The sequence below is a fragment of the Desulforhopalus glucosivorans genome (assembly GCF_054397165.1).
Genome location: NZ_AP044854.1, coordinates 3,837,059 through 3,952,401 on the forward strand (window position 1 = coordinate 3,837,059; position 115,343 = coordinate 3,952,401).

Consider the following 115,343-nt stretch of genomic DNA (forward strand, 5'->3'; position numbering starts at 1 on the left):
CACATCACCATTTAGAGAACTATCAATTCCATCAAAACGAAGGTTGGTGCCATCTTCCACATCCGTGGCACCACTCATCAGGTCTGCTATGTTAAATAAAATTTCATTATCTTCAAATCCGCTACCAGAACTGTAGCTTACAGTGGGCAGATCGTTGACAGGTTTGACCCCAATATACAGTGTCCCCGGAGCCTCCACCCCCTCACTGTCTGTTGCAAGGTATTCAAGTGATGCCTCTCCATAGAAATCTGCATCAGGAATAAAGGTATATACTCCCCCACTCAGCTCCATCCGTCCACCTTCAACATTGGTCACAACGTCAAGGGAAAGAAGGTCGCCGTCCGGATCAAAGATAAACTTACTCAATTCCTCCTGGTTGAAGGTGAGTGATTCATTTTCCTGTATCACAATGCGGTTGCCTGTTATTTCAGGCTTGTCATTTACAGCCGAAAGCTTCACCGACACCCACCCAGCGGCCTCATGTCCTTCACTGTCGCTTAGAATATAGGCAAAGCCTGCATCTTCGCCAAAATAATTTTCCTCCGGGGTGAATGTAACCGAACCATCTGCGCCAAGCTGCACCTGTCCATGGCTTGCACCACCCAGATCTTTAAACTGCAGTTCACCACTGCCGTCGACGTCTGCATCATTTGCCATGAGCTCAGACACGCTTGTAATGAGAGCCTGTTCTTCCTGTGTGGTAAAAACATCCGCTCCAAAAGAGGTTGGGTCATCCATGGATAAGATATCAAGATCAAGGTTACCGCTCACTGTTCCTCCATTCATGTCAGTTGCGGTGTAGGAAAGAATGGCTCGCCCATGGTAGTTGGCCTGGGGGGTAAAGGTATATATTTCGCCAGACTGGCTCACAGTCCCGCCAGCAGGCTGAAGGTCTGTCAGCACGATAGTATCACCATCAAGATCACTGATGAATTTTGTTATTGTCTCCTGGGTAAAAATAATAGGAGTATCTTCGCTGGCCTCAATGCTACCCAATATAATAGTTGGTGGATCATTGACTCCTGTAACTTCCACTGTCACCGTGGCGGTAGTCTCGCCACCTTTCTCATCCAGCACGCGGTAACTAAAGCCCGCCTCATTACCATAATAATCTGGGTCAGGAACAAAGGTGATTTCGCCTGAACTCGAAAGAGAAACGGTACCGTGTTCAGTATCTCCGAGGCCCGCAAAAGTAAGTGCTCCATCAACATCAGTACCCGCTGCAAGCAGTTCAGCAACAGTAACTGTTACCGCCTGTTCCTCAGTTGTGGTCAGCGTATCAAGACCCATTTCTGCAAGGTCATCTACAGCAAAAATATCCAAAGAGACTGTTGATTCTGCCACAGCCCCCATATTGTCGGTTACCGTAAGGCGAATTTGCCCATCACCGTTATAGTTACCGTCTGGCCTAAAAGAATATACCCCTGACTCTTCGTGTATTGAACCTCCCTCAAGGGCTTGAATAGCTGTTATACTCAAAACATCGCCATCTACATCCGTAAAGAGGGTTTTAAGCAGGTCTTGATCAAAGGTGAGAACAATATCTTCATTAACAGTCAGCTGTGTCTTGGCCACTAGAGGAGTATCATTTACTCCGGTAACCTCCACTTCCACCCAGCCGGTGGATTCAAGGCCTTCGCTATCTTTTACAATATATTCAAAACCAGCATCACTTCCAGCGTAGTCACTATCGGGGGTGAAGGTTATGTTGCCTGCTCCATCCATAGTCACCAGACCATTGCGCGCAGCTCCTAAAGAGACAAAGTCTATGACAGCACCATCAACATCAGTGTCGTTTGCTGTAAGATCGGTAACCGTGGTCGTTACTGCCTGCTCTTCCAGGGTGGTTAAACGGTCACTTCCGGTGTCAATGGCATCATTTACAGGGGTGATATCAAACTCAAGATGCCCACTGACCACACCCCGGTGGTTATCATTTGCCTGACAGTCAAAGGATGCACGACCAGAATAATCAGCGTCTGGAATAAATACATAGATACCTCCAGTAAAACTGATGGTTCCACCTGTTACATTGGTTATGAAATCAAAGTGTAGATCATCTCCATCGGGGTCGTAGACAAAGGTTGCGATCTCTTCCGAGGTAAACGGGAGAATCTCATCTTCTGCAATGGCTACATGGCTGGACGAGACCACCACAGGGGCTTCCCGTACATCCAGAACGTCTACACCAGCCCAGCCAGTGGATGAATTACCAGATGCATCTTCGACATTGTAATAAAAACCAGCCTGGTCACCGGTATAATCGGGTTCGGGAGTAAAGACGATACTGCCGTCAGCTGCTTCTGTAACAACTCCGTGGACCGCTGCGCCAAGACCAGTAAATACAATTGCTTCCCCGTCGTGCTCCACATCGTTTGACAAAAGCTTATCTTTACTGGTTGTTAAGCTATTTTCTTCGAGGATGATGAAATGGTCATCGCCAGTTTGCGCGCCAGTGTTGCTATCAACATAATGGATATTCACCTGGGCCATAACAGGATAGCTGGTGGCATGGTCTCGAACCCAATAGGAAAACGCCACATCGCCGAAGTATCCCTCCTCCGGCACAAAGGCCAGCCTGCCTCCTATAAGTGAGAGCGAGCCATGTTCAAGACCATGGAAGTGATCAAACTCCAGGGTGTCTCCCTCTGGGTCAGAATCGTTATTGAGCAGCCGGTCGAGGTAGAGTGCTTCCCCTTCTATAAGAGTGTAGCTATCATCTGTGAGTTGCGGCGCGTCGTTAACATTTTTGACCACCACCGTTGCGACCTGTTCAACCAACTGGCCATCTGGTGTTTTAAGGGTGTAGCTAAAGGAGCTGGTTCCAACAAAACCTGGAAGAGGTTCAAAGCGGAGATCACCATTGTCATCCTGCCAGACCCTGCCATTGTTTGCCGTACCAAAACCGACAAAGATATAGGTCTCCTCAAAGAGAGAATAGTTGCTTGTCCCGCTATTTTCATAAAGCTCAGATGGTAAGAACCTCAGAATCGAATCCTCTGCCATCAGAAATACTGCTCCCTCCTGTATCCCTGCAAGTTCCTCGGGGATCTCATCTCCTGTCAGGCGACGGCCGGTAAAACTTTCCGCTGCAATATCTACAGATTGAGTGTTGCCAACCTCTGTATCTTGTAGCGAGCCGATACCATCTAAATCGTCATCATCATCGCCATCGTCATCCCAAAGAGCAAGGGGAATGGTTGAGCCGTCTGTGAAAAGTCCATTATAACTGAGGCTCTCACGGTAATGGTAAGCCGAGTCGGGATGAAAGCCAGGGATTATAGAATTATCCATGAGCAGATCAGACCAGTGGTCAGAAAGGAATTCTTGCATCTGCTCGGGGCTATCAATGGCTGGAAGTGGCAGCTGCTCCATTTCCTCACCAGCACCATTTGCAGGTTGGGCAACATCTTCAATACTACGAAGATATGTTGCCAGTTCAACTGCATCAAGAGGTTTAATATAATCGCTGTCGGTTTCAGTTATTGTAGTTTCAGCACCTTCAACCTCAGATGCGAGGGCAAGTAACCCACCTGGAACGGTCAGTGCCATGGCCAGCAGTTCAGCGCCGACCCCAGAAAAAACATTTTTCAAGCTGACAACGCGGTTGATCTCTCCCAACTGTTGTGATGGCAATGGACTGGTGCGCAGGGGCAACGATTTAAAATCACTGGATTTGGCAGTGAAATGCTGCCCTTCAGGGCCCACGTTACCACCTCCTACCATCACTCCGCTACCAAAGGTGGTGCCGTGACGTTCTGTGGTTTCACCGTAGGTGTAGGTAATTCCTTTTTTGACAAATCCATGTCCAGCCATGATCTGGTCTATCTGAGATACGTCGATATCCCCAGAACTGTTTGTGGCGACTTTCACTGCACTATCCAACCGTTCCCCACGGTCACGGGCAAGGAGCACTCCACGGAGCTGGATTGTCTGACTGACGCTGTCATCGAATCTAACGGCAGCTTTACCACCTGTTTCGCTATGGTAGTTAAGCGATGAACCCTCTCCTTGGGTAACGGTAAAACTCGGAAGGTGACCATCAATGAGAAGTCTACCACCACCATTCTTGTAGTCCTGCATCACCTTAAGTAAGGCACTACCCTGCGCCTGCGCAGAATCCTGCATCTCGCTATCACCACCCACATCCATTACCACATTGCCGTTCTCATCAAGGGTAAACGATGCCGTTGCTTCGGGGGGATCGTCGTCGCTGATGAGCATACTAACAGCCATTATCGCTAAACCAACAACAGCACCAACTCCAGTAGTCATCAGTCCAGCAGCAACAGCCATTGCCACCCCTGCAGAAGCAGCGCTAAAAGCAGCCCCAACAACATCTCCTTGAGCAAGTAATACACCTGCGGCAACGAACCCTAGGCCAGGAACCCAGTTACCTGTGGTTTGACTCAAGCTGCTGAATTGTGCGACAGCATTATAGGTGTTAATTGCATTATGCGTTGTGCTGGCAGCTAAATAGGCGATATCGCCCGCATCACCGGACTCAAAGACATCATCCATACTAGCGATGTTCATAGCAAGGCCAGCAGCCGAAGCAATACCTTTAAAAGCTGCGCCCGTGTTGCCTGCTTCAACTCCTATTGCTTCGTCAAAAGCAGTGCCTGCGGCGGTTCCACCCTGGCAATAATTATCTATCCCTTCAAGAAGGTCTGCCGATGATTGGATGATGCTCATATCATCACCGGAGTCTATCGCCCTGCCAAAATTAATCCCAGCAGCGCCCAATCCCAGTACTTTTGATGTTTCACTCAGAGGGACGGAAACCTGACCATTATTTTGTAGCAGATAGTTGTCTATATCTTTAAGTAAATTAAGGGATTCTTCAGCAATCCCCCATTCGTCGCCGCTATCTATAGATTGGCCGAGACCTATACCGCTACTTACAATGTCCAGTGCCGCTTCAGTCTGTTCATTATAGTTATCTTCATTCAAGTCTGACCTATCATCTAAGGCAGAATAATAGTCGATTCCTGTTTGAGCGATACTTATACCATCTCCAGAGTCTATTGCGTCTTCGAATTCGTTTTGGGAACCCATGACTTTGAGATCTGCTTGACGAATGTCGGTTGCTAATTCTACTTCTTTTTGGTGTTCTATTTCTGCACGCTTTAATGCCGCTTCTTGAACTTCGCTGGGGAGCTGTGCAAATCGCTCTGGGTTACCAGGAACAAACTCTTCCCTTTCCCCAAATTCCATGTTTCCGAGATTAAATATCATTTCTTCAAGGGTATCTAACTCAAACATTACTCCTGAATCATGGATTGTTATGTTTTCTGGAGAGGGGGTATTCCCCTCAGGAATATCTTTAACTGGCACTCCCATAAGTTCCAATGCCTGATGACCGAGTGCAAGAGATCTTGCAGACAAGCCATCATAGTCCCATCCACCACCAACATCACAATGGGAACCAGGGAGCCATATCTCAAAGGTTCCTGGATCATTTGGAAATAATGGATCGGTAATACTAGCTAAGTCGAAACTGGTTCTATTCTCGTGCTCTGCAGTAAAATGTAGGGCTGTCACATTTGGAGGAATGGCTAGCAAAAGGTTTTCCTCATATGTAACAACAGAATCATACATCAGCATGATATCCTGGTGAACACCTCCTGGTGGAATAAGGTACCCCTCACCATCAGGATCAGGGCACCCACGTTGCTGTATTAAATTGGCAAAATGTCTTTGAGATGCGGTGCCCCGGCTAAAACCTGCTGTTGATAGATGCACTTCAACGTTGGGGTTTTCATCTTGCCATATTTTTACTTTCTCGCAGAACAAAGTATATGCATCTTCTGCTCTTTGTTCACATTCATCACCGGTCGCGGACTTATATGCTTCGTCAATAACGTTTGTGGTTTGGGTTGCTACCCCACGAATATATTCCGATCCAACGTTATCTGACCTCGGAACCAAACTCTGAAGTATAGCAGGGTTTGTATAAACTGTATCCGGATCAGTGCTGTCGCGGTCATTGCGGGTACCATCAAATGAAAAAAAGAATAGACGTTGGTTGGGGTCAGAGCTATCGAAGGTATCGGAGGTGTCGAGCTGGCTTACCTCCTCATGAACTATATCGTACTGTCTCAATTCCTGATCAGTAAGATCGCGTTTTGGAGTTACATCTTTGACTATACCCACAATTCAGTCCTCAAGTGTATTAATCCAAAGTCTTTTCAAAGAGAGGATAATAATATCGTTTTGAAAACACCCTTATCGGATTTTCCTCTTTTATCCGTTCACTGACTATGTAGCTAATGATCAGATTGTCGCTTTTTATCCGGATCTCTAGTATGGTCATCCCCCCCCATTTATCCTCACTCAAATCATGTATTTTATATTTTTTGACCATTTCTTCGATCAGCAGCTTTATCTCGATTTTTTCATGATATTCACGACCATCTGTAAATTTAAGGTCAAGAGTTAAATCATAAAACGACTGATGTCCTGTATATCCACTTATGTACCGAGCCTTACTACCCTCGGGCCCATAAATATATGTGCCGGAGTCCAATACACCCCTGTCTATGTGGAAGTTTATTGAATAATCAGATAAATTCGGATTTCCAGGCACCGAATAATTATTGTAATCACTGTTTGCACAGCCGGATGTGGTCATCATTATAAGTACCCCCAATAATGGTAGCAGCCGTTTCAAAAAACATCGAATGTTAAAGGGCGACGGGATTGTTTGTTTCATTCTGATTTTCGACATGTATATCGCCTATGCAGATAGTATTAAGGTTTGAGATGCATATTCATCCGGTACAAAAGCCAATCCGCCCGCCGGGAACTTCCTATCACTGCGGGGGGATGAGGACAAAGCTTGTTATTCTGACTTGATTTAATCAGCATATTTAATAATTCCAGTTGTGAGAACATCGAGCTGTCTTTGAGCAACATCATGAAATGATTCACCTTCTTTCACAACTGAACTTCTAAGAAGAAGTACTGTGAACTCATAAAAATAGTCTCCAACAACAAAAAACCTTGATATTCCAAGTGACTTCATTTCTGACGAACGATCAGTATGAACACGATACGGAAAATAGTCTGAGAACAATCGATTCTTAATTTCTCTTTCTAAGATCTCCCCATGTTTTCCTTGATACGATTTATACAGAATTCCCTGTTTTTCTAAAGCTTGCTCTTCCTGCTCACTTTGAGGTTTAAAACGACGTAGGACGGAAGCTGCATCTTTCGGTCGATCTTCACGTAGTCTTGTCACAACAAGAGCTGCAACACCAGAACCTTTCTGGGGAATAAATAGTACATGGCTTGTAATAGGAGTACCATCCGGTCGTTTTGAGACTAATGCCTGGTGTACACTAATTTTATAAGATCCAAATACCAAAGGTACGGCTAATTCATATCCGTGATACGGAGACTTATATATCCCACTAATGACTATATTTTTGAAGTCTTTGATGGGCGAAGACATATAGGGAGGTTTATTCTTCCCTTCAGGACTGCCTATAAATTGATCTTCTCTGACTTGTACTATCTCAATGGTATTCTCTGAGTAATGTACTTGCTCTTGCTGTGTTTCAATTTGCGGTGTTGAACATGCAACTAGAAAAAGTGACACTACAAAGACAAATTGTAATTGATATCTGTGCATAAGTGGCCTTTTTGAGGAGTAATTGATGTTAGCGGTCATCTCTACAAAGCACCCTTCTTCTCAGGTGTCTGGTCAACAATCTTCTGTTGCATGTCCTGTTTATAGAGAGTGTGGTACCTACCATATGGAAGAGCGCCCATTGCCCGGTGGGTTGCCGTTCGCGCATGACGGACATAGTCTGCTGAAGCGGTCTGGGCAGCAGTAACCACCGCCTGTATGATAAGTCCAGCCAAACCACCGCCACCATTATTTCCGCCACTCAAATCAACAACAACTTTGCCGTTATAACTCCACAGGGTGTTAGATGTCTGGGTTGATTTGATTACACAGTCAATGGAAACAGTGAGGGTAGAGGCGATAACAACATAGCTGAGATCCCATTCTTTAATGGTGGTGAAGAGTACTGCGTCGGCACCAAAGTAGTCGTAAAATTTGTTTAGAGGGATATCACGGAGGAGTTCACTGTCGTAAATGCCTTCCTGCTTTAATATTTCTGAGGTTAATTCATAAGGAAATACATAATAGCCATGGAGCAATAAAGGAATGGGAATAGTTGTGCTATAGTAGTCCTTTGCCTCTGCATCTGTTGATTCGTTGATGGGCGGCAGTATGAGGATTGATGCGGGATCTTCCTCATACATCTGTGGGAATTCGGCAAGCTTTGTGGTTTGTTGAACCACGCAGCCAGAGAGTATCATCCCGAGAAGGAGTACTAACCCTGTACAGAGAAGACTGTTAATTCTGGGCATTGGTTTCTCCTTTTTCAGCTGTTTCTTCTACTTCTTCACTCATTTCTCCGATCTGTGCTTCGACCTTTTGAATCATTCTGTCCATGAATATTGTGGCTTCCGGGTAGAGTTGCTTTTCCCTGTTAAAATAGGCGATGGCCTGGTCCGGTTTATTTTCCAGAAGATTCAGGTAGCCGATGTTGGCAAAGGTTCCCGGCGCTATATTGATACCGCTGAGTTCGGAGTGTTTGATGACATCTTCCAGAGACTGTTTCATCTGCATAAAGGATTCATCGGTGGGTTCTTTTTTATGGGCATAGAGCGCTTGTGAACTATCACCAAAATAGTACATTGGTTGTTTTCTTGCAGCACAACCTGTAAACAGGAAGGCTATTGCAATGAGCAGTAATATATTTTTCATTAATTCCATTCCGTTAGGTTCCTGTGAGCGTTAGGGTATCTGAATTTCTCTTGAAATCCCTTCACTCACATAGATTTTTCGATTGACCACTGTTGCACCATTTTTCTTAACCTCGATTTGGCGCTGACCTGGTTCGATCTGAAAAAGATCGTCCACTGTCACCTCATCTCCCAGTACAAAGGATGTACCATCGACAATGATCTCAGCGCCTGGTGTGTTGCCGGTGAAGTAGAGATAGGCTTTTTGCTCTTCAATCTTAACCCCTTCTTTATAGCCACAACCTGCTGTGAGTAAGAGGCAGAAAATGCTGAGAAAAGTGAAAATTGTTGTAATTATTTTTTTCATGGCTGGCCTTACTGTTGAGTTTGAATATAGAGATTTTGAAATTTGCCAGAAGCAATATACTTACTGAGGTCACCCTCTATCACATCACAGAGTGAGATCTCAGTTTCAGGGGTGTCCCCAACAACGGAAGCAACAGTCAGGGTTGCTATTTTATTACCTGGCAGCTCAATCATCATATTTGTTTGTGGATTTTTCACCATCTTGCCACGGGCGAGCACCGAGAAGGTATCTTGAGGCTGAATATTTTGAGACTTGCCACCAGAGATAATAAGTTGGCCATCCTGCTCTGCGAGAATGTAGGCTCTCCACGGCTTGTCCAACATGTTTTCGATGATATTGGAGGCAAGGTCTGCGATTGCTGCTTCAATGACCTTGTCGTTTAAGGTCGAATCGTATCCCGCCTTATCTCCAACCCCGAATACTGTTCCAGCTTCTGAGTATGCAGTACCCCGGCCTTCATCTGAGTAAATGATCTTACCTGTTTGAACGTCGACAATTCTTATATGCACCTTGGCAAAGGCTTCCTGTTTTTTAACCCGGCTAAAAACCCCGACTTCGCTCACATTTTTGCGGCCAAATTCGGTTATCGATCCGAGGACCAGGTAGTCGGCGGCAACGGAAAGTTTTGGTGCCTGACCGGATATCTCAAGCTCTTTTTCTATCTTGGCGATGTCTGCTCTTTCCAACATGAGGAATTTTCCTGTTTCAAAGAGCTTGGCAGAGAGGATATCCATTGCCTGTTTGCCGATTTTGTCATTGTTTTTATCGATGAAAAAACTCTGACCATATTTCGTTTCATTGCTAAAGCGGGCAATAGCAACTTTTCGCTTTAATGATTTTGAGTCTTCAGCTACGGCAAGTGTCGGGCTTACTTTTGGTGTCGTTGTTGGAGTCTGATGCACTGTTTGCTCCGTCATCGTGGCGCATCCCGAAAACGAGAGTGTCAAGAATGTAATTGTCGATACAGCGAGTAGTTGTCTCATAGTATGTTCTCTTGTGGTTTGTTAATAATGTTTGGAGTTTAGCGGCCGCCTAAACGATGTTGTGGGCATTTTTTATTCAATTTAAGCGTTTCAAGTGACGGAATTGAGTAGAGGCATTAACAGTATTGCCTTTCGCTTTCCGTAAATAAGCCAATAAATCTCCTTTATTAAAATCTGTATCGTTAGCGGAGAAAGAGGTCTTTGCTATGTATACATCCCACTCCTCAATATGATTTCCAACGTCTGTTCTTGTGACGATAACCCGACCATTGCGAAGTAAAGACCAATCAGATACACGAGGATTCTTCCTTGACTCATCCAGGTCTGACACTTTTTGGAATGGGCATTTTTGTTTTCCTGCAAAAATAGCATTTCTTAGTTCTCCATTGGAGTAATAACCTACGGCCTCGCATGTTACAGGTAGAGAACCAGCTGGAGATTTTTGGCTAGATGCTGGACCGAATCGTAATTTTTGAGAACTCTCGGGAAACAACCAGACACCTTCAATATCTTCGGATGTCGCCGGGGCTAATTCGGCTCTGTTTGGCGAGAATGGGCAAGGATAAAGTGTCCAGATAGCAGTCGCTACTATTTGAGGATTTGCATCTTCGAGTAAATTATTGCTTTCCAAATAGCGATAAACATTGGTACCCATAGACTGAGTTGATACACTTGGATCGGAGCACAGGGTTATCCCTTGATGACGTTGGAACATATTTTGGATAAATGAGCTGAGTGAATCTGACTGCTCTTCCGCACATACCGTTTGTACGTTCAGAGTAATGCAAAAAAGCAAGACAAGAGATATTACAAACATTGATTTCATAATAATTCCGTATAATAAATTCATAACTTACGACGAATCATCGCACTAAATAGCTTCTGTTAATATTGCTACCCCAACAACCTGTCTGAATTTCTCAAGTAAGGTCATATATTCATAACGAGTTGTATTGTATTCACCGAGTGAACTGAAGTATTCCCGCTGGGCATTAAGTACATCGAGAAGGACTTTGGCTCCTTCATCGTACGAGTCCTGGGTGGACTCCATTGCCAGTTTATTGGCACTCACTGCAAGTTTGTAGGCGTCGATGAGATTTTTTGTATTTTGGATGCTATCCCAAAGAGAAGCAACCGACCGATTCACGGCCCTGTCGCTGCTTTCAACCTGTTCTTTTGCAGCCTTGGCCCGCTTAGAGGCGGCAATGGTAGCAGCTGTATCCTGACCACCAGCAAGAAGGTTCATTTCAAGGCGCACCCCTACTTCAGTCTCTCTTCTCTCTTCGCCGTATCCGAACACGCCATTATCAGGATCGTTTTCTGTGTAATTTGCAAAAAAGACCAGTGCTGGGAGAAATCTACTCTTAGCTGCATGATAGGTGAATTGAGCTACTTTAGACTGCAATCGTTGCAGGCCAAGGTCGCTGTTGTTGCTACGGGCAATGTCGTGCCACTCATGCAAGGTGAGGTGAAGTTCAGGTATCTTAAATGTTACAGGCAGGTCTTCAATCTCTTCTGTGAGCTCTCTATTAATAATTTCTTCAAGCGCTTTTCGGGCGTTTTCAAGCTCTGTTTTTTGAGAGATTTCATTTGCTATTGATAATCTGTATCGCGCTTCAGCATTATACTGGTCGGTGATTGTGCCAAAGCCTAGTTCGAGCTTTTCTTTGGTTGTATCCAGCTGATCAAGAAGCGCTTTACTTTCTCTCTTGGCAAGCGCAAGATTCTGCCTGTTTGACAGGACGGTATAGTAGCGCTCGTGAACCCGGAGTAGCAAGTCCTCAGTGGCTTTTTTCTGTTCAAGCTTTGCCATATCAATCTCTGTCATTCCCCTCAGGGCAACGGAGGCTTTTTCCAGATCGATAATTGGTTGTTTTAGCTCAATAGAGAGTTCTTGCTCGTAATAGTTGGCTACACGATCTTCTAACTCTGCTGGTTCATCGGGATAAAGAGCTTCTCGATTTTTCATATACTCCCCATAGCCCGTGACAACTGGACCGTAGCCCGCAACAGCCTGCCAGCCGTCTGCATTACGTGCCTGGGCAGTATACTTTTCGGCCCGGAGTCGGGCGTCGTTTTCTAGGGCGAGCTGTACAACTTCATCAAGTGACATAGCTCCTAAACTTGTAGGCACGGTTAAGGCAAGAAGTAGCATGAACCATATTGTTGATATTGCAGCAGAAACGATCTGTTTCATATTATTGCACTGTGGATGAGCTGGAATCAGGCGAGCTTTCACTGTCAGTATCTATGGGTTTAAGAACTCGCGCTTTGATGCCACCTGTTTTGGGATCAGGGGCAATCATTTTAAGAGTTTGCCCTGGAAATTCATTTTTTTGGATATCGCGCAACATGTTTTCAACCCCACCAAATGGGGCGACAATATCTATGATCCAAAGGTTTTCACCAGACTTCCAGTCTTCTGGGCGTAATTTACCACCATTATGAAAGAGCCTTTTTTCTGCATCTTCATCCAAAAAAGCCCAGCTGATAAAAGAGATTGGATACTCCTTTTTCATATAGAGTTTACATTGTCCTCCCACCAGTGGTGGCAGTAGAAGCCACTCTAGATCACTGATAAATTGAAAACGCCTATGGGATGACTGCATGTACAGCATTATGACCGGACCCATTGCCGGTAGTCGTTTCAATACTTTTAACGACTGGGCATGTACATGTTCTTGTATCGCCTCGTTGTCTTCCGCTTCACTGGTTCTCATATCGCTGTTATTCTGACTTTCGCTTGTCATTCTTAAATCTCCCGTAAACTTTTATCTTTATAGCGAAACAGTGGGCCGAGAAAATATTGTATAACCCTTCTCTGGCCAACTTTTATATCCGCTGTTACCGTCATCCCCGGAGAAAGGACACCCTGCCTGCCATTGACAATGTTTGGCAGGGTGTAATCGCTCACAGCTACTCGAATGGGAAAGCTTGGTCCCAATTCCTTATCTATAACTGCATCCCGTGCAACCCATTCAATGGTGCCTTTAAGATCCCCATATCTTGTAAAAGGGTAGGCAGTGACTTTTACTGAGACCTCCTGATCTTCAACAATAAACCCGATATCCTTGTTGAGTATTTTTGCTTCTACCTCTAAGCCACTATCTGTTGGGACAATAACCAAAAGTGGCTGGGCAGCCGTCACCACGCCTCCTACAGTGTTAATTGCCAACTGTTGAACTATTCCGTCTGCGGGAGCCTTCAGTTGAAAATGTGTGTGTTTGTTTGTTGCTTTGAGTTGTTCGTTTCTAAGATTTTCCCACGTATTTTTTTCTTTTGACAGTTGGTCAAGAATGTCCCGCCTATATTCTGTTTTGGCGAGCCCCTTTTCTTCTTTAGCACGTTCGAGCCTTGCCACTACTTCCTGGAGCCTGCTTTTTGCAGACTGCAGATTATGTTGTGCATCACCCAACTCTATTTTTGCCTGTAGGAGTTCTGCACCAGGGATGAGTTTACGTTCTGCGAGGGTGGTTTTTTTGTCGTAGATTTCTTGAGACAGGGGCAATGACTGGGTAAGGCGAGTTACATTTGATTGCAATGCTTCACGCTCAGCAGTACAGCGGCGGATTTCCAAATCTAAAGTGGCAACGCGTTCGGCGTGTACAATAAGCGAGTGGGCGAGAAGACGCTCATGAAGGCTTATAGTTTGAGGATCGGCATGTGCTGTTGGGGTGAACAGTGTTGGATCTTCGCTGAGCTGCGCTTTGAGACGGAGGAGCGTCAATTCCGATTTGGACAGTTCATTATCGATTGTGCTGATATCGTTTGAGCTATCTGTATTATCCATGGATATGAGGAGGTCCCCTGCCTTTACCATTTGTCCGTCCCGGACGTGTATGGCCTTAACAATGCCGGGCTCCAGGGGTTGAACTACTTTTACTTTACCCTTTGGGATAACAACTCCCATACCATTGACAACGATATCCATCTTCGCATACCAGGACCAACCTATTACAAAGGCGGCAAATACCACAATAAAAATGAGCATGGCCTGGGAAAAGGGAGCCGGCGGTCGGTCAAGCACTTCAAGTGTTGCGGGCATAAATTCAAAGTCTCTGCGCAGGTCTACCACTGTTGGCTTTTTCTTTGATTCTGTTTGCTTATTCGACTCTGAATCACTGTGCTGTGTATTAGACATAGATGCCCTCATGAATTTTGTGCAAGGTTGCGTAACGACCATTCCTTGACAAGAGGACATCTGGTTTGTCATTTTCGACAAGACATCCTTTCTCTAAAGAGATTATCCTGTCTGCATGACGAACAGTCGACAACCTGTGGGCAATTATGAAAACGGTACGACCTTCACAGATTTTCTTCATGTTCTTCTGGATTAAGAGCTCTGATTCGTAATCAAGAGAACTCGTGGCTTCATCAAAGATCAACATACGTGGGTTTGTTGCCAGAGCTCGGGCAATGGCAAGTCTCTGCCGTTGACCTGTGGAGAGTTGAACTCCTCTTTCTCCCACCGTCGTATCGTATCCCATTTGCAGTTCTAAGATAAAAGAGTGTGCTCCCGCGAGTTTTGCAGCTTCTATAACCGCCTCAATTTCTAAATCTGGAGCATTGAGGGTGATATTATCCCGGATGGAGCTATTGAAAAGAACTCCATCCTGAACCACCACACCAATTTGGCGGCGCAACCACGATGCATCTGCCATGGATAGATCGACACCATCAATGAGCACCCTGCCTTTTTCGGGTACATAGAGACGCTGGAGTAGTTTTGCAAGTGTAGTCTTGCCGGACCCGGTACTGCCAACTATTCCGACGACCTCTCCAGATTGAACTGAAAAGGAAACGTCACTGAGTACTTCGAGGCCATCAGGTTTGTACCGAAAGGAAACCCGGTCAAAGGTCACGTTACCTTCAATGGGTGGCAGGCTCACTCTATTTGGGTCAAAACCTTGCTCGCCGGGGCAGTTGAAAATATCTCCTATTCTTGCAATCGAAATGTTGGCCTGTTCAAATTCTTTCCACACCTGTGAAAGTCTGATTATAGGCGCGATGGCTCGAGATGAGAGCATATTGAAAGCAATGAGCTGCCCAACAGTCAGGTTTCCACTCAATACTTCTTTCGCACCAAACCAGAGGAGGAGTACACTGAGGACTTTACTGATAACGGTTGTGCTCTGATTGATCAAATTTGCAAGGTGCCCACTTTTAAAACCGTTTTTGACATGGCTTGCAAGCTTGTTTTCCCAGTTTTCACGGACACGTGGTTCCGCAGCAATGGCTTTAATTGTCTCTATGCCGCCAATGGTTTCCACAAGAAAAGACTGGTTGTTTGCATTGGTCGTATACTTGTCTTCAAGACTATCGCGCAGGAAAGGCGTTATAATGAAAGAGGCGCAGAAGATAAATGGGAGTGCGACAAGTACGATTGTAGTGAGAAAGGGGCTAAACAGATACATTACCCCTATAAAAACGACAAGGAAAAATAGGTCGAGGAAAAGCATAATGCCTGATCCGGTAATAAATTGCCGAACACTCTCCAGTTCCCGCATCCTCGCAATGGTATCGCCAACCTGCCGGGTCTCAAAATAACTGAGCGGTAATTTCATGAGATGCTTGAAGAGTTCAACACCAAGCATCAAATCTATTCTATTGGCGGTGTGGGATAGTAGATAGGCTCGTAGCGCATTAAGAATTATCTCGAACAACGAGACCATCGCCAAAGCAAAAACAAGAACATCCAGAGTGGAGAGGCTGTTGTTGCTTAAAACCTTATCTATAACGATCATGAAGACAAGTGGAGACACCAAGGCAAAGATCTGAACGAACAACGATGCAAGTATACAGTCTCTCAGAATATTCCAATATTTTGCAGCTGCTGCCAAAAACCACTTAAAGCCGAACTCTTTTTGTATCCCCTCTTGGGCTACATTCTTTTTGACCACCAGAATCTTACCCGATATTTTTGCTTGGAACTCGTCTACAGGTTGCCAGGTTGCTCTCTCATCTGATTGTTTTTGGACGAGCACTTGCTGTTGCGAACTATCATATTTCGCGACCACAACAAATTCACCTGATTGAAGCTGAGCCACCAGAGGGTAAAAGGCTGGTTTAAATTGACTGAGTTTCTTATCAACTATTTTAGCACTAACATTGATTTCCTTGAAAACACGTGCAAGCTCAATAGAAGTTATTGATTCTTTTGAACTGTTGAAATTATGTTGCAGCTGCTCATTGTTTATTGGAAAGCCACTTAGTCTAGAGATTATTGCCACACAGAACAGGCCACTTTGGAGATTAGACTCTTTGTTGCTCATGATTTTAATTGCATAGTGTAAAAGTTTTCAGTCATTAGAATCTGGTTTTTCACGAACCTAATTACACACCTGTAACTCGCGCAACCCATATAACCTATGTAAGCTTACAAAACTCTTACATTTTTTTTAAAGGTGAAGATGATGGGTAATATGAAAAGAGGAGAATTAAGTGTGCCAAAACTCAAAGCATGTCAACTGCTTTTGTTATTCAGGCAAAGAATAACCTATACTGACAACCCAATATAGCCTAGCATTTAAAAGAGTAATTTGAACAAAACGATAATAGTGGGAGGAAAGTGACACTCTGAGAAGACACTTTTACTGAAAGCTCATGTTAGAGATGTTCTGGATGAGAACAATGGTGATATCTGAAAACAGCTGAACAATCTGTAGAAAAATAGTAAAAAAATAGCGTTTCGGACTGTCGCAAAATCCGAAACGCTACAGAGGCAGGCTACCCCAGTTTTCACCTGCCAAACCAGATCAACAAGAAAACTCCTCAGAGTTTCTGGAATGAGGTACTAAAAACCAAGTTTTCTTGTAATTTTTGTTTTCACCGTCTGAACAACAAAAGGCGTCAGCCTTTTCTTCTCCTTTAAGATCTGCTTCATCAAATCTTTTTTCTTTTCTGGAATCTCTGGACGCTCAACTGCGCGAAGAGAAAGGGACTGCGTTGGACAAGCGCTAATACATGCCCCACAACCAAGGCAGTTTTCTTCCATCACCCGCATCTGCTTTTTGGTCTTCTTACCTTCTACATCTATAAGTTCAAGGGCAATTACATTACACGCCTTTTTGCACAGCCCACAGCCGATACAGGTCTCTTCATTGATTTCAAGAGTGTAATTTGTTTTCGCAACTCCCTGTGGGAATCCCTGCTGCACACCACCAAGGAGTTCGCAACAGCAGGAGCAGCAGTTGCAGATAAATGACGGCTTATGACGAATATTATCGGTTATATGGGTGAGGTTTAAATCCCTTGCTCCTTCTAATATTTTTAACAGTTCATCTGTACTACGTTTTTCTGCAAAACCCCTTCGCACCATAAATTTTGCTGCGGTTCCAAGGGATATACATATTTCTTTTGTCGGAGCGTCCTTGTCACAGGTTTGATTTAAGTGTTCTTTTTTATGGCGACAATAGCACATGCCGATTGCGCCATATCCTGCTTTTTTGATAATTTCCCGGGCACTCTCATAGGTTGCAACCTGGGAGGATACAGGGATATGCTCCTCATAGGTAAGCGACCGTGTCAGAGGGGTTTTCGAGTGAAAAAACTCTTTACCCATCTTCATATCCGGATCGCCCATGAGATACTCTTCCATCAATTCAGCAAGCTCTGCCATGGGCAGGTCCTGCCGCTGCTTCATAAACGTCAGCTCAAAAAAGCCAATGAGGCCAGGCATAAGAAGATAGTAGACTTTACCGCCGTACTTCGACTCAAAAACGAGTCCCTTATCCGCCATAATATCCAGCTGGGCTTCAAGTTTGTCCGACTCCCAGCCGGTTGAACGAATAAGCTCTTTTAAGGTCGCTTCTGTGAGGGGAAACCGAGAAGCTATGTATGCCTCATCTTCTGTAAACACAATCTCAAGAATACGTCGCAATGTCTCACTATCAGGCAACCCTATGGGGTATTTATTTAAGCGATCAATGAGCGGTACAATACTACTTTTTCCATCTAAGTGATGACCCATTACAACTCCTTATCCACTACTTATTCATTATGTATGTGTCTCTGTGCCCATACACCTTCTGACAGACCCGTTCAAAACCTTCGTTATCATTAACAGGTTTTTTGATCATTTTGTTGTAAAACTTCTCCTGATCAGAGGTGTTTTCCTGGTTAAGAATCATCTGCAGGGCATAGCCACTGTAATCTTTAATAAGAAGAGAGAAAATCTGTTCAACAACGTCCACATCCGTCTCGTATATTTTTGCATTTTCTAAAATAAGCTGAGCGTAGACGATGAGGGTAAAAAGCTCTCCGGCACCAAGCATGTAATCAATGTTTTTACCTTGTTCCTCGGTTGGAGGTGCACCTATAAGCAGTTCACGAAACAGCTGAACCTGGGTAAAGAACACATTGATATTAGGACTGTCCCAGCCCTCATAGGCCAGGGTGTATTCAGGAAAACAGATGGTCGCAAGCTTTCCGGTTTTCTGCCTGAAAAGATAGTCATCATCCCCTGCTTGATTCATCTGACCAACCACAGGATAATCAATTGGCGCGAAAAAGTAGTTCTTCACAAACTTGATGATAAGAGCCATATTCACATGCTCGGTACCCTCAAGCTTTGGCAGCATTCCGATATCACGAAGAGCCATCTCAAAGTAGGTGTCCTGCTCGTATCCTTTTGCGGCGATAACCTCATGGAGGAGATGTACCACCTTCTCGCCCTGGCCTGTCACCTTCATCTTCACCACAGGATTAAAGAGCAGGTATCTCCTGTCTTCATCTGAGGATGCACGCATATAGTCTGCGGCCCTGAAAGCAAAGAGTTTTGCGGCAATTAGACGCGCGTAGCTTTCACAAAACAGTTTTTTCACATGGGGGAAGTCAGTCACATAACGACCGTAGAGATTGCGAGCAGAAGCGTGGTTAAGCGCCTCATAGAAACAGTGACTTGCAATACCGATGGATGCACAACCAAGTTCAAACTTACCTACGTTGATTGTATTAAGAGAAGAATTCCAGGCATGCTCTCCTTTCGAGAGAATATCCTTTTCTTCTATGGGGTAATCGTGAAGAGCATATTCAGCCACATAGGCTTGACGCACCCCGGAGGTATCAATTTTCTTGACGCACTCGTACTTTTCATGCTCCGGATCAACCACAAAAAACACATATTCGCCCGTTGATTCCATCTTGGCAAAGGTGGAGACAAGGCTTGCGCAGTTACCATTTCCAATATAATACTTTGATCCTTTTGCAAGATAGGCTCCTTTGCCATCATCTTTTAAGATCATCTCGGACGAATAGAGATCAGCCCCGTGGGTTTTCTCTGAGAGACCAAAGGCAAAGATACCGCCATCTTCTAAAAAGCGTGCAGTCTTCTCTTTAACCTCCTCGTTGGTCCCCATCCAAATGGGGCCAAGCCCAAGGATTGTTACCTGCCAGGCGTACCAGTAGCAGAGTCCATAAAAGCCCAGGATCTCATTGAACTCGCTGATACGATACATATCCCAGCGGCCACCGATACCACTGTATTTTGCAGGAGTAAGGAAATGGGCAAAGACCTGTTCTTTCTTTATAAAATCAAGAAAATCATCATACCAGACCACAGCCTGATCATCCTCTTTGATCTTACCCAGACCTTTTTTTTCAAAGAACTCAATGGTTTTACGGGCAAGTTCTTCTGACTTAGGATCAGCATGAACACGATCATATTTTTGCGGATTAATAAGTTCCACTGTTGCTCCTGTTTTCAATAGAGATGAAAAACCCTGAATCAGTGCAACACGAACCCTCTACGTCAATATTGCGGCCACATACAGGTCAGAAACCTCTGGCCATAATCCAGATTCGTGCAATGCATTCTCCAACCGTTCGGGATCTTCCAGTAAATCCATCATAAAGACAATCTCAGAGGCCTTGAGGTAGATATGAAAAACATCCTTCATCCTCCCCTTCAAGAGCTTGTCTATCAGCTGCATGATATTTTCTTCGCCAAGGTACTGATGTAGCTGCGCCACCCTTACCAGTAGTTTTTCCAGATAAAATATCTGCGTTTCCTTTATCCCAGCAATAGTGTAGCGATGCCCTGGCAATACAGTCTTTCCACCCAGTGCTGATAATTTGACAATGGTCTCACAATAGGCTCCATAATTATCAAACCGCTCGCCGGTTTTTAGATCCACATCAAGCAGCGGAGACTGGAATATTCCCTTTAAGAGGGTATCTCCGCTAATTACATACGCCCCTACCGTATAGACCAGATCAGACTGGGAATGCCCCGGGCAGGTAAGAACCTCAACTCCTAAACGTTTTGGTATATCTTTTTCGGCAATCTTATAGTCCTCCGGAAAAGGTGGTAAGATTGCCCCAGTGTTAAATATCTTCTGTAACTCTTCAAGGTAGGCAGTATCAAACCCCAGGTCTGATAGAATTTGATACATGCCATGCACACGCTTATCGTGCAGCGACGCCTTAAGACTGTCCCTAAACGGGAGATAAATCTCTGCATCACACCGATCCTCAAGCCACCGTGCCTGACCATAATGATCAATATGGCAATGGGTGACTATGACATGACGAAGTTTATCCAGGTCAATATGTTCTTCAAGATACGCAGCGCCCTCATCTGTGGGCGGCCCGGTGTCAAAGAGTACAAGTTCTCCGTCAATGGTTGCACTGTAACAGTGAACCGGGCCAACCATATAAGGGGTGTCAATCGTGTGCTGCGTAAAATCGACCATACTGATCCGTGGAAATAAAAATTAAACTTCAGGATCAGAAGAGATATTTCTCCTCTTCACAGGCAGCAGCAGCGAGTGCTCGCTTGGCAGCCAACAGACCTGAAGCATCATATTTAGTGAAACGCCTTACACCCGATAAAATCATGGTGAGGGTATCACCTTCTTCTATATAGAAAGCACCCTTTCTTGCAGCTGTTGCGGTAGTTTCAGCTGCCTCAAAGGCAAATATTTTAACTGCGGCCTTCAGCAGTTCCTGCTTACGTTCACTTGAGCCTGCAATTATTTTCTCTGTCCTGAGAACAGTACTTTCAAGGGCAAATATCTGGATGGCGATATCAGCTGCTGCCATCAGAATTTCCTGCTCATTGGCAATCTTATCCATAAACTTCTGAACGCCCGCGCCTGCAAGAATCAGGAAGAGGGTTTTCAGGTTTTTAATAAGTTCTTTCTCATGAACAAAAAGTACAGACTCGTCAAGCTCTTCAAAACTTGGGGTCATGAGTGCCTCAAAGGCCTTCATGGCTTCAGCCTGCAGAGGCATCTCACCCTTCATGGCCTTTCTGAGAATCATACCGGGGATAAGAAGTCTGTTGATCTCGTTTGTTCCTTCCCAGATACGATTGATCCTTTCGTTACGGTAGTAACCTTCCACAGGATATTCACTTAAGAAACCATATCCACCGTGAATCTGCACGACTTCATCAACAGTTTCTGCAAGAACTTCACTACAGAAAACCTTCGCAATACCGCACTCTGGAGCGTATTCCTCGATAGCCTTGAGATACTGCTCATAGTAGTTATCAACACCCTTATCGATGGTGGCGATCTTGTCATCAAGCATCCCTGCAAATCTATACACAAGGGATTCAGAGGCGTAGATCTTGGCCATAAGATCTGCGATCTTTTCTGAAATTGCACCAAACTTACCGATGGGAGTATTAAACTGTTTACGTTCATTGGAATACTTAACACCGTCAATCAGTGCCATCTTGGCAGCACCAGTAACGCCTGCACCCAGCTTAAAGCGACCGATATTGAGAACATTAAAGGCAATCTTATGGCCTTTACCCTTCTCACCAAGAAGGTTTTCAACAGGGACCTTACAATTTTCAAGAATAATCTGGGTCGTTGAAGAACCTTTAATACCCATCTTTTTCTCTTCCGGCCCAACAACAAGACCTTCAAAGTCTCTTTCCACCAGAAAGGCGGTGAAGTGTTCTTTGTCTATCTTGGCAAACACTGTATAGAGCTGGGCAAAACCACCATTGGTGATAAACTGCTTGGTGCCGTTAAGAACATAGTGAGTGCCATCATCAGAAAGCACTGCCGTTGCCTGGGCACCCAGAGCGTCACTACCCGAACCTGGCTCGGTGAGACAATATGCAGCAATCCACTCCCCTGAAGTGACTTTCTCCAGATACTGTTCTTTCTGGGCATCGGTTCCAAAATAGATAAGCGGAAGAATACCAATACCAGTATGAGCTGTGTAGGTGACAGACCATGGACCAGCATAGGAGATCTTCTCTGCAACCAGCATGGAAGAGGCCTTATCCAGCTCAAGACCGCCAAATTCTTCCGGGGCATCCATCATCAGAAGACCCAGCTCACCACATTTCCGCATACCCTCAATAACCAGATCGAAATTCTTATTTTCAATCTCTTCAAGGTGGGGGTTGATTTCATTTTCAACAAACTGCTCGGTGGTTTCCCCTATCTGCCGCTGCTCATCTGTGAAATCTTCCGGTGTGAATACATCTTCACAAGGAGTCTCAGAAATCAGGTATTCTCCACCTTTGAGTATTTTTTCAGCCATTATATTTTCCTCGCAAAGTTAATATTTTTCAAAGACACCAGCAGCGCCCATTCCACCACCAATACACATGGATACCAGACCATACTTGGCCTTCCTACGTCCCATCTCATGGAGGAGAGTCGTGGTCAATTTAGCACCAGTGCAACCTAAGGGATGCCCGAGTGCAATGGCTCCGCCATTTACATTTATAATATCCGGGTTCAAACCCAGAGTTTTGATGACCGCAAGAGCCTGGGCTGCAAAGGCCTCGTTGAGTTCGATGAGATCAATTTCGTCCTGCGTGATACCTGCAAGTCTTAAGGCCTCAGGGATTGCTGCAATCGGGCCAATTCCCATAAGTTCTGGAGCGACGCCACGGGCTGAAAAAGCGAGAAAACGAGCAAAAGGATCCTTACTTATTTTTTTCAGGTAGTCCTCAGAAACAACCATGGCAACAGCCGCGCCATCGGTCAGCTGAGAGGAGTTACCAGCGGTCACCGGCCCGCCAACTTTAAACGCTGAGCGTACCTTGCCAAGACTCTCAACTGTAGAGCCTTCACGAACACCGTCATCTACCATTACCATTTCTTTGGTCTTTTGAATCTTACCGTTGACCAGTACATCCTTTTCAACCTCAACCGGGATGATCTCATCGCTAAAGGTGCCGTTTTTAATCGCGGCGGCAGCTTTAGCATTACTTGCGGCGGCAAAGGTATCCATGGCCAGACGATCAATACCGTACTTTTCTGCAACCAGTTCAGCGGTGATGCCCATGGAGGAGAAGGCTTCAGGCCAATCCACCATTAAATCAGGATTAGCGCTATATTTTAGACCACCAAGGGGAACACAGGTCATGGACTCAACACCACCTGCGATGATGCAGTCTGCAAAACCGCACATTACACGTTCTGCTGCGTTGGAAATGGTTTGCAGCCCGGAAGAACAAAAACGATTCATAGTCTGTCCCGGGACTTCTATGGGGAGCCCTGCCTTCATACCGGCCACGCGGCCAATATTCATTCCCTGCTCTGCCTCGGGAAAGGCGCATCCAAGATAGACATCATCCACTGTCATGGGATCAATCTCAGTTCTTTCAATAAGCCCTTTAATAGCTACTGCTGCCAGATCGTCTGGCCGCACATCCTTTAATTTTCCTTTATTAGCCCGGCAACCTGGAGTTCTATGGATAGCCAGTATGTATGCTTTTTTCATGATATATCTCCCTTATGGGTAATGAGTACTTTATAATTAGTTACGAAGAGGCTTGCCGGTTTTCAACATGTGCTGAATTCTGGCCACTGTTTTCTTATTACCAATAAGCTTCAAGAAGTTTTCCCGCTCAAGCTGGAGGAGGTATTCTTCACTGATAAGGGTTCCAGGGTTCACATCGCCACCACACATGACGCTTGCTATTATTGTTCCCATCTCTGCTTCGTATTCACTAACAAAATTACCCATCTGCATATTCCACAACTGACTCTTAATGGCTGAGGCAATTCCACGTCCCGGGGCAGGAATATTTTCAACAGGACGCTTAGGTCTATAGTTAACCGCAAGACCTAAAACCTTCTGCTTAGCATCCCCAATGAGGTTATCGATATCCATACTGATGGAATCGCCGTTTCTCATATAGTCCATGCCATAGAGTTCGGCAGCACCCATGGAAACTTTCGCCATGGCGATCTGCTCGAAATTTTTAAAGATAAATGGTTGGACGTCGGTTTTATTTTTCTGAGCAATCTCAATTGCCCTTAAGGCCATCTCTTTGGTTCCACCGCCACCTGGCAACAGGCCAACACCGATCTCAACAAGCCCCATATAGGTTTCTGCATAGGCATTGATAGCATCGGAATGCAGACAATATTCTGCTCCACCACCAAGGGCCATGTTAAAGGGTGCCGACACAACAGGGATCTTAGAGTATTTCACAGCCATGGTGGCTTTTTGAAAGGATCTCAGCACCATGTTGATATCGTCAAACGCACCTTCAGCAAGGGCCACCGCCATCATCATAAGGTTGGCACCAACGGAAAAGTTTGCACCCTGGTTAGCTATAACAAGACCAACACCTTCAGACTCAGCTCTGGCGATTGCCTTATGGGTCCAGGCAAGAATATCACCACTGATTGCATTCATCTTTGAATGGAATTCAAATCCGAAGACACCATCACCAAGATCAAGGATGGAACAGTTTGCATTCTTCTCCACAACCTTGCCGGCTTTTTTCAGGATCTCCAGCTTGATCTGCCCATCCTTCACAGGCACAGGCTTGTACCCTTTTTCGACCAGGTCAAAGTACTCTTTGACTCCAGCGTCACTAAAGCGATAGAAGGACTCTATCTCTTTTAAGATTGGAGGCATTGCAATGCCATCCTTTTCAGCGCGCTTGACGAAGCTTTGCACGCCAATGGCATCAAACATCTCAAATGGACCGATTTCCCAGTTAAAACCCCAGCGCATGGCGTTATCTACATTGACAACGTCGTCTGCTATTTCTGGAATTCTATTGATGGTGTAGATAAGGGTGTCGCGGATCGACTTCCAGGCAAATTCAGCGGCCTTATCAGAGGCTGCCACAACCATCTTCAATTTTTGTGCAGGGTCATCCACCTGCTTCACGCTCATAACGGAAGGAAATTTAGGCTTGGCAAGCGGCTGATATTCGCCACTGTTATAATCGTAGTAGAAAATCTGTTTCTTGCCATCCACCATGGCTTTCTTATAAAAGCCCTGCTTGGTCTTGTTACCCAGTTGACCTGCATCGATCATTTTTTTCATGAAGTCAGGCAACTTGAAGACCGCGCGCTCTTCATCATCCGGGAGCAGATCGTGGGAGTTGGTTCCAACGTGGGCAAGAGTATCAAGGCCAACCAGGTCAGCTGTTCTAAAAGCGGCACTCTTAGGTCGTGCGGTAGCAGGCCCTGCCACTGAATCAACCTCTTCAACTGTCATCCCCATATCCACCATATGCTCTATGCCCTTATAGATGGCGTAGGTACCTATTCTGTTGGCGATAAAATTGGTGGTATCTTTTGCGAAAACAATTCCTTTACCCAAACGCTTGGCGATAAAGTCACTGAGTCCCTGTACGATTGCAGGATCTGAACCTTCACATGGAACGATCTCCATGAGACGCATATAACGCGGTGGATTAAAGAAGTGAGTGGCAAGGAAATTTTTCTTCACCTCAGGTGGCAGAACTGCTGCCATCTCATTTACTGAAAGACCACTTGTATTGGTTGTAAGGATGGCATCTTTAGCCAAATGGGGAACAAGTTTTTTCAAGAGATCAAGTTTGATAGGCATATACTCAACAACAACTTCTATGATCCAATCACAATCGCTGAGTTTTGCAAGATCATCTTCGAGATTGCCTACTGCGATCTGAGAGGCATACTCTTTCAGATAGAAAGGAGCAGGCTTCATCTTGAGCAAACCATTAAGGCCCGCCTGGGCAATTCGATTTCGGACGACGGGGCTTTCAATGGTCAAGCCTTTGGCATTTTCCTTTTCATCCAACTCTTTTGGAACGATATCCAGCAATAGTACCTCTAGACCGGCATTGGCCAGATGAGCTGCAATTGTCGCACCCATTACACCAGCACCAAGTACGGCTACTCGATTAATCTGCCTCATGTTAGTTCTCCAATATTATTTTTTTCGGCTGGGCAATAATGCCACTCCCATTCGCCTCGTACAACTCGTCTACAATATCCTTATATTTCTCATAAATTACCTTTCTCTTCATCTTGAGTGTCGGGGTCAGTTCGCCTCCTTCAATGGTAAATTCCCGTGGTACAATGGAAAAATATTTTATGGTTTTATATGACGGCCAATTTGAATTCATTGCTTCTATTCTCGATGCAAACAGATCAACAACTTTTTTGTTGTGTACCAGCTCATCTATATCGATGTAGCTTACCTCCTCCTCTCTTGCCCAATCGATCAAACGTTCGAGGTTTGGAGTAACAATTGCCACGATATACGGCTTTCGGTCACCAAAAACGATGGCCTGTGAGATATACTTATCAAGCTTCAGTTCATTTTCAATGGGTTGCGGGGCGATGTTTTTTCCACCTGCTGTAACGATGAGTTCTTTTTTACGATCAATGATGTAAACAAAGCCATCTTCATCAATACGGGCGATGTCGCCTGTCTTAAACCAACCATCTTCAAATGCTTCTTTAGTGGCTTCCTCGTTTTTATAATAGCCGCTCATAAGCTGCGGACCTTTCACCAGCAACTCACCATCGTCTGCAAGCTTTGCCTCGGTATCTTTTAAAAATTTTCCCACAGAATCAAAACGAACCTCACCTGCACTTGCAATTGTTACCGCAGGGCTCGTTTCTGTAAGGCCGTAACCGTTAAAAACCGGGATACCAATAATCCACATGAATTCGTTAATGGTCTTATCAAGGGGCGCACCACCACAGAGAAAGAATTCCAGCCTGCCACCAAAGCGGGCACGGATTTTCTTAAAGACCAGCTGGTCATAGATTTGATACCGTAGATTAAGAAGTCCAAGTGGCTCCTTCGTCACATATTTCTTATGTACATATTCACGACCGACTTCAATGGCCTGATGAAACAGGTTTCTCCTGATTTGAGGCATCTGGTGGACGCTTTCATAGATTCTGGAGTAAATTTTTTCAAAAAGCCTGGGCACACTCACCATTGAAGTTGGCCGTATCTCCACCATATTTTCCATTACCGCTGCAACATTTTCTGCAAAGGCGATATGATTGCCATGAAGCAGGGTCACATAATACCCACCGGTTCTCTCAAGCACGTGACTGAGCGGCAGAAAACTAAGGGTCGTCATCTCATTCTGTGGCATTGCAAGCTGGTTGGCCCCATAGTCCGCATTGATCATTACATTGCGCTGGGTCAGAAGAACCCCTTTGGGGACTCCTGTCGTCCCGGAGGTGTAGATAATAGTCAGGATATCTTCCTGTTTAATAGCATCTATCTGTTCTTCCAGAACTGCTTTATCACGATCATCCAGTGGAGTGCCGGCTTCGGAGAGTTGATACTGGGTATACACAGGAAAAGTGAGATCCCCCATGAATCGTTCATAGGCAACAACCAGCTCAACGTTTGGGATATCGTCTTTTACTGAAAGTAATTTTTCGTACTGTCCCTTAGTGGAACAGAACACTATTTTTGCTTCACAATGGTTCAGGATGTAGGCTGCCTGTTTCCCGGTGTTTGTTGCATAAATCGGAACAGTTATCCCACCAGCACTCTGAACCCCAAAGTCTGAGATAGCCCAACCAAGCCGGTTTTCTGAAAAAATAGCCACCTTATCCCCTGGCTTCATTCCAGACTTGCGCAAACCTCTGGCGAGCATCAATACCCGTTCGTAAAACTCTGCATAGGTCAGGGAGAGGAACCCCCCTTTTTTCTTATAACTAATTGCGGTTTTATCACTAAATTTTTGTGCGTTTTCTTTCAGTACTGCCGGGATTGACTGATATGACATAATATTCATACGAACGATCTCCCCAGATGCTGTTCACACTTTCTCACAACCGTAACGTTTACGTTAAATCAACCTTATGTTTTTCTCTATACCTCACCTTAACGTGTAAGTCAACCTGTAATCGTATTGACTTTCAATTGGAAAAGACCTGTGTGTTCACAGGTAAAACGTCATTACCCACATCACACACCAAACAATAAACTAAGATTCCAGTAATTTACTTGAAACCAAACGGTTTAACAATCAATAGTGTATTTACCAGATAATCGTTTTTCTTATCAACGCAGTAGAAACTCTATTTTTACGTTAACTTTAAAAAAGTAATAAATTGCCTTCATTTTTTTCCTATCAACTTCACACCAATCACATATTGATGAAATGATCAAATCAACCCATATAGCACTGATATTCCGTTTATTTTAAAAACAATACCTGGGATTGTATTTATTTCTTTGAGGAAATGATCAAAGACAAAACAGCTATTTAGCCATACCCCAAACGCGGACTTATCTACAGACCATAATTTCATAATATTTTTACATGTATATTCAACACCTTAGAGCTCAGCCACCGTTGCACGCAGAAGTCCCCTAATAACAGGTACATAATTTGCTTAGCTAATTGACAACTATGATAGGTAGTTTGAAAACGGTAACACAGTGAACTCGATGAACTTTTGATCAATCAAAATTGGTGTAAGGACTGCTGCATTTGTATCAGCTTTTGATTACGCCACGTAATGGGACAAAGGACACATGTCATGAACCAGGAACTCGTAAAAGATATTGCCTTAACTGGGAAAAACGGCGTTTTACCTGCAGATGGCGCAGATATCATTAGTAAGGCTGAGGCTGTGGGACTCGATTTACGAATCCTTTACCAAGCCGTCATCGATCTTTCTGCTGATGGCCTGCTCACTGCTAATTGCATCAACCTCGCAGCGGGCATTCTCTTACAAGAGTTGGGCCTGCCCCCCTACTTCTTCGCCCATATCCAAAAAGAATCCCTGACCCAACTTCTCCAGGCCATCGCATCCAGCATCAGAGTACTTGATGGCCGGGCTGCACTTTTTGGCAGGGTCGCCCACATTGATTTTGATCTCAGCTATGGTTCAGAAGGCCAACGTGTCAGAATAGCCACTGAAGAAACCCGTGACAGCATGGAAGCAATACTCGAAGACATGCTCGCCGGCCATAGAAGAGAATACTACTATAGCCCGGAAAATGGCTATTATACTTATATCATAAGACCTGAGACCATCGCAGATTTTGCAAAAGAGGATTTTTCTCAATCACCTTTTCTCTACGCACTGGCAGGAGACTACAGTGTCACTCCAGAGCCTACCCGGAGGCGATACGCCCGGTTCCTCGAACTCTCTCAACAGTCAACGACCCCACTTATTCAGGTGTATAACCTTCCTGAAAGCGGTGAAACACGGCTGATGTTCAAGTCGGATTTTGAGTCACCACAGTTACCCATACTACGGAAAATCCTCGATGACCGCGGCTATACACTTGTGCGTGCATATTGGGAACCTTTTGCTGCCGAATCTGATCTCCCCACCTCTCTTTGCTCACTTTATATCCGCGGTGAACTCACCAGACGTGATGAAAGCGCCCTTGTAAAGGATCTCAAAGATTTCCTTTCATGCCCCACCGGCTCTGCAAACAAACTGTACCTCGATGGCACCTTATCTTTTAAAGAAATGCTCTTTACCATAAACGCCATCGACTTCACCCATCTCTTCATCTTTAAAGAGAGAGAAAATGCAACGGACAAGGATATCCTCAGCCATCTTACAGACAAGGATCATCAGGACGCCTTTGCCAAACGTATCCAGGATTCAAATAAGTCAACATATGAAGTCGGTCAGATTGAGCGGGTCGTTCTAAAAAATCCTGACTGCCTCAAAGAACTCTATAACCTGTTTAAAGCACGCTTTGACCCGAGCATAAAACCACACTTAAGTGATACCGATCTCAAGACTGCCTGGCAGAAATTTGAAAAAATCATCAACAGTAGATTTATCGATTTCCCCATCGGCTATGACATCTTTTGTTTCATGTTTAAGATCGTTTCCGCCACCCTTAAAACCAACTTCTATTGTGAGGAAAAACGATCGTTTTCTTTCCGCTTTGACAACCGCATCCTCGACCCGCTCGTTTTCAGCCAATTTGTTTTTGGTATCTTTTTTGTAAACGGTCACTACGGCTGTGGAACCCATATGAGAGCTGCAAACATTGCCAGGGGTGGCTTAAGACTGCTACGAGTTTCCAGATCTAATTATGACAGCGAGGTTGATGGGGCAGTTCTACTTAACTACGCTCTGGGACCAAAGGCACAACGAATTAAACATAAGGATATTTGTGAAAGTGGTTCTAAAGGAGTGGTGATTCCCCATCCATATTTTGCAAAAATCGGTAAAGAAGCTCTCTATGATTACACAGAGGGTATAATGGACCTGATCCTCCTGCCGGAGAGCTGCGTTGTGGACTACTACAATCAGTCTGAGATGGTCTTTTTTGGCCCGGATGAAGGAACAGCCGGACTTATGGATAGCGTGGCCCTTCGCTCTAAAGAGCGAGGTTACACTCATTGGCGAACTCTTACCACAGGGAAAAGTTTCGGTATCCCCCATGACACCTATGGCCTCCTGGATTCAGGCAAGGCATTTGGTCTCTATGGTCTTGATGACAAAGGGGTCGAGCTGCACATTGAGGGTGAAGATCCCATCGTTACCACCAATATGGACGATATTTTTGAACAAATTGGGGACAATGTAGAGATTTCCGGCATGACGACTACATCTGTCATGTCATCTTTTCGCGCACTCATTGAGCACTACAAGGTGGAAGAAAAAGACCTCAACCTGATGATTACAGGTGGCCCCGATGGAGATCTCGGTGCCAATGAGATCCAATGCTACAAGGGCAAGATCTGTCTTATCATTGATGGAGGTTCTATCCTCTTTGACCCTGAAGGCCTTGATAAGAAAGAGCTACGAAAAATCAGTTTTATGCGTAATGGTTCTCCCCGGGTTAACAGTCTCGGATACCCCGTAGACAAACTGAGCAAAAAAGGTTTTCAGGTCCCCCTTGGTGGACAGAACATTGCTCTTCCAGACGGGAAAATTGTGGATGATTGCGCCATGTTCCACAGAACCTTCCTCACAGCACCAGAAAACAGAGTATATCTGGAGCAGGCAAATATCCAGGCCTTCATTCCCTGTGGAGGTTTTAAAGACACCATCAACAGAGGTAATGTCAAAGACTTTATTCATAATTGTAATGAACTGCGCTTCATCGTAGAAGGCGCAAATGTGTTCTTTGACGACAGCGCCAGACGCTACATTGCGACCAAAACATCAATCAAACAGATTAAAGATTCCAGCGCCAATAAGGGCGGCGTTTTCTCAAGCTCCATAGCCGAAGTGCTCACCGCATTTTTACTCGGAGACAGTTACGAATCACAGCTCCTTGAAGACCATGCCACCCAGTGGGGCCTGATCAAGGACATTATGATGATGGTGAGTCGTTATGCACAGCAGGAAACAAAGCTATTACTGCAACTCCATGAGGCGAATCCCGAAACACCTCTCTTTGATCTCTCAGAGAAAACCAGTGAACTGATCTTTGAACTTCAGGATAAGATCGAAGAGCATATCGAAGATCTCGCTAGCAACAAAGAGATCCTCAGCCGAGTACTGCAGGATTACATCCCGCCTGTACTCACCAGCAAATTGGGACTCGACTACATAATAGACCACCTTGGGAGCGAAGAACTGCGCCCATATCGCAACGCCATACTCAGCAAGAAAATTGCGGCAATGGCCTATTACAAGTATGGCACCGACTGGGATCGATTTACAGCCGACGTGGAAAAAAACTTTGAGAAATCGATCGTCAAGGCACTGAACGATTAACCCCGGTAAACACGAAATAAGCCGGGATAAGTTCCTTCACGAAGTAATTTTCCTGCAAAAAACAAGAAAATTACTTCTAAGTCACTAAACATATTGTACCAATTTTACTTATTTTATTACTTTACTGCGGAGAGAGTAACATGAAGATGATGAAAGAAGATAAATTACGCATACTCAGTATTCTAAGCAATAATCTGACGAATCCACAACCACAGGTTGTCGATATCAAAACAATATCTGCTGCCATCAACCTCAGCATGAAAGAGACCAGACAGCTTCTACTCTGCATGGATAAGAATGGAGAAATCCAGAGTGATATAGACGGTAATTACTCTCTTATCACCCAGGCAGGGCTGTCATCACTGAGTGCATCACAGCTCTGTGCATAAATAACGAACAGAACATCTTTAACGGTTGTCTGTAGACATCATTATTTTCAGACAACCTCTATACTACCCTTGCCGTTTTGTGATGACATGGATAACGTGGACTGACACGTATCAGTTCACACCCTGCTGAATTGCCACCTTTGCAGGGTAAAATATCATATCCATAAGGTGAGGTATATGACCCGACTTTTTCTTATTTCAGGTGGGCTTTCCGCATTCATCGGAGTACTCACACGATCACTCAGCTCCCATGCAATCAAACCATTTCTCCTTGAAAGAGGGAAACTGGACAACTTTAATCTAGCTGCTGACTACCTTGTCTTCCACGGCCTTGCTCTGATTGCAATTGCAATCCTCAGTCACCTCTTTCCCGAGGCAAAATTTCAAAGAGCCGGCTGGACCTTTATCATCGGCTCACTCTTTTTCCAGGGTTCTGTCTTAACAAAGAGCTGCGTCTCTATTGCTCCCTTTGGTTTTATTACTCCCCTCGGCGGTTTCTTCCTTATGGCTGGCTGGTTGTTGCTTATACTTTCAGCACTTTCCTGTATAACTCCAAGCCACTAATCCGCCACTACTTTTCCTTGCTCGCAGCTGACTAAATTCTCAGGAGTCAGCTGCAGACAAAACAGCACCACCCTGACAACCCCCTCCACCAAACACACTCTAATTACCTAACCCTGATAGATTGGAAATAAGTCGGGATACGTACCTTCACCAAATTAATTCCTGCCACAAAAACGCAGAAAATAATTTATAAGGTGCTAAAAAACTGAACTTTTCTGTACCCATTCAGAACAGAATTCTTTGACAAACATCAAATCATGCAATAGAAATTATCACTTATACATATAATAACGGTTTTTAGATTTTTAAATTTAACAGACAGGAGAAAGTATGCACAATTATCTTGCCAGGGATCTCATGGTTCCAATTTCCGAATACGCCACCGTGAAAATTGGGACACCGCTCATCGAAGCTGTTCAGGCTTTGGAGGCAGCTCAGGAAACGTACACGGAAAGTAAATATCAGCATAGAGCAGTTCTCGTACTCGACAACAGCGGTAATGTCGTTGGAAAAATCACACAGTTACGTGCATTGAAGGCAATTGAACCTAAATTCGATTTTGTCGGGGAAATCAAGGAACTCAAAAAGTTTAACTTCAGTGACGACTATCTTGTCGAACTACGAGCAGCATACCGTGAACAGAGTAAAATCATTAACAAGACAACACTTACAAAGGCTGCTGGAAAAAAAGTTGAGCAATTCATGCAAACCCACTCCTCTGGGGAATACATTAACGAAGAGGGAAGTATTGACCAGGCAATTCACAAATTAGTATCCGGTAAGCACCTCTCCCTACTGGTTACAAAAGATGAGAAAATCACTGGTATATTAAGAGTAGCAGACGTATTTGCCGCTGTCTTTGGTGAGATAACAGCTCTTAAAATTTGACCCCATTAAAGGAAAAAAGAGTCTCAAAGACTCTTATATTCTTTTCTTGTTTTTTGGAGTCAGATATTAATAATATTACTGAAAAGGTTGCAAATGAACGAATTAATTAAATTATATCAGCGAATTGTCCAAAGAGTTAACATCAACCTCAGGGAGATGAAATTTGACGTAAACCCCTACGCCAAACACCTCATCGCCATTGACCAGATGAAAAACTTTTACGCCTTTTACGGCATAACAACTGATCATCCACTGGACCTTCATTTTGAACATTCGGCTCTTGCCGGAAGCTATTTTTTAGGTAAGTGCAAGGTCAAAAATTCCATTCTTTACAAGAGTGATATCCGTGGCGATGAGTTAAAGCGCGAAGGAGACGTGTACAAATCACACGGTTTTGAGATCACCCTCACAAAAGATGAAGTTATTGATGTGCAGGACAGTGCCCTTATTAAAACGCTTGTTCATAACTATTCACATGATCCCGAAACTCCAGATCGTTTTTTCATCAAAGATACACTTTCCATGGATTACGCCAACATCCACGGCGCCCCTTCTGATGGATGTTTCTTAGGCCCTTTTGCAACGGTTGACCTCACCACCATGCGAGATTGTGCCATTGGAGCCTATTCGTATATACAGGCGGGTGAAATATCCCATCTCAATGTCGAGCCAGGAACCATCTGGGTTAATAGTCCCGGCAATTTCAACTTCCTCTATAAATACCCCAAAGATGGATTGGAAGAGTATGTCACTCTTTCCCAGGAGAACAACGTTCCCTTAGGAAAACTGATCGACTTTATCGAAGAGAGAAAGGAGAAATTTCAGCGGGTCTTTGATTTTGTTAATCTGGATGATATGGACAATGTTCCCGAGACATCATCGCTGGATCGATACGCAGTTGTACTACCCAATTTTAAGATTGCTGAAAATGTTCTTATATCTCAGCGGGCTTATATCGAGAACTCCAGCCTCGGCAAAGGTGCCAATGCCCAGGAAAACTGTTTTATCATCAATTCAAATCTTGAAGGATACAACGTTTCTGCCCACGGCTCTAAGATCTTTGAAGCTGATCTTAAACCAGGTGTGTTCACAGGCTTTAACAGTTTTGTCCTTGGTAAAGCCGATGCCCGTGTGACTGTTGGAGAAAACAGTATCATAATGCCACACACCATTATCGACAGTGAAACAGCAATCACCATTCCACCGGGGCATATTGCCTGGGGACTCATACGCTCCATGGAAGACCTTGAGACCAACAGTCTCTCCCTGGAACAACTTGAGGCGCACAGAGGGCCACTAACCAAAGGCAGAATGCATTTTGAAGGTAACGGAGCCCTTCTTGTAAAAGCCTTTAAAGACCGTATACATCATATTCTTGAAGTGAATGGTGCCTTTTTCGAAAACGGTGAAAATGATGGCCACGCACAACGGAACCAAAAGCTCTCACTCAACACCATCCAACCCTTCCAGTTTGGCGGTATGGAAGGAATGTACCCCACAATCCGTATACTTCCTTAAGGGTACGTTGAAAAATTAGATAATAAGCAAATTTTCATAGTTGCCGTAACAGGTAACACTGATAACACCCCAAGGCTCATCCGGCATCTGCCGGATGAGCCTTTTTTATTTCTTTTTGGCTAACAAACCAAACCAATTACAACAACACTGCTCCAATGGTCCCACCTTTCGCATAATTATTTTTCAAAAAACCAAAACAATATTGGTAGTACCAATTACCTAAAGTTCGAATGGAATCGCAACACCTTACAGGACATAGACCGGAAAAACCCTCAAAACAAAGGGTTTTAGTCTTTAACAATACCGCAAAAAATCACTTGACAACCCACACCCCCATAGAATACCATCCCGACCATTGGAAAATAATTTTCCTACCACAAACCGATTGGTATCTAGGTGCTACCTTTTCGGATTTGTGACTGGAGCCAGGTTCTTGATTTTTCAGAACAATGAAAAATCATAGTAACAAACTTTATTACAACACGAAAAAAGAGGTAATTATGTCAACATCATTCCAAGCTCTACTGGCAGCAACGCCAATCATTGTTGCTGCAATTCTACTCGTCGGCCTCCATTGGCCTGCTAGGCGAGCCATGCCTGTTGTGTATCTAACAGCTGCAGGTATTGCTCTTGGTTTCTGGGATATGAGTTTCACCCGCGTACTTGCTTCTTCGATTCAGGGAATCATCGTAACGATCGCTGTTCTCTGGATTATTTTCGGCGCCATCATGCTCCTCAACACCCTGCAGAACTCCGGGGCAATCACTACAATCCGTGCAGGCTTTACTAACATCAGCCCGGATCGTCGAGTTCAGGCCCTGATCATCGCCTGGTTATTCGGTTGTTTTATTGAAGGTGCTTCTGGTTTTGGAACACCTGCTGCTATTGCAGCTCCACTGCTCGTTGCCATCGGGTTCCCTGCACTGGGCGCTGTTATGATCGGCATGATGATTCAGTCCACCCCGGTATCTTTTGGTGCTGTAGGTACTCCAATCCTCATCGGTGTAACCAATGGTCTGGACCATGGTGCTTTGGGCGTTCAGCTCGCAGCTCAAGGTTCAAGCTGGGAACAGTTCCTCCGTCTTATCACCTCTGAAGTTGCAATTGGCCACGCCATTGTCGGTACTCTCATGCCGCTTCTTATGGTAATCATGCTCACCAGATTTTTTGGTAAGAACAAGAGCTGGACTGAAGGTCTTGCTATGATGCCATTTGCAATTTTCACTGGCCTTGCCTTCACCATTCCATATGCACTGACTGGTGTTTTCCTCGGTCCTGAATTCCCATCAATCGTTGGTGCGCTTGTTGGTCTTGCTATTGTTGTACCTGCTGCAAAAGCTGGCTTTTTATTGCCAAAGAAAACCTGGGACTTTCAACCACGTGAAGAGTGGCCTAAAGGCTGGCTTGGAAACATGGCGATTAAAAAGCCAAGTGCCGATGAGAAAAAAATCTCCATGGTTATGGCATGGGTACCGTATCTTCTTGTTGCAGCAATCCTGGTAGCAACCCGTGTATCTCCAGAACTCAAAGGATTCGTTAAGAGCGTATCTTTTGGTGTGAAAAACATCCTCGGTGAGACCGGAATCAATGCAGCAGTTCAGCCACTGTACCTTCCAGGTGGAATCCTTCTCTTTGTTTGTATTATTACTCTGTTCCTCCACCGAATGAAGCCTGCTCAGCTCGTATCTGCAGCAGCTGATGCCGGTAAGACCCTCGTTGGAGCGGGATTTGTACTCGTATTCACCATCCCTATGGTTCGTATTCTGATCAACTCAGGTGTTAATGGTGCTGAGCTTGCTTCCATGCCTGTTGCAATGGCAAGTTTTGTTGCCGAGACCTTTGGCTCTGTCTACCCAATTTTTGCTCCTACAATTGGTGCATTGGGAGCATTTATTGCGGGTTCTAATACCGTTAGTAACATGATGCTCAGCCAGTTTCAGTTTGAAGTAGCTGGAGCACTCTCTGTCTCCGGTGCAATCCTTGTCGCTCTTCAGGCAATTGGTGCAGCAGCCGGTAACATGATTGCTATCCACAACGTGGTTGCAGCTTCGGCCACTGTTGGTCTACTTGGCCAGGAAGGAAAGACACTTCGTATGACTGTCATCCCAACCCTCTACTATGTCGCCTTTGCAGGCGCACTTGGTATGCTCGCGATCCATACCTTCGGAATTACAGATCCGCTCGTAGCATTGGCTAAGTAAATTGACCTGGTTGTAGTTTCTCTGTGACAGCAATCCTTTAATGGATTGCTGTCACAGTTCTTTCCCTCCCTAACTATGACGCTCTATCTGATCAATATCGACCAGAACATAGCTCGCCCCCTCTCTCTTCTTTTTCTTGCCATCATCACAGACGAGAAGTAGAAACCTTCTGTTTTTATGCTCTACAATTGTTATCCCTTCTACATTTCTTAGCTTCTTTACACCAGTAAATACCATTCGAACAGTCGATCCCGTCTCCTTGTTCCATGCCCAAAGTCGAGGCCGCATCTTCCCTTTTTTCGTTTCCACCTCACTTACTACAAAATAGAGACCCGCTTTCTTATCATAGGTAAGCGCCCTCACTCCCGCCCCTCCAAGGTCTAGTAACATCTTTTGCTGAGACAATTGAGGACTCGCCTTTTTAGAGGCCAACTCATAGGGATTGGTGAGCTTAACAACTATAGCCTTGTGCTGATATACCGGGGTCCGCAGACCAATCAACAGCTCCTTTTCATCTGCTGTAAATGAAATACCCTCTATGTTCAAATCAGCTGATTTTTTTTGTAATGAGCTATCTATCGTTGCCAGATATTGATTAATTTCTTTGAGCAAACCTCCTCCGCTCACAACCATCGGTTTTGATTTCTTGCCCGGGTCCAGATAAACAATCTTTTCTCTTTTATTCTTTTTCTGCCCCTCTCTGTTTTTAGAATGGGAGGTCATTGCGACAACGATACCACTCTTGCCCAATGCTGCCCCCTCAATATCACTAGCAGCAAGATCTGGAAGCGTTGTTTCAAGTCTTGTTAACAATAGGCCGTCTTTGTCTTCTGTAACTCTGTGAATAGAAGGCGCTTGTCCTTCATCTTCAAAGACCATCACATCCCCGCCAGGTAAACTCACAACAGCTGAAGGCTCGTACAACCTTTCAAAAGATCGGATAATCAGACCATTCCCATCAGCTCCCAATCTTTCATTCTTAGCCATGCCAACCCCATTTGCAAAAATAATGAAAATTATCAGGACGGTTACTGTCACAATTCTCGTCATAGCTCATCTCCCAAACAACTATTTATTACTTCGGTCACAACCGCAAGATAACAGCAAAGTGCTCCATTCGACTCTAAGGTACTCCATGGATTCATCGCAAGGGTATAATAATTTTTTATATTCAAGCGGGGCAGTGCTCAGGAAACAACAGGAATGCTATCTAAGCAAAAGAAACAACAACCCTTGGACGTGGGTGACGATGGCAGGATGTGGTGCGCAGGTGGTACGTAGAATTCAGCACAAAAAGGAAAAGGGGTATGGGCAATTGCCCATACCCCTTCAATCAGCAGATTACTTAATTAAACCAGCTTCTTTATAATACTTCATGGCGCCATCATGAAGAGGAGCAGAGAGACCATCACTAATCATCTCTTCTTTCTTCAGGTTAGCAAATGCAGGATGCAGTTTTTTGAAGTCATCAAAATTCTCAAAAACTGCTTTTACAACCTGATATATGGTGTCTTCAGGAACCTTGGCAGAAGATACAAAAGTTGCACCTACACCGAAGGTTGTGGTGTCAGCATCGGTACCACGATAGGTTCCACCAGGAATAGTTGCAGTTCTGTAAAAAGGATTGTCTGCAATAAGCTCATCAATCTCTTTACCAGTAACGTTTACCATTACAGCGTCACATGCGGTGGTTGCTTCCTTGATAGAACCGTTAGGAACACCAACGACGTAAACAATGGCATCAACTTTGTTATCACAAAGAGCTGCAGACTGCTCAGCTGCCTTTAGCTCAGAGGCAAGTTTAAAATCATCATTAGTCCAGCCATACTTTTCCATCACAGCTTCCATGGTGGAACGACTTCCGGAACCTGGATTACCGATATTCATACGCTTGCCTTTAAGATCAGTAAAGTTCTTAACTCCGGAATCGGCTCTGGCAACAACGTTAAAAGGCTCTGGATGTACAGAGAAAACTGCGCGTAGATCTTTGTTCGCACCTTGATTTTCAAACTTAGAAGTTCCGTTATACGCGTGGTACTGCCAATCTGACTGGGCAACACCCATATCAAGTTCGCCACCAGCAATAGCATTGAGGTTATATACAGAGCCACCAGTACTTTCAACAGAGCAACGGATACCATGCTCTTTCTTACCTTTATTCACCAGACGACAAATTGCGCCGCCAGTAGGATAATAAACACCTGTAACACCACCGGTTCCAATGGTTACAAATGTTTGATCGCTAGCCTGGGAAGTGGTTGGCAATGCGGTAAGTGCCAAGGCAAAACAGGACACTGTGGTTACTGCCAGTTTGTTCATAAGCTTCATACAATTTCTCCTCTTGATGCTGATTAACAGTGATTGCCCCCAACGGACATCGTTTTTCACCGTGCAATCCCCCGCCCCGTACGAGCCTTTACGACTTGAAGGGATTGTAGATTTTCGTAGGATTGATTTTATTGCAAATGGACAACCATTACAAAGGAAAAAAGTGATTAAACCGCAATTTCTCGAATATTCGTGGTAATTTTTCTCTACAGCGGGCTACAAAAAAACAATTAGAAATCAAAAGATTACCCCTACACACTAATTTTCCCTTCCTATTTATTGAGCATATGATCAAACTCACATATGAGATATAATAGTAATTATCCATGATAACTAAAACTAACAATATGTTAGATAGGATTTTGAGGATATAATCAATTTTACACTTTATTTTACATTTTCAAGAGACTATTAAAAATTGAACGCGGAGAATAGAACCATTGCAGGAGATCGCCCGATAGGCTATACGGGACTAAGATTAATACGATACAACTCTTTACATCAAAGGTTTTTACATGATCACTGTCTTTTTAGACCAACCGATCAAAGCGTTTTCACCTTTTATTACAAGATCTCTTATTCTTTGTATCGTTTTGTTATGCGCCTGTTCCTGTAGTTCCAGGGAAGAAAAACAGCAGGAAAGCGAAAAGAAGATAGCCTACATTGAAATCAACGGTTTCAAAGTGCCCCAAATGGCTTCCGCCTCCGAACAGTTCTTCTTGGCCAAAGTATCCGACACTACTCTTCCCAGACAAATTGCTCTTTTTAATTCGGTTTCCATATTATTCCCAGAAGAACGAATGCAGAGAGGAGATACAGAGCTTGAAATCGCCTACCTCCAGCTAGGCGTTGACTATCGCCTGAGTTCGCTCGGCGGGCAAAAAAAAGCTGCAGAAAACTACCTGCAGATAGCTATAAGATATCAGGATATTCCTGAGGTTGCGGCAAAAGCACTCTGGTACCATGGCTGGATCACAACCGACCTTCTTGGCCAAAAGACCAAAGGTATTATCAGTTATAATACGATTATTGAACAGTACAAAAGCCAACCGGTAACCCACCCACCATATGTTCCATGGACATCCATTAACCTTTCGCAAAGCCCAGATGTCTCGGACCAGAGTTCTCCACAGGCGCCCCTTACCTGGGGGGAGATGACCTATCTTGAACTCATCCGCCATGGACAAAGCGCTGCGATCAGTCTTGGTCACTACACATCGCTTCATCAGCATGCTGCAAAAAGCAGTGTAATCCCAAGCGCCCTTAAACTTCTGGCCAACCGGGATGATCTAACCCCAGCTGACATCACTATTATACAAAAAGAAATTGCCCAAACTGAACTTGGACAAAATGAATTAAACGAACTCACAGCACTACTCCTAAAGAAACAGGAGCAGCGGAGATGAAAACAGTCAAAAACCTCTTCTCCACATGGCATCAATCTTTTCAGCTTCGAATCTTCTCTGCCTTTGTTCTTATCATTGTTATCTTTCTGCCAATCACTGGATATTTTGGTTATCTCCAGGCACTCAAGGTGGCTGAAAAACAGATGGAACAGTACACCATCGAAACCGGGCGACAGATATCACGCCATGTTGACTCGTTTCTTGCTCAGCACACGTATAATGTCAGGCTACTGGCATCTTTTTTTGACAACCACCTCATAGATCCGAACCAACAAGATCTGGTCCTGGACTACCTCAGGCTTTTCAAAAAAGACCACCCTGAGTTCGTCAATATGTATTACGCGAGCAGTGCTGGTGATTTTGCCATGGTGCCGCCCCAAAGACCAGAGATCCATAAACTCTTCGACCCAAGGACACGACCCTGGTACCAGGGAGCAGAAACGGCCAAAGATACCCACTGGACTACTGTGTACCTGTTTGCATCTAACCGAAAACCGGGTATCACCGTTTCAACACCCGTTTACGATGAGAATAACGAACTTTCTGGCATCTGCGGCATTGATGTTGATCTCGTCGCATTTTCACGATTTTTACAGGATATAGATATTGGTAGAGAATCCATTGCCTATATATTTGAAAACAAAACCGGACACCTGATCGCTCACCCCTGGCAATTGGCACAACCCGCCAGCAGCAAGAAAGTGAAACTGCTTCGAACAATTAAACTACAGTTTGAAGCCCAGCAGCAAGACACTGGGCTGACACAACTGGGTGACGAACAATTCTTCACCTCATATACAGCCTACAAAAATAACGACTGGACCATCGGTATCACAGTTTCAACCTCCAGCTACCTGCAGAAAATTCATATCATCAAACAGACGACCATAAGTCTTGTAATTGCGGCTATCCTTCTTTCAAGTGTCTTAAGTCTTCTACTCAGCAAAAATATAATCAGCCCTCTGCTTCAACTCAAAAAAGGTATTGAGCGTGTCACCAGCGGCGACCTTGAATATCGTGTACTGGAAAGTGACCCCGATGTCACAAGAGACCTCGCAAAAGCATTTAACAAGATGGCCGCATCTCTTAGAAACAGTTTGACCGAGCTCAAGTCCACCTACGTCGAACTCAGGGAAAAACAAAAACTTGCAGCCGTAGGTAAGATGACAGCAGGTATCGCCCACGAGATCAAAAACCCTCTTGGTATTATTCTCGGTTCAACCCAGGTGGTCCTTGACCAAAAACGTCCATGGGAGATGCGGGAAAAAGCAGCAAGTTTCATTATGGACGAAGTTGTCCGCCTTGATACAACACTTAACTCTTTTCTTGCCTTTGCAAAACCCGCGACTCCCGTATTTTCAGAGATTGACATAGCACAACACCTTGAGGAAATCCTCTCAGCCATGGAAGAAAAATATTTAGCTGATGGTTACCGAATTGTTAGAAATCTTCCTGAGAAGGTACCCCTCATAGAGGCGGATCCAGGACAAATCCGCCAGATTTTTCTTAATATTTTCCTTAATGGTTTCAAAGCAATGCCAGGTGGCGGCACCATTATCATATCTGTTCGTTATGAAACCGACCCAAAGATTGATGGTTCCAGCAAGAGATTCATCTCCATCAGAAACCCATTTTCTGTTGCCAGAAAATGGCTGATTGTCTCCATTACCGATGAGGGCCACGGCATTCAACAAGAGCAGGTCGAAAACATCATGGATCCCTTTGTTTCTTTCCATGACGACGGTGTTGGCCTTGGACTTTCCATTGTATCCCAACTGGTAAAACTCCACCGTGGGCACATTCAAGTTGATAGTATTCCAAACAAAGGCACAACCTTTCACCTCTATTTTCCATGTATAATCAAGGAGCATATTGACAATGTCGAATCTACTGATCGTTGAAGATGAAGCACGAATGCGAGAGGTGATAAAAATGTTGCTCTCGGGTATGGATCTTAACATTTTTGAGGCCTGTGACGGAGAGGAGGCAATTAACACCTTCACCAGTGAAACCATACATATGGTGATCACAGATCTTAAGCTTCCAAAAATAGGCGGTATGGAGGTTCTAAAACATATTAAAAACGCAAAGCCTGAGATCCCGATTATCGTTGTAACGGCCTTTGGGTCAATCGATAATGCGGTTGAAGCAATTCATGAGGGAGCCTTTGATTATGTAACCAAACCGTTCACGGAAGAAAAACTACTCTCAAGCATCAAGAGAGCTCATCAAATCAGTAGACTTACCTCTGAGGTTAAGTACCTCAGGCGTGAAATTGAAGGCAAGTACACCTTCAATAATATTATTGGAGAGTCGGCTGAGATATGCGAAATTCTTAGAATGGCAGGAGAGGTTTCCCACCGCGACACCACTGTCCTCATTACAGGAGAAAGCGGCACAGGGAAGGAACTACTCTCAAGGGCTACACATCTTAACAGCCCACGTTCCAAGCGTCCCTTTCTTCCGGTCAACTGCGCGGCCATCCCGTCTACACTGCTTGAGGCCGAGCTCTTTGGTCACGAAAAAGGGGCTTTTACCGGAGCCCATCAGCTGAAAAAAGGAAAGTTCGAACTCGCCTCAGGGGGTACACTGTTCCTCGACGAAATCGGCGATATGGAGCTTGATGTCCAGGCTAAATTTTTGCGGGTTCTGGAGTCTAAAAGCTTTGAACGCCTTGGGGGCAATAAAACTATCCAGTCCGATGTGAGGATCATTACAGCCACCAATAAAGATCTGGAACAAATGGTACAGGAGAAGACCTTTAGAGAGGACCTCTATTACAGAATAAGTGTCTTTCCCATGCGTATTCCGCCCCTTCGAGAACGACGGGGTGACATCCCTCTACTCTCACAATACTTCATAAATGAATTCAGTAATGCATTTGGCAGGCGTCCCCCCACCATGACTGAGAAAGTATTAGACATGCTCTACAATCATCCGTGGAAAGGCAACATCAGGGAACTGCGTAATGTGCTGGAAAGAGCAATGATTCTCAGCAAAGGTGACAAAATCACCGCCCAACATGTAATCCTCCATGAAAGCCAGGGCAAACCTCTAGGAGAACTCAACCTGACCCAGGTGGTCAAACTCCTGATGCGTGACCACAGAGTCGGCCTGGAAGACCTTGAGAAAAGCTACATTCAGTACGCAATGGAGGTGGCTGGCAATAATGTATCAAAGGCCGCTCGACTCTTAGGTCTTTCAAGGGCAACCCTGCGATACCGACTGGACAAACTATAAATCTAAGGTAACCTTTAGTTGTTTTCAACCAACAACTCACTATCCCGTCCATATTATTACTCATTCACCAGGGGCTCACACTCCATGGGAAAATTGTGGGAAAATAATAATTTATCTCAACTTTGCTTTTAGCTCATCCTATGTTATTTATACTGCGAGACGCTATAATATACAGTCAGGTATTTACGCTGGCATCGAAGACGTACGACCAACTATATTTTCCCACTGATGGCAAAACGCTATAAAAAATATCAATTCATCAAGACCATTCGGCTCACAGTAACTGTTTTACTTTTACTTCTCGCCATTTTCACCCTTGGCTTTAAAACCTACACGAGACTAAATGAAGGACGCGAGCGAGGCGCACAGATGCGCGCAGAGTACGTTGAAGCGCAACGAAAACTCATTAAATTTGAAGTAGATCGTGTCGCCAAACTCATTGACTACGAAGTTGACAAACATTACACCCAAGCCCAAAACATTTCCAAGCAACGAGTCCTTGAAGCCTATGCCATCGCAAAAAATATTCATGAACAAAACAAAGACACAAAAACAGAAGAGGATATCAAGCAGATAATAAGAGACGCCCTGCGACCTGTTCGTTTCGATAATGGTGACGGGTACTATTTTATCATTTCTTTTGACGGGTACGCCGAACTTTCTCCAAATGATCCTGAAATTGAAAAGAAAAATCTGTTAGCAAGTAAAGATTCAAGGGGCAATCCTGTTGTTAGGGACTTAATACACACTGCACAGTCCCACGGGGAAGGTTTTCACTCCTACTTCTGGTCTAAACCCAACAGTGACAGTAACAACAACCAGAAGATCTCCTATGTAAAACATTTTGAGCCATATGACTGGATTATCGGAACGGGGACTTACCTGAGTGCCGTCGAGAAATCCATGCAGAATATCATTACTCACTATGTTACCGCAAATCGGTTTGGCCCAAATGACAGAGGCTATGTTTTTATTAACGAACTCCTCAACATTAATGGCGGGAAAAATTTTGCAAAGGTCTATGCAAACCCCAACCGGCCCAATGATACAGGCAAGACTATTGCTGATGATTTCAAAGATGCTAAAGGCAAGATGTTTCGCAGGGAATTTTTACAAGGCCTGCGAGAACATGGACAATGCTTTGTTGATTACTGGTACAGAAAAATTGACAACCCAAATCCCAGTCCCAAAACAAGCTTTTTCAGGCTTGCGGGAAAGGGACGCTTTATTGTCGCAGCGGGTCTCTATACAGATGATATCGAAAACAAAATTGCAGCAATGCAAAAAAGTCTACAGAAACGCCTGATACATGGACTACTTTTCGTAACGATTATCTTTCTCATAGTATTTTTATTCACCATTTTTATTTTTCACTGGCTGAGTAAAAGGTTAGAAAATGACTTTCTACACTTTGTTGATTTTTTTAAAACAGCAACCCAATCTTCTCAGCTTATCAATAGAGACAACCTTCGTTTTGCAGAATTTGACAAACTGGCAAATTATGCAAATCAGATGCTTACAGATAAGATCAGCATTGAGCAGGAACTCGACCAGGAGAAAAAACGACTTTTAATTACCCTGCACTCAATAGCTGACGGTGTTGTGGCAACAGATACAGAGGGCAACATCCAGCTGTTCAACAAGGTAGCGGAGCAACTGACAGGATGGACACAGGAAAAAGCCCAGGGCAAAAATGTCAACGACGTACTGGATATTGAGAGTTCAGAGCTGAAAAATAACAAAGGTAGCTCCAACACCTTGGCAACTATGCTGAGTAAGCAGCATTTCACTCTCACCTCAAGATCCGGCAAAGAGTACAAAGTGACAATGAGCAGTGCCCCTATTTATACAGAAGACCAGGAGATAATAGGCAATGTTGTGGTCTTCAGGGATGAAACGGAGAAATTAAAAACAGAAGAAGAACTGTTCAAGGCTCAAAAGCTTGAATCGGTAGGACTCCTTGCAGGTGGTATTGCCCATGACTTCAACAACATACTCTCCGGAATTTTTGGCAACATAGAGCTTGCACACATTAAAGTTCAACAGGATGAACAGGTAAAAAAACACCTCCAGATTGCGCTTGACTCTTTACAGAGAGCCAAAAGCCTCACCACCCAACTCCTCACATTTTCACGGGGCGGAGAGCCTTTGACAGAAGTGGTCAACCTCAAAGAGATGCTCATGGACGTTGTTCCTTTTAATCTGAGCGGCAGCTCTGTAGTTGCTCAATACAGTATTTCAAACGATCTCTGGCATATACAAGCTGACCCCGGGCAAATATCACAGGTGATCTCCAACCTCGTCATAAACGCAAAACATGCGATGCCCACAGGGGGCACACTCACAATTGGCGCAAAAAACATTCCAGCGAGTACGTCTCATAGAGGAAGGGACACCATTGAGTTTATCATAGGCGACAATGGTATCGGCATGAGTCAGGAGATTCAGAATAAGATCTTTGATCCCTACTTCACCACTAAAACAGATGGTAACGGACTCGGCCTTTCCATGGTCTATAGTATTATAGATAAGCACAAAGGCAGTGTAAGTGTCGAATCAGCTCCCGAGAAAGGATCAACATTTTCTATCATCCTTCGCGCCTGTACTTCAACTGATCATGAGACCAATCGTCCATTGGTAACATCAATACATCAGAGTAAAGACAATGGACTTAGAATATTAATCATAGAGGATGATCATGTGTTGCAGGATGTACTCACAGGCATCCTCTGTGAAATCGGCCACTCAGTTGATGTTGCCAGTGAAGGAAAGACGGGAACTGCAATGTACCAGAAAGCCTTTCAGAGCAACGAACCCTACCACCTGGTACTATCTGACCTTACAATTCCAGGGGGTATGGGCGGTAAAGAAGCCGTACAGAAGATTCTTGAAATCGACCCTGATGCTAAGGTAATAGCAACAAGTGGTTATGCCATGGATCCGATAATGGCACAGTATGAAAAATTTGGATTTAAAGGCCGCATTGCAAAACCGTTCCGGCTCCAGGATATCCAACGGGAAGTTGAGCGTGTCTATGCTTTATAAGTCAGCTAATCCCGGTAAACGGGAAATAAGCCAGGAGAAAGACCTTCACGAAATTCATCCATAAAAAACAAGGAATGACTTGCCAAGGTACTAACAACATACCCTCATCCTGACACAATATATTGCAACAACTCCAATAAAGCGTCAAAGAAGCGTTTAATTTTTGCCTTCCGGTGGTATAACAACTTCTCCAACGACAATTATAAACCGGATGGGAATTTCCCTTCCTTTTCTTATCACCTATTATATGGTTGTGGCCATACAATGCTCGGAACAATAGTTAATGCTCTTGCTATTATTGCAGGTAGCCTTCTTGGACTACTCTTTAGTAAAGGGATCTCAAAAAATTACGAAGAAATTATCTTAAGTGGTGTGGGGTTGTCCGTTATGCTCATTGGCATAAAGAGCGCTTTAACCTCTGACAATCTTATGATTGTAATTTTCTCTGTTATTATTGGCGCAATCCTTGGAGAATGGCTGAAAATCGAGACCAAGCTAGAAAAATTTGGAGCCTTTCTGGAAAGCAGGGTTACATCCAAGTCATCGGATAACAGATCATTTGCCAAGGGTTTTGTCACCGCCAGCCTAGTCTTCTGCGTGGGATCAATGGCAATAGTCGGCTCTCTTGAAAGCGGGCTAACCGGTAATCACCAGACACTTTTTGCAAAATCGGTCCTTGATGGCGTCACCTCGATTATCTTTGCATCGGCTATGGGCTTGGGGGTTATGTTCTCGGGCCTTGCGGTATTTTTGTACCAGGGTCTGATTACAGTTTCAGCAGGCCTCATGAAAGACCTGCTTGTTCCCGAGACCATTGGCCAGATGACCTCCGTTGGCGGCCTGTTGATCTTAGCCATTGGAATGAACATGCTCAAGATTACAACGATACGAATCGGTAACCTCCTCCCCGCAATCTTCCTGCCGCTCGTATACTTTGCCTTTATGCACTGGACCGGACTATCAATAGGCTAGAGCCTTAGAGACAACGTACAACCATCAAGGTGATGAGACATCATTGAGTTTCCAGTCATACTTGAGGTAACTGATTTTCACCTCACTCTCAACGAGTGTATCTTTCTCTTTTGATTCCAGCCCTAATAGCTCGCCATGGGACAACAGATAGTCCTCCAGAGAATCTATCCCCAGATATCCTTTTCTAAAATCGTCTCCATACCATTTAAAGATTGAGGATACTTCAAAGACGCCACGGGAAAATCTATTCCTTGAAGGATCACTTAAAAATAACATCTCAGCATCTTTTAACTGAGATTCAAGGATTTCGCCTCTGTAGGCCTCAGGCCGTAGAGCAGGACAACCTATACTTGCACAGTTTACAGCAAAATGTATACGGGGATCGTCATAGCTTCCCGGTGCCCGGATAAGCCCATGTTCAATATCATCCAAACTTACATTTTTCCCCAAAAGTGGGATAAACGTCTTCTTCCATGGCGATTTAAAAAATGAACCAAGATCTTTAATTGAGTCCAAATCCGGATATTTGGTAAGAATGAGCTCAACCGTCCAACCATTATATGCATTGATCAAAAAGGCGAGCTGGTCAGGTTTAGACCATCCAGCAAATGTGGTTTCATCTACTCCGGCAACAGCGTTAAGATAGGCCTGCAGCTTCTGCCTGTCACTGGCCACCCCCTTATAATCGACTTCCGTGGCCTTACCATCATTTACACTCTTAACATGTTGCTGCAATATGGTATTCCAGCCAGCGTGATCAAAGGTTGCCGCAAAGACCACAGGGGAAAAGCTGAGTGTAAGAACAATTAGAGCACATATACGAATCATCACTTCCCCCTTTTCCAGGTGTGATATTTTTCAACCCAGCCCAGCAATTTTTCAGGAGCATGGGCACGTTTCCACTCCCCTGCAACATACTTATTGGCTTCAGCAAGAGTGGGATAGGTGTGAATTGTGCCAAGAATTTTATTCAGTCCAAGGCCATGTTTCATGGCAAGAACGAACTCACTTAAGAGATCCCCCCCATGGGCACCAACAATGGTAACACCCAGGATACGATCCTTACCCGGAACAGTGAGAACCTTGATAAAACCCTCTGCAGTCCCATCGGCAATGGCCCTGTCCAGATCATCTATACCAAACCGTGTTACCTCATATGCAATCCCCTTCTCAGCTGCGTCCTGTTCATTCAGACCAACTCGTGCAACCTCAGGGTCAATAAAGGTGGTCCAGGGCACCACAGAATAGTCGGCCTTAAATTTCTTCCACTCTCCAAACAGCGCATTCACTGAGGCAAACCATGCCTGATGGCCAGCAACATGGGTAAACTGGTAGGGTCCTGCCACATCACCTGCAGCAAAGATGTTTGGATAAATAGTCTCCAGGTACTCATTTGTTGTGACGGTGCGCTCAGTTTTAATGCCTAATTTTTCAAGACCATAACCATCGAGGCGAGCGCTCCGACCAACTGCACAGATGAGGACATCATAATCAATCCGTTTTTCAACACCACCAGCCTCAACAATAACAGCCTTACCCTGATCGTCCTGCACACATCTGAGTGCACTGTGCCCCGTAAGAACGGTAACACCATCTTTTTCAAGGGAGGATTTTGCAAAGATGGAAACCTCCTCATCCTCTCTTGCCATTATTTTATCGCCACGTTCAATCTGCACAACACCTGCACCAAGGCGGGCAAAACTCTGACTCAGCTCGCAGCCAATGGGGCCACCGCCTAAAATAACAAGACGCTCAGGTACTTCTTCATATTCGGCAAGTGTATCCCACAGGGTATCGCTGGTCAGATAACCTGATTCTTCGATACCTGGCAGAGGTGGTACAAAGGGGGCTGCTCCGGCTGCAATAATAATTGACCTGGTTGTTAAACGCTGGATTTCACCACCCTCAAGTGCAATTTCAACTGTCCAGGGATCAATAACGGTTGCATACCCTTTTATCACCTCAACTCCTAGAGATGTGTAACGCTCAACACTATCATGGGGTTCGACGCTCTTAATTACAGAGTGCACCCGCTCCATAACTTTCTTAAAACTAAAGGACGGGTTACTATCTTCAAGACCGTAGTGGGAAGCATTCTTCATGTAGTGGCTAATCTTGGCACTTTTAATAAGTGCCTTACTGGGAACACAACCGTAGTTCAAACAATCTCCACCCATCTTCTCAGCTTCTACAAGGGTGACCTTCGCCTTTACCGCAGCACCAATGTATGATGAAACAAGGCCTGCAGCTCCGGCCCCTATAACCACAAGGTTTCTATCAAAGGATGATGGTTTAGACCATTTTGCATATACTTTTTTCTTTTTTAGTCCTTCCGTTATCTTCTTTGCAATAAGAGGAAACACTCCGAGCAGGGCAAAAGATAGCAGCAGGCCAGGTGATAGAATACCTGCAAGGCTGTCAATCTTGGCGAGCTGAGTACCCGCGTTTATATACACAAGTGTTCCAGCCAGCATCCCCACTTGACTCACCCAGTAAAAGCTCCAGGTTTTGATGGGGGTGAGTCCCATAAGAATATTAATAAGAAAGAAGGGAAATATAGGCACCAGACGGAGGGTAAAGAGATACAATGCGCCCTCACGCTCAATACCTTTATTAATAGCAGAGAGCTTGTCGCCAAAACGGTTTTGTACACTATCACGCAGAAGATAACGAGACACCAGAAAAGCAAGAGTAGCGCCAATTGTAGAGGCAAATGAGATAAGCACAAAGCCCCAGGCCAGACCGAACAGTCCGCCACCAGCTAAGGTCATAATAACTGCACCCGGAAGTGATAGAGCAGTCACTAACACATAGAGCGAAAAGAAAACAAAGCTTACAAGAAAAGGAGAATTATCTCTTAACTCAATGAGGTCTGCCTGGTTCGCCTTGATGTTTTCAAGGGTCAACACCGTATCGAGATCAAAAACAAAAAAGGAAATTATGGCAACTACGATGAGAAGTACGATTGCGATCTTTTTCATAACATTGTCCTTCAAAAAATCTGGTTCATTAAACGTCATTTACGTGTATCGGGATCAGGTTCTTACCTCTATAGTCGTGGGAGAATTGAATTCCTTACAATTTTTTTCAAATTTACAGAATATAAATAAGACGCTGAAAACAAGTGGTTATTTATAAATATTATTCTTTTTCAACAATTTTTTGATGTTATTCTTTACCGATTCATCAAGTTGCTCGCGGGGATAATCATCGACTTCTTTCCTGCTCATTCGTCTGATTACATGAAGTTGTTCTTCAAACCTCGTACAGTGACTACACATAAGCAGATGCATGCGTACACCGAGCCTTTGCCAGAGTGACAAATCCCGGTCCATTGAGTCTGAAACATATCTTGAAACCTTATCACAGTGTAACATCCACATACGACCCTCTCCTCACTAAACGCTCTGAAACCAACTATTTTCCAGACATTTTCTAATTGCCAACCGTGCCCTGTGCATAAGCACCCAGTAGTTAGTCGGACTCACACCAAGAACCTTACAAATTTCTTCATTATCAAGATCATCCAGCTCCCGCATGGTAAATGCGTCCCCCTGTTTCATTGGCAGATAATCCATACAGCTCCGCAGTACTGTCATGAATTCTTTTTCTTCAAAGCTCTTTTGCGGATTCTCCCGCCACCTGCCCGGATTTTTATTCCAGCCACCCTTAGAGTCAAAAAAGTCCTCTTCCATAAGCCCTTCAAGCTGCTCTTCAGGCATGACTGTTTCTTTATATTTCCTTCTTAAATGGTCGTATATTTTATTTTTCAGGATGGAATAGATCCAGGTTTTTTCTGAGGACTTACCGGCAAAACCAGAACTTGCACCAAGGGCTGCAACAAAAGTTTCCTGCACCAGCTCTTCAGCCAGAACCTTATTTTCTATCCTGTACAAGGCATAACTGTAAAGGCCGTCGCCATAGTTATCCACCCAACTCTCCGGATCAATTTGACTCATTATTATTCCTAAGTATTACAGTTTTTTCGGTCGATACAGTTGTATTGCTCTGTATCTCACAAGCCACCAAAGATGCCTAGTGTAAAATCTAGGTGTTATTTAATGACAATAGATTTATTATTGTACAATATACAGGGAAAGAAGTACGGCAGAAACCTACGAACGATACTGCATCCAGCCATATGATGCACTCCAAGCTGCCTTAATGAAAGATCTTAAAATGAAAGACTACTATAAAATACTGGAGCTAACCTCTAAATGTACAGACGATGAAATTCGCAAGAATTATCGTAAGCTGGCAATGCGCTATCACCCGGACCGCAACCCTGACGACCCGGCTGCTGAAGAAAAGTTTAAAGAGGTTGCAGAGGCCTATGGTGTACTCACCGACGCCAAAAAACGCAGAGAATACAACCGCTGCAGGGCCAGTGGCACCTCATACAACAACGACAGTTTTAATTACAGCCAGGAAGATATTCTTAAAGATCTGTTCAAAGACCCGAGATTCCAACAGATGTTTACCGGCTTGCTCCGTGAATTTCAAAAATCCGGATTTCGCCACAGCTCCCACTTTGTCAAACGAAGTTTTTTTGGTGGCAAAGGCGGTATGCTCATTGGTGGTGTTTTTCTCTTCGGCTCTCTTGCAAAACCACTCATTACCGGGGCAGCTAAAAAAACTCTCTCAGGAAAATCTTCCGTCTTCAAATCTCTTTCCGGTGCCGTTGGTAATCTCATTGGTGGTAAAAAAACAACTGCAAAACAAACACACAATACACCGCCGCCACCCCATCAGGAACACCTTGATATCACCTATCACACCCCACTGCTTCCGGAAGAACTTGAAAACGGAAAGGTTATTCAGGTCGTTGTCTATGGAGACCGCGGAGAGCAGACACTGAAAGTATCTATTCCTCCAGATAGTCATGAGGGACAAAAGTTACGACTTAAAGGTAAGGGAAGACCAGGCCCATTAGGTCGGGGTGATCTTTATCTGCAACTGGTTGCTAAAGAAAAATAGCGAGCTGTTCAGTATATCGTATTTCACCAAACAATCATACAAACCATATGTCTTTGACAATACTACACCTTCACAGTGAAGTTACGTTTACAATGTACAAGACAGTTTCATGTAAAAGATCACCGGTTTGTATCCAGAACGTCTCTTATAATTCTGGCAAGCTCTGACTTATTCAGCGGTTTGTAAGCAAAAGCATCAATCCTTTGTTCTTTTGCTCCTTCATCATTTATCTCATTGCTATACCCTGTACATAAAATAATCGGAATATCTTCTCTAATATTTCGTAACTCTTTCGATAGCATATCCCCTGTCATTGAAGGCATTGTCATATCAGTTATCACCAAATCAAATGAATGGGGCTTTTCCTTAAATAACTCGAGAGCCTCAATACTGCTGGTTTGTGTCGTTACAATATATCCCAGTGTTTCCAACATACGGTTTCCCATTCGTGCGACAGGAAGTTCATCATCAACAAATAAAATACGCTCTTCCCCTAAAGCAACTGGATCAGTCTTATGTTCTATATCAGCGATAACATCTGCAACCACGGGTAATCGTAAAATGAAGGACGTCTCTTTTCCCAACTCACTCTTTACTTTGATTTCACCTCCGGAGCCATCAATTATCCCTTTCACCATTGCCAATCCCATACCGGTGCCTTCTCCAACCCCCTTGGTTGTGAAGTATGGCTCAAAAATATTATCAATGATATCTTGATCAATCCCCGGACCATTATCAGTTACAGTGAGTTCAACATACTCTCCTGCGTTCCCTTCTGAAGACTCTGGAGCGGATTCCTGATCGACAAATATATCCCTCAAACCGACTTCAACCAACCCTCCTGTTTTTTGCAATGAGTGTATAGAATTGGTGCACAGATTCATTACAATCTGATGCAATTGAGAGCTGTTTCCCATCACCTTCGCTGTACTGTTAATGTTAACTTTAATATCTACAGATGTAGGCGTTGACGGCCTCAGGAGTTTAAAAACTTCAGTAACTATATCACTCAATCTTACCGGACTGCTATCTGTTTCAGATTTGCGGGCAAAAGCTAAAATCTGCTGCACAAGTTCTTTTGCCCTAATACCAGCAAGGTACACTTCATTCAAATCGGCTTTCTGAGACGATCCCTCCGGGGATGCTTCTAGAGCGAGTTCTGTAAAACCAATAATCGCAGAGAGAATATTGTTAAAATCATGGGCAATACCGCCAGCCAGATTACCAATGGATTCCATCTTTTGCGATTGTAACAATTGTTTTTCAAGTAGTAATTTTTCTTTTAGAGCTTCCTTTTGACTTGTAACATCCAGAACAACGCCGGCAACCTTGATTGGCACACCTTGGTCATCTTTGATGAGCTCAGCAATAGATTTAATTGATTTCGTTTTTGGTCCTGAAACAGGGCTGATCTCAAACTCAAGATTATATGGTTTATCCTTTTCAATCAGGTCAATCAGTGCCTGGTGCACCCTGTCTCTTTCCGGGATGCATTTTTCTACATCCTCAGTTGTAAAGCGATCAGTCTCTGGATCGAACCCATAAATAACTTTTGCTTGATCAGAACCCCAAAAAGTTTCAGTCACAAGATCAAACTCCCAATTACCAACCAAACCCATTCTTTGAGCACTTAAATATCTTCGCTCATTTTGTATCAAAGCTTCTTCTACTTTTTTACGCGCAGTAATATCCCGGCCAATCCCAAGCACCCCTATAAGTTCACCGCCTGGAGCACGCATTGGTGTTTTTATGGTTTCAAATAGTCCACAATAACCGTCTGAAAAGGTGAGCTGTTCTTCGTTTACCGATGGGGTATCGGCCTTGATAGCCTCCTGATCATGATAACGGAAAAAATCAGCTAGACTTTTATCTACAAAATCGTAATCGCTCTTACCTATTATTTCAAATTCCTTTGCACCGAAAAACATCTCGAATTTTTGATTACAACTTAAGTAAATGCCTTCAGGATCTTTTAACCACACAATATCAGGTATACTATCTACCAAGCTCCGTAATTGAGTTTTTGATTGTACTAGCTCCTCGTCTGCCTTCTTCCGCTCCGAGATGTCATTCATAATAATGAGTGAGAGATTTTTCAGTGGAACCATATAAAATTCGCATTTCCGCAGGGCACCATCTTTACAGGTTAATTCCCACTCCTGCATCTCAATATCTTGACCAGTTACCCTTGCTTTTTCAATCGCGGTTGACCAAGATTGTTGAACTTCCCACCTATATTCAGGATTTGGATATACTTTCATCCACCACATTTGTGCAGTACTTACATCTTCAACAGTGTAGCCAAACAGTTCGGTGAATTTATCATTTAAAAAACTGATATCTTGAGCTTCATCTGTCACCACCATTGGAAGCGGTGATTTTTCAATCATCTTTCTAAATTGCTCTTCACTCTCTTTTAAAGTTCTTTCCGCCTTTAAAAGATTATTTTTAGTACGGTGTAGATGAATTACTGCAATACAAAGGGAAAGAATAAGCAAAAGCAGAAGAAGCACGGTGATAATGGTTCCATGTACAAGCATTTTGTTTTCAGCGTAAAATGAAACTGGACGATTTATCACACTCGAATTTTCTGGTAAATCGTTTTCACTGATCTTAAATCGCTGCATTGCCTGCCAATCAAACATGTATTGATTGGGACTATTAGTTTCAACTGGCACATCGCTTATGGGAGTCCCCTGTAAGATTTGCAATGCTAGCTGTGAAGCTCTGCGCCCCTGGGATTCGCCGGTAACCATTTTTCCACCAACAACCCCATGACCTATTGCAATATCCCACAAAGCATATACAGGATACGAATTTTTTAATGAGAGGTGTGAAACAAACTGGTCAAATGGAAAATACGCCCCATCGCTTTCCAAAAAACTATTTAAAGGAATGATCACAATATCCTTACCGTGTGAATCGATTTCTTTATCAATTTGATTTATATTTTCAGCCGTGACAGTAATTAGCTCAACCCTATCGAGGTATCGTTCTTCAAGCCCTTCAAGCCATACCATCCGAAACGCTGGAGCCCCAGGTGCTACAAAAACAATTTTCTTAGTTTGTGGATGTAAATGAAGCGCTACATCAATGGTAGCAGTAATATCTGTCTCTTGAATTACCCCCGTAACAGGTTGCTTACCTGTCAACATGTGAGGTTTGTAGCCGATGTACGCAGCAAAAACTATTGGAACACCAAGAAATAAACCGTTTCGTTCCTGTAGTACGAAATCATAGGCTTGATTGTCACAAACTATGATGAGGTCGACAGGTACACTATGGTATTTAATTTTCCACAGTTCTCGTAACTCCTCAAAGTAATAAGGATCTCGATTTCTCTTTGTGTCAATATATTCAAACATTAGATCTACAGACACAGCAGAAGACCCAAAAACATCTTGAATGCCAGAGGTTAATGAATCTGTCCAAGGGTAGCCTTGATAAGCTGAATGAACAATTAATACATGTTGTGGACGGTCTTGTGTACCGGATTGAACTTTAGCTTGAAGGAGATCAGGAGTAAACACACAGAAAAAAGCGACAAACACTATATGTGATAATAAACCTCTCGAAACCACTCGCGATTTCCAATTCATAAAGATTATTCCTGAGTAATAAAAATGATTACTGAATACTGTACTCTTTAAAAAATGTAACCGATATACAAGCAGATAGTCGAGGTAGAATATAATTACTACAAAAAGTTATGTCTTTATCATTGCCCCGGTACAGCTCGAAGCAAGAGGATGTAATTGAAACCGGCAACTCGAGAGCAATGCTGATTGACTAAAATAGGGCTATTTAAAACATACCACCCGGTTCCGCCCCTCTTCTTTAGCCTTATACAACGCTCCATCTACACGTTGTAAAGTAACATTAATCGGCTCTGTAAAATCCCGACAAGTCGTTACACCAAAACTTGCAGTAATAGATAAATTATAGTCTCCACATATGAAGTTGGATTTACTCAATTCATGGCGGATTCGCTCAGCAGCTGTGTTCACACTCTCTATGTCAGTATCTGGTATAAACACCAGAAACTCTTCCCCACCATAGCGACCAAAAACATCATACGCACGTAGACAATTTGTCACTCTTCTTGTCATTTGGCGCAACACCTCATCACCGACCTGGTGGCCGTAGGTGTCGTTAACATTCTTAAAATGATCAAGGTCAATCATGATCACCCCCAGAATATTGTCAGATCGTGCCCCCCCACTACGTTTCATGCGAGAGATTTCTTCTTCAGCCCGATTGATCAAAGCCCCACGATTATAAATTCCGGTAAGCGGATCTGTCACAGCTATTTTCTGCAACTGCAAGAGGAGCTTTTTCAACTGCCGGGTCCCTATATAGACAAGCACATATGAAATGAGAAAGACTAGCAGTAAAATTGTACCAAGAATCAACACCGAATGTAGTACTCTTTGCTTTATTTCCTCCCGATACCGGGTAACATCCAAGTAAAGTTCAATGCTACCAACAATCTTCCCGTCACCATTAACAAACGGGAGATACGTCTCAACCACATCGACATCAAACAGCTGTTCTTCAGCCAGATCAACCATTGTGTCTTTGGTTTCTAAATGAGAATCGACCTCTCCAACTAACGCCCGCTCCAAGCGTTCATTAGCATCATTCACCCTACCTATAATACTGATATCGTTGCTAAATACAACTCGCCGGTCAAGTCCGAAAATTTTGATTTTAACAATTCCAAATGGATGCAAAAACTTTCGAATATTTCCATTTATACGAACTATTTCCTGCTTACTCAAAACAACATTCCGATCCCGAACACTAAAAAGGGCTTCTTCATGTTCAGCCACCATTACAGTAGCAATCCGCTTGGCATCGTCCTCTGCGGTATGAACAACATCTGCAATTGATTGTCGATAAATCCCCAAACCTGTCAGGCTAAGAATCAAGAGCATAGAAATAATTCCGGTAAAAACCAGCAACCGTAATAGGTTATCAGGATTTTGTTCTATACGGTGTATTGACAATATTTGGCTATATGGCATGGCTTCGATTCCTGCAAGTGACCGAGTTAACCGAAGATTTCTCATTTTGTCGACAACTGAGCCTTTTGCAAAAATAGGATTTTCGTCCAAGATCAAGGCCTGTGAAAAATTTTACCGCAGGCATATAGTTAATATTCCGAGGATAAAATTTTGAACAAGACAAAGATATTGGGCGCAAAGCCACTTTTGCAAGTGGCTCAACTGAAAGACCATCAAAAACAAATTCTTTTACAGTATATCATATTTACACCAACATCCACACAGGCATCACTATACTCTATAGGACTAACCGGTTTCATGGTCTCTAGCATTCATCAGAACAAACATGGCCACCACTATAACCAGAACGCCGGGAATTACTTTTACCGGTGGTAAGCCATTACCAAGTAAAAAATTGAGTGCGAGCACGAGTCCCGGGTACAGATACGAGTAGGCAGTCACCTTAGTGGGACCAAGAAACAGTACTGAATATTGGGTGAGAAAAAATGTTATTATGGTTGTAAAAACAGCCAAATAACTGATTCCCCCCCAAACAAGGGGTTCAACATCTCCCCATGGAACGTGAAGTAAATCCCTGCCAACATAGAGTAACAACCAGATGGCTCCGGTTACAAGGACCCAAAAGGTCATCACCGCCATGGACTCCCCGCGGTGTAAGATTTTCACTAGTGGAGCATACAAGCCCATAAAGAAACAACCGCCCAAGAAAATCAGATCACCATAGTTCCACTGCATGGTGAGTAGCCGAACAACATCACCACCAAAAACCACCCACAGAACTCCGATCAAGCCACAAAAAAGAGCAATGAACTGCTCTTTCATGAGCCTCTCTTTTAAGAGAAAAAAGGCATAGAAACATGAGATGGAAGGTACCAGGGCAAAAATAACACTTGTGTTCAAGGCTGTTGTATAGCGCAGTGAGAGGAACATGGCGCAGAAAAAGCTGACCATACAGCCACTAATAAGTGAACACCGAAGAAGTAAAGAGAAGGAAAAATGGAGGCCGTAACGATAATGAACAATCGGACCGAAAATTGAAACGGCGATTACAAACCTGATAAGTGTGAGTAGGGCCGGATCAAGTGCTTCTGTAATTGCTGCTCCAACAATAAATGAGGTGGAGACCAAAATCGCCGAGAGCAGCATAAAAAGGTGTATTTTTAGTAAAGGCCAGCGTACAAACGAACCAGATACTGATTTCATATACACCTTATTATCACCCAACGTACGCGACACATCAACTCAAGCCTCAACTCCGATAGTTGACCACAGGCTCTTGGGCACTGGCGTTACCCCTCTTGCCTTTTACATGGTCAAGGGTTGACATGGCGGTGGCCACCATAGAGCTTACATCACCAAGATTACTAGGAATAATCATGGTATTATTCTCTTTTGCCAGTTTACCAAACTGATCAATATAATTCTTAGCAACTTCAAGATTGGCGGCCTCGTGACCACTTGGTCCGGACATTGCTTTAGCAACCTTGGCAATCCCTTCCGCGGTTGCCTCTGCTACTTTTAAGATTTCCTGGGCCCGACCTTCCGCTTCATTTATACGTTTGATTTTTTCACCCTCAGAGAGAAAAATCGCCTCACCCCGATCACCTTCTGCTTTATTTAAAATTGCCTGTTTTTCACCCTCAGAACGCGCGATTTCAGCTCTTTTTTCCCGCTCAGCCTTCATCTGCTTTTCCATCGCTTCAAGCACTGTGCGTGGTGGCTGAATATCTTTAATCTCGTAACGGAGTACTTTTACCCCCCAATTGGCAGCGGCTTCATCCAGAGCCATAACCACCTGGCCGTTCAAGGTCTCCCTCGCCTCAAAGGTACTATCCAGAGTAATTTTACCTATTGCTGACCTGAGACTGGTCTGGGCGAGCTGGGACGCCGCAAACCTGTAGTCATCAATGCCATATGCGGACATTTTAGCATTTACAACCTGAAGATACAGAATTCCATCAACTTCAAGGGTAACGTTATCTGCAGTAATACAGGTTTGCGCTGGAATATCAGTCGGCTCTTCTTTTAAACTCCGTTTGTACGCCACCTTATCAAAAAAGGGGATAAGGATATGAAAACCAGCTTCAAGAGTCGTTCTGTACTTACCTAATCGTTCAACCACGAATTCTGAACGTTGGGGAACGACAACAGCTGTTTTCCATATTACCGCAACAACTAAAATTATTATAAAACCAAGCGCTATCAGATTTTGTTCCATGTCATGTCTCCCTAAGATCTTTATCTAGAATCTGGTTATCTGCTATACAATGCAGACAGCTATATTTTTTCCACATGGATAACAAGATTATCCTGACGTACAACGGCTACAATCTCACCCTCATCTATTTGCTCGTCAGCAGTTGCACGCCACGATGTTCCTGAGTAGTTTATGCGCCCTTCAGCAGGTGGGACAATTTCAACCGCAATCACAGCCCGGTCACCCGGCACAGCAAGAACAACATCTTCATCGAGTTCCTCGCTATTATCCTCATCCTTAGTATTAAAAAAACGTCGCTGGATCATATCTCGAAGAGTGAGCAAAGAAACCACTGAGGCAACAATAAAAAGACCAAGTTGCCAGGCAATCGCAATTGGGGTCAACCATGCAACAAGTGCTGTAATTAACGCAGCAAGACCGAAGAAAAACAGAATAAATCCGGGTAACGCCATCTCAAGAAAAAGCAGCATTACCCCAATAATTAACCAATACAACGCAGGATCGATGAGGCCCATAGTTTCTCCATAATAAAAGACAAAAAAAGGAGGACGGATAGTCCGCCCTCCCTGTATATTATGCACATCTCAGTGCCTTACTCCAGAAAAAATGTCATAAAAAACAAAAGTCCCGGCTTATTTCCCGTTTACCGGGGTTAGCGTATTACACCAGCTCTTTTCTACTTGCCAAACAACCTGTTGTACACCACGCCAGAAATAACAAGAGCCAAAGGCCAAACCCAGATCAAACCAATACCAAGGGGTATCGCAGCTACAGTAAACAATAGGCAGGTCAGAAGACCTATTCCAGCCACCTTCCACCAAACCTTATGCACAGCCTTTCTTGAGGTTTCGAGAGCCTGCCATGGTGATAGATTCTTATCCACAATGAGCGGAATCGCCATTACATAACCAACAGACAGGTAAATACCCGGTAATATAAGTAAAACAAAACCGATAGTTATAAGAATAGATTGGAGAATGGTCACAACAATAATTTTTCCTGTGAAGGAAAAACCGTGAAAAATCATTTTCCAGGAGACCTTATCACCAGCCACCCGGCGAATTCCCATAAAGAAAAGCCCACCCATGAAAATCATATAAAGCGCCTGGGTAACGAACTGAAACAGAGCAGAAGGAATAAAGCTGGTAAGGGATTCTGTACCAATTTCGTCTGATGGCAGTAACATCGAGCCACCCGCCACAATAACAATGAGCAACAGATACATAACAGCAGACGCTGCCCAAACAGCACCTTTAATGCCTTTAACCTTCTCCCAGGCCTCTTTTATTACACCGCCAACTGTGAATTGTGGCTTCAGCTCTTTTGTTTCTTCATCACCTTCAAGATTTTCTTCCGGGATATCTCCACCATCAAGGTTTGCGCCAGCTAAAGCTACAGGCTCCACAACAGCCTCTTCACCCTCTTCTGCTGGAGAACACTCAGTACAATACAGTCTACCATCAATTGCCACAAAAGGTTCACCAACACTGTCTTTTTTACCACACTGCCAGCATTGTTCCTTATCTATACCGTAAGGCTCATCTTCAACGACGACATCACGAGTATCATCGCCAATCACAACGTCAGGTTGATCGTGTTCATCCACCTCGGGAAGATCAGCGTCCGCAAAGGACATGACTTCTTCTGGTGAAGAGTCTTTAGTTGTTACTATCTCTTCTCTCTGTTTATCATCGTCACCGGCAAAAAGAGGCATAGCAACGTCAGGAGCAGTAAGTGTGGCAAGATTGCTGTCCTCGTCCTCGATCTCTTCAACCTCTATCTCTTGATCAACTGCATCTATTATTTCAGCTACTTCTTCTATATCAGTCAGGTCTTCATCGGACTCAACGGGGGTATCTAAGCTCTCATCAAATAGCGCGTCATCGTCCTGATCCACGGTTCCGAGCACATCACCAAGATCATCTGCCAGAGTAGGTTCTTCCGCTAATTCAAGTTCATCGTCACTTATACTAAGATCAGAATCACCCAAATCGACTACTGGCCCCTCATCTTCACCAAAATCTTCTAACTCATCTGAGGCCTGGGCCTCAGCCTGTTCGCTAGCGGCAATCTCTTTATCCAGATCCGCTTCAAAGCTTCCCCAGTCAAGGTCGTCACCCTCTTCATCCAGCTGTTCTTCGGCATCAACCTCCGCTGCTGAATCGTCCACTTCTTGATCGATTTCATCGTCAAGATCCAGTGAATCTTCAAAAGGTTCCTCATTAAGTTCAGCCAGAGCTGACTCAACAGGAGAAGCAACCTCAGCTGTTGGCTCATCGCGCACAACCTCCTGGCCCTGTGTTTCTGCAACAGTTTCAGCACCGAGATCAGCAGTGAGGAATTCGTCTTGGTCAATGGCCATATCAGGTTTAAGATCAAACATTCCCTGACATTTTGGACATTTTATCTTTCGTCCGCTATATGAATCATCCGCAGAGCCTTTCACTCCACAATGGGGACAATAAATTTTCATCGAACTCCTCCAGCTCCTCTGTTTAATTCAACCTGCTTCTCTAATTGTACTCCAGGCTCACACACCCGAAATATTCCAGAATACTGCAAATGGTATTTTTTCTTTTAACACTAATACGGTAAGGGTACATAAAATAGTATCGTACTACCAGCCAATCTCAAAGGCAAAGGTGGCACTAATATAATTGAATGATTAGCATAATCATCGTATTATTAAATAGAAGCTTATGCAAATACAATATATTTTTCAGTTTTTTCTAACAAAAGATAACAATGGAAATCATTATAATAGCCGCTATGGCACAAAATCGAGTTATAGGTGTTAACAATACACTCCCCTGGCACATTCCTGAAGAGTTGAAACTTTTCAAAAAGACAACTATGGGATGCCCAATGATTATGGGCCGTAAAACCTTTGAATCATTTCCGTCCCCCCTTCCCGGCAGAAAACATATTGTTCTTAGTCGTAACAGCGGGTACCAGCCAAAAGGTGGAGAGTATGCCGCCTCCATGGAAGAAGCCCTTACTATGTGCGAAGGCTCTGAAAAAGTCTTTATCATAGGTGGTGCTGAAATTTTTGCCCAGGGTTTTGACGTTGCGACAGCCGTCTCCCTCACCCTGCTGCATAGAGACGTTGAGGGTGATGTTACCCTCCCTGAATTTTCCGAAGACAAATTCACAGAGGAGAGTAGAACCACCTATCCGGATGGTTCAGAACCCTTCACAGTAGTATCGTATCGCCGAAAATAGTTCATCCCTTAGATATAGAGCAGTGATATGCTTTCGTATGTCACTGCTACCAATCTTCATTTAACTCCTGAATTGAGTTATGGATATCAAAAAACACACTCTTTAACCGCTGATAGCTTTCTACTATCATCGGATCAAAATGTTTCGCCTTTTCCTCTTCAATATAGACCTCTGCATAACTCAGAGAAAATGGATCCTTGTGGGGACGCCTTGACAACAATGCATCAAAGACATCTGCAAAGGCCATTATTCTGCCGGCAAGGGGGATTTCTTCTCCTTTTAAACCTATCGGATAACCAGTTCCATCCCAGCGTTCATGGTGTGCAATGGCAATGTCATGACCTAAGAGAAGATACACAGAACCAGTTTGCCTATGCATATCCTTTAAAATAGCACCACCTCTGGTCGTATGCTCCTTCATGGTTTCATATTCATGATCCAGAAGTCGTCCGCGTTTTTGGAGTAAGCCATCAGGAAGTGAATGTTTTCCTATATCATGTAAAACACTAAGATTGGCTATATCTTCTACCATCTGTTCAGTTAAGCCAAGCGCCGGATGATGAAGCCGCAGGTCTTCAGCCAGAATCGCACAGTACTGTTTGATCCGCAGGAGATGTACTCCCGTCTCCCCGGCCCTTTCTGCTGCAAGTTGAACAAGTCCGCCTACCAGACGATAATGATCCTCAAGCCGTAACTGCCGCAGAGCGCCCTGCAGTCTTAGAGATAACTCCTCTTTTACCATGGGAGTCTCCACAAAATCATCGGCTCCTGACCGAAGACAATCCACAAATACACTTTTTCCGGTATCTGAGGTCAAAACCATCACGTAGGTGTATTGTAGTTCTTCCTTTCGGATAGTCTTCACCACCTCCAAACCACCGGCAACATCCATTTCAAGCGCTGTAATTACAATACGGACTGCTCTGATATTCTCCGACCACAGTTCAAGCCCTTCTTGGCCATTGTTTGCCTCCAGTACATAAAAGCCCTCCTCTTCAATGGACTTTTTCAAACCTGTCCGCTGTAATCTATCGTTTTCAATCAATAATACAGTGGGTTTTAACAGTACTGAATCAGGCATCCAACAAACTCCTTCTAAGGACAAAATGATAAGGGAGATGATTTACAAACAATTATTGGAATTCATTAATCGAATTTATTATTCAAATTGAATCACAAATCGTAATACCATTACAAGTACCACGGTCTTTTTTTATGATTCTATTCGCTCCATGACTAATGGCCCATAGGGTGAAAACAATCGCACTTTACTTTTTTAAAACCAGTGATGATGGTGTAACAAAGCGCGGTTGCAGCACAAAATCTCAACGTAACCTCGTAATGTTAACAGCAATTGCAATCAGGAGAATTCATGGAAGACCAAATAGAAATATCCGTTTATGAACCGGAAAAGAAACAGGGACTTATCGTCATTATCACAGGTAACGGAAAGGGAAAAACAACGTCAGCCATGGGAATGGCTCTGCGTGGATGTGGACATGGTCTAAAAACAACCATTGTTCAGTTTATGAAGGGAGACCTCTACTCAGGCGAGTGGGATGGAGTCAGCAAACTTGCTCCCCTGGTGACCCTCCACCATACAGGCAAGGGATTTTGCGGTATTGAGGGCAACCCCTTTCCCCATTCAGAACATCGCAAAAATGCCCAGGACGCTCTGTTGCTCATTCAAGACATCATCAAAAACGACACACCGGATACCTTAATATTAGATGAGGTGAATAACGCCCTGCAATTAAAACTCATAGATCTGGATCAGGTCCTTGAGATAGTCAACATGCGCCCAAAACAGATGCACCTTGTCATGACAGGGCGAGACGCACACCCCGATCTTATTGAACTTGCCGACACCGTCAGTGAAGTACAGGAGATAAAACATGCCTATCGAAAAGATATAGAGCCACAACCGGGGATAGACTTTTAAACATTGGTGAGCTACACCTAAAGGCCGCAGAGCATGTAGCCTAGAATTGGCTGGCATTTATTTTTGCAGCTGAGATAGAATTCTTTATGGTGTTTTGTAGAAGATTTGTTTGTCTTACCAAAATAGAATTCACTCAGCCCAAGAGGTGTCAGCCCTTTTTGTGCTGCAGCGTGGAGTAGTTTTGGACCACAGCAATCACCTGACCCGATGGGGATTCCCCGCTCTTCATAGAAGGCCTTTAAGATGGAACGTTTCTCACCTTTAAAATTTTGTAGCTGATATAAATCCTGAAAGACAAACATTTTGGATTGAGAATATGTTTTTCTGATTTTCCTCGCATGCTCGTAGGTTTTATATGCCTCTCGCATCTGCCTGCGATGATATATTTGCGCCCCATGATCACCAGCATCCATGGTCTTTTCGTACTGTAGTTTGCACTGCTCTGCCTTGTGCCTGCAAACCTCAATATCGTCCGTCATTTTCTGGATCGACGCCTCAATTTCAGGCAGGAGCTGGTAATAACCATCCAAATCAAAAGCTGGCTGAACCCAGCCTTCTACGAGCCAATGAGCGTTAAACTGTCCGGAAAATGCACGGAGCACGACAGTCTTGCCATAGGCATCCACACATTCCAGCACACCAAACATCTGTCCACCCCTTGTTTCCCAGAGGCTGTCTGTTGAAAAGATTAACTGTGGGTCTGGAGAGTGAAAATCAATCCGTTTCTTCTCTTCCAGTTCTGCTATCAGCTCCAGAGCATATTCACGGCTATTGCCCTCTGTTAGATAATGAACCTCATCACAGTCTGCACAATACCCATAGCAAGTCGCCTCTATGGGAAGATCAGCAATCAATAGTTCAATATCATTAGTATGTAGCATAGAGGAATCATGATGCAAGAATACTCAGAACAACGGCTCCGACTTAAACTCAAGAACGTCACCTGTGACAGGGTGGGCAAAAGAAAGATAACAGGCATGTAGCTTCATCATTCCAGGACCGGTTCCTGTTCCGTAGAGTGGGTCTCCAACAATGGGAATTCCCAGGCCATGTGTAGAGGCAGAATGAACCCTGAGCTGATGTGTTCTTCCAGTTATAGGGGTGAATTCGATTCGTGTTTTACCATCTTTGACCAGGATTTTTTTCCAGTGGGTAATACCCAGTTTCCCGTGAATCGGATCGTAAATCTGATGGGGTCTATTGTAAATATCAAGACGAAAAGGAAGTTCGACAAGCCCCTTTTCTCCATCTAATTCACCGTCAAGAATCGCAATATAGCGTTTATGCACCTCTCGCTCCTGAAACTGAATCGAGATGTTACGATGTACCTCTTTAGTCCTGGCGACCACCAGCAACCCCGAAGTATCCATATCCAAACGATGAACTGTGGGTTGCTCAATACACCCCGGATACAAGGCTTTTACCCGCTCACCGACACAATCGAGGTTTTCCGGACCACGCCCGGGAACAGAGAGCAATCCACTTGACTTTACAACTACGACAAATTCGGGTTCTTCGTGAATTACTCGCATTTCTAACATAAACTACTCACCTTACAATACCCCAAATTATCCGTTTACTCTGATGTTTCCATTACTCCATGGGATCAGATTAAACGTTTTAACATAACAAAATATGCATGTCCGCAGATTCTCCAAGAACCGGGCTCCGAAGCAAGGTACAGGGTTATCATTAAAAAAACATTATCGATCTATCGAAATTGTTTTTCCAGTTCTTGCACACATTCATCGGGAGACAGAGAAGTACCGGGTAGTCCACAAGCTTTACTGAGTTGTATAACCTGGGGATAGTAGAGACCACAGTCAACCATAAGCCTCCGTTTAGTAAAGAGGTCCTGGACGCTACCGTCAAACAACTTCTTGCCACGGGCAAGGGATATAACCCTACCGATATTTTCTGCTACAAAATCCATATCGTGGGAGATGATAATGACAGTCTTTTTTTCTGACTGGAGTTTATTAAGGCAACCGATCAGAAGTGACACTTCATACGGGTCGAGGCCCGCAGTCGGTTCATCAAAAACGAGAACCGGGGTATCCATGGCGACAATGGAGGCCATAGCAATTCGTTTACGCTGGCTATAACCAAAGTCATAGGGATTTTTATTCTTGCTAGAGGTCAAATCAAAAAGCTCCAGAGCCTCCTGCCCCAGTGACTTGATTCGCTCTTTAGAATAGCCCAAATTTTTAGGTCCAAAAGTAACTTCATCCCAAACAGTTCGTTTGCAGATCTGGTCGTCCGGATTTTGAAAAAGGAGTGCAACTTGACCCGCCAATTGTGCTGTCCTGGTGGTTGTCGTATCCTTGTCATCAATCCACACCTTTCCCCCAGAAGGCGTGAGCAAGCCGTTGAGGTGCCTGACAAGTGTTGATTTTCCTGAACCATTGTGACCTGTCAGGGCCACCCGCTCACCAGTTGAAATCTCAAAGGAGATATCTTTGAGTGCCGCAACTGTGTGAGCATAATTAAATGAGAGATTTTCAACACGAATGAACATGGTTCTCTCTTACTGGTGAAAGTCTATCGATAACCTCAACGGTCTCAGACAGAGATGCTGGCAATGGCTGATCCGCCGGTATTAATCCGTTCTTGCAAGCCAAGTCTGCCACCTGACTATATCGGGTCCAGTTAAGATGTATTCTTTGCATAATAGGGGAAGTAAGAACCTCCCTCGGAGTGCCATCCATCACAAGGTTACCTTCATCAAAGGCAAGCACCCTGTCTGCATATTCTGCAATAAGATCCATTTTTTGTTCTGCAATGATGATTGTTTTTCCCTGCTGCTGTAATTGACGCAAGATATCAAACACCAACGTTGCCCCTTGCGGATCAAGAAATGTTGTCGGCTCGTCAAGGATGAGAACAGACGGCTCTGTCGCCAAAACAGTTGCCAGGGCGAGTCGCTGTTGCTGCCCCCCTGAGAGGTGAAATGGTGAGTGTTGTGCGTACGCCTCAAGTCCCATAAGATGTAGTGTCTTCCTTACCCGTTGTTGCATTTCTTCCCGTGCTACACCCCGATTCTCAAGGCCAAAGGCAACTTCTTCAAAAACCGTATAGCGGACACCTGATATCTGGCTACCAGGAACCTGCAGCACCAGACCAACATTAAGCGCAATTTCACCTACCGACGTATCTCTAATGTCCACCCCATCAATTACTATTTTTCCCTGCATCTTTCCATGGTACAACTGGGGAACAACACCAGCAAGGGCGTAACATAATGTCGATTTTCCACAATTGTTGGCTCCGATCAACGCAACAAATTCGCCTGTCGAAATCGTTATAGAGACGTCATGAAGAGCAGGCTCATCGGCCCCAGGGTACTCATAGGTTAAGTGCTCAGTTGTAAGCTGGACCATACTTCACCCAAAAAATCGTAGAAGAATTAAAAATACACATATTACAATCATTAACATGCGCACTATCCGCTGGACAGGATGATCATCGACTATCCGCAGTGAGGTCTTAGCAGAGGCCGATTTAAAACCACGCACTTCAAGAGCAATGGAGCGTTGTTCAACCTCTATAATGGCTCCAACAACCAGGGGAACAATGAGTGGAGCCACACTATAGAAACGCCTAAAGATATTACCATCTACATGAAGACCTCGTGCGCGTTGGGCAGCCTTTATTGTTTCAATCCTTTCACGCATACCTGCCAGCAAAAGTATCGGACTGCCCAGAAGGTACGCAAGGGATGGCGATTTTCCTGTATCTGATAGCGCAGTAATGAGATCAGCTGGATGGGTTGTGAAGACAAAGAGCAGTGATGTAAGCAACACCACTATCAATTTTAGCAGAGTATTGAGGGCAAACAACAATCCTTCCTGATAAAAAGCAATGGTGTACACATCGAAAAGAATTATCCTGTTGCCGGGATAGAGAAAACCATGGATGGGGATCATAAACAGCATCAGGGGCAGCATAATTGCCCCCAAAGCTGTACCGACTTCTTTAAGGCACCTCCCACTTGCAACTATCAATATATTCGCCAGCAAGAACAGTCCAATATACTCCCAGCGGAAAAGTCCAGAGTATACAGCTACAGCCGTGAGCAGGATATAGGATAATTTAGTGAAAGGATGTAATCGCTGAATCCACGAACCCCTATCGATGAAAAGTGTCGCTGTCGAGTTCTGGGGTCCCATCTTTTCCTGGCTCCGCTAAGGTGTTGGTTGCCTGTGGTCACGTAACTGTAAGCGGAACCAGTAGTGCTACTGCTTCTGTTATGCAGATGAACCCACGCATTTTGCCCGAGGCAGTCTGGCCGTTGTACGCAGTGGCAGTGCTTTAACAATCCCCCAGGCAAGTAGTGCGGTAACAACCTTATCGACCAGATTAGATGTAAAAACAGTGAAAACTACAGAACCAAAGAGGTCTTTACTGAGTGCCAGCATATAGGAGGTGATAAAGTCAGCACCGGACCCGGTGACACCACCAAACATGTAAAGCCTGATTGGTACTGCAACAATCGCATTGAAAACAGCAATGATGACGCCGCTGATAATTGCCAGCCACCACGTTTTAAATAGCCCATATTTAGCACATAGGCCTGCCACAATACCTATAGCCATGGCAACAGGAGAAAATGCCGCAGCAACGGGAGATGTAATCATCCCCCAGATGAGGTTAGTGAGTAACCCGGTTATTCCACCAGCCCAGGGACCCGCCAACAGGCCAACCAGAACAGTCCCGATTGAATCAAGAAATATCGGAAGTTTAAGCATTGATACCAATTGACCAGCGACAATATTAATAACAATGGCAATGGAAATCAGAGCGATAGTTGTCGTAGTAAAATCTTCTTTTAATCGTTTATTGAGATTCATGAATTTGGCTCCTTTTTGTTAGCGGAAACAACTTCGAGTTCTGGGTATCCTGTCTGGGGATCAAATGTCCTCAGAAATGTGCAATCATCGATAATGCCAATGACGATTTCTGCGGTAGTATAAATTTTACAACCTTCCATTAAATGAGCGCCGTAGCTTCTCCCTTGTTCATCAGCGATGGCAATATGGTGGTGGGAGCCATGTTTTGACAACACGCCTGTGAGAGAGACAATCTCAAAGTGCCCCTCAAGGATTTCAGAAGTCTGCTGATTCGCAAAGCGTAGTACAGCGGTGTTCAAACTCCCTACGCAGGTGAGAATGCAGGCTGCTTCAATTTCATGTTGAGCAATACGTTGATCAATTTCAATTTTGAGATCCTGACCGGGATGAAGCCTAAGGGATAATGTTTCCATTCAATTTCACTTTTCGCTCTGTTCTCGATAGGTTGAATTCTGTCTATGGGAGGTCTGCTACTGTATACACAAGAGGTCTCTATATTTCAAATCGGAATATCTTATAGATTTCCGATATCGTATCTCCGAATTCGATACTGCAGATGCTGAGCTCTTGACAGTCACCGGATCAACCATTGTCAGTGGCACCCCTGTCCAGCAAAAGCCCGGATCCTGTCCCAAACAACCCTGAATCTTACAATGAAGATGCTTCTACTCTGGGAGATTTAACCTTTGCAATGCAGCAGTTAGGAGCTATGAAAATATGAAAGAATAAGAGTATTTCTACCGAAGAATCGGTTCGTATCATTCGCGATAATGACACGGTGGCCCTTGGTGGCTTTGTTGGGATTGGATTTGCAGAAGAGATCGGTATTGACTATTTGTTTTCCTTCATTACTTCAAGTATTCAGTTGTGCAGTTTTAACGTGAATAATTGCGTCTTTTCCACCGTGGTCCATGGGAACATTTCGTAAGAAGCCCCCCGTTGCCTTCCAAGGCAACACACCTGACGCCAATATTAACCGATATTTCATTACAAGGAAAAAACAGATGAGAAACAGTCGTTTCATTGTGGGTGGTGTTCCTAAGCTTCTTGATTTTTATGATAGAAATTCTATAGTAAGACACTAAAAAGAGGTGAAATGGTAGGCGGCGATAACAGACTTCGCATGCCCTGAAACAGAAAATGAACAAACCACTGGATGCCATACAATTTACAGCGGACCACTGCATCACATGCAACCGCTGTGTCAAGGAATGTGCCTTTCTGAAAGAATATGGCAATCCCGGCACAATCAGTAAACATTTTCTCTCTAAAACGCTGACCGATCCCAGCATTGTATACCAATGTAATCTATGCAACCTCTGCCAGGCAGTATGCCCACTGGAATTAGATTGCTCTGCGGCTTTTCTGGATATTCGCCGGGAAATCATGAGTGAGCCACAAAAAATACTACCGGAACATAAGACTCTTTGCGCCTATGAAAATCGTGGCCGCTCAAAACTGTTTTCTACACACCTCTTTTCGGATAACTGTACCACAATTTTTTTCCCGGGCTGCACCCTCGCAGGGACACGATCAAAAGTTACCAACTCCACTTATCAATTTCTTTCAACAATAATTCCGGATCTAGGCATCGTGCTCGACTGCTGCACCAAGCCTTCACACGATATGGGACGAGATCCATATTTTCATGAATCTTTTTCCAAACTCATCTCCATTTTCAAAAAACACGGCATCACCCGAATTATAACTGCCTGTCCAAGCTGTCATGACACATTCAAGACCCATGCTCCTGAAGTTGAAACCATAACGGCCTATGAACTGTTAGCAGAGAATCCTCCTCCAATCAAAGGCTCTTACCCTGCCACTGTCTCCATACACGATGCATGTGCGACACGATTTTCCCCCCAAATCCACTCTGCGGTACGATCTCTTGTGGGAAAACGAGTGCAGAAAGTTGAAGAGGTGCAGCATTGCCGCTCAAAAGCAATTTGCTGTGGAGAAGGTGGGGCTGCCGCATTTGTAGCGCCACAGATCACCAGTAAATGGCAAGAAATCCGAAAAGAAGAGACAGGCGGGAAACGGGTTATCACCTACTGCGCCGGCTGCTCCTCCACCCTTGGAAAGACAGTCCCAACGACCCACCTCCTCGATCTTATCTTCGATACAGAAAAAGCAATAGAACAAAAAGAACAGTCCACCAAAACCCCTTTCACATATCTCAACAGACTTGTTCTTAAGCAAAAACTAAAATTTCTGACAAAGTAGCTAAGGAGAGTAGCAAGCCAAAAGGGGCCAAGGACAAAAAACGTTCATTTACTCCACGCATCCTCCTCGTCCTGTTCCTTATCCTGGCAACAGTTACGATACGGATAGCGGGGCTCGACAGCTAGTTCGAGATGATCCATCTCGACAAAACTCATCAACCTTTGTCAGGATTGTCATCCTTGAATCTATATACCATACTTGCTAACGGTCCCGTACTATTCTTGCCAGAGTTCCCTGTAGTTATTGCCGGTGGACTTCTCTATGAACACATCTATGCCTTAATTGGTGCCATTATAAGTTGTGTAGCGCTTCTTTTCTTATATCGAGATATATCGCACGGTTTTGGTTTGAATCCCTTTTCAATAATTAGAAATGGAAATCTCACTTTTTGTGTAAATATTTTCGACAGCAGTAAAATTCAACAGCTATTGCCCAAAAACATTTTCCGCATTACTGAACGGCCAAACCGGTTTCCAGGATGAATGTAATAAAAATTATTAGACTAATATGCGCAACCATTAGAAATTAGTGCTCTTTAGTATTTTTTTTTGTTTCCGGCCCTTTTTTTGCAAAATTAGTAGATATTACATACCGACAATTAACTTGGCTCTAATTGCCAGGAAATCACAGAGATAACAGCAATTATTTCGGAAGAGGTTATTATGAAGAAAATAGGTTTACTACTCACAGGTTTATTTTTAATTGGTACGGCGGGTAATGCTATGGCCCTACTGACTTTAGATGGTTATAGCCCTGACGGAACTAACACTTTTTTTGATCGCATAGATACTAAAGCCGCATCAGATGGTTATGACGGATCTTATTTTGGATATACTGGTGCCGATTGGTCAGGTTACTACCTTGGAACTGTTGCCGGAAACGATAACAAACTCCTTGAAGGCACAATTCGACATTATTTAGACGATACAACTTACTCAGCAAATTTGGATAAAATTGAAAATAAGGTTGGGGGAGAGACAAGTTCGGACTTCAGTGTAACCTATAGTTCCGATTACAAAACTGGTACATGGGCCACAACCAACCCATTAACTGATGCTGTTCAATTTTACGTAATAAAAGGTTCAGACGAATGGGCATTGTATTATTTGGATCCAGCTCAAACTGACGGAAAATGGACCACTGAGCACCTCACCAATGGCGGTGGTAATATCCCTGAAATTTCACATATTTCTGTATCATTAACCGAACCTGTTAATCCAGTGCCAGAGCCAACTACTATGCTTCTTTTCGGAACAGGCCTTCTTGGACTTGCAGGTTTTAGTAGAAGAAAAAAGCAGAAGTAAAGTAATCAACAAAACTATAGCTTTAGTAAAAAAGCAGAACCAAACGGTTCTGCTTTTTTTATTTTACACGTGCTAACAAGTGATTTGAAAACAACACCCAACTACTCCACAAGCCCAGCCATCACCTGTGGGATTTGCTCAATCTTGATCTCATCGGCATGGTGGAAACAGTCCACCAGTCTGTTCGTTGCTCCACCCTCATCTATATTAATAATTGGTATTGAATTGTTACACAGTGATGGAGAACGATCCTGGGTCTCACTCTCTGTTAGTTGCATGGTTGTCTCACCATTCCATAAATATATTTCTTCGTCTCCGTCAACATCACTCACCCACGCAATTGTACCGTTATATTGTGAAGCAAAATTGTCTTCAATGGTATTGTCTACAATCTGACGTATCGTTGTACCGTCTCAATAATAGATTTCCTCATTACCATAAACGTCGTCATGCCAGATAATGGCCCTTCATGAATTGTAATGAAGGAAAGGTGATCAGCAATCTCTCTTTCTCTTCTCTTCGGTTATGACAATGAATTACGTCGACACATTTGATGGGGGAAAATATGGGTTGCCCAAAACAGAATATTCACGAATAATTTCGATCAATACGAAGAACAAAAAAAGAGCCGGACGCCATGCCTGGCTCCGGCTCTTTTTACGCACTATTTATTAGTACTATTGTTATTTTATTTCTGCTGGGCTGCACAGGTCTTCACCTTTTGCAGCAACCCTGCCACAGGACTCGCAGGAATATTTAATGGCATTAAGCTTTGCCTTGCAGACATGGGTGACTCCAACATTTTTTTCACCGCAAAAGGAACAAGAGATCTCTTCAACTACAGGGCTGCAAAGATGCCCGGGATCATCAGCCACTGCACCGCAACTGTTACAAGTATGAGCCATAATAAGCCTCCTCATATATTTAAAAATTAAAAATACAAAAAGAAATGAGAGCAACCCGGCTATGGTTCCTAAAAAGATTGATTACATCGAAAACTACTTGTGGTAGAGAATCATAGAATGGGTTACCTCATTAAAGCTAACCAAACTACACGCCTTGTCAATGGTCGCACCATTTCTCGCTGAAAACAGAGCACCCCATAGGACAAGCTGTTCAACTCAAAAACACCCTATAAAGGTATACAAACAATGCAGATACTCTCTTCAAAATACACATTTTTTTATAAGTTTGTCTTCCTCTTCATTTGGGTGGTAGGCTTTGGACTTGGAGCCAGGGAAGTGATCTTTTTTTCACCTGAATATGATCTTCGGTGGACTCAATACGCCGTAACCTGGGGAGCAATAGCCGTGTTTATATTTTTTGCCACCGGTTCAATTAAGACTGTTACCCTGGACAGAAAGAAGAAGGTGCTTGTGGTATCAAATTTTCTCAAAACTCACACCATCAGTTTTGATAACATTGAAGATATTGATGGGTCATCCCTTCTCAGCCCCAAGCTTGTCTGGTTCACTCTAAAAACACCTTCTGAATTTGGCAGAAAGATCAATTTTTTGCCTGCTGTACGCCCCCAGAGAAGCATTGGCAAACATCCCATGGTCATTGACTTACGTAGGGAATTTACCATGGATAAGTAGTATGCCCGATTCTCCCCTGTTCTTTATACAACAAGGGGAGAATGTCACAAAGGTATTCAGAACCCCTTACTTACTCCGGGTAACTTCAAGACTGACAAACACCTCAACATCTTTTCCCACAACACCCATTTTGTGGAATTTGCCATTGCCAACTCCATAGGCTAAACGATCAACAACTACTTTTCCGTTAAAGCCGGCCACTTCCTTGCCCGGAACTGCTGGATGATCTTTTACACCCGCAAGAACCAGAGGCAGGCTCAAATCATAGACATTCCCCTTCACCTCAAGCTTTCCCTCAACTGTGTATACACCACCATCACCACCACTTACTTTGGTTGATGTAAACTTCATTTGGGGATACTTGCCCTCATCAAAGAAATCTGGAGAGGTAAGATGCTTATCGCGCTTGCTAATATTGGTGTCGATGGAATCCACAGCAATAGTGAAAGTAAAACTACTTTTACCTAAATCTTCCGGATTAAAAACGATATCTGTAGTGAACTCATTAAAATGACCATTCACCTTAGAAAAAATATGATCGACACTGAAATAGACATTTGAATGTGCCTTATCAAGCTCCCAACTATCTCCTGCACCATATGCACTGGTAGACAAAACCGCTGTAAGTACAATGGCAAATAATACTTTACCGAATTTCATAATATCCTCCATGGGATTGAATTAATTACATTGTATATCTGGCTTTCTTATCTGGAGACGCCTTTACCGTTTTTTAGCATCTGCAGATAGATCTTCACCCAGGCAACACGAAGCAATAAAAGTCCGGCCGTAAGTAGCAGAACCCTTCTGGGTGTTCCTGCTGCAAATGATTCACTGACATAGAGAACATGAACTAAGACGAGCAGGACTGTAGAGTAGCCTAAGGGTTTATGGATAGTACGCCAACGCCTGTAATCAAGCTTCAACTTCTCCCTGTAGCGAGACGCAATGACGATGGCAACCAGAAGCCATAACAGCAATGAACCGACCATTTCGGGCCAAAACTTTTTACCTATGGGCAGGTTTGCAAGCCCTTCGGGGACAAGAATAAGCAGCACATGCAGGGCTGCAAAAAACAGGATGAGCACCCCATTTGCTCGGTGCCAGCCCATGATATTTTTTAAGCCAAAGGCTTGGGTAAGAAATGGTCCACCCACAGCCAGAACGACCTGGGAGAAAAGTAGAACTAACGCACACATCCCTGCAAGCTGACCACCACGTAGAATCGTCTTGTCCAGACCAATCTTGTACCAGAGAGTCTGGGATTCATACAAAAAAGGCACACTGAGAGCACCTGCAAGAACCAGAAAAAAAACCGCAACTAGTATAGTTTTTTTTACATACTCCATATCCCCTCCGCTGTGGTAACATCTCACTACAACAATGGGAGCTTTTCAGGAAATGTCAATTTAGAGAGAAATACAGGAACACTTCTACAAACTACTGCAGCCCAGTGCGGACACTCAACTCTTCATCAATGAGCTCAGGATCATCTGCATTATAGCGGATGATATTCTGTAAATGCTGCAAGTTTTCAGGGGTCACTGCGGTGAACTGGATACTTACTTCCCCTTTGGCAACACGTACTATCTTGCCGTGAACAACAACACCAGGCTCCATACGATCAAGTAGAATAGTCACTGTGCAATCCTGCTCAACAGTAAAACCCTCATTGATACTCAGCAGACAACCACCTACACTCAGATTAGTTATACGATCAAGATTATAGGTGGTATCATCTACAGTCAATCTTGCCGCCACCTCAAATACTATCCGACTGAATCTGCGTTTTTCCTCTGTCATATAATCTCTCACTATCTCTATTATGACTGCTTAAAAGTTATTTGTATAATAAACCTCTATATAACTATATCGTTCTGACACCAAAATTCAAGTCAACCCATGAGTTTTATCTGTTGCAGCCGGAGCAATAAAACGACACTATAGATACAATCTTTACTTCTTTTTCTTTGAAATCTTTGGCCACTCCACGTATATCTTTTCTACTATACGATCAACACGCCCCTCCACACTCACACAACAAACGGATAACAACCATGGAAGGTAATACAAGCCCAAGAGGAAGTCTGGTACTCCGCACCCTGGCAATGCCTGCTGACACCAACCCTGCTGGAGATATATTTGGCGGATGGATTATGTCACAGATGGATATTGCTGGCGGTATAATGGCGAGAGAAGTTACCGGCACCCGTATTGTTACTGTAGCTGTTGAATCCATCACCTTCATTAAACCAGTGGGGGTAGGAGACGTGGTCTGCTGCTATGGGGATGTTATCCGCATTGGAACAACATCTGTGACTATCAACCTTGAAGTCTGGGTTAAGCCATCTATTAATGCACCGGTTTCCCCCGACAAGACCTTCCAGGTAACGCGGGCTGCCTTCACCTATGTGTCAGTTGACAATGAGGGAAAAAAACTGACGATACAGCGTAAAGACAAGTCCAAATAAGTTACTTCTCTAAAATCTAATTGTTAGGCGGGAAGTGTTTGGTGGAGGTAAACAGATGGAGAAATAGCTCGATTGCAGCATCTCTTATGGTTTTAAGGTTTTTAGGTTTACCCGCAAGTAAAAATCCCAACAAAGACCGCATCTCTACCCAGACTCTTGGAAGAGCTGACAAGGCATTTGAAATGTTTTCAGCAATATTATTACTGTTTAAACCCATCAGACCAAAGGGCTTAAGAAAGATTCGAATGCCACTGGTAAAAGATTCCACCGAGGTTGTTCGCGCCAGTAAGTTTGAAACAAGGGCGAGCAAAATGATCCGTGTGCTAAAAATAACACTGCTTATAAATGCCTCAAGATGAAGTGTGCCAAAGGGTGTGTTTATCAGCTCCTGACTGCCATGATTAAAATAAAGTGGTAACAAAAACGCACCCAAAATAATCGACCAGAGTTTTTTCAAAACAGAGAAAACCTGACTAAAGCGAAGAGAGGAGAGGAAAATAAGAACAATAATTACCAGAAAGAAAGCGCTGTAAAAGAAAAGGTTCTCATAAAATACTGTCAACAGCGTTGCAGTCAGTACAAAACCGATTTTAATCACCACCGGGCAGCGGTGTATCACGGAGTCTCCCGGCTGATAGGTCCGATTCTCAAGTGATGGCGCAGAAAATGGAATGTCAGTGAGATCAATCCCTTGCTTTGACAAACGGTTCAACACGGCTATTGCCAGGCTCCCTGAAAGCCCTCCCAAGACAACAGAACCCAAGGTGAGCCATGGTACCAGGACAAAGATCCCTGGATGATTGAAAAACATCAGATAAGCCAGCAATAGCTGAACCATGTTATGGACAAATGCCCCAATAATGCCAACTCCCAATGGACCTAATTGCAGAAAGGGTATATGGCCTGAGAGCCTGTGACAAAATGCAGCCACCGAAATACTTGCAAACCCTGCGGTAAAACTCAAAACAAAACCTGGGGATAAAAATGAACCGATAATAAAAGAACTTACTACGGTTCGGAGCAATGTCACCACCAGTGCCGATTTATAACCAAATTGAAACAAGACAATGAGGGAGATAATATTTGCAAGACCCAGTCGAAGTCCTGGAATCGGATACGGCAACATTGATTCAGAAAGCTGGAGCACTGCGGCCGTAGCTATTAAAAAGGAGAGTCTTTCCGGAGAAATATTCGCATCAGCGGCTGATTGCGTCATATTCAGCGTCCTCCCCAACTAATTCGACCGTGATATGATTGGGAAGACATAAAAGAGCTTCCTTAGGTCTTGCAATCCAGCCATGACGTACACAAAGCTGCTGTTTACAATCAGAGGAGGCCACACGCACCCGACCATTGTTGACCTCTAAAATCATATTAACCCCAAATTCTTTCAGATCGACACTGCTGTCCTCACCCAGGAAAAAACCGGCGACTTCGGTTCCCCCCTTACTGACCAATGCCTTTGTTGCACTTTTGTTTACACTGTTTTGTGCCCACAAAAAGTACAATCCGAAAGTAACTATCACAATTGCCGACAGCAAATCCCCAAACTTCCAACTGTACAGGGGTCTCTCAGTATCTAAAGAACTTTTACCAGCGGTTATCATAGCTCATATTCAGCAAAACGTGAGGAAGGATATTCCTCATACTCCCCATCCTGATTACGAACAATAATGAGGCCTTCAACATTTGGCATTTGCTCCACAAGCTTTATCCCCGCATCAGGCCCCATCACCATAAGCGCGGTCGCAAGGCCATCTGCAAGGGTGCAGGTCTCAGCAACAACAGATGCACTGACAACGCCATTGGTCACAGGGTATCCGGTACGTGGGTCCAGAATATGGGAATACACACGACCTTCTGAGACAAAAAAGTTCCTGTAATCTCCACTGGTGGCTACACCTTTTCCCGCAACTGACAGGACCTTATAGACCTGTCCAAACCCAGCAGCACTCGAAGGAGTGTTTATACCAACCCGCCATGGAGTGTCTTTATCCCTTTTGCCGGAGGCATAGATCTCTCCTCCAATTTCAACCAGAAAATTCTCAAAGCCCTGCTCTCTTAGAAGAGTTGCTACAACATCAACCCCATAGCCCTTTGCTATGGAGGCCAGATCAATGGTCAAGCGGGGATCACTTTTAAGAAACTTCCCGTCTGATGAAATTGATATTTTACTAAAATCAACCATGGAAAGGCTGGCTTCTATCTCTTTTTCCGATGGGGGCTGCTCTTTCTGCTCCTCCCTCCCAAAACCCCATAGGGTTACCAGATGATCGAGACTTCCATCCCAGGCACCTCCAGAGCGCAAATAAATATCCATTGCCACCCGCATGACTTCTAAAAAGTCAGCAGAAGGAGAGAACTCCACCTTTCCATCACTCGCATTGAAGATGCTAATTTCACTATCCTCAATATATGTCGACATACTTGCATTAATTTCTTGTAAACGTGCGTCCACAAGGCCTGCAAGATCACCAGTTTTCGCAAACCTGTCTTTCATAATCTTAATGCTATATGTGGTTCCCATGGTCTCGCCGCGAATATCTGTTTCCACGGAGCCACACCCAGAGATGGTTATGCAAATAAAGAGTGCTACAGGAATGACAATTGATCGACTAAATAGTAACAAAATATGTCCTCTATACATCTTGAGCCAATCCTACTTTTGCAAAAGGCTCATCTTATAAATAAATTTCTTCGGCACTGAACTGAGACCCACAATAGTTCCCATGTATCGGGGGTAATATTTGGGTTGTTGCTCAGCTCAGCAAAAACAGAATAAGCAATTAACCAGAACCAGGAGAGGTGTCAACTATTCCTGCGGGAAAAATCGAGAGAAAAGCAAATAAAAGACGAAACATAGCAGATTTGCACTACACAAGAAGTATACGACATTCTATGGCTAGCCATCCACCTCGACACTTCTACTGTCAATAAACTCTATTATGGCCGGCCAATACTCAGGAAACATTCCAATGGTTCCGTGATCCGCACGTTCAATATAAACAACCTTTGTCCTGCCCTTGATATATTCCAGTAGCCTCTCTGTTCTCGCTGGCGGTACGACATTATCCCGGCCTCCATAGAAAATAAGAAATGGAGAATCCACACCGGTCACATATTGTGTTGAGTCAAAACGATGTCGAAGCAGCGCTGAAACCGGCAACCATGAATAAATGGACTGGGCGACTGCCACAAGACTATCATATGGAGTAATAAGTATCGATCCCTCAACCTCACGCTTTGACGCAAGATAGCAGGCCACCCCAGAGCCTAAACTTCGCCCCATGAGGAAAATATCTGAAACGGGATAACGCGCCTTTATATCATCAAATATACCAAGAGCATCAGTAAATATTGCATCCTCGCCAGGCTCCCCTTCGCTTGGGCCATAACCCCTGTATGCAACAAAGAGAGTGGCACACTGAAGCGCCTCAAACTCATCAACGTTCAGATATACATCCTCACCATTGCCACCATAATAAATGATAAGCCTGTGTCTTGCATAGAGAGGATTGACCAACCAACCGCGAACTGTTACGCCGTCTCTGGTAAAGGAGTATTCTTCAACATGATCGAGGTTGATATCCTCATGGGTGGCGATTGTCGGATAAAAGAGAAACGATTCCTGACGCCAGTACATAAAGCCCACAATCCCAAGGTATCCAAGTGCCAGAAAGGCTATGACCTGCAAGAGGAGATTCATTTCTACAGCCTCAATTACTAATTTTTTCTGTTTACTTCACCATTTAGTGAAGAATCATTTTGGGTGCATTTAAAAGAACGGTCAGTTCTCTCTCTAACATATCCTCAACCTGATACTTCCTGCATAACTCTGTAACATGCTGAACAATGCCATGGGGATAGTTGCTATTGATCGTATTATCTACGGCCTCGTGACACCGTTCAAGTTCCGCTGTAAACTGTTTAACCGTATGGTGCAGATCGGAGGTAAAACCTTCGAACATCCGTTTATCACACTCCCGGCTGTAGCTGTGTAATTTCCGACCAGTATAAGAGACTTTAGGTGTCTTTCTGCCTGCTCCATACACGATGAAATGAAAATATGGACATCGCTCCATAAAATAGATTTTGTGACTTTCAGGTTGCTTAATGATCAGTGAGAGAGCATTTGCAAGATACTGCACCGCCAAGAGGTTGTGCTCATCCATCTTAGTTGTAAAAAGTGAACTGATAAAATCTACAAAACAGGACTTACAGATATAGGTTGTAACCCTGGCCCCCGATTCACACTTTTCTAAAAAAATCTGACGCCTTTCCTTTAAGATTTCCCGGGTCAGAAACTGACGAAATTGAGTTGAATCATCACTATCTTCATAGGGGTACTCGCGTGTGAGATACAACTGATGGGGCATATACACATCACTGGGCCGATCCTTCACCAGCAAAGAATCTCCGCCTTCCTGTTCCAAAACCACAAGAAGCAGATCAAAATAGACGTGATCAAACTGGGGTAAGGTTCCCCCACCCACCTTTCTCGCACGATTATTGGAAAGAATTTCTGGAATATCATCTACACACAGGGATGAATAATCGTACAGGTACAGAACTTCATTTATCTCAGAGACGGTATAGTTAAGCGCAAGCATCACCGAAGCAAGCTTGTCTTTGCCCGGCCGATTAATATCCCCCCTTTGCAGCTTCGCAAGGTAGGTATTTGAGATACCAGAGGAAAGACTAATCCTATTCAGATTAAGTCCACTCTCTTTGATCAGCTGCTGAATTTTTGAAGGAAAACGACGCATACCTGTCTGTTAAAAAGGTTTTCTAAGTAATAATCATGCACATACAATAGCATTTTTTAAAATACTTTTTGGTTCTTTTTTTAATATAATGGTTTAGATTTTATTTAAACCATACTATATATGGAACAATAATTTTCCGATAAAAACAATTAACAACTAACCCAGATGAACGGGATAAGTGCATTGGCGATACAACTAAACTTACGATTTCAAATTCAATTCCTGAGTTTCTTGTTTTTTTATGACAGGGTTTCAGGAGTAACGCACTAAAAACATAGTGAATACTGTAGAAGACCAGACCCGCCTCATCGACCTGACAAAAGAACTCATCAGAATCCCCTCTACCCACTCTAGTCCTGCGAAAATCCAGGAATGCAGTCACCTGATACAAAGCTGGCTCGGTGAAAAAGAGATCCAGTGCAGTCTGGTTGAACATAACGATGTTCCATCCATTTTAGTTCTACCCACCACAAACCATACCCCTGTGCTCCTCGTGAGTCACTTTGATGTGGTTGAGGCGGAAAACAGTGAACTCTTTACTCCGAAAGTAAAAAATGGCAGCCTCTACGGCCGTGGCTCCATAGATGATAAATATGGAGTAGCCCTTTCCCTTACCCTCTTTGATCAGCATCTCAGACGTCTCAAACAAGGTGGAAGATTCCAGGACGCAATGGGCTTTGGTCTTCTGATAACAGGAGACGAGGAGGTAGGTGGCGCCAACGGGGCCGCCAAGGCGATAGACCATTTTTCCACGGATTTTTTCATTACCCTTGATGGCGGCAACCCAGACCTTATTGTTACCAAAGAAAAAGGCAGTATACTCATTGAATTGAATGCCGAGGGCACATCAGCCCATGCAGCCCGCCCATGGCTTGGTGAAAGTGCCTTTGACATACTGACCCGTGATTACATTCGAATCAAAGAACTCTTCATAGGAGACCCGCTGGATCATTGGAAAAAAACGCTATCACTGACTCAATGCTCTGCTGGAACCTGTTCAACAAATATGCTCCCGGGTTCTGCCCGGGCACTTCTGGATATCCGCTATACTGAAAAAGATGATCCAGATGAAATTATTCGTCTGATCAATGATGCTACAGTTTCCACTATTGACGTCAAAGCACTGGAGCCTGTGTTTTCCAGTGGTAAATCTCCCTACCTTGATCAACTCATTGACTGCTCAAAGGGAGCAAAAATCGGCCGCGAACATGGGGCCTCGGATGCAAGATATCTTTCAGGCAGGGGAATTCCCGGAGTAGTTTGGGGTGCCGATGGTGAAATGTCCCAGCATACTGAAGATGAACATCTTGTTATTTCATCACTCTTTGATATATATGACCGCTTGGATAGATTTCTTATCAATTTGAACCACTAACACCTCACCATAGACGACACTTACAGCACTGCTCACATGAATATTGAACAACTCACCCACCCATTTCTGGAAATTAATCAGCTCATAACATCCCCCAGTCAGTCATGGTGTTTTTACGGTGAGAATTCCAGTGGCATAAACAATTTTTTACAGCTTCTTGAAGGCCGACTCACAGATGTCACTTCTGTAAAGCTTGAACTTGATCCAGATCCCGGCATACTATCATTTCATGGACAACAGGAGTTGTTTGAAGAAGAACTGAGAAACGATGACACCGATTTTCTGGATAGGATTGATCCAGGCACCACCGCTGCCACATTTCTAGGTTCCCCTGAAAAGGTGTCCAGCCTGCTCGCAGCCTTTAACCTCAACGACTGTTTAGATACGGGTTTACGCCAGCTCAGCTCAGGGCAAAACCGCAAACTTGTCATGCTCCGAGAGGTCATACGTGGAAGTCGTACAATAATCCTGCAAAACCCCTTTGACGGTCTCGATATGAGCAGCTGCACCGAACTCAACCAGGCATTGGAGCAACTATCGGTGCAGGGCGTCTCTATTATTATTCTCGTCAACAGTTTGCATGACATTCCCGCCTGGTGTTCCCATATCGGTTTTTTTGAGGGTGTGCACCTCAGTGAAATTGGACCTCAAGAAACTATACTGGAAAAAATTAAGAAAACAGTTGAAGCTCCAGCGCATCACGCAGCAGCACCCATTGTTAATTACAATAAAGATGATGAGAATTCGTCTGGCCCTTTGGAGTTGATACGACTTAAAAATGGTTTTGCAGGATACGGAGGGAAACCCCTCTTTGAAGGACTTGACCTGACAATTAACCGTGGAGATCACACCCTTGTATATGGAAAAAATGGTTGCGGCAAATCGACCCTTTTAGACATATTAATCGGTGATAATCCTAAGTGTTACGCAAACGACCTTCGCCTCTTTGGTAAACAGCGGGGCTGCGGGGAATCAATCTGGCAACTCAAACAGCAGATGGGTATCGTCTCACCATCTCTGCACAGGGATCATCGCGTACCGGGTACGGCCTTACATGTTGTACTCTCAGGCCTCTTCGACTCTATTGGACTATATGAGAAAGTGAGCACGAACCAGATTCAGCTGGCAAAGAGCTGGCTCACCTGGCTTGACCTTGAGCGATTAGCCGATGTCCCATTTAAGCGTCTTGAATTTTCAGAACAACGGTTAATCCTCATCGGCCGGGGCCTTATCAAAAAACCACTCATCCTCATCTTGGATGAAGCCACCCAGGGCCTCGATGACAAAAACAGATACAAGTTGCTGGATCTTCTCGATCTCATTGCAAAAGAGCAACTCTCAACCATTTTATTTGTCAGTCACAGGACAGATGAATACAGACCGTTTTTCACCCAGAAGATTCAACTCGACAGATACAATGTATAAAGCCACCCCATGGGGAAATCAATAGCTCCCCTGAAACCATAGCCCATCCGGAAGAGGTTGAAATGAACAGTGACGAATTAAGCTCAGCTGGTTACCTGCAAGAACTCTACAACAGCACCCAGGGCAATATCGAAGCACAGGTCTCCATGTATGATATTGGGCTCAACATTGGCATTGATAAAGCTGAAGCTGGCCGAGTTGCAGAAGGATTGATGGTTCAGGGATTGATTGAGTTGAAAACCCTTGCTGGCGGTATAAGCATTACTGAAGAGGGGCTTATTTCACTTGGGATCACGCCACAGAGTGAGAATACTCCAGACGAGCAACTCACCTTTAGTTCAGAACTCATTGCAAATGATAGTGATCGTGATATTTCAAAAAAATTCATCACGGCAATACAAGCTGAGTTAACCAAAGAGAATCTCGAATACACGATCATTGAACAGATAGTTCTCGACATTAAGGCCATTGAGTTACATCTCATATCTCCCACACCAAAAACTTCTGTTCTTCTAGCTCTTTTCCACTCCATTGCACACTGCTTTACCAATGAAGAGATTCTTTCTCGTACCGGTTTAACAATACTCTCTCAAGAAATAATCAAGCAATGAGGCCTCAACACATATCTCATTTCAAAAACACGTAACGTTAATTGGGATGAACAGCGTCATAAGAAGAGGATAATTTATGAAAACCATAGGCCTACTTGGTGGGATGAGTTGGCAGTCGACCCTTGACTACTACAAACAGATCAACAAAAAAGTTAATACCAGGCTCGGCGGCTTCCATTCTGCTAAAATGACCATGGTGAGTGTAGATTTTGCTGGACTTGAAAGTGCCATGGGTACAGGTAATTGGGAATTTTGCGCCACAACACTCATCGATGCGGCTCTATCTGTTGAAGGTGCAGGGGCGGATTGCCTCTTGATCTGCACCAACACCCTCCATAAGGTTGCCCCGCAGGTGGAGGAGGCAATTAACATTCCGCTCCTTCACATCGCAGACGGTGCCGGCCAATCTCTTGTTAAAAACAATATTAGTGCTGTTGGTTTACTTGGAACCCGCTTTACCATGGAAGAAGATTTTTATTCATTACGTCTTGCTGAAAAATACGGTTTGCAGGTCTTTACCCCGAATTCTGCAGACAGGGCGACCGTTGACAATATAATTTTCAATGAACTCTGTCAGGGGGAGATTAATACTAATTCACAAGCCGAATACCTACGAATAATGGACGACCTGAGAAATCAGGGTGCCGAGGCAATACTTCTAGGCTGTACTGAAATTGCAATGCTGGTCAGCGAAAATCACACAGACATTCCACTCTTTGACACAACAGCCATCCACACGAGTATGGCTGTGGATTTTAGTCTATCGTAAAAGAGCCGCTTGCAAAAAGGCTCAAAAACAAAAAACACCTTACCATTGACGAAGTAAGGTGCCTTTAAATGTAACTCAAAAAAGTCGCTACGATTTTACAGCGACCTGAACAGCGAGAAGAGACTCTCCACGGATCACGCCTTTGACCCGTATCTTTTTGCCAACCAGCGGTTTAATCCCGTCCCCTTTAAGAAGAAACGTTCCCCGGTTAGTTGTAATGGCAATTCCATGCTCTCCCTCAAAAACGAGGCCTGAGAACATGCTCTCCTGAGGTATTATAAGTTGACTTAATGGTTCTCCATAGTCCTGGCTCGTTGAGACACCATCTGATTTTGCTGCCACAGCAACCATCCCCATGGCACCAAAACTGGCGAGCAACAGACAAGTGACTATATGTTTCATTGATCCTCCATTATTTTCAGATACAGTCATGTTCAAATATAAAAGAATTCTTAATTATTTCAATTCACAAGCAAGGCATATGCCAGCATTCTTTTTCACATAGATTCGAGTTCTTAAGTTAAGCTGAGTGATTACACGATCAGAAAAAACGCAAAAATTGCCCTCACCACCCATTACTGTGCGCAAACTATGCACACCCCAAAGTCACACCAACCCAAGTCCACACAACTATCCTATTTAACAGAATTTTTCAATGGAAGAAAAAGTGCTACTTTCAACCTCTTGCACAAAAAATTTTCTTTTATACAAATGATGACAGCTGGTATGAGCTTTGCTATAACTAACCCCGATAATGAAAAATATCAGCAAGGACTCAGCTCAATAACGGTGAGCGACGTTTAATGGAAAAACTCTCGAATATGACCAGTAATGGGTTTTGTTTATAACATATTTTCTGGAGTAGGCACTACTTTAAGAGCACACACCACAGATGGCATTTAAAACTGGCATAAAACAGAAGCTTTCCCTGATTTTCTTCCTCTTCTTCCTGATCTTTACAGGTACAGTGGGAGTCCTGCTTTATAACGTCCAGAGTATGGTTCAAACCACAGAGCATATTGTCACCACCAACAACAAGGTCGACAAACTTGCAGATGTCATGCTTTCAAGTCTGTTTGATATGGAGGCAAATCATAAAAAACTTATAATCCTCAAAAAACCACGATATTCAGAATATTTTGTTGAAGCCAAGACTGACTTTGAAACTGCACTAAACAATGTTGTAGAGCTTGCAACCGATGATGGTAGTGGCAAGATATGGCACGAACTCGAATTCAGTTACTATCGTCACAGGGAAGGCCTGTGGAGCGAGGGTGAGATCCCTGAGATTGGCAAAGATTGGATCTCAGATAAGATTGTCTCTCTCTGGCAAGGTAAAATTAGTAACGCTAAATCCACAAACCAAACTGAGATAGAAGCAGCCCTGCACGAATTAAACAGCAAAAGCCTTATCAGTGTCAGAAATGGTCTATTTGGTTTTTGTCTTTCTGTGCTTGTCGGTCTTTTTGGTCTCTGGTATATATCACGCTCGATTTTTTCCCCACTTAAAAAACTCACAACAGGCCTTAAAAGTTTTACCCAGAGCAAGGTGCACAAGCCTATCACTCTACGGGGTGGTCAAGAGTTTAACGAACTCGCCACGGCCTATAACGAGATGAGCCATCAGCTCACGGAAGAAGAAAATATCCGAAATGAGTTTATCGCAACACTCAGCCACGAGATACGTACCCCACTCTCTTCCATCCGCGAGTCTGTTAATATGATTGTGGAAGAGGTCTTTGGTCCTGTAAACAGTAACCAATCCAAGTTTCTTAAGATTGCCAGTGTAGAGATACAAAGAATCAACAAGCTTCTTAATTACCTCCTCAACGTTTCAGTACTCGAGTCTGGTGTTCGAAAAAAAGCAGCATCCAAGGTACAACCTGATACGCTGGTTCAACATTCGACAGAGGTGTTTGCTTCCTTTGCTGAAAAGAAATCTGTCCAACTCAAAATAATTAATCCCAAAAAATCTCCGAACCTCTACGGCGTTAAAGAAGAGTTACAACAGGTATTTATTAACATTATTGGTAATGCTATTAAATTTTCACCAGAGGACAAAACAGTTTATGTCTCCTGGGAAATTAAAACCGAAGGGTTTATTTTATTCCATGTCACAGATTTTGGCCCAGGAATAAATGAAAAGGAGATTTCTCTCATTTTCACACGGTATTATCGAGCAAAAGATGTTCGGGGGCATCTCGACGGCGTGGGATTAGGCCTTGCTATATCGAAAAAAATTGTGACGAGTTACGGAGGAGAGATTAAAGTAGAAAATAATAAGGCTGGAGGTTGTACCTTCTCCTTCACCTTGCCGTCGTGTAAATAAATTTTTACAGTGTGTTCATAGGGGTACCAAGTTACATGAGATCTTTAACTATCAGAAATATCCTTTTACGCCTAGTGACCTTGCTTTTTATGGTCATTGGCACTTCCTCCTGTACTAGTTTTATCGCAAGTTTTGATTTAGTACAGCCCCAGGAGGAGGTCAAAAACACCCAGGCTTCCGCCGATATACTCTTTATTAACGGCGATTTTGAAAACGCACTTCTAGAATACGAGCAGATATACGAAACAGCACTTTCCCACGAAGACAGAAATTCGGCTCTCTACGGCCTTGCATGCACCCAGATGATGCTTGCAAATAGTGATTTGCAGCTCATTGAAGCCATAGACAATCTGCTCAGATGGGATGCCAACAAAGGCCCGTCCCCTTTTACAGAAAACCGACATCTACTCACTCTTGCTCTACGACAACAGAGTTACCTGATACAGCAAAAACACGTTGCCCTTGCAACCCGCGAGAAACGAAAAAACAATGTTATCGCCTATCAAAAGAAGAAAATATCTCAAATGTCCACGACCCTGAAAAATCTGCAAAACCAACTGGAAGAGCTGGAAGAGATAGACGAAACCTACCAGGAAAAAAGAAAACCTCTATGAGCGAACCTAAACATATTCTGATTGTCGATGACGATCTCACCCTACTTGAAGTTATGCACGCAAGACTTACCGCTGCAGGCTATAAGGTTGACAAGGCCCCGAATGGCAAATCTGCACTCAAATTCATGCAGAACCATTCAATAGATCTACTTATCTCTGATCTTAAGATGCCTGAAATGAGCGGCATGGAACTTCTTGAAAAAGTAAAGACAGATAACCCGTATCTTCCAGTCCTTTTTCTCACCGCCTACGGCACAATTTCCGGCGCGGTTGATGCGGTAAAAGCAGGTGCCCTCGACTACCTGACGAAACCCTTTGAGGGAAAAGACCTCATCACCATGATCCATAACATCCTTGGCAAACCAGGAAAGGCAAACAAGGAGCAGATTGACTCCACAGGTTTTATCTGGGGTGTGAGCAAGGAAATGGAACGGGTTAAGGAACTCCTTAAAAAAGTTGCTGGCAGTAACGCCAATGTGCTTGTCCTTGGGGAAAGTGGTGTCGGTAAGGAATGTATTGCCCGCCTGCTCCATAACTTTAGTCCTCGTATTAACGGGCCCTATATGGTTGTGGATTGTGGTTCTACACCGCCTGGTATCCTCGAGAGTGAACTTTTCGGCCATCTGAAGGGATCGTTTACCCATGCAATCAGCGACAAGAAAGGACTCATCGAGTCTGCCGATGGTGGAACGTTATTCCTCGATGAGGTAGGCAACATCTCAGCCGAGATGCAGAGCAGATTACTACGGTTTTTAGAAGAGCGTACCATCCGGCAGGTGGGCGCTGTGAAAGAAAAAATCGTCGACTGCAGAGTTATTGCTGCAACCAACTCAGATCTCAGACAGGACGTAGAAGATGGTAAGTTTCGCCAGGATCTCTACTACAGGCTCAAGGTCGTCACTATCCTCATCCCACCCCTTCGCGAGAGGATTGATGATATTCCTGAACTGACCAGGTATTTCGTTAATAATTACACCACCACCAACAATCTGCCTCCCATTGAAATACCAGATGAAACGATTTCATGGCTGCAGTCCATTGAATGGCCGGGTAATGTTCGGGAATTAAAAAACGCCCTTGAGACCGGTGCAATTTTATGCAGGAACAATGTTATATTACCCGACGACCTTCAGCTCGAGCCTTCTGTATTTTCAACTCCCAAAAAAAATGAAGAGAACTTCTCCATTGAGGAAAGCGAAAAAGAAGCGATCATCAGAGCACTGCGCCAGACAAAGGGTGTAAAAAAGGAGGCCGCTGAACTTCTTGGTATCAGCCGTCGAGCTATTCAGTATAAATCAAAAAAATACGGTCTGGATTCCGCTGATTTCAAGAAATAGAACCAATATACTAACAGTTCGAAGAAAAAGACAAAAGGCCCATCAGATCAACTCTGATGGGCCTTTTGTTTTCTATCAACTTCAAGCTAACCCCGGCATAAACAGAAAACTAACCGGGACTCAGTTCAGTACCCCCTCGAAGTCTTACGCTTACCCGAGGGGGGTAAGTACTTTCACTAAACAATTCTAGTTAAAAAACTAGGATAATTTCTAAAGTACTAACCAGCCATTTTCAGGCCATCAGAGACATCTCTCTTGATCGCCTGACGTCCGTCGTAGGGTCTCATAATATCACGGGGGCACTTCGTGACACACGCTGTCTCACAACTTGGGCCATACTCAATACATGCCTTATGGTCAATTTTAACCACATTGCCTTCATAGGCCACCGCATCGGCAGGACATGCTTTGACACACATCTTACAGCCAATACAACCAACTCCACAGACGGCTTTTACATTCTTGCCTAGTGCCTTGGTCATACAAGGTACATAAACGCGTGCCTTTAATGTCTGTAACTCAATGATTGCCTTAGGACACGCTTTGACGCACATACCACAGCTCACACACTTGTCAGGGTTGACCACAGGAAAGTTTTCAACCATATCGATGGCGCCAAAAGGACAAACATCAGCACACTCTCCAAGTCCCATACAGGCATACTCACAGGAGGAAGGTCCACCAAAACTGAGGTTGGCTGCAGTACAGGAAGCAAAGCCATAGTACTCATGCTTATGGCTCACTTTGCCCTCTACACGGGAACAGCGTACCAGTGCGATCTGATCTTCCACCACCGCCATTTTCTTACCGGTGAGTTCCGCTATCAGATTTGCAACGGGCTCCTTACCAGGAAAACAGAGGTTTGGTGGAACATCTGGGTCGTTTACAACCGCAATGGCATATCCTTCACAACCAGGATAACCACAACCACCACACTGGGCAAGCGGCAGAGACTCTGTAACCTCCTCAATGAGAGGGTTGACTTCCACTGCGAATTTATGGGCAGCAAGTGCCAATCCAATACCGAAAAATAGGCCAATACAACCAAGAAGTACCAGACCGCCTAAAGCTAATTTAATTAATGCCGGATCCATATCTTATTACTCTCTAATGAAATCTATGGGAATCTTTCTCTACCCTGATCTAAAACAACTGTAGACCAGAAAATCCGAGAAATGCCATGGCAAATTGTCCAGCGACGATAAAGGCGATGGGAAGGCCTCTATAGGTTTCAGGAATATTTGCAAGTGCCATTCGCTCACTCACTGAACTCATGAGATAAAGAGCCAGCAGAAAGCCACCACCCGCACCAAGTGCGAGCATAAATGTTTCGTAAATATTGTAGTTGTTATTCGCTACAATCAGTGGAACCGCAATAATTACACAGTTCGCAATAACCAGAACCAGGAAGACTCCAAAGGAGTTAAACAGAACCGGGTTAACCTTTCTTAAAATTGTATCCACCGCCTGTACCGTAAGCGATACAAGACCAATAAAGATTACAATCTGCAGGAAGTTAAGGTTGTATGGAATAAGAATGAACTGATAGAAAAACCATCCCATAATGGCGGAAACCACCATAACGAGGGTAAACACAATTCCCATTCCCTTAGCGGTCTCTTTCTTTTTGGAGGTTCCAAAGAAAACACAGAGACCGAGGTACTTTGTGAATACAAAGTTATTAATAAGAAGTGCAGAGAGCAGGATACCAAAAAGATAACCAAGATACGACTTACTCACCTTAAAGATGGTCTTATCTACTCCACCAATTCCCTTAACTTCTACCACGTGGGTCTGGGCAGTGTTCAGTGCGTCCTTAAACATAAGAGACGCGACTTTACCATCTTCAGACAGGGTAGATGTTTCAAGTACCAGTCTGATATCAGGATCAGGTTCTTCATAGACGGTATAATTTGCGACATCTTCTGCCACCGTCTTATCAACTTCTTGAGCAAAGGTTACAACTATTTCATTGTCACCTTTGAATGTCTGCTCGGCGATTAAACCCTCAGCCTGCACATTAAACGGTGCAAGAAAGAGTGCCAGCAGGGCCAATATCGATATTTTTGTCTTTGTAAGAGTCATCATTTTAACCCTTTAGTACGCTTGTAGAATATTTCAATCCAGTTAAAAAACGCCATCATCACACCAACGACGAAAAAACCGGCACTTGGAAGGATAAAAAACAACAGTGGTTTAAATCCTAAAACATCGTAACCAAGGATCATTCCAGAACCCATAAGCTCACGGAACGCTCCAATTACCATCATACCTACCATGAAACCAAGACCCATTCCGAGACCATCCCAGAAAGAATCACTTACAGACTCCTTACAGGCAAACATCTCAAGGCGCATGGTGATAATAGCAAAGGCAACAATGAGTTTTACAAAGATACCCATCTTCGCATAGGCCTCTGGCATATATGCAGCCAGTACCAGATCGATTACCGTAACCCAGGTCGCAATGGTCAGGGTGTAGGTAGGAATACGAATCCTTGGGTGAATTACATTTTTAAATAGAGAAATAGTTACACTGGAGAACACCTGTACAAAAAGTACAGCAATACCCAGCATAACACCATTCATCACCGTGGTAGAAATACCAACGGCAGGACACATGGACAGCGCCAGCTTAAAAATCGGATTTTCGCTAAGAATACCCCGGCTGATCAACTGCATGCTTGATTTGTCATTTGCCACGTCGACTTCCTCTCACAAGAATTAAAACGAAACAGCCAGTTGCTGTTCTTGAAGAACCTTATCCAATACGTTAATCCGGTAAGCAAACTTAGTAACAATACCTTTCAACCCATTGGTTACTGCCTTGGTTGAAATAGTTGCACCGGTAAGAGCGAAGACATCTTTGCTCTTATACTGCTCTCTGAAAGCAAGGGTCTCTTCTTCAGAGAGCTTTCCATTCAGAGCCTTTAAGTAATCAGATGGGATAGGAGCTTTTACAACATCGATAGTCTTCATAGCCTCAAACGGCTTGCCCTTGAGCTGATTCTTGAAGTAGTCCTGCTCAATTTCAGCACCAAGACCTGGATCCTCTTCATGCTCTAAAACCTCAAAGCCGACCATTGCAAAGTTGGGATCAACAGCTAGCATTACGTTAATAAAGGTTTTGAAACCCTGGAATTTCCCACCAAGGAGATAAGCAATGCGAGCACCATTATCGGTGACGACAATGGTCTGGTCTGCAAAAAGAGCGCTGTATCCGGCTCCGACCACATCCTGAACGGCCTTATTGCGAAGCTCAGCTTCCAGTGCATCTTTTTCTGAGATTTCAACCGGCTTATTTTCAATCATCTTGCCATCAAGATCCACGTTAACAAAGAGAAAGCCACCTTTGTCTCCGTGTCCTGCTGGTAGGAGGTATCCGATGGACTGACTATCATTTCCGCTGATCACATAGCGATATACTTCATGCATAGCTACGGTATCCGGGACCTTCACATCACCCTTATAGCCGAGCAGTTCATACATGACCTTCTGCTCTTTGACATGCTCATTATGCTTTTTTGCATTACTGGTAAAGATAAAACAGACACCCATAACAGTTGCCGCAAGCAGGCAAGACAGTGTGAGACGAACAACGATTGTGATTATTTCTTTCATTTCGCACCTCCTACGGGGGGAGCAAAACGCTTCTGCTTAAACCAACCGTCAAGAACAGTACTAATTGGGTTCATAAGTAATATCGCGTAACAGATACCCTCAGGATATCCACCTTTGAGTCGGATAAGGACAGTAAGAGCTCCGATTCCAACTCCATACGCAATTTGAGCTGACTTATTTGATGGGCTTGTTACATAGTCGGTGGCCATATAAAAGGCACCAAGGATTGCACCACCAGAAAGAATGGCCAGCAGTGGATCTCCACCAAAGTATCCTTCCCCGCCAAATATCCAGGTAAGAACTGCAATGGACCCCAGGGTTGCAACAGGAATCTGCCAGGTGATATAACCACGATAGAGAAGATACGCGCCACCCAGGAGCAAAAGGAATCCAGAGGTTTCACCGATACAACCTGGTCTCCATCCCATGAAAAAGCTACCGTAAAGGCTAAATCCTGAGCCAAACATCTCAGTAAAGGCGGCCATTCCCTGCTCTTTCATCACCGCAAGCGGTGTAGCAGTGGAAACTGCATCAACGGAGGCACCCATGTGGGAAAATATTGCAAACCCATCTAAAGGTGGGAGCCAGGCAGAAGTCATTGCAACCGGAAAGGATGCCAGGAGAAAGGCTCTACCAAGAAGTGCCGGGTTAAAAAAGTTGTAACCAATTCCACCAAGCAGGTGTTTGCCAATATATATAGCAAAGACCGCTGCAAGAATAGGAAGTAGTGGGGAGACTCCTGGTGGGATGACAAAGGCCATCAACATACCGGTGAGCACTGCACTACCATCTTTAATTGTTACTGGTCTTTTCAACGCCTTTTGGCTAACTGCTTCGACCACAACACAACTTACCACAGACACTGCTGTTATAAACAAAACCTGGATGCCAAATACAAACACTGACAAAAGCAGTGGTGGTACCAGACATGCCACAACAGTCCACATAATTTTTTCGACAGACTCACTGCTCTTTACATGGGGGGAAATTGATACCTTCCACATGTTTTGAGCAACTGCAGTCTGATCTTCTGACGCTTGCTGTTTGATCACGACTCTCCTCAAACCTCCAAGTTAACTTACATAGCCCACAAGAGGGGCAAACCATTGAATACCTTACAAATAAATTTATGTGTTTTATGACATAAATTAATCTGCGAACGGTACTTATCCATTTTTTCGGGTAGACAAACAGGTCCTATACGCGTTTTCTATTGCGGCCGTTTTGCCTTCATTTTCGCCATCCGAACAAACTGAACCAAGGGTCGCTTAGCCGGACAAACATAGGCGCATGAACCACATTCAAAACAGTCAAAAACACCAAAAGGCTCAGTCTCTTCACCTTTATTTGCCTCGACATAGATACCAATCTCTTTTGGCTCAAGTCCCATGGGACACGCATCAAGACACCAACCACACCTAATACACTGGGAGTGGGGTCTTGTATCAACCTCGTCTTCTGCCAGAAACAAAAGAGCAGATGTGGTTTTGGTGATCGGCACATCTAAACTTGAAATAGCAAAACCCATCATTGGCCCGCCCATGATCACCTTCTTCAATCCAGGCTGCAAGCCACCACAGTACTCAACGATATCGCTGATTTTGGTACCAACTTTGACGAGTAGATTTGCAGGACGCTTAATACCTTTTCCGGCAATAGTGACAATCTTCTCATAAAGCGGTTTACCGTATACAACACCGTCATATACAGCTTTTGCTGTGGCAACGTTTTGAACAACAACGCCAACAGATGAAGGTAGAGCCATGGCAGGGACTTTCCTACCGGTAATGGCTTCAATGAGTTGCTTTTCAGACCCTTGCGGATACTTAACCTGCAACGGCTGCACCTCAATGGTGTAACCTGATTCAGCACCCTCTTGGGCCGCTTTACTCATCATCTCGATTGCATCGGGTTTATTACTTTCAATTCCGATATAACAGGTATTGATTCCAAGGATCTTTAATATGATCTTGGCACCCTCAATAATATCAGAAGCGTTTTCAAGCATCTGACGATGATCTGCCGTGATATACGGCTCACACTCTGCACCATTCAAGAGCAGTGTATCAACAGGCGATGAGGACGGTGGGTTCAGCTTCACATGGGTAGGAAAACCTGCACCACCCACACCAATGACTCCCGCTGCATGCACTTTTTCAAGAAGTGCTGCACCATCAACATCATGCCAATCCTGCTTTTCGTACTGAGGCGCTTCAGCGTCTTCAGCAACAGCAATGGTAATTGAAGGAACACTCATGCGCATTGGATGCGTTGAAGTTCCGATATTCTTAATCTTTCCAGCAACGGGGGAGTGCAGAGGAACACCGAGACCCTTGGTAACTTCACCAATCATCGCGCCCTCTGTAATCTCTTCCCGTTTACCTACTGTCGGAGCACAGGGTGCACCGATATGCTGACCTAGAATAAGTTCCAGCTCTTTAGGGACAGGCATAACCTCAATGGCAAGCCCCTCAGTTTGCGCCTTAAATTCGGGCGGATGCACTCCGCCTTTTGCAAAAGTAAGCAACGGTTTCATAAACAATTAATTCTTCAGTTAATTGGATATAGCTGTACAGCTCTCACTATATCGATATTCGATTCCCGTATGGAGAGTCCCTTAGGACAATCCGCCATAATACTTCATAAACTGTGTACGTTCAAAGACAGCAGGATCTGCAGCCTTTTCATTACTAAGTTTCCCTCTGAAGTCTCCAATGGAGTCAAAGGACTTCTCATCCATCCACTTCTCCAGACCCTCAAGGATCGTTGCAACTTGTCCCATGCCGTTTTTATAAACAGTGGAGACAATCTGAACCGCAGTAGCACCAGCGAGTAACTGTTTGACAACAGCTTCATGGTCATGGATACCAGTGGAAGCAACCAGATCTTTTTCAATAATGCCGGAGAGAAGAGCAATCCACCTGAGCGGTTGAGTGCCTTCAGCAGGATTACTGAGCAAATCAGAAGACTTCACCACCATTTTATCCACATCAATATCAGGAGAGTAATAGCGGTTAAAAAGAACAAAACCTGCAACCTTATCAGTCCAGCTGAGTTTTTGAATGAGGTTTGCAAGTGCTGCAGAATAGTGGCTCATCTTCAACGCCACCGGAATAGAAACCATGTCACTCACTGCACTGACAATGTCTACATACTGCTTTTCGTTCTGTTCACTTGTCTGATTAGGATTTGAAGGAAGCAAAGACACGTTAAGTTCAATAGCATCTGCACCTTCATTTTCAACAGATTTTGCAAATGAGGTCCATTCTTTGGCTGAAACACAGTTGATGCTCGCTATCACTGGAACATCGACTTTTTTCTTTGCGCCAGCGATGAGTTTGAGGTACGCCTCAACCTCATTACCCCTCGTATATTCACGTACATAATCTGTTGCGCCAGGGTAATCAGTTGCGTAGTCTTCAAGGTTAGCTGATAAATCGGCGAGAATTTGTTCTTCAAATAACGATTTCAGAACAATAGCTCCGGCTCCGTTCTGAGCCAACTCTTCAATTTTATCAACTGAATTTGTAAAACCGCAACTTCCTACTATTAGGGGGTTCTTCAGATCCAACCCAAGGTACGTCGTTGAAAGATCTTTCATATCGTCCGGTTCGTTCTCCATTAAATAAATTTCCCCTGCCTAAGGGTAGAGATGCACTCACCCCAGACAAACGGTTTTGTCAGGATTGCACTCAACAAAAGTTGCAAATTGACATATAGATCCATAACATCATGCGATTTCTAATAGGTTTTCATAGAAAATCAACTACATTTTTTTGTGCAATATCGCAAAACTGCCTAATTACTGATTATTAGTATTGATATTTTTTTATCTACACCCTCAGGTTTATGGCAAAACCCTTATCGCACTGTTTCGTTGTGCATATTATGCTCAATGTTTACCTTCCCCCGCCACAACACAAGCCAGGCAGCGCCTGACACAGGTATTAAAGCAAACCGCCTCACCAACTTGCCTTCTCTGCACAACAGCGCGCCTATTCAATTTTCCACTAATCTGATCATCTATTTTGCTATTGTTACTATTTTCACGGCTTCTCAGAGGGTAGTTTTTTACCTTTGCCACCTTAATCCCAGCATATGCAAAACCAATGAGGTACCAGAAGAACAACAAATAATTAGGCACTTAGTCTAAGTAGCTCCTTCAACGATGAAAATACAAACCCTTGCACCAGGAAAATATTAAGCCAGATGCAGCAATGGCATCAGCAACAAACCAATATTAACCATTTGGCACTCTCAAAATACAAATTTCCGCCCTCTTCCCATGAAGAATTTATTGTTCATACCCCAACGACACTACCCACAATTTTCCACGACAAATGGAGCAGAAACGAGGTCACTATACCACCAAAATCTGCTCTACTTAGACCCTGTATTATTCATTGACTTACAATCCCCACTCATCTTCACATTGGTATTACCTTTAAATTTTACAAAATCCCCCTCAGCCTCCCGCACAATCATTACGATAGGCAGCCAGCAATCAAGGATGAAAGTGTTGCAATCCAGCACAGACGCTCTATAATTTGCTATTGGTACTGTGAGCAACGCAGACTACTCGCTGCTTTAGGTATTGTCAGTGCCATGGATTACAGAAACAATTATTATCCACAAACAAAATCGAACCACAGGGATACTATGAAAATTGCAGATTACAAAGAGGCCCCTGCACATCAATTTAATAATGATGCAGTGCAAGGCGTTACGGGAAGGGTTGTTATAGGTAAAGAGGATCAGGCAAATAATTTCTGCATGCGTGTTTTCACAGTGGAGCCTGGAGGTTTTACCCCAAGACATTCCCATGAGTGGGAACATGAAGTGTTTATACATTCAGGGATAGGTAAGGTTTATCAGGATGGAGAATGGCGCGAGGTCACCAGTGGAACCGCCGTTTTTATCCCTGGCAATGAAGAACATCAGTTTATGAACGGAGGAGGGGAAGACTTCGTTTTTATCTGCATGATCCCATCGGGGGTAGATGAGATCTAACCCTGGTACCCCTTGGAATATCGCAGATCATAGCTCAACACCCTTCGGAGTCTTATGCTGACCTGAAGGGTGTAGTGACCTGCGACTATAATTCATCTATATTTAAATAGTTCTTTTTAGGGCTTTGCCCCACACAACCTTCTTGTTCTACAAAATGGTCTCGTAACCATTTTCCCCTTTGCAGGATTATCTGGTATTATATCCATAATAACTATAATGATACCTAACCCCGACAAACAGGATAAGCACCTTGTGAATTACTCATAACAATGAATTTACCTCAACTCAGTTTATTTGTTTTTTATGACAGGTTTTCCTGAGTAAGGTACTAAACCTCATGATAATCGACACGCATTCTCTATATTTTTTTAAGGCTGGCCTACTGCGACTACTACTCCCTGTAGCTTTAATACTGCTTTTTTCTATTACTTTATCAGAGGCCTCCAGTAACAAGAAGAATGTCCTGTTTCTCAACTCGTACCACAATGGTTACCACTGGTCGGATGGCTTACTAAGAGGAGTGCGCACTGTCCTTGGCAACAGTGAACATAAGATAGATCTGCAGATTGAGTACATGGATGCTAAGAAGTTTTCCTACAAAGAGGTATCCCACAACTTACTGGCACTCTACAAAAAGAAATTTCGGACCGAAGAGTTTGACATCATAGTAGTCTCGGACAACGACGCCTTAAACTTTGTCAACGAATACAGAGAGCAACTCTTCCCCGATGTCCCTGTTGTATTCTGTGGTATCAACGACCTCAACGATTCAGACCTTTCCAGTGGCAATATCACTGGTGTTGTAGAAGTCTTTGACTTTATTGCAACAGTCAAGGTGGCCAAGAACCTGCATCCCGAGAGAAATCGACTGATTGTATTAATCGATGACTCCACTGCCGGCACAGCCATTCGAAAACAGGTTGAAAAAATATCCACAAATTATGACACCGGACTTGAGATTGAATACTGGATTCAACTGAGCCTCCCTGAAGCACAAAGACGGGTAAGCGAACTCCCGGAAGACACCATGCTTTTCATCGCACCCTATTACCAAACCACCTCCGATGGCACGTTTTACACCTCTGAAGAAATAAGCGATGCTATCTATCAACACAGTTCAGTCCCCATTTATACAGCCTGGGAATTTATGGTGGGTTACGGTGCAGTTGGAGGACGGGTACTCTCTGGATTTGAGCAGGGAAAAACAGCTGGCAATATGGCCCTGTCAATTTTGAATGGAACTCCTGCGCATGAGATAGAAATTATTAACAAACCTGGGGGAATATATCTCTTTGACTACAACGTTATGCAAAAGCTTAAGATTGATCAGTCACTGCTTCCCTTAAACAGAAAGATCATTAATCAGCCAGCGGCCATCTATTCAATCTCCAAGGATTTATTCTGGACAATCATGATCAGTCTCTTCCTTCTCCTCATTGCTCTCATCTCAATGGCTGTTGCAATGATCGAAAGAAGAAAGGTGGAGTTAAAAATTAAAGATCAACTCACCTTCCAGGAAACGCTGATGGATACAATCCCTCAACTTGTTTCCTGGAAGGATCTTGACGGAAAATACCTTGGAGCAAATAGCGCCTTTACTGCCTTCTTTGGTATCAAGAACACCCAGGGTGTTGTCGGGCTAACCACAGAAGATCTCATTGGAGACAATGATTACGCAAAATGGTCCACCAAGGTTGATCATGCTGTACGTGATAGTCAAAAATCATTTCGTAAACTGCGCCGCCACGTTACCGATCAGGACAACAATGAGGCCTGGGTAGAGGTCAACAAGGTTCCACTGCGAGGCCAGGGCGGCAGACTGCTTGGAGTTCTATCAACTGCTGAAAACATAACAAAGGAGCAAAACCTCGAACGTCAATTGCTCCAGTCACAAAAACTCGAGGCCATTGGCACTCTTGCAGGTGGGATCTCACATGATTTCAACAACATTCTCACCTCTATAATTAACTCAACAGAACTTGCCATTGGTGATATCACTCCTGGTACACAAACTGAAGCAGACCTCAACAGGGTACTCAAGGCTGCCCGCAGGGGTGGTCAAGTGGTCCAGCAGATACTCTCTTTCAGCAGGCCCTCCACAGAAGGTTTTCACTCCACTGATCTTACAGAGATTGTAAGGGAAGTTGTCCATCTTATGGCAGCGTCTACTCCTGCGAACATCGAGGTACTCTCACATATTGAAGAAGATCAGGATTTCTTTGTCCATGCTGACCCGACTCAAATGCACCAGGCAATACTCAACCTCACCACCAACGGGTACCATGCCTTAAGAAAACACGGTGGAAGTCTACGGATTGGTCTCACCAAAACCTACCAGAAAAACGAGGAAGACAAATCGGACTCAAGCGAACCCAAACAGCTTATAAAGCTTTCGGTCGTGGACGATGGCCCAGGTATCCCAGAAGAAATAATGGATAAAATTTTTGACCCTTTCTTCTCCACCAAATCTAAAACTGAAGGAACCGGGCTTGGCCTTGCAGTGGTACACGGCATCATCCTCAACCACCAGGGTTCGATCAAGGTAATGTCAGAACCCAATAAGGGGACCGTATTTGAGATCCTCCTTCCGGCAGTCAAAGGAAAGGGTAAACCCTTATTACAAAGTAAAAGCAACAGCCCAGGCCAGGAAGGATCCATACTCTTTGTTGAGGACGACCCGGACCAGTTACAAACAACACCGCGACTCTTAGAAGAAATAGGGTTCTCTGTCACAGCCCTGCAAGATCCATTAGAAGCCCTCAAACTGGTATCGTCAGGAACGAAACATTTTGATATACTCATTAGTGACTTTGATATGCCTAAAATGAGTGGAGCTGAGCTTGCGAAATGTCTGCCGGACCTCCCGGTCATACTTGTCTCTGGCAGAGAAGATGCCCGACTTGCGGCTCAGGATTGTCCGAACATATTCAAGGTGATCATAAAACCTTATCATAAATTAGATCTCACCGAGAGTCTTAGCGGGATCTGGAAAAACAAATGAAAAGCATGACCAATATACTCGTAATAGATGACGACCTCGAAGCCTGCGAAACCATGGTAAGCCTCATCACCCGTCTCTCTTACAACGCTGACAAGGCCCACACCTTGAGCGCCGGGATCACCCGTGCCCAAAATATGGAGTACGATCTCGTCTTTCTAGATGTCTTTCTGCCCGACGGAAATGGCCTCGACATCTTGCCAGACCTTATGGCCATCCCCAATCCCCCTGAGGTCATCATACTCACCGGCCAGGGTAACGCTGACGGGGCTGAACTAGCCATCAAAGGTGGAGTATGGGATTATCTTCTAAAACCGACCTCCGTTAAGGATATTACCCTCAGCCTCAACAGGGCGCTAAAGTACCGCAAAGAGAAAAAGGGTGATGCATCCCATCCAGATGCAGTTATTGAAGAAGTAATGGGCATCAGCCCTGAAATCCGTGCAAGCCTGAAACTGGCCAACAAGGCAGCGAGATCTGACAGCAACGTACTCATTACAGGGGAAACCGGCACAGGTAAAGAGTTGTTTGCTTCTGTGATTCACAAGCACAGCAGGCGAGCACCTTCAAACTTCACAGTTGTGGACTGTACGGCGCTCACCGAATCCCTTGTTGAGTCGACACTGTTTGGCCACACCAAGGGGTCTTTCACCGGGGCCCAGCAAGACAAAATTGGTCTTGTAAAAGCCGCTGACGGAGGCACACTTTTCCTTGATGAAGTAGGCGAGATGCCGCTTAATATTCAGAAGGTTTTCCTCCGTGTACTTCAGGAAAAACAGTTCAGGCCCATTGGTTCTACCAAAGAACAAACGAGCAATTTCAGACTCATAGCCGCAACAAACAGGGACCTTGATCAGATGGTGGAAGATGGGGAGTTTCGGCGAGATCTTCTTTTCAGGATTAAGACCATGCGCCTCCACCTTCCTCCTTTGCGCCAGAGAACCGGAGACATCCTTGAGCTGACGACCCATAAATGCAATCAATTCTGTCGAGAGTTTGGTCTTGACGCAAAAGAGTTCAGCAATAACTTCCTGGATACACTAAACAACTATAGTTGGCCGGGTAATGTTCGCGAGCTGTTCAACATGCTGGAACGAGCTGTTATTGATGCTGGGAATGAGGCTACCCTGTATGCTGTTCACCTGCCAAGAAGTCTCCGCATTGAGGTGGCCAAGAAACAGATCTCAAGCTATGATGGTTCCAAAGATACCGACTCAAATATCGAACAATCAACTCCTCTTGCTCTCGATATAGGGCAACAGATATTCGAAGATATTTTTGACAGACCTCTCCCACAGCTCAAAGAATTCAAGTGTGCAGCGGAAAAAACATACCTCAGCGAACTGCTCCGACAATGCGATGGAAACATGCAGAAAATCATGGAAACATCAGGTCTTTCCCGCTCCCACTTTTATTCACTCCTTAAAAAGTATAATCTTTCTCACTAGCTGGAAGAATATAGCCAAGACCTGGAAACACATTTTCAGCTTTCCCATCCAAGACACCCACCCGCCTGTCCAGTTTTTAGGACTGCTAATAGTCCAAATTATTTCAACTACTTAATTACCAGAGGACCTCTTCAGGCCCACCTCCACCCCGCCTCTACCAAGTCAGATGTCTTTTTTTTCAGACACGGTGTTTCATCGAATTTTATAGTGTTTTTCCACATACCTATTTGACCAAATCAACCACCAGCGTATATTCCATCCAATTTTCAAGTCCTCAGCACCAGTGCTTCGGTGTCTTTTTTCCCAGACTCAACCTATCCCCCTTAATGCCCCCACACCCCGGTACAACTGCATACCACTACTATAACGTCATATAACGCCAACCAACTCTAATCGGCATGATATATGCATTAGACCAAGCAGGATCGGCACTTTTACTACATTCCTTCAGACACACACCTGATTACGTGATGAACCTGAAAGAGTGTTGACGGTGCCAAATTGGGAGCAGTGCATCACAAGATGTACTGAAAGTATCATTTTTAATTGAGGAGTTATTAATGAAGAAAATCTTTACCATCGGTCTCACCTTACTACTCACCACTGGACTCACCTTGAGCTCAGCAACCGCTGCCAAACGTGAAAAGTTCGGTAGCGACCCCCGTCATGCTGAAGCCAAAAGGGTTAAGTTCAAGCCATCCACTGAAACAATTAAGTGGAAAATGGTTATGCCCTGGTCTAAAGGGCTGCTCTTTTATGATGTTGCTACTCACTTTGCTGACTCCGTAAGACTCGCTTCTGCTGGTCGTCTTAACATTAAGCCTTTTTCTGCAGGCGAACTCGTTCCTGCAATGCAATCCTTTGACGCTGTTGCTAAAGGTTCCGCTCAGGTAGGACATGACTGGCCTGGATACTGGAAAGGTAAGAATGAGGCTTTCGTTGCCTTTGCTTCCGTTCCTTTTGGTCTTGATGCTGAAGGGTATAACATCTGGCTCCAGGAAAAAGGTGGTTTGCAGCAGATGCAGGACCTCTACGGTCAGTTCGGTCTTTTCGCACTTCCTGGTGGACAGCTCGGTCAGGAAATGGGACTTTTCTCTAACAAGCGCGCAACTAAAATGGAAGACTTCAAAGGTATGCGTCTTCGTACCCCAGGCTGGTTCATGGATATCATGAATAACCTCGGTGCTTCAGTATCTCCACTACCTGGTGGCGAAGTATATCTCGCTCTTGAGCGTGGTGTTATTGATGCTGCTGAGTTCAGTTCTCCTGCAATCAACTACCCAATGGGTTTTGACGAAATCACCAAGTACGCTATTCAGCCTGGTGTTCATCAGCCTGGTATCCAGTGTGCACTCTTTTTCAACCAGAAAGCATGGGAAGAGCTTCCAGAAGATCTCAAATGGATCGTAAAGATCGCTGCTGCTGAGACCCAGGCATGGTCCTACAACTGGATTAACGCTCTGAACGCTGAAGCGATCAACAAGTTCAAAGAAAAAGTTGAAATCGTGAAGATGGATAAAGAGACCCTCATCGAGTTCCGTAAGGTTGCTAAGACCTATCTTGATGAAGTGAAGACCAAGCACCCAGATGTTAAGAAAGCCCTCGACAGCCAGGAAGCATTCATCGAAGAGTACTCCGTATGGCGTGAAGCACGAGGTGGCGCTACTCCTTGGCCATATGAGACTTACATTTCAGGTCAGATTACTGAGTAATTTTTAGCTCAATTGCACCAGCGCAACACCAACCCTCTTTAACGTATTCAAGAGGGTTGGTTAGCCAGGGTTTCATCTGTTCAACCATGTGACATAAGGATTCTGTGATGTTCTCAAAAATATCTGACGGCATAGACACATTCACCAGGAAACAGGGTGAATTGACCTCAATGCTTATACTTCCCCTCCTGGGTGTTGTTATTTACGAAGTTATTATGCGTTACGGTTTCAACGCTCCCACCACATGGGGTTTTGAGGCCACCGCCTTTCTGTACGGTATGCACTACATGTTTGGTATTTCCTATACTGATGTCAAAAAAGGACACGTACAGGTTGATATCTTTTCTTCACTTGCACCAGAGAAAGTCCAGGCTGCACTCAGAGCAATTACAACTGTTGTTCTCTTTATGCCGGTTATGATCTGTATGACCGTATCCGCCAGCAAGTTTGCAATCAGTTCTGTTGAAGGTCTGGAAAGGAACTCCACAAGCTGGGCTCCTATTATCTACCCCTTTAAAATTGTTATGGCCCTCTGTTTTGCAATGCTGTTGCTGCAGGGTATTTCCAATCTCATAAAAGACCTGCAGGTTCTTTTTAACAACGATAAATAGAGGTTAATCATGAGTCCTGAAATGCTCACAGTGGCCATGTTTGGCACACTTATTTTCGCAATTACCCTGGGCCATCCACTGGCCTACACCCTTGCTGCTGTCGCGACCCTCTTTGGTCTTATTGATAACGGCTGGGACATCGTTGGCCTCTTTGACATGTTTTCCAATAATGCATGGGGCCTTATGAACAACTACGTACTGGTTGCCATCCCCCTCTTTATTCTGATGGCCCAGTTGCTTGATCGGTCAAAGGTAGCCGATGAGTTATTTGAGACGCTCTTTGTTGTCCTTGGTGGACTTAAAGGTGGACTTGGTCTTGCGGTTGTTGTTGTTTGTACCGTATTTGCTGCCACCACAGGTATCATCGGAGCCTCCGTTGTTGCCATGGGACTCCTTGCAACACCTGCTCTCATGAAAAAGGGATATCAAAAGGAGATGTCTGCAGGTATCATCTGTGCCGCAGGTACCCTCGGTATTCTTATTCCGCCATCTATCATGATGGTTGTGTATGGTGGACTGACCGGAATGAAAGAGACCTCTGTCGGTAACCTCTTTGCCGGTTCCATCTTTCCGGGTCTGCTCCTTGCTTCACTCTACTTTGTTTACATCCTTATTCGCTGTAACATCAATCCCCAGCTTGGACCTCCTATCTCCAAAGAAGAGGCTTCTAACTGGACGGCTACAAAGAAAATTGTAAAGACCTTAAAGTCACTGATTCCACCAATGGCTCTCATCCTCGCTGTGATGGGAACTATCCTCGCAGGTGTTGCTACACCTACTGAGGCCGCTGCCCTTGGTGCTCTTGGTGCTCTTATTCTTGCTATTGCCAACGGAAAGTTCAACTGGACTGTTTTAAAAGAATCCGCCCATGCCACCATGTCGACTACTGCCATGGTTATGATGCTCTTTATTGGTGGTAAATTCTTCTCCACCGTCTTCCTCTCTATGGGTGGTGGTGATGTTGTGGCCGACGTCCTTGTTGGTTCAGGCCTTTCTAAGTGGACTGTACTCCTCATCATGATGGGTATTGTTTTTCTTATGGGAATGTTCATCGACTGGGCTGCAATCCTGCTCGTTACTGTTCCGATCTTCATGCCCATTGCAACCGAGATTGGTTTTGATCCGCTCTGGTTCTCCATCCTCCTGTGTGTGAATCTACAGACTTCTTTTCTCACACCTCCTTTTGGTTATGCTCTCTTTTACTTTAAAGGAGTTGCCCCGGAAGGTTATACCATGGGCCATATCTATAAGGGTATCTTGCCGTTTGTTGGATTGCAGATCTTAGGTCTTTTTATTCTTGGGCTCTTCCCAAGTATCGTAACATTTCTGCCAAACATCTTCTTTGGCTGATACAGACGAGATAAAGAGCAGTATTCAAATGTACTGCTCTTTATAAAGCACCCCTACATTGTAATGACTTAGATATTCATTGTTTTTGTACTGAATTTACGTAGAGCACTAATCCCTGGCTCGCAACCACTTGCCAGGCTTACTTAATTATATAGATAGAAGGATACACAGAATGACTGCGAAGTATCAAAATGCATTTACCGAGATTGCTAAACGGGTGGGTGCTGAAATCACACAACTGGATAGCCTCGAAGAGGTAGCCAAGTACATCAGTAACATCACTAAGGGCACAACCTTGGTGCCAGAGACCCCCCTTGCACAAAAGCACAACCTCAGAACTCTTCTGGCAAATGAAGGAATTGAGGTTTTTACAGATGACTTTCGTACGGCAGGACACGTACCTGAAGCCGGAGTCACTTTCTGCAATTTCTGTATGGCAGATAGTGGCACTGTAGCCCTTGAGTCCACAAACGAAAGTATCCGTCTTGCTACCACCCTCCCTGAAGTACATTTTGTCATTGCAGATCCTGCCAAAATCCTTAAGGACAACCTTGCTGCTGTACCCACTATGACTGAACTTCACCAAGGCGACGATCCTCGCTTTGTCGCATATATCACCGGCCCAAGCCGTACTGCTGACGTAGAAAGAGTACTCACCATCGGCTGCCATGGTCCCAGAGAGTTACATATTCTCCTGGTTAACGACATTTCCAGCGATCTGATGGAAAATTAATAGGGGGAAAATGAAATGAACAAACCAGAAAATTATAAAAAGAACGTTGAGCAGGCCATTGCCAACCCAAAGCTCAGTGAAGCCCTCCACCTCTTTGGCGATGCTTACCTCATAGCCCGTGAAAATGCATACAAGGGTCTCGATTTTGAGGCAATGCGCACAGAGCTCTCCGATATAAAAGATGAAGTACGGGTTAACCGCAAAGAACTACTTGCTGAGTTTGTAAAAAATGCGGAGGCTGCCGGCTCTACGGTTTTTCTCGCTAAAGACACCAAAGAGGCCAACGATTACGTAGCAAATCTTGCCAAAAGCAAGAATGCCAAGCTCATAGCAAAGTCTAAATCCATGGTTTCAGAAGAGGCCCATTTCAATAAGGCCATGGAAGCCCAGGGTATTCGGGCGGCTGAAACCGACCTTGGAGAATTCATAGTCCAACTCGCAGGCCAGCGCCCAAGTCATATGGTAATGCCCGCCATCCATATGTTTAAAGAAGAGGTCGCCCAACTCTTTAGTAAAGATGCAGGTAAAAGTATTGACCCAGATATTAAAACACTCGTAGATCACGCACGAACCCGCCTTAGAAAAGAGTACTTCGATGCAGACATCGGACTTACCGGAGCAAATTTTCTTGTAGCAAACACTGGTGGTATCGGACTTGTCACCAATGAGGGGAATGCACGACTCTGCGCAACTCTTCCTAAGGTTCACGTCGTCTTTGCCAGTACCCACAAACTTGTGCGCAACATGGAAGATGCCATTAAGATAACCCGTCTTCTCCCAAGAAATGCCACAGGCCAGCTCCTCACATCCTATGTAACATGGATTAAAGGCGCTGTACCGTGTGAAGGGGAACAAAAAGAGCAACACATTGTTCTGATTGATGGTGGCCGTGAAGCATTATACGAATCAAAGGCCTGCCAGGATGCCCTTAAGTGTATCCAGTGTGGTGCCTGCGCGAACGTCTGCCCGGTATATCAGACTGTAGGTGGTCATGTTTTTGGGTCCATCTACATTTCTGCCATCGGTATCATCCTCACTGCATTTTACGAAGGACTCGATAAGGCAAAGGATATAACCCGCGCCTGTATTGGTTGTCGTTCCTGTGTTGCTGTATGCCCTTCTAAGATCGACCTTGAAGAGATCATTCTTCACCTGAAAAATGAGGTGACCAAGGAATACGGTATGGGCGTTATTAAAAATGTCGCCTTCAAGGCAATTATGAAAAACCGTGGACTCTTCCACTCAATGGTACGTGCGGCCTCGAAACTTCAGCGACCAGTCACCCATAAAAACAGAGTCCCAGGACAGCAGCGAATTATCCGCCATCTGCCTCTGCATTTTATGAACAAAGACTTTACAGAGTGGCGTGATTTACCATCAATTGCTCCAAAATCTTTTAGAGACCAGTTCGATAATATCCCTCAGACTGTTTTCAACCCTGATTATAAAGTCGGATTTTTTGTTGGTTGTGGAGCGGACTTTGTCTACCCGGAAGTCGGTGTAAGTCTTATAAAAGTCCTCAATTCATTGAACGTAGAAGTTGTATTTCCTAAGACACAAAATTGCTGTGGTATTCCTGCACTCTACTCAGGAGACACAGCAACAGGTGTTGATCTCGCCAAGCAGAGTGTCGAAGCCTTTACCGAAGCTGATGTGGACTACATACTCAGTATATGCCCAACCTGCACCATGGCAGTTAAACGTGACTTTGTGGAACGCCTGGCCGACCATCCACAGTGGGCTGCAAAGGCAAGAGCCCTATCTGACAAAACCATGGATGCTTCAGCATTTTTAGAAAACGTCCTTGGTGCCTCCAAAAGATTGAGTGCTAAAACGAGCAAAACTCCAGTCACCTACCATGATTCCTGCCACCTCAAACGTGGCTCAAACGTATACCAGGAACCTCGCGCCCTTCTTAATAGTACCGGACACACAATTGAAGAAATGAAAAACTCCGACCGCTGTTGCGGCTTCGGTGGAACCTACTCCTTTTTAAGCCATCCTCAGATTTCTAAGCAGATCACCACAGACAAGGTGCAAACCATTGAGGCAACCGGTGTTAAAACTGTTGCCATGGATTGTCCTGGCTGCATGATCATGCTGAAAGGTGCGGTTGGTAAAGCTGATGAATCTATTCGCTGCGTCCATACGGTTGAACTGCTCGCAGAAGCTCTAGATAGCAATAAATAACAATAAGCAACATAGGTGTTAACAATGAAAATTCGCCCAATTAAACCACGACGTATTTCCAGCCAGGTATTCGAGCAGATCAGAGAACTCATCTACAAAGGTGACTTCAAGCCAGGCCAGCAAATCCCACCTGAGCGTGAACTCGCTGCTTCCATGCAGGTCAGCCGCACCTCCGTACGAAATGCAATCGAAAAGCTCGTTAACCTCGGTCTTCTCAATCAAGTACAAGGCCAAGGTACGTTTGTCAGTTCTCCAGAGCAGCGTGAAGGTAACCCACTATCTGCTGCTATGAGTACCGATGAAGCCACATTTTTTGACCTACTGGAAGTTCGTATGGGTCTTGAGTGTAATGCCGCTGAACTCGCAGCACGTAGAGCGACTGATAACGATATCCGTGCCATCAAGAAAAGTCTAAAAGAAATGGAAGAAGATCTCGCGGATACCGGTGTCATATCAACCGCTGCTGATACAGCATTTCATATGGCAATCACCTTCTCTACCAAGAATCCTGTTCTTATTCACCTTACCAGAAATTTCTACGATTTCCTTTTTGTGGGAATCAAGAAAAACCTCACCCACCTGGAAGAACAACACTTGGCCTACGAAGAGGTCTTAGACCACCACAGAGAGGTCTTTAACTATATCAAGACCCGTGAACCTAAAAAGGCGTACAATGCTATGCATAAGCACCTTCTCTTTGTTCAGGAATTCTTTGAAAAACGTAATTCTGTTCAGGACAGTATCCCGCTCAAACACCTTGCAATGTAAGGTGGCCAAGTAACGGAACCCCGATAGACGGGAAACAAGTCGTGATACGTGCCTTGGAATGAATTTCTAAGGCACTAAAAAGGGCCCGCACTATGAGTAGTGCGGGCCCTTTTTATTTCTATCTTAGATTTTTTTTGCAGTAACGATTGCTCTACTCCGAATAGCTCAAGAGTTGTTTTTTCAACTTCTTTGTCACAGGCTTTTCACCAAGCCAGATAAGCAACAGCGCATCAGCAAAATCTTTTCCTTCTACAACACCTTTTTCTTTCCCCGCTATTGTAACAACAGTTCCCTTCTCTGGAACATAATCAAGCTGTATACGATCACCCTCTTTTACATCAACAAACATCTCATTGAAGCGATCGATCCTCGGCTGCAGGGCTTCAACCTCTTCTGTCCCACTATTAGCAGCAAAACCTTCATTCCATCCATCAACAATCTTATCTTTTCCTACTTCTTTATACAAAAAATGCATCACTATACGGCGGTTGCCTTCTGATGCCAGAATCGCCTTCACATCCGTTGAAGGCTTTTCCAGGTACAACTCGCCAATATAAATATCGAAGAAAAACTTCGACCGTATCCCTGCACCATTGAGGGCCATTTCGATTCCCGTATCGGTCTTCACCATCTCCTGCACCATTACACCGGCAATCTCTTTAGCCTGGGACGGCCCTGCAACAAGCAATAAAACAGCGATGAAAAGAAACCTCATAACATCCTCCCTCTCCTGATTTTATAGTTAATGAAACAGAAATATGCCCTGCCAGTCTACATTGTTTTAACCAGAACGTAAACGTCAAGTTAAGGCGCTCATATTTGATGGTTGCCCCAACGGGTTTAACGACTATAATATGGTGACAGTCTTTTCACACGAATAACTTTTAATTATCATACAACAAGCTGGATAAAAATGGCCGATATCATAGAAAGAGTTATCTCCACTTCAGGGGATTTTTTTGGCGTTGCCTGCAACACCACAACACTAGTATCAGAGGCCTGCCGTCGCCATGACGTAGGACCACTGGCAGGAGCCGCTCTAGGTAGAGCCCTTACCGGCAACGCACTACTTGCAGCTCTTTTAAAAGATGACCAGAGCATTCTCTTAAAATTTGAAGGCAACGGTCCCCTGAAAAAGATTATTACAGAGGCCGGTTATAACGGCTGGACCCGAGGCTATGTAAAAGAGCCCCACGCAGATCTCCCACTTAAAGATGGGAGGATTGATGTTGCAGGGGGCCTTGGCCACGCTGGACTCCTTACTGTGGTAAAAAATATAGCAACCAGCCAAAAATACCCTGGAACCATCCCGCTCTACACAAGTGAAATTGGAGATGACCTTGCCTACTACCTTGCCCAGTCAGAACAGACCCCCTCAACCCTTGGACTTACCGTTCATTTTAAGACCGATGGAAGTGTTGCAGCGGCAGGAGGCTTCCTCGTTCAGTCCCTTCCACCAGCTGACGAGACCGCACTTGATCATATAGAGCAGGAAATAGCTCAGTTGCCACCGCTCTCTGAGCTCTTTGGCTCCGGAATGCAGCCCTCTGAAATTTTATCACTTCTTTTTAAAAACGTACCCCATAAGAAGATTCACTCAAAGCCACTCAGCTACAGTTGCAGCTGCTCCCATGAAAAGATGGAAGGAGCCCTTCTCTCTCTAGGCAAAGACGACCTGAAGAATCTGTACGATACCGAAAACAGGGCCGAGGTTCGCTGTGAATTTTGCCGTCAGGCATATGAATTTAATGCAAGTGAGCTGCTCAGCCTTATCAGGAAAGCAAGCCAAGCTCCTGAAAAATCGGGCAGTAATTGATGACTCGATCTCCGCAATGCTGCTGCAGTAAACGATGTTTAAGACTAACTTCGATAAACGGGATAAGTACCTTGTGAATTACTCGAAACAATGAATGTACCTCAGCTCAGTTTCCCCGAGTCTACGCTACCTGTTTTTTTTACAGAGGTTCAGGAGTAAGGCACTAACCGGGCCAGCTCAGACTATTGTATAGTCGCACTGGCCCGGCTCTGTTACATCGTGTCCAACTACTACTTTACAAGCGACATTACTTGGCAGGTGTAAACTGCACCCTTCTGTTTTTAGCCCGAGAAGAAGAGGTATCATTTGGATACGCAGGCTTCATTTCACCATAACCTACAACATCGAGCTTGCTTGACATAACATCCGCATTCTCAACTAACCACTTGGCAACGGCCTTGGCTCGTCTTTCAGACAGCGCCTGATTATACGCTTCCGCTCCAGTGCTATCAGCATGGCCCTCAATGGTTACTTCTAAGTCTGGGTGATTTTTAAATACCTTTACGACCTTATTTAGATCCGCAACACCTTTGTCATTTATGACAGCGCTGTCAAAATCAAAAAGTAAGGCATTGGACAGGGCCCAGCATCCCCTTTCATCAACAGCTGCGTGACGTGGAGTATCAGGACAAGCATCCTTGTCATTTGCAACTCCATCCATATCATCATCACCAGGACCAGCCATAGCCTTTTCTTTCATTGGGGCAGCCTTCATCGCCGACGCATCTGCCATTGCCGGAAGACTATACGCACTCATGATATTCTGCCAGCCTTGACCGCCGTATGCAATTGAACTATTTCCAAAGGATATGGTATCACCACTCACTGTAGCGTATGAGCTGGTTTTCAATATTTCTTTCGCGTCACTTGTTGTGAGTTGAAGACCATAAGCTGACAGGATGGCATGATATTGTTTTGGCGAATATGCGATCATGTTATTATTAAAACTCACCTTATCCCCGTTAATTTTTGCATAACTTGAGGGTAGATTCTCTGCCATCCCTGTATCTAATGTAAGTTGATATGCTTCAAGTATCTCGTTGAAGGTGTTGGATGAATATGCTGTTGCCGGCCTTGAAAAGGTCGGTGAAGCATCCTTTGGAGCGTCGATCGCCATAGCTTGAGCACTCACACAGAGAGCAATAAATGATATACCTACGATCTTTTTAATCATTTGAACCTCCTTTTAATATTTTGCGTTTAATAACCAGCAAGTTAACCACTCGCCTACCATTTGCACTGCGTTAACATTTTCATTAATATTTCATGACAAAGATAGTCAAACAATATGTTATAGAAAAAAGAAATCAAGGTAGAAATTCGAGATAAATCCTGCGAACATGTTACATACATTCCAGGTCCAATATTTTACTCCCGCATAGGTTGTCATATAGAACCTAAAAAAGTAGCGTTTCCCGGACCATTTCACACCACTACACACAAACGGCCATCCTCTATCAAAACTATTGCCCTTT

Annotated in this window: 95 protein-coding genes (1 of these 95 cut by a window edge); 35 read left to right on the forward strand and 60 right to left on the reverse strand. The window is 44.2% G+C overall.

The annotated features are described in order from the left end of the window. The 19 genes from ACX6CI_RS16610 to ACX6CI_RS16700 all read right to left on the reverse strand — a co-directional run. Positions 1–6,156, reverse strand: the 5' portion of a protein-coding gene (locus tag ACX6CI_RS16610; protein ID WP_458774769.1) for a tandem-95 repeat protein. The gene continues 2,532 nt to the left of window position 1, outside the view; 6,156 of the gene's 8,688 nt are visible here — the first part of the coding sequence; its start codon is at positions 6,154–6,156; its stop codon lies off the left edge, out of view. A 19-nt stretch (positions 6,157–6,175) separates the two neighbouring features. Further along, positions 6,176–6,637 (reverse strand): hypothetical protein, encoded by a 462-nt coding sequence (locus ACX6CI_RS16615; protein ID WP_458774770.1) that lies wholly within the window; start codon positions 6,635–6,637, stop codon positions 6,176–6,178. Positions 6,638–6,859: 222 nt separating this feature from the next. Continuing rightward, a complete protein-coding gene (locus ACX6CI_RS16620) occupies positions 6,860–7,636 on the reverse strand; it encodes a hypothetical protein (protein WP_458774771.1) in 777 nt (258 codons plus the stop codon). A gap of 41 nt (positions 7,637–7,677) precedes the next feature. Beyond that, positions 7,678–8,385: a GNA1162 family protein gene (locus ACX6CI_RS16625; protein WP_458774772.1), complete on the reverse strand. Its 708-nt coding sequence runs from the start codon at positions 8,383–8,385 to the stop codon at positions 7,678–7,680. Continuing rightward, positions 8,372–8,785: a DUF4810 domain-containing protein gene (locus tag ACX6CI_RS16630; RefSeq protein ID WP_458774773.1), complete on the reverse strand. Its 414-nt coding sequence runs from the start codon at positions 8,783–8,785 to the stop codon at positions 8,372–8,374. Before ACX6CI_RS16630 ends, ACX6CI_RS16625 begins: the two co-directional genes overlap by 14 nt. Before the next feature lie 30 nt (positions 8,786–8,815). Next, positions 8,816–9,130, reverse strand: coding sequence for a hypothetical protein (locus ACX6CI_RS16635; RefSeq protein ID WP_458774774.1), 315 nt, complete (start codon positions 9,128–9,130; stop codon positions 8,816–8,818). Between the two features lie 8 nt (positions 9,131–9,138). Beyond that, positions 9,139–10,113, reverse strand: coding sequence for a CsgG/HfaB family protein (locus ACX6CI_RS16640; RefSeq protein WP_458774775.1), 975 nt, complete (start codon positions 10,111–10,113; stop codon positions 9,139–9,141). A 76-nt stretch (positions 10,114–10,189) separates the two neighbouring features. After that, positions 10,190–10,939, reverse strand: a complete 750-nt coding sequence (locus ACX6CI_RS16645) for a hypothetical protein (RefSeq protein ID WP_458774776.1) — start codon at positions 10,937–10,939, stop codon at positions 10,190–10,192. A gap of 45 nt (positions 10,940–10,984) precedes the next feature. Next, entirely contained in the window at positions 10,985–12,310 is a 1,326-nt protein-coding gene (locus ACX6CI_RS16650) for a TolC family outer membrane protein (protein ID WP_458774777.1), read from the reverse strand. A 1-nt stretch (position 12,311) separates the two neighbouring features. Then, positions 12,312–12,863, reverse strand: a complete 552-nt coding sequence (locus ACX6CI_RS16655) for a toxin-activating lysine-acyltransferase (RefSeq protein WP_458774778.1) — start codon at positions 12,861–12,863, stop codon at positions 12,312–12,314. Between the two features lie 2 nt (positions 12,864–12,865). Then, a complete protein-coding gene (locus tag ACX6CI_RS16660) occupies positions 12,866–14,254 on the reverse strand; it encodes an HlyD family type I secretion periplasmic adaptor subunit (protein ID WP_458774779.1) in 1,389 nt (462 codons plus the stop codon). Beyond that, entirely contained in the window at positions 14,247–16,385 is a 2,139-nt protein-coding gene (locus tag ACX6CI_RS16665; RefSeq protein WP_458774780.1) for a peptidase domain-containing ABC transporter, read from the reverse strand. The genes ACX6CI_RS16660 and ACX6CI_RS16665 overlap by 8 nt, the downstream gene beginning before the upstream one ends. 521 nt (positions 16,386–16,906) lie before the next feature. Further along, on the reverse strand, positions 16,907–18,082 hold the full coding sequence (locus ACX6CI_RS16670; protein ID WP_458774781.1) for a 4Fe-4S dicluster-binding protein: 1,176 nt from the start codon (positions 18,080–18,082) through the stop codon (positions 16,907–16,909). 16 nt (positions 18,083–18,098) lie between these two features. Then, entirely contained in the window at positions 18,099–19,799 is a 1,701-nt protein-coding gene (locus tag ACX6CI_RS16675; protein WP_458774782.1) for an acyl-CoA dehydrogenase, read from the reverse strand. 57 nt (positions 19,800–19,856) lie between these two features. After that, complete coding sequence (locus ACX6CI_RS16680) at positions 19,857–20,804, reverse strand: MBL fold metallo-hydrolase (RefSeq protein ID WP_458774783.1); 948 nt, start codon at positions 20,802–20,804, stop codon at positions 19,857–19,859. A gap of 34 nt (positions 20,805–20,838) precedes the next feature. After that, on the reverse strand, positions 20,839–22,617 hold the full coding sequence (locus ACX6CI_RS16685) for an acyl-CoA dehydrogenase family protein (RefSeq protein ID WP_458774784.1): 1,779 nt from the start codon (positions 22,615–22,617) through the stop codon (positions 20,839–20,841). A gap of 18 nt (positions 22,618–22,635) precedes the next feature. Further along, complete coding sequence (locus ACX6CI_RS16690; protein WP_458774785.1) at positions 22,636–23,808, reverse strand: acetyl-CoA C-acyltransferase; 1,173 nt, start codon at positions 23,806–23,808, stop codon at positions 22,636–22,638. A 36-nt stretch (positions 23,809–23,844) separates the two neighbouring features. Continuing rightward, positions 23,845–26,232, reverse strand: a complete 2,388-nt coding sequence (locus ACX6CI_RS16695) for a 3-hydroxyacyl-CoA dehydrogenase/enoyl-CoA hydratase family protein (protein WP_458774786.1) — start codon at positions 26,230–26,232, stop codon at positions 23,845–23,847. A gap of 1 nt (position 26,233) precedes the next feature. Further along, positions 26,234–28,087 (reverse strand): AMP-dependent synthetase/ligase, encoded by a 1,854-nt coding sequence (locus ACX6CI_RS16700; RefSeq protein WP_458774787.1) that lies wholly within the window; start codon positions 28,085–28,087, stop codon positions 26,234–26,236. 751 nt (positions 28,088–28,838) lie between these two features. On the opposite strand from ACX6CI_RS16700, the gene ACX6CI_RS16705 reads away from it, so the two are divergent. The 6 genes from ACX6CI_RS16705 (at position 28,839) to ACX6CI_RS16730 (ending at position 37,560) form a co-directional block, all read left to right on the forward strand. Next, positions 28,839–32,000, forward strand: coding sequence for an NAD-glutamate dehydrogenase domain-containing protein (locus ACX6CI_RS16705; protein WP_458774788.1), 3,162 nt, complete (start codon positions 28,839–28,841; stop codon positions 31,998–32,000). A 140-nt stretch (positions 32,001–32,140) separates the two neighbouring features. Continuing rightward, a complete protein-coding gene (locus ACX6CI_RS16710) occupies positions 32,141–32,389 on the forward strand; it encodes a hypothetical protein (protein WP_458774789.1) in 249 nt (82 codons plus the stop codon). Positions 32,390–32,566: 177 nt separating this feature from the next. Further along, positions 32,567–32,953: a DUF423 domain-containing protein gene (locus ACX6CI_RS16715; protein ID WP_458774790.1), complete on the forward strand. Its 387-nt coding sequence runs from the start codon at positions 32,567–32,569 to the stop codon at positions 32,951–32,953. 330 nt (positions 32,954–33,283) lie between these two features. Next, positions 33,284–33,841: a CBS domain-containing protein gene (locus ACX6CI_RS16720; RefSeq protein ID WP_458774791.1), complete on the forward strand. Its 558-nt coding sequence runs from the start codon at positions 33,284–33,286 to the stop codon at positions 33,839–33,841. A 93-nt stretch (positions 33,842–33,934) separates the two neighbouring features. Further along, complete coding sequence (locus ACX6CI_RS16725; RefSeq protein WP_458774792.1) at positions 33,935–35,359, forward strand: transferase; 1,425 nt, start codon at positions 33,935–33,937, stop codon at positions 35,357–35,359. Positions 35,360–35,859: 500 nt separating this feature from the next. Continuing rightward, on the forward strand, positions 35,860–37,560 hold the full coding sequence (locus ACX6CI_RS16730) for an L-lactate permease (protein WP_458774793.1): 1,701 nt from the start codon (positions 35,860–35,862) through the stop codon (positions 37,558–37,560). 69 nt (positions 37,561–37,629) lie between these two features. Here the strand turns inward: ACX6CI_RS16730 and ACX6CI_RS16735 are convergent, their stop codons facing one another. Continuing rightward, positions 37,630–38,610, reverse strand: a complete 981-nt coding sequence (locus ACX6CI_RS16735) for a DUF3616 domain-containing protein (protein ID WP_458774794.1) — start codon at positions 38,608–38,610, stop codon at positions 37,630–37,632. Between the two features lie 291 nt (positions 38,611–38,901). Then, positions 38,902–39,879: a TAXI family TRAP transporter solute-binding subunit gene (locus ACX6CI_RS16740; RefSeq protein ID WP_458778479.1), complete on the reverse strand. Its 978-nt coding sequence runs from the start codon at positions 39,877–39,879 to the stop codon at positions 38,902–38,904. 524 nt (positions 39,880–40,403) lie between these two features. Here ACX6CI_RS16740 and ACX6CI_RS16745 point away from each other — a divergent pair. The 5 genes from ACX6CI_RS16745 (at position 40,404) to ACX6CI_RS16765 (ending at position 48,551) form a co-directional block, all read left to right on the forward strand. Then, positions 40,404–41,294, forward strand: a complete 891-nt coding sequence (locus ACX6CI_RS16745) for a tetratricopeptide repeat protein (protein WP_458774795.1) — start codon at positions 40,404–40,406, stop codon at positions 41,292–41,294. After that, the gene (locus ACX6CI_RS16750; RefSeq protein ID WP_458774796.1) at positions 41,291–43,195 is read left to right on the forward strand and encodes a cache domain-containing protein; all 1,905 of its coding nucleotides are present in this window, start codon (positions 41,291–41,293) and stop codon (positions 43,193–43,195) included. Before ACX6CI_RS16745 ends, ACX6CI_RS16750 begins: the two co-directional genes overlap by 4 nt. Continuing rightward, positions 43,173–44,534, forward strand: a complete 1,362-nt coding sequence (locus ACX6CI_RS16755; protein ID WP_458774797.1) for a sigma-54-dependent transcriptional regulator — start codon at positions 43,173–43,175, stop codon at positions 44,532–44,534. The genes ACX6CI_RS16750 and ACX6CI_RS16755 overlap by 23 nt, the downstream gene beginning before the upstream one ends. A gap of 228 nt (positions 44,535–44,762) precedes the next feature. After that, positions 44,763–47,579, forward strand: a complete 2,817-nt coding sequence (locus tag ACX6CI_RS16760; RefSeq protein ID WP_458774798.1) for a cache domain-containing protein — start codon at positions 44,763–44,765, stop codon at positions 47,577–47,579. A 264-nt stretch (positions 47,580–47,843) separates the two neighbouring features. Beyond that, entirely contained in the window at positions 47,844–48,551 is a 708-nt protein-coding gene (locus ACX6CI_RS16765) for a DUF554 domain-containing protein (RefSeq protein ID WP_458774799.1), read from the forward strand. Positions 48,552–48,575: 24 nt separating this feature from the next. On the opposite strand, the gene ACX6CI_RS16770 is transcribed toward ACX6CI_RS16765, so the two are convergent. From ACX6CI_RS16770 to ACX6CI_RS16785, 4 genes are all read right to left on the reverse strand, one after another. Next, positions 48,576–49,379, reverse strand: coding sequence for a DUF547 domain-containing protein (locus ACX6CI_RS16770; protein ID WP_458774800.1), 804 nt, complete (start codon positions 49,377–49,379; stop codon positions 48,576–48,578). Beyond that, positions 49,379–51,532, reverse strand: a complete 2,154-nt coding sequence (locus ACX6CI_RS16775) for an FAD-dependent oxidoreductase (protein ID WP_458774801.1) — start codon at positions 51,530–51,532, stop codon at positions 49,379–49,381. Before ACX6CI_RS16775 ends, ACX6CI_RS16770 begins: the two co-directional genes overlap by 1 nt. Positions 51,533–51,679: 147 nt before the next feature. Next, positions 51,680–51,934, reverse strand: coding sequence for a zf-HC2 domain-containing protein (locus ACX6CI_RS16780; RefSeq protein ID WP_458774802.1), 255 nt, complete (start codon positions 51,932–51,934; stop codon positions 51,680–51,682). Positions 51,935–51,949: 15 nt separating this feature from the next. Further along, on the reverse strand, positions 51,950–52,510 hold the full coding sequence (locus ACX6CI_RS16785; RefSeq protein WP_458774803.1) for a sigma-70 family RNA polymerase sigma factor: 561 nt from the start codon (positions 52,508–52,510) through the stop codon (positions 51,950–51,952). A 205-nt stretch (positions 52,511–52,715) separates the two neighbouring features. On the opposite strand from ACX6CI_RS16785, the gene ACX6CI_RS16790 reads away from it, so the two are divergent. Further along, entirely contained in the window at positions 52,716–53,528 is an 813-nt protein-coding gene (locus tag ACX6CI_RS16790; RefSeq protein ID WP_458774804.1) for a J domain-containing protein, read from the forward strand. Positions 53,529–53,647: 119 nt separating this feature from the next. Here the strand turns inward: ACX6CI_RS16790 and ACX6CI_RS16795 are convergent, their stop codons facing one another. From ACX6CI_RS16795 to ACX6CI_RS16820, 6 genes are all read right to left on the reverse strand, one after another. After that, positions 53,648–57,127: an ABC transporter substrate binding protein gene (locus tag ACX6CI_RS16795; protein WP_458774805.1), complete on the reverse strand. Its 3,480-nt coding sequence runs from the start codon at positions 57,125–57,127 to the stop codon at positions 53,648–53,650. A gap of 201 nt (positions 57,128–57,328) precedes the next feature. Next, on the reverse strand, positions 57,329–58,645 hold the full coding sequence (locus ACX6CI_RS16800) for a GGDEF domain-containing protein (protein ID WP_458774806.1): 1,317 nt from the start codon (positions 58,643–58,645) through the stop codon (positions 57,329–57,331). A 195-nt stretch (positions 58,646–58,840) separates the two neighbouring features. After that, positions 58,841–59,758 (reverse strand): DMT family transporter, encoded by a 918-nt coding sequence (locus ACX6CI_RS16805; protein ID WP_458774807.1) that lies wholly within the window; start codon positions 59,756–59,758, stop codon positions 58,841–58,843. 46 nt (positions 59,759–59,804) lie between these two features. Further along, on the reverse strand, positions 59,805–60,773 hold the full coding sequence (locus ACX6CI_RS16810; protein WP_458774808.1) for an SPFH domain-containing protein: 969 nt from the start codon (positions 60,771–60,773) through the stop codon (positions 59,805–59,807). Between the two features lie 59 nt (positions 60,774–60,832). Beyond that, the gene (locus ACX6CI_RS16815) at positions 60,833–61,354 is read right to left on the reverse strand and encodes an NfeD family protein (protein WP_458774809.1); all 522 of its coding nucleotides are present in this window, start codon (positions 61,352–61,354) and stop codon (positions 60,833–60,835) included. 95 nt (positions 61,355–61,449) lie between these two features. After that, entirely contained in the window at positions 61,450–63,246 is a 1,797-nt protein-coding gene (locus ACX6CI_RS16820; RefSeq protein WP_458774810.1) for a hypothetical protein, read from the reverse strand. A gap of 272 nt (positions 63,247–63,518) precedes the next feature. On the opposite strand from ACX6CI_RS16820, the gene ACX6CI_RS16825 reads away from it, so the two are divergent. Then, on the forward strand, positions 63,519–63,995 hold the full coding sequence (locus tag ACX6CI_RS16825) for a dihydrofolate reductase (protein WP_458774811.1): 477 nt from the start codon (positions 63,519–63,521) through the stop codon (positions 63,993–63,995). Positions 63,996–64,041: 46 nt separating this feature from the next. Here the strand turns inward: ACX6CI_RS16825 and ACX6CI_RS16830 are convergent, their stop codons facing one another. Further along, a complete protein-coding gene (locus ACX6CI_RS16830) occupies positions 64,042–65,076 on the reverse strand; it encodes an HD domain-containing phosphohydrolase (protein WP_458774812.1) in 1,035 nt (344 codons plus the stop codon). Between the two features lie 291 nt (positions 65,077–65,367). Here ACX6CI_RS16830 and ACX6CI_RS16835 point away from each other — a divergent pair, with 291 nt between their 5' ends. After that, positions 65,368–65,937 (forward strand): cob(I)yrinic acid a,c-diamide adenosyltransferase, encoded by a 570-nt coding sequence (locus ACX6CI_RS16835; protein WP_458774813.1) that lies wholly within the window; start codon positions 65,368–65,370, stop codon positions 65,935–65,937. 17 nt (positions 65,938–65,954) lie between these two features. Here ACX6CI_RS16835 and ACX6CI_RS16840 read toward each other — a convergent pair whose 3' ends face one another. From ACX6CI_RS16840 to ACX6CI_RS16870, 7 genes are all read right to left on the reverse strand, one after another. Continuing rightward, entirely contained in the window at positions 65,955–66,818 is an 864-nt protein-coding gene (locus tag ACX6CI_RS16840) for a hypothetical protein (protein WP_458774814.1), read from the reverse strand. 24 nt (positions 66,819–66,842) lie between these two features. Then, positions 66,843–67,478, reverse strand: coding sequence for an RluA family pseudouridine synthase (locus ACX6CI_RS16845; protein WP_458774815.1), 636 nt, complete (start codon positions 67,476–67,478; stop codon positions 66,843–66,845). Between the two features lie 170 nt (positions 67,479–67,648). Further along, on the reverse strand, positions 67,649–68,455 hold the full coding sequence (locus tag ACX6CI_RS16850) for an energy-coupling factor ABC transporter ATP-binding protein (protein WP_458774816.1): 807 nt from the start codon (positions 68,453–68,455) through the stop codon (positions 67,649–67,651). Next, a complete protein-coding gene (locus ACX6CI_RS16855; RefSeq protein WP_458774817.1) occupies positions 68,439–69,317 on the reverse strand; it encodes an energy-coupling factor ABC transporter ATP-binding protein in 879 nt (292 codons plus the stop codon). The genes ACX6CI_RS16850 and ACX6CI_RS16855 overlap by 17 nt, the downstream gene beginning before the upstream one ends. A gap of 3 nt (positions 69,318–69,320) precedes the next feature. Then, complete coding sequence (locus tag ACX6CI_RS16860; protein WP_458774818.1) at positions 69,321–70,106, reverse strand: energy-coupling factor transporter transmembrane component T family protein; 786 nt, start codon at positions 70,104–70,106, stop codon at positions 69,321–69,323. Positions 70,107–70,184: 78 nt separating this feature from the next. After that, positions 70,185–70,787, reverse strand: a complete 603-nt coding sequence (locus tag ACX6CI_RS16865; RefSeq protein ID WP_458774819.1) for an ECF transporter S component — start codon at positions 70,785–70,787, stop codon at positions 70,185–70,187. Beyond that, a complete protein-coding gene (locus ACX6CI_RS16870; protein ID WP_458774820.1) occupies positions 70,784–71,200 on the reverse strand; it encodes a PPC domain-containing DNA-binding protein in 417 nt (138 codons plus the stop codon). Before ACX6CI_RS16870 ends, ACX6CI_RS16865 begins: the two co-directional genes overlap by 4 nt. A gap of 727 nt (positions 71,201–71,927) precedes the next feature. On the opposite strand from ACX6CI_RS16870, the gene ACX6CI_RS16875 reads away from it, so the two are divergent. Beyond that, complete coding sequence (locus ACX6CI_RS16875; protein WP_458774821.1) at positions 71,928–73,013, forward strand: heterodisulfide reductase-related iron-sulfur binding cluster; 1,086 nt, start codon at positions 71,928–71,930, stop codon at positions 73,011–73,013. Positions 73,014–73,675: 662 nt separating this feature from the next. Further along, positions 73,676–74,317 carry a PEP-CTERM sorting domain-containing protein gene (locus ACX6CI_RS16880; protein WP_458774822.1) on the forward strand — a complete coding sequence of 214 codons (642 nt, stop codon included), beginning with the start codon at positions 73,676–73,678 and terminating at the stop codon, positions 74,315–74,317. Between the two features lie 101 nt (positions 74,318–74,418). Here ACX6CI_RS16880 and ACX6CI_RS16885 read toward each other — a convergent pair whose 3' ends face one another. After that, positions 74,419–74,595 (reverse strand): hypothetical protein, encoded by a 177-nt coding sequence (locus ACX6CI_RS16885; protein ID WP_458774823.1) that lies wholly within the window; start codon positions 74,593–74,595, stop codon positions 74,419–74,421. Between the two features lie 405 nt (positions 74,596–75,000). Then, the gene (locus ACX6CI_RS16890) at positions 75,001–75,222 is read right to left on the reverse strand and encodes a hypothetical protein (RefSeq protein WP_458774824.1); all 222 of its coding nucleotides are present in this window, start codon (positions 75,220–75,222) and stop codon (positions 75,001–75,003) included. 246 nt (positions 75,223–75,468) lie between these two features. On the opposite strand from ACX6CI_RS16890, the gene ACX6CI_RS16895 reads away from it, so the two are divergent. After that, a complete protein-coding gene (locus tag ACX6CI_RS16895) occupies positions 75,469–75,915 on the forward strand; it encodes a hypothetical protein (protein ID WP_458774825.1) in 447 nt (148 codons plus the stop codon). A 66-nt stretch (positions 75,916–75,981) separates the two neighbouring features. On the opposite strand, the gene ACX6CI_RS16900 is transcribed toward ACX6CI_RS16895, so the two are convergent. The 3 genes from ACX6CI_RS16900 to ACX6CI_RS16910 all read right to left on the reverse strand — a co-directional run bounded on the left by ACX6CI_RS16900 (position 75,982) and on the right by ACX6CI_RS16910 (position 77,718). Continuing rightward, positions 75,982–76,575: a YceI family protein gene (locus tag ACX6CI_RS16900; protein WP_458774826.1), complete on the reverse strand. Its 594-nt coding sequence runs from the start codon at positions 76,573–76,575 to the stop codon at positions 75,982–75,984. Positions 76,576–76,622: 47 nt separating this feature from the next. Next, entirely contained in the window at positions 76,623–77,264 is a 642-nt protein-coding gene (locus tag ACX6CI_RS16905; protein WP_458774827.1) for a ferric reductase-like transmembrane domain-containing protein, read from the reverse strand. A gap of 91 nt (positions 77,265–77,355) precedes the next feature. Continuing rightward, positions 77,356–77,718, reverse strand: coding sequence for a PilZ domain-containing protein (locus tag ACX6CI_RS16910; RefSeq protein ID WP_458774828.1), 363 nt, complete (start codon positions 77,716–77,718; stop codon positions 77,356–77,358). A gap of 254 nt (positions 77,719–77,972) precedes the next feature. On the opposite strand from ACX6CI_RS16910, the gene yciA reads away from it, so the two are divergent. Continuing rightward, complete coding sequence (yciA, locus tag ACX6CI_RS16915) at positions 77,973–78,386, forward strand: acyl-CoA thioester hydrolase YciA (RefSeq protein WP_458774829.1); 414 nt, start codon at positions 77,973–77,975, stop codon at positions 78,384–78,386. Between the two features lie 16 nt (positions 78,387–78,402). On the opposite strand, the gene ACX6CI_RS16920 is transcribed toward yciA, so the two are convergent. The 5 genes from ACX6CI_RS16920 to ACX6CI_RS16940 form a co-directional block, all read right to left on the reverse strand. Beyond that, positions 78,403–79,602: a Gx transporter family protein gene (locus ACX6CI_RS16920; RefSeq protein WP_458774830.1), complete on the reverse strand. Its 1,200-nt coding sequence runs from the start codon at positions 79,600–79,602 to the stop codon at positions 78,403–78,405. Further along, complete coding sequence (locus ACX6CI_RS16925) at positions 79,583–79,993, reverse strand: NusG domain II-containing protein (RefSeq protein ID WP_458774831.1); 411 nt, start codon at positions 79,991–79,993, stop codon at positions 79,583–79,585. Before ACX6CI_RS16925 ends, ACX6CI_RS16920 begins: the two co-directional genes overlap by 20 nt. After that, entirely contained in the window at positions 79,990–80,940 is a 951-nt protein-coding gene (locus ACX6CI_RS16930; protein ID WP_458774832.1) for an FAD:protein FMN transferase, read from the reverse strand. Before ACX6CI_RS16930 ends, ACX6CI_RS16925 begins: the two co-directional genes overlap by 4 nt. Before the next feature lie 348 nt (positions 80,941–81,288). Continuing rightward, a complete protein-coding gene (locus tag ACX6CI_RS16935) occupies positions 81,289–82,092 on the reverse strand; it encodes an alpha/beta hydrolase (RefSeq protein ID WP_458774833.1) in 804 nt (267 codons plus the stop codon). A gap of 43 nt (positions 82,093–82,135) precedes the next feature. Further along, positions 82,136–83,152, reverse strand: a complete 1,017-nt coding sequence (locus ACX6CI_RS16940; protein WP_458774834.1) for a hypothetical protein — start codon at positions 83,150–83,152, stop codon at positions 82,136–82,138. A 277-nt stretch (positions 83,153–83,429) separates the two neighbouring features. Here ACX6CI_RS16940 and ACX6CI_RS16945 point away from each other — a divergent pair, with 277 nt between their 5' ends. The 4 genes from ACX6CI_RS16945 to ACX6CI_RS16960 all read left to right on the forward strand — a co-directional run bounded on the left by ACX6CI_RS16945 (position 83,430) and on the right by ACX6CI_RS16960 (position 87,332). Continuing rightward, positions 83,430–84,527, forward strand: a complete 1,098-nt coding sequence (locus tag ACX6CI_RS16945; RefSeq protein ID WP_458774835.1) for a M20 family metallopeptidase — start codon at positions 83,430–83,432, stop codon at positions 84,525–84,527. 36 nt (positions 84,528–84,563) lie between these two features. Further along, the gene (locus ACX6CI_RS16950) at positions 84,564–85,952 is read left to right on the forward strand and encodes an ATP-binding cassette domain-containing protein (protein ID WP_458774836.1); all 1,389 of its coding nucleotides are present in this window, start codon (positions 84,564–84,566) and stop codon (positions 85,950–85,952) included. A 62-nt stretch (positions 85,953–86,014) separates the two neighbouring features. After that, on the forward strand, positions 86,015–86,563 hold the full coding sequence (locus ACX6CI_RS16955; RefSeq protein WP_458774837.1) for a hypothetical protein: 549 nt from the start codon (positions 86,015–86,017) through the stop codon (positions 86,561–86,563). Positions 86,564–86,639: 76 nt separating this feature from the next. After that, on the forward strand, positions 86,640–87,332 hold the full coding sequence (locus ACX6CI_RS16960) for an aspartate/glutamate racemase family protein (protein WP_458774838.1): 693 nt from the start codon (positions 86,640–86,642) through the stop codon (positions 87,330–87,332). 87 nt (positions 87,333–87,419) lie between these two features. Here ACX6CI_RS16960 and ACX6CI_RS16965 read toward each other — a convergent pair whose 3' ends face one another. After that, complete coding sequence (locus ACX6CI_RS16965; protein WP_458774839.1) at positions 87,420–87,734, reverse strand: hypothetical protein; 315 nt, start codon at positions 87,732–87,734, stop codon at positions 87,420–87,422. Positions 87,735–88,224: 490 nt separating this feature from the next. Here ACX6CI_RS16965 and ACX6CI_RS16970 point away from each other — a divergent pair, with 490 nt between their 5' ends. Genes ACX6CI_RS16970 through ACX6CI_RS16980 form a run of 3 tightly spaced genes read left to right on the forward strand, consistent with a single transcriptional unit; the run spans position 88,225 to position 91,612 of the window. Continuing rightward, positions 88,225–89,661 carry an ATP-binding protein gene (locus ACX6CI_RS16970; RefSeq protein ID WP_458774840.1) on the forward strand — a complete coding sequence of 479 codons (1,437 nt, stop codon included), beginning with the start codon at positions 88,225–88,227 and terminating at the stop codon, positions 89,659–89,661. Between the two features lie 35 nt (positions 89,662–89,696). After that, positions 89,697–90,275 carry a hypothetical protein gene (locus ACX6CI_RS16975; RefSeq protein WP_458774841.1) on the forward strand — a complete coding sequence of 193 codons (579 nt, stop codon included), beginning with the start codon at positions 89,697–89,699 and terminating at the stop codon, positions 90,273–90,275. After that, a complete protein-coding gene (locus ACX6CI_RS16980) occupies positions 90,272–91,612 on the forward strand; it encodes a sigma-54-dependent transcriptional regulator (RefSeq protein ID WP_458774842.1) in 1,341 nt (446 codons plus the stop codon). The genes ACX6CI_RS16975 and ACX6CI_RS16980 overlap by 4 nt, the downstream gene beginning before the upstream one ends. Positions 91,613–91,830: 218 nt before the next feature. Here ACX6CI_RS16980 and rnfB read toward each other — a convergent pair whose 3' ends face one another. The 8 genes from rnfB to ACX6CI_RS17020 form a co-directional block, all read right to left on the reverse strand. Further along, on the reverse strand, positions 91,831–92,706 hold the full coding sequence (gene rnfB / locus ACX6CI_RS16985; protein WP_458774843.1) for an RnfABCDGE type electron transport complex subunit B: 876 nt from the start codon (positions 92,704–92,706) through the stop codon (positions 91,831–91,833). 49 nt (positions 92,707–92,755) lie between these two features. Next, a complete protein-coding gene (locus ACX6CI_RS16990) occupies positions 92,756–93,700 on the reverse strand; it encodes an electron transport complex protein RnfA (protein ID WP_458774844.1) in 945 nt (314 codons plus the stop codon). Continuing rightward, positions 93,697–94,314, reverse strand: coding sequence for an electron transport complex subunit RsxE (gene rsxE, locus ACX6CI_RS16995; protein WP_458774845.1), 618 nt, complete (start codon positions 94,312–94,314; stop codon positions 93,697–93,699). Before rsxE ends, ACX6CI_RS16990 begins: the two co-directional genes overlap by 4 nt. A gap of 21 nt (positions 94,315–94,335) precedes the next feature. Then, positions 94,336–95,232, reverse strand: coding sequence for an FMN-binding protein (locus ACX6CI_RS17000; protein WP_458774846.1), 897 nt, complete (start codon positions 95,230–95,232; stop codon positions 94,336–94,338). After that, a complete protein-coding gene (locus tag ACX6CI_RS17005) occupies positions 95,229–96,284 on the reverse strand; it encodes an RnfABCDGE type electron transport complex subunit D (protein WP_458774847.1) in 1,056 nt (351 codons plus the stop codon). The genes ACX6CI_RS17000 and ACX6CI_RS17005 overlap by 4 nt, the downstream gene beginning before the upstream one ends. A gap of 158 nt (positions 96,285–96,442) precedes the next feature. Continuing rightward, positions 96,443–97,768, reverse strand: coding sequence for an electron transport complex subunit RsxC (rsxC, locus tag ACX6CI_RS17010; protein WP_458774848.1), 1,326 nt, complete (start codon positions 97,766–97,768; stop codon positions 96,443–96,445). 81 nt (positions 97,769–97,849) lie between these two features. Next, positions 97,850–98,854 carry a dihydroorotate dehydrogenase-like protein gene (locus ACX6CI_RS17015; protein WP_458774849.1) on the reverse strand — a complete coding sequence of 335 codons (1,005 nt, stop codon included), beginning with the start codon at positions 98,852–98,854 and terminating at the stop codon, positions 97,850–97,852. Positions 98,855–99,124: 270 nt separating this feature from the next. Further along, positions 99,125–99,376, reverse strand: coding sequence for a hypothetical protein (locus ACX6CI_RS17020; RefSeq protein ID WP_458774850.1), 252 nt, complete (start codon positions 99,374–99,376; stop codon positions 99,125–99,127). A gap of 515 nt (positions 99,377–99,891) precedes the next feature. Between ACX6CI_RS17020 and ACX6CI_RS17025 the strand changes: the two genes are divergently transcribed. From ACX6CI_RS17025 to ACX6CI_RS17065, 9 genes are all read left to right on the forward strand, one after another. Next, positions 99,892–100,242 (forward strand): cupin domain-containing protein, encoded by a 351-nt coding sequence (locus ACX6CI_RS17025; protein ID WP_458774851.1) that lies wholly within the window; start codon positions 99,892–99,894, stop codon positions 100,240–100,242. A gap of 337 nt (positions 100,243–100,579) precedes the next feature. Next, positions 100,580–103,243: a hybrid sensor histidine kinase/response regulator gene (locus ACX6CI_RS17030; RefSeq protein WP_458774852.1), complete on the forward strand. Its 2,664-nt coding sequence runs from the start codon at positions 100,580–100,582 to the stop codon at positions 103,241–103,243. 5 nt (positions 103,244–103,248) lie between these two features. Continuing rightward, the gene (locus ACX6CI_RS17035) at positions 103,249–104,688 is read left to right on the forward strand and encodes a sigma-54-dependent transcriptional regulator (protein ID WP_458778480.1); all 1,440 of its coding nucleotides are present in this window, start codon (positions 103,249–103,251) and stop codon (positions 104,686–104,688) included. Positions 104,689–105,248: 560 nt separating this feature from the next. Then, complete coding sequence (locus tag ACX6CI_RS17040; protein WP_458774853.1) at positions 105,249–106,400, forward strand: TRAP transporter substrate-binding protein; 1,152 nt, start codon at positions 105,249–105,251, stop codon at positions 106,398–106,400. A 107-nt stretch (positions 106,401–106,507) separates the two neighbouring features. Continuing rightward, complete coding sequence (locus ACX6CI_RS17045) at positions 106,508–107,011, forward strand: TRAP transporter small permease subunit (protein WP_458774854.1); 504 nt, start codon at positions 106,508–106,510, stop codon at positions 107,009–107,011. 9 nt (positions 107,012–107,020) lie between these two features. Further along, the gene (locus ACX6CI_RS17050) at positions 107,021–108,361 is read left to right on the forward strand and encodes a TRAP transporter large permease (protein WP_458774855.1); all 1,341 of its coding nucleotides are present in this window, start codon (positions 107,021–107,023) and stop codon (positions 108,359–108,361) included. 172 nt (positions 108,362–108,533) lie between these two features. Beyond that, a complete protein-coding gene (locus tag ACX6CI_RS17055) occupies positions 108,534–109,094 on the forward strand; it encodes a LutC/YkgG family protein (RefSeq protein WP_458774856.1) in 561 nt (186 codons plus the stop codon). 15 nt (positions 109,095–109,109) lie between these two features. Continuing rightward, positions 109,110–111,284 (forward strand): L-lactate dehydrogenase (quinone) large subunit LdhH, encoded by a 2,175-nt coding sequence (ldhH, locus tag ACX6CI_RS17060; protein WP_458774857.1) that lies wholly within the window; start codon positions 109,110–109,112, stop codon positions 111,282–111,284. Positions 111,285–111,308: 24 nt separating this feature from the next. Further along, positions 111,309–112,052 (forward strand): FadR/GntR family transcriptional regulator, encoded by a 744-nt coding sequence (locus tag ACX6CI_RS17065; protein ID WP_458774858.1) that lies wholly within the window; start codon positions 111,309–111,311, stop codon positions 112,050–112,052. A 151-nt stretch (positions 112,053–112,203) separates the two neighbouring features. Here ACX6CI_RS17065 and ACX6CI_RS17070 read toward each other — a convergent pair whose 3' ends face one another. Continuing rightward, the gene (locus ACX6CI_RS17070) at positions 112,204–112,767 is read right to left on the reverse strand and encodes a chalcone isomerase family protein (protein WP_458774859.1); all 564 of its coding nucleotides are present in this window, start codon (positions 112,765–112,767) and stop codon (positions 112,204–112,206) included. Between the two features lie 198 nt (positions 112,768–112,965). On the opposite strand from ACX6CI_RS17070, the gene hslO reads away from it, so the two are divergent. Continuing rightward, on the forward strand, positions 112,966–113,868 hold the full coding sequence (gene hslO, locus ACX6CI_RS17075) for an Hsp33 family molecular chaperone HslO (protein WP_458774860.1): 903 nt from the start codon (positions 112,966–112,968) through the stop codon (positions 113,866–113,868). 247 nt (positions 113,869–114,115) lie between these two features. Here the strand turns inward: hslO and ACX6CI_RS17080 are convergent, their stop codons facing one another. Then, positions 114,116–115,042 carry an OmpA family protein gene (locus tag ACX6CI_RS17080; protein ID WP_458774861.1) on the reverse strand — a complete coding sequence of 309 codons (927 nt, stop codon included), beginning with the start codon at positions 115,040–115,042 and terminating at the stop codon, positions 114,116–114,118. Positions 115,043–115,343 lie beyond the last annotated feature (301 nt).

What these genes read in the sequence shown, in the direction of transcription:
- ACX6CI_RS16690 (WP_458774785.1), bottom strand. Translation starts at nt 23,808, where the DNA reads ATGAAAAAAGCATACATACTGGCTATCCATAGAACTCCAGGTTGCCGG.
- ACX6CI_RS17035 (WP_458778480.1), top strand. Translation starts at nt 103,249, where the DNA reads ATGACCAATATACTCGTAATAGATGACGACCTCGAAGCCTGCGAAACC.
- ldhH (WP_458774857.1), top strand. Translation starts at nt 109,110, where the DNA reads ATGAACAAACCAGAAAATTATAAAAAGAACGTTGAGCAGGCCATTGCC.
- ACX6CI_RS16660 (WP_458774779.1), bottom strand. Translation starts at nt 14,254, where the DNA reads ATGTCTAATACACAGCACAGTGATTCAGAGTCGAATAAGCAAACAGAA.
- ACX6CI_RS17025 (WP_458774851.1), top strand. Translation starts at nt 99,892, where the DNA reads ATGAAAATTGCAGATTACAAAGAGGCCCCTGCACATCAATTTAATAAT.
- ACX6CI_RS16670 (WP_458774781.1), bottom strand. Translation starts at nt 18,082, where the DNA reads ATGGGTCATCACTTAGATGGAAAAAGTAGTATTGTACCGCTCATTGAT.
- ACX6CI_RS16785 (WP_458774803.1), bottom strand. Translation starts at nt 52,510, where the DNA reads ATGAGTCAAATTGATCCGGAGAGTTGGGTGGATAACTATGGCGACGGC.
- ACX6CI_RS17000 (WP_458774846.1), bottom strand. Translation starts at nt 95,232, where the DNA reads ATGAAAGAAATAATCACAATCGTTGTTCGTCTCACACTGTCTTGCCTG.
- ACX6CI_RS16830 (WP_458774812.1), bottom strand. Translation starts at nt 65,076, where the DNA reads ATGCCTGATTCAGTACTGTTAAAACCCACTGTATTATTGATTGAAAAC.
- ACX6CI_RS17045 (WP_458774854.1), top strand. Translation starts at nt 106,508, where the DNA reads ATGTTCTCAAAAATATCTGACGGCATAGACACATTCACCAGGAAACAG.
- ACX6CI_RS16835 (WP_458774813.1), top strand. Translation starts at nt 65,368, where the DNA reads ATGGAAGACCAAATAGAAATATCCGTTTATGAACCGGAAAAGAAACAG.
- ACX6CI_RS16650 (WP_458774777.1), bottom strand. Translation starts at nt 12,310, where the DNA reads ATGAAACAGATCGTTTCTGCTGCAATATCAACAATATGGTTCATGCTA.
- ACX6CI_RS16880 (WP_458774822.1), top strand. Translation starts at nt 73,676, where the DNA reads ATGAAGAAAATAGGTTTACTACTCACAGGTTTATTTTTAATTGGTACG.
- ACX6CI_RS17070 (WP_458774859.1), bottom strand. Translation starts at nt 112,767, where the DNA reads ATGAGGTTTCTTTTCATCGCTGTTTTATTGCTTGTTGCAGGGCCGTCC.
- ACX6CI_RS16980 (WP_458774842.1), top strand. Translation starts at nt 90,272, where the DNA reads ATGAGCGAACCTAAACATATTCTGATTGTCGATGACGATCTCACCCTA.
- ACX6CI_RS16885 (WP_458774823.1), bottom strand. Translation starts at nt 74,595, where the DNA reads ATGCAACTAACAGAGAGTGAGACCCAGGATCGTTCTCCATCACTGTGT.
- ACX6CI_RS16765 (WP_458774799.1), top strand. Translation starts at nt 47,844, where the DNA reads ATGCTCGGAACAATAGTTAATGCTCTTGCTATTATTGCAGGTAGCCTT.
- ACX6CI_RS17015 (WP_458774849.1), bottom strand. Translation starts at nt 98,854, where the DNA reads ATGGAGAACGAACCGGACGATATGAAAGATCTTTCAACGACGTACCTT.
- ACX6CI_RS16720 (WP_458774791.1), top strand. Translation starts at nt 33,284, where the DNA reads ATGCACAATTATCTTGCCAGGGATCTCATGGTTCCAATTTCCGAATAC.
- ACX6CI_RS16760 (WP_458774798.1), top strand. Translation starts at nt 44,763, where the DNA reads ATGGCAAAACGCTATAAAAAATATCAATTCATCAAGACCATTCGGCTC.
- ACX6CI_RS16805 (WP_458774807.1), bottom strand. Translation starts at nt 59,758, where the DNA reads ATGAAATCAGTATCTGGTTCGTTTGTACGCTGGCCTTTACTAAAAATA.
- ACX6CI_RS16825 (WP_458774811.1), top strand. Translation starts at nt 63,519, where the DNA reads ATGGAAATCATTATAATAGCCGCTATGGCACAAAATCGAGTTATAGGT.
- ACX6CI_RS16625 (WP_458774772.1), bottom strand. Translation starts at nt 8,385, where the DNA reads ATGCCCAGAATTAACAGTCTTCTCTGTACAGGGTTAGTACTCCTTCTC.
- ACX6CI_RS16940 (WP_458774834.1), bottom strand. Translation starts at nt 83,152, where the DNA reads ATGCGTCGTTTTCCTTCAAAAATTCAGCAGCTGATCAAAGAGAGTGGA.
- ACX6CI_RS17055 (WP_458774856.1), top strand. Translation starts at nt 108,534, where the DNA reads ATGACTGCGAAGTATCAAAATGCATTTACCGAGATTGCTAAACGGGTG.
- ACX6CI_RS16615 (WP_458774770.1), bottom strand. Translation starts at nt 6,637, where the DNA reads ATGATGACCACATCCGGCTGTGCAAACAGTGATTACAATAATTATTCG.
- ACX6CI_RS16850 (WP_458774816.1), bottom strand. Translation starts at nt 68,455, where the DNA reads ATGTTCATTCGTGTTGAAAATCTCTCATTTAATTATGCTCACACAGTT.
- ACX6CI_RS16645 (WP_458774776.1), bottom strand. Translation starts at nt 10,939, where the DNA reads ATGAAATCAATGTTTGTAATATCTCTTGTCTTGCTTTTTTGCATTACT.
- ACX6CI_RS16990 (WP_458774844.1), bottom strand. Translation starts at nt 93,700, where the DNA reads ATGATGACTCTTACAAAGACAAAAATATCGATATTGGCCCTGCTGGCA.
- ACX6CI_RS16755 (WP_458774797.1), top strand. Translation starts at nt 43,173, where the DNA reads ATGTCGAATCTACTGATCGTTGAAGATGAAGCACGAATGCGAGAGGTG.
- ACX6CI_RS16630 (WP_458774773.1), bottom strand. Translation starts at nt 8,785, where the DNA reads ATGAAAAATATATTACTGCTCATTGCAATAGCCTTCCTGTTTACAGGT.
- ACX6CI_RS17080 (WP_458774861.1), bottom strand. Translation starts at nt 115,042, where the DNA reads ATGATTAAAAAGATCGTAGGTATATCATTTATTGCTCTCTGTGTGAGT.
- ACX6CI_RS16730 (WP_458774793.1), top strand. Translation starts at nt 35,860, where the DNA reads ATGTCAACATCATTCCAAGCTCTACTGGCAGCAACGCCAATCATTGTT.
- ACX6CI_RS16955 (WP_458774837.1), top strand. Translation starts at nt 86,015, where the DNA reads ATGAACAGTGACGAATTAAGCTCAGCTGGTTACCTGCAAGAACTCTAC.
- rsxC (WP_458774848.1), bottom strand. Translation starts at nt 97,768, where the DNA reads ATGAAACCGTTGCTTACTTTTGCAAAAGGCGGAGTGCATCCGCCCGAA.
- ACX6CI_RS17050 (WP_458774855.1), top strand. Translation starts at nt 107,021, where the DNA reads ATGAGTCCTGAAATGCTCACAGTGGCCATGTTTGGCACACTTATTTTC.
- ACX6CI_RS16890 (WP_458774824.1), bottom strand. Translation starts at nt 75,222, where the DNA reads ATGGCTCATACTTGTAACAGTTGCGGTGCAGTGGCTGATGATCCCGGG.
- ACX6CI_RS16875 (WP_458774821.1), top strand. Translation starts at nt 71,928, where the DNA reads ATGAACAAACCACTGGATGCCATACAATTTACAGCGGACCACTGCATC.
- ACX6CI_RS16910 (WP_458774828.1), bottom strand. Translation starts at nt 77,718, where the DNA reads ATGACAGAGGAAAAACGCAGATTCAGTCGGATAGTATTTGAGGTGGCG.
- ACX6CI_RS16950 (WP_458774836.1), top strand. Translation starts at nt 84,564, where the DNA reads ATGAATATTGAACAACTCACCCACCCATTTCTGGAAATTAATCAGCTC.
- ACX6CI_RS16710 (WP_458774789.1), top strand. Translation starts at nt 32,141, where the DNA reads ATGAAGATGATGAAAGAAGATAAATTACGCATACTCAGTATTCTAAGC.
- ACX6CI_RS16790 (WP_458774804.1), top strand. Translation starts at nt 52,716, where the DNA reads ATGAAAGATCTTAAAATGAAAGACTACTATAAAATACTGGAGCTAACC.
- ACX6CI_RS17040 (WP_458774853.1), top strand. Translation starts at nt 105,249, where the DNA reads ATGAAGAAAATCTTTACCATCGGTCTCACCTTACTACTCACCACTGGA.
- ACX6CI_RS16705 (WP_458774788.1), top strand. Translation starts at nt 28,839, where the DNA reads ATGAACCAGGAACTCGTAAAAGATATTGCCTTAACTGGGAAAAACGGC.
- ACX6CI_RS16655 (WP_458774778.1), bottom strand. Translation starts at nt 12,863, where the DNA reads ATGACAAGCGAAAGTCAGAATAACAGCGATATGAGAACCAGTGAAGCG.
- ACX6CI_RS16775 (WP_458774801.1), bottom strand. Translation starts at nt 51,532, where the DNA reads ATGAAAAAGATCGCAATCGTACTTCTCATCGTAGTTGCCATAATTTCC.
- ACX6CI_RS16965 (WP_458774839.1), bottom strand. Translation starts at nt 87,734, where the DNA reads ATGAAACATATAGTCACTTGTCTGTTGCTCGCCAGTTTTGGTGCCATG.
- ACX6CI_RS16855 (WP_458774817.1), bottom strand. Translation starts at nt 69,317, where the DNA reads ATGGTCCAGCTTACAACTGAGCACTTAACCTATGAGTACCCTGGGGCC.
- ACX6CI_RS16740 (WP_458778479.1), bottom strand. Translation starts at nt 39,879, where the DNA reads ATGAACAAACTGGCAGTAACCACAGTGTCCTGTTTTGCCTTGGCACTT.
- ACX6CI_RS16695 (WP_458774786.1), bottom strand. Translation starts at nt 26,232, where the DNA reads ATGAGGCAGATTAATCGAGTAGCCGTACTTGGTGCTGGTGTAATGGGT.
- ACX6CI_RS16920 (WP_458774830.1), bottom strand. Translation starts at nt 79,602, where the DNA reads ATGACGCAATCAGCCGCTGATGCGAATATTTCTCCGGAAAGACTCTCC.
- ACX6CI_RS16780 (WP_458774802.1), bottom strand. Translation starts at nt 51,934, where the DNA reads ATGTGGATGTTACACTGTGATAAGGTTTCAAGATATGTTTCAGACTCA.
- ACX6CI_RS16640 (WP_458774775.1), bottom strand. Translation starts at nt 10,113, where the DNA reads ATGAGACAACTACTCGCTGTATCGACAATTACATTCTTGACACTCTCG.
- ACX6CI_RS16635 (WP_458774774.1), bottom strand. Translation starts at nt 9,130, where the DNA reads ATGAAAAAAATAATTACAACAATTTTCACTTTTCTCAGCATTTTCTGC.
- ACX6CI_RS16935 (WP_458774833.1), bottom strand. Translation starts at nt 82,092, where the DNA reads ATGAATCTCCTCTTGCAGGTCATAGCCTTTCTGGCACTTGGATACCTT.
- ACX6CI_RS16870 (WP_458774820.1), bottom strand. Translation starts at nt 71,200, where the DNA reads ATGGAAACATTATCCCTTAGGCTTCATCCCGGTCAGGATCTCAAAATT.
- ACX6CI_RS16845 (WP_458774815.1), bottom strand. Translation starts at nt 67,478, where the DNA reads ATGTTAGAAATGCGAGTAATTCACGAAGAACCCGAATTTGTCGTAGTT.
- ACX6CI_RS16905 (WP_458774827.1), bottom strand. Translation starts at nt 77,264, where the DNA reads ATGGAGTATGTAAAAAAAACTATACTAGTTGCGGTTTTTTTTCTGGTT.
- ACX6CI_RS16620 (WP_458774771.1), bottom strand. Translation starts at nt 7,636, where the DNA reads ATGCACAGATATCAATTACAATTTGTCTTTGTAGTGTCACTTTTTCTA.
- ACX6CI_RS16795 (WP_458774805.1), bottom strand. Translation starts at nt 57,127, where the DNA reads ATGAATTGGAAATCGCGAGTGGTTTCGAGAGGTTTATTATCACATATA.
- ACX6CI_RS16685 (WP_458774784.1), bottom strand. Translation starts at nt 22,617, where the DNA reads ATGGCTGAAAAAATACTCAAAGGTGGAGAATACCTGATTTCTGAGACT.
- ACX6CI_RS16770 (WP_458774800.1), bottom strand. Translation starts at nt 49,379, where the DNA reads ATGATTCGTATATGTGCTCTAATTGTTCTTACACTCAGCTTTTCCCCT.
- ACX6CI_RS16865 (WP_458774819.1), bottom strand. Translation starts at nt 70,787, where the DNA reads ATGAATCTCAATAAACGATTAAAAGAAGATTTTACTACGACAACTATC.
- ACX6CI_RS16750 (WP_458774796.1), top strand. Translation starts at nt 41,291, where the DNA reads ATGAAAACAGTCAAAAACCTCTTCTCCACATGGCATCAATCTTTTCAG.
- ACX6CI_RS16960 (WP_458774838.1), top strand. Translation starts at nt 86,640, where the DNA reads ATGAAAACCATAGGCCTACTTGGTGGGATGAGTTGGCAGTCGACCCTT.
- hslO (WP_458774860.1), top strand. Translation starts at nt 112,966, where the DNA reads ATGGCCGATATCATAGAAAGAGTTATCTCCACTTCAGGGGATTTTTTT.
- ACX6CI_RS16820 (WP_458774810.1), bottom strand. Translation starts at nt 63,246, where the DNA reads ATGAAAATTTATTGTCCCCATTGTGGAGTGAAAGGCTCTGCGGATGAT.
- ACX6CI_RS16860 (WP_458774818.1), bottom strand. Translation starts at nt 70,106, where the DNA reads ATGGGACCCCAGAACTCGACAGCGACACTTTTCATCGATAGGGGTTCG.
- ACX6CI_RS16745 (WP_458774795.1), top strand. Translation starts at nt 40,404, where the DNA reads ATGATCACTGTCTTTTTAGACCAACCGATCAAAGCGTTTTCACCTTTT.
- ACX6CI_RS16735 (WP_458774794.1), bottom strand. Translation starts at nt 38,610, where the DNA reads ATGACGAGAATTGTGACAGTAACCGTCCTGATAATTTTCATTATTTTT.
- ACX6CI_RS17065 (WP_458774858.1), top strand. Translation starts at nt 111,309, where the DNA reads ATGAAAATTCGCCCAATTAAACCACGACGTATTTCCAGCCAGGTATTC.
- ACX6CI_RS16725 (WP_458774792.1), top strand. Translation starts at nt 33,935, where the DNA reads ATGAACGAATTAATTAAATTATATCAGCGAATTGTCCAAAGAGTTAAC.
- ACX6CI_RS16970 (WP_458774840.1), top strand. Translation starts at nt 88,225, where the DNA reads ATGGCATTTAAAACTGGCATAAAACAGAAGCTTTCCCTGATTTTCTTC.
- ACX6CI_RS16840 (WP_458774814.1), bottom strand. Translation starts at nt 66,818, where the DNA reads ATGCTACATACTAATGATATTGAACTATTGATTGCTGATCTTCCCATA.
- ACX6CI_RS17030 (WP_458774852.1), top strand. Translation starts at nt 100,580, where the DNA reads ATGATAATCGACACGCATTCTCTATATTTTTTTAAGGCTGGCCTACTG.
- ACX6CI_RS16810 (WP_458774808.1), bottom strand. Translation starts at nt 60,773, where the DNA reads ATGGAACAAAATCTGATAGCGCTTGGTTTTATAATAATTTTAGTTGTT.
- ACX6CI_RS16900 (WP_458774826.1), bottom strand. Translation starts at nt 76,575, where the DNA reads ATGAAATTCGGTAAAGTATTATTTGCCATTGTACTTACAGCGGTTTTG.
- rnfB (WP_458774843.1), bottom strand. Translation starts at nt 92,706, where the DNA reads ATGGATCCGGCATTAATTAAATTAGCTTTAGGCGGTCTGGTACTTCTT.
- ACX6CI_RS16680 (WP_458774783.1), bottom strand. Translation starts at nt 20,804, where the DNA reads ATGGTCGATTTTACGCAGCACACGATTGACACCCCTTATATGGTTGGC.
- yciA (WP_458774829.1), top strand. Translation starts at nt 77,973, where the DNA reads ATGGAAGGTAATACAAGCCCAAGAGGAAGTCTGGTACTCCGCACCCTG.
- ACX6CI_RS16895 (WP_458774825.1), top strand. Translation starts at nt 75,469, where the DNA reads ATGCAGATACTCTCTTCAAAATACACATTTTTTTATAAGTTTGTCTTC.
- ACX6CI_RS16925 (WP_458774831.1), bottom strand. Translation starts at nt 79,993, where the DNA reads ATGATAACCGCTGGTAAAAGTTCTTTAGATACTGAGAGACCCCTGTAC.
- ACX6CI_RS16665 (WP_458774780.1), bottom strand. Translation starts at nt 16,385, where the DNA reads ATGAGCAACAAAGAGTCTAATCTCCAAAGTGGCCTGTTCTGTGTGGCA.
- ACX6CI_RS16700 (WP_458774787.1), bottom strand. Translation starts at nt 28,087, where the DNA reads ATGAATATTATGTCATATCAGTCAATCCCGGCAGTACTGAAAGAAAAC.
- ACX6CI_RS16715 (WP_458774790.1), top strand. Translation starts at nt 32,567, where the DNA reads ATGACCCGACTTTTTCTTATTTCAGGTGGGCTTTCCGCATTCATCGGA.
- ACX6CI_RS16975 (WP_458774841.1), top strand. Translation starts at nt 89,697, where the DNA reads ATGAGATCTTTAACTATCAGAAATATCCTTTTACGCCTAGTGACCTTG.